Below are 81,097 nucleotides of genomic sequence, written 5' to 3'. Positions count from 1 at the left end.
CAGAAGTGAAACGTTGTAGCGCCGATGGTAGTGTGGGGTCTCCCCATGTGAGAGTAGGGAACTGCCAGGCATTAAATAAGACGAGAAAGCCAACCCAATGGGTTGGCTTTTTTGCGTTTGGGTGTTTATTTTCTGTGTGAATTTCCATTTTAAATGTGAATAAAACGCATTTTTATTCTACTTAATTTTTTTAATTATCCCCTTTTTTATATCCCATCATTTCGTTTATTAATTTTCTATTGTATTAAAAAGTTAATAACTCTCTAATTTTATTTGATGTTTTATTTCCAATGAAATTCCCCATAATAAAAGTTGAAGATAAAAAAGGTTAAATTACATGGTTTGTTAATCAAAAGTATATCTCTTTTATAAGAAGGATTAATTATGGCTGATGTATCAACAAGCGGCTGGGATGTAGTCAGTGTTACAGATATTGAAACACTGAATAAAGTTATTAATGAGGGTGATAACCATCCTAAATCATTTTCAGACTATATAACGGTGGTTGGTAATGATTTAAAAGTAGAAGGGGAATGGGGGGATTGGTCTATCGCGAATGAAGCCAGCGGTAAAAATATTTACATGCAGTGCAGCATTAAAAATGCCACTGTGACTTATATAGGAAAATCTTATCCTATAAATGATGATAAAAATGCCTCACAATCCACATTAAATATAGAAATTTCACTGGATGGTATTGAGACCGATCCTACTGAATGGATAGGTGATGATGAAACGTCTGAAATATCGAAAGATACAAAATGTTATAAGTTAATGGTGGATAGCAAAGCGGTGATTGTAGTTACGGGATCTAATTACACCAATAAAGAGCTTTATTCGCCCGAAAATGGTTTAGCATCACTTGTAGATATCGTTTTAAAAAATTGGTTTAATCGAAATGTAGGAACTTTCAAACAAGTATTTTCCGTCGTATTAATAGGATTAAAAGCAAATAAAGGTGATTTTCAATGGCTCAAACCATCGGCCTATAGTTATTCAGCAAATAGCTCTATAGATCAAAAATCTGCTGCTTTTGCTGCCTTAACATTAGTCGATGGAAAAACTGACATTGGTGATCTACAGCAAACAGTTGATATAGCAGCGTTGCAGGTTGTTAAGGAATATGGTGCTAATGCAGCGCTGATCATAAGTAAATCAATGTTTGTTAAGCATATTCTGTTAGAAGCGGCAGTTGCCCTTGTTAAGGGCTCTACAAAAGCTGATTTTGAAATAGACAAAAATGGATTATCACTTACCAATATTAAAGATACTGTTTGGCAGGATTTTGTCGGTCCTGACGATGAAATCATGTCTCCCACCATTCCCGCACAAAGTTTTATTTTGACTCTTCAATCTGATTTTATTCATATAAGTATTAGTGGCGCTCATTATCGTCCTCGATGGGGGGTAACTGTATATATGGGAATAGAACAGAACTTTCGATATAAAGTAGAAAAAAATAAAGATGGGGAACCTGTTTTTGTGCCAGATGAAAAAGGTTTAGGTGATGCGGTTGTTAGTTGTTCTGTTAAATTTGATGATTGGTTAGATTGGCTAAATATTGTGACTGGAATAGTGACATCAATTGCTTCAGTTATTGCATTGGGAACAAGTCTAGCTGGGGTTATTGCTGAGACTGGAATGGCGACATTAGTCCCTAATGCAGGTGCAAAAGTTGCCTCTTTCTCATTTAAATTATTTAATTTTACTATCAAATTGGAAAAGTTAGCGCCTATTGCTGCTGCAATTCAACGAGGTGTGGCTTCAAATCCTTCTGTATTTAATGTTGTAAAAATTGGTTCAGCAGTGACTGCAGCAACGACAGGTATTATATGGGGAGCAACGACACTATCAGAAGCGATATATCATCAGATCTTTGATAATGTACCTAGTTTTAAAATATTTGCACGTAATTTTACTGGCGCAGTGAAATGGCCTGGTATTGAAAATATGGAATTAAAATCGGCAACATTAGTCGATAGTTTTGTTATCGGATTAAAAATGAGTTAAAAGAAAAAGGATATTCATATGGATATGTATAATTGGGATATGGTTTGTGCTGCAAAGTGTTCATCAATTAATGATAAAATTGCAAATAACAGAGAATTATTTATTAAGGAATTTACTTTTAAAAGTGAAAATAATAGTTTAATTGAAGGAGAATTTGATAGTTGGCAAATTGTATCGGGAGGAAGCTCTCAAAGAATTCATTTTATAACACCAATTAAAAAAGGAAAATTAACAACAACAATTGTAGGTGAAAAACTAGATATTGTTGTTGATGGAATATGTCCTAAGATAGAAATTGAATTAGAGTTTGTGGGAAATGATGTTAATCATACTATATTAAAAATAAACTGTAAAAAGTTAGAGAAAAAACAAATAAATGTCCTTTCAGGTGATGGCAGTATTGTTATATTAGATGATGATATAAATAATATTTTTCCTAACGATGAAAAATTCGTATCAGAATTATTCTCTGATTTAATGGCTAAAATGATTATTGAAAATAAAGAAAAATTACAATTTATTTTTTCTGAGTTAATTAGTTTACCTGATGGTAATAATACATGGATGAAAAGTCATATAATTCAATATTCTTACAATGAGAGTATTAATGGTGAATTAGGTGTTCTTGGTGTATTAACTATTTTGGAGGCTAATCCAAATCCACCAAAATTAACAGATCTACAATTGCAATTTGATCATAACTTGGTTAGAAAAGAAGATAAATCAGGTTTTCTTATCGCTAAATGGGCGTTTATAAAATATGTCCTTCTTGAAGGATTACCCCATATTTTTCAAGGTTCTCATAAAGAACATTTTAAAATTGGGGAGAATAATATTATTCACAATAATGGACGGATCCCATTAAATAAAATGAATGGTTATACGCCTTATTTTGATAGTGCACTTATTGAAATAATTAGTGATAAAATTATTATAAATAATGCAACAGGAACTTGTGATGTTGTTTCGTATAGTAGTTATGTTTCTTTTAGCTTATCAAGTCAATACAAAATATCATTAGAATATAGTAATAATAGACCACGAGTGAAACTCATTTCCTCTTCTTCTCCATTATTTACTTCTCAAGCTCATGATGATGTTGCTTTAATCTTTTGGATCTTTGGAGGATGGGTTGTTGATGCCTTAATTCAAGGGATCCGTAGTCAAATGAGTTATCTTCTTTGGAGCTTTGGTAATTATGGTATGGAATTCGATGTTTTCCCTATTAGTATGAATATTGATGCTAAATATAAAGAATGTGGATTATCTGAAAACTTTTTCATGCGCAGTTAATTAAATGGAATTTAAATTATGAAAGAAATTGCAACTTATGGTTGGGATGTTGTTTATGCTACAAATTATAAAATAATTAATAAATATATCGATAAAAATAAACATTATCCTCAAAAATTCTCAGCTTCGAAAAAAATTATAACTTCATTATTTAAAATATCAGGTGAATGGACTAATTGGTCGTTAAAAAAGGGGGGAACCGGAAAAAATATTTTAATTGAGTGTATTGTTTCTTCTGGTGGGTTATATGATGAAAAAGATACGTTAATAGGATCATTAGAAGGGAGTTCAATAACGATTCAAATTACATTACAAAAAAAAATTGATACTTCAAAAACAATTGAAGATCCCTCTTCTTTAAATAATGGAGTACCGTGGATACTACAAGTTAATGATAAATCTATTGATATGTCAAATGCAGTTATTATAGTCGAAAGTCATTATACGAATATTGTAGAGGGAACGAAAGAGGTTTTAGATCTTTTATTTTTATCCTATTTTAATGAAAATATTAAAGAATTTGATTATATATTTTCAATTGTTATGTTAGACCTTGACTCTATAAATGAGGATCTTCAATGGATTAAACCGACGGCATTTAGCTATGCTGTTGCACATACAAAAAGCGACGAAAGTTCAGATATATTTTCATGCTTGAATCTTATTGATAGCAATAAAAATATTGGAGATAGACAACAATCTATTGATAATAGAATATCTCATTTTTTTACGAATAATGTTGATGCTTTAGTTATTTTTAGTAAAGAAATATACACTAAATATTTTTTACTTCCAGCTGCTGTTAACTTTATTAGTGGAAGTAAAGAGGATGATTTTGAAATAAGTGAATATGGTTTATCTGTTTATAATAAAAAAGAACTCATATGGGGGGAATTTGTTATTGGCTCAAAAACAGAAAATGAAGTTATAAAGCCTTTAATACCTGCGAATGGATTAAATATTAATCTTCAACAAGATCGTATTCATATTAATATTAATGGTGCAACGTTTAGACCTAAAAAAGGACATGTCACTTCAACAATTAATATCAATCAATCTTTAACATTTGAAATGGTGAGGAATGATAAAAATGAACTAATATTTATTCCTGATTTGAAAAATATCAATGATATAAATATTAATATCACTAATAAAGTCGATAAAGGTATTATTATTACTGACATTATTTTAGGTGTTATCACCATTATGGCATCACTCGTTTACGGTGTCGCTGCATGGAGAGATATTAGTTTAATTGCTAAGATTGGACAGGAAACAGAAACAGGCTATGAGTTGATTTCACTTTCTAGAACGTTTGCTGGAGTTGAAGAAGCTGAATTGGCTGAAATGATGTGGGATACCGTAGATATTGGTACTAATCCGGTTTATAGACCAACATCAATTCCGATTAAAAATAGCCTCTCTGTTGCTCAATCAATTTCTTCAACCTTTGTTGAAGGAGAGGTCAGTTCTGCTAATTTGGTTAGAGCTGCATTTAGTGAGCTTTATGACGATCTTGAGTCTTTAAATTCATTTGCATCGAATTATACAGGGACAAGCGCATTATCTGGTCTTAAAGCTTCAGAGGTTCAAACTGCACAATTTGCTGATAGTTTGGTTATTGGTATCAGCCTAGATGATACCTTAAAATAAATTGTATTATATTATAAGGATATATTATGGAACCATATTCATTGAATGAAATCGCTGAATTTGAAAGAATTGAATTACTAGAAGAGAATTTAAATGCATTTTCTTATCGTAATGATCCTGAACATATTGCAAAGTTTTATTTATTTTTTGTCGCGAGGAAATCTGACGATAGTTATTATTTACTTGATGAAAATAAATTAACATCTGCCATTCAAAATAAAGAAATAAAATTTGTAAATTTTTTTACAGGGGAAGAATATACGGTTAGTGCTTCATATCCTGATCCTGATAATAATTCTTTTTTTGTAAGCAAGTTTTTTATTAGAAATAATGTGAATATTATTGAGGTAACTGCTGGGGCATTTAAAGGTTATGCCCCGATTAGTGTTATTTTTAAAACGGATGCCACTAAAGCCATTTCAACAGAATTTATGGCCATGTCTGGATTTGAAAGTAGAGTATTAATTTATCAAGAAAAATAAAATAAAAAATTATTTTTACATAAAAAATTAAATTTATATAAGGTGAAAATATGGAACAATTTCATCAATCTCAAGCTTTTAATTTTACGAGTGCGCTAACAGGTCATGTTGATCCTCGTACAGGTGTTTTCTGTACTAATATTACTATTGCCCATTTGATTGGCAATCAACATATGGGACCGGAATTATCACTAACACTTTCTTATTCTCCATTAAATTTTTATAATCTTCTTTATGGTTTTGGTATTGTTGATAACTTAACTAGCTATAATAAGAATTCTAAAATATTAACTTTATCAACAGGGCAAGTCTATAAAGTTAAAGAAGAAAAACAAGAAAGCACATTTATCCATGCTAAACCAAAAAATTTTAAATTTTCTAAAAAAGGAAATGAACTTTGGGTTTTATATAAGTCAGGAGTCAGTGAAAAATTAACTTCTTATAATACTGCTGATGATGTAAAAGTTGTTCGTGAGATATACAGCCCTTCAGGCAATAAACTTACCTTAGAGTGGGAAGCATTTGGTGATAGTTTTCGTTTAAAATCGGTAAGAGATAACAGTAGCGAGTTATTCAAAGCGACTTATTCAGAAACACTGGGAAGAATACAATTTGATATTTGGCCAGAAACGAATGAAAGTTATTCAATCATCTTATATAAACAAGATATTTTTCTTTCAACAGTGACGATCCGCGCGCTAAATACCGATTTAGTTTGGCAATTATTTTATACTCGTTATGGTCGTAGTAATATTCATAAGTATTTAACTAAAATTATTACTCCAACAGGATTAGTTGAGCATGTTGAATATCAAACTAATGGACATCGATTACCAGAAGGCAATCAAAGTTATCAAGTTAATTCTCGAAGCCCAATTCGAGTTATAAATAAGATCCCTTATATCGCTTATGTGAAAAAACACTTTGTTTCACCTGGTTTAGGCACGAAAAAGCAAATAGTTGAATATGATTTTTCAGAGAAAAATTTTCTTGGTTACGGTGGTGCTAGCGCCAGAATAACGACCAATGGACAAGATTATTTATATAATGTCGAAAACAATTATCAATATGATTCAATAGAAAAAAGAAAAGATACTGATAAAAATATTACTTTTGCAACGAAGCGAATATATAATAGTTTTCATTTAGTTATCGAAGAAAGAGAACAAACAATTTCTCATACTAATGAGATATTATGTGAAAAAATCACTCAGATAACATATTACGCTGATATAAATAAAAGCTTTGAACAGCAGTTACCTCAATATCAAATGCCAAAAGAATACCTGATAATTTGGAAGCAAGGTGATAATTATCGCCGAGAAAAAAGTATAACTGAGTATGATAATGAATGTAATATTATTTCAATGGTTGCTTTTGATTCAACCAAATCTGAATTTACTTATTATGATCCCAGTGGTGAATCAGGAAAATGTCCAGCAGAACCAAATGGTTTTAAAAAATTTATAAAAGAAGAAACGATTACACCTGCTACAACTGAATTTGAAACACCGACGAGAAAAAAACAATATCTCTATGACAGTTTTTCCATAAAAAATAGCCAGTTATTACCTGTTAATAATATGGTATTACTTACATCAGAAATAATTTTATCTAATAATAACCAAATAAGAAAGCAAAGTATCTCTTATTATAATGATGTTTCATCTGATAATTTGGGACGAGTTTTAGAAAAAAAAGTAACAATAACAGAACAACAAATAGAGACGTTATCTCTTAAAGAAGAATATGAATGGAGTTATTCAAATAGTAATTATATTTCTTGTATTACGAAAATAACAGGAGTTAAAGATAATATCGTTGTTTCTACAGAAAAACGTTGGACACCTATTTCTTATCGTTTAATTATGGAAAAAGATATACAAGGAAATATTTCAGAGTACCAATATGATAAATTAGGGCAAGTGATATCAAATATCCTATCGCCTAAGACCCCATATGAAAATAAAATTGAATATGAATTAAATATTGCTTTATCTAATGTACCAATTGAATTTTCGGTTAAAGATGCGTTAGGGAATAAATATTTAAGTAAAATGGATGGAGAAGGTCGGATTGTTGAGAAATTTTATTTTACTGAAGAAATTCCTAATGGATTGAGAATAGAAAAATATGATTATAATTCATTAGGAAAAGTCATTAGTGTAACACATTACGATTTGCATAATATAGATAATCCTAATGAGCAGCCTAAGGAAAATTTAATATTATATAAATATAACGATTGGGGTGACTTGATTGGTGAAGATTATAGTAATGCTTTTTCAAATAGAAAAATATTTGATCCAATAAAAAATCAGTTCAGATCTCAATCGATATCACTTCGCGATGTGAATAAGAAATCAGGTATTATTCAAAAAGAGTTTAATCAATCAGGAAAAATTAACAAGATCGTTCAACTTAAATCAGATGGTGTGACTGAAGAGTATTACTGGCAATTTTTTACTGATGGTTTAGGGCGAATACGTAAAACTATCGATAAATCAAATAATGTGACTACATTTGAATATGATGACTTTGACCAACTGATAGAAAAAAAATTACCAGATGGATCTATTATTAAGAAAAAATATAAAGATAGCCTACCTATTCAAATTTCATTAAAACCAAATGATAGTAATGAAATGATACTCGGAACACAAGAATTTGACAGTTTTGGAAGGCTAACACGTTATCAATGTGGCGGGCGTAATTTAACAATGAGTTATCAAGGTGCTTCACCAGATCCTCATCAGGTTACAACAGCCGATAATAGCATTATTTCTTATGAATATATTTCAGAATTAGATAATGCGATATCTTCGATAAAATTTAATGGAGAAATACAACAATATGAATATGAGCCATTAACCGGAAGATTAATAAAATACTCTGAAAATAATGGTTTCAATCATCTCTTTTCATATACAAAATCAGGTCAGCTAAAAAATGAAAAAATAACTTTACAGGGGAAATCAGAGCGTAGAGTAAGTTATTCTTATTCGCTAAGAAATTTACTCGTTAGCTATACTGGCATTGATAATGAAACACAGATGTATGTTTATGATAAGAACAATCAAATAACACAAATTGTTGATAGAGCTGTTACTACTACTGTTAATTACAATGAGTTAGGAAATTATATTGGTCATAAGGCAATATATAACGTTAACAATAGCACGTTAGAAACTAAATTAACGTTAGATGATTTTGGAAGAGAAACTAAAAGAGAATTAATTGAAATAAAAGATAATAAAACAAAGAATATAGATATTGAACAAACATTTTTAATGACAAATAAATTATACAATAAGAAATTATTTTTAAATAAGAGAGAAATTAAAAATGAAACTTATGATTATGATAATATGGGGCGATTATTAAATTATTTATGTAAAGGTGAAATGTTTTCTAAAGATAGCGAGGGGCGAAATATTAAACAGCAAAGTTATCTATGGGATGCATTAGGTAATATTAAAAAATCCACAACTATCTTTGACAGTGGTAATGAAGTTGTTGACTACCATTACCAAAATACGAATGATCCTTGTCAATTAACCCGTCTTTCATATTCAAATAATAAACCTTCCATTACCTTAAACTATGATTTGAATGGGCGAATGATTGAGGATGTATTCGGCTATAAATTAACTTATGATAAATTAGGTCGATTAAAAACAGTTATTAATAATAAAGATACAATTAGTTATGGTTATGACGGTTTAAATCGCTTATTAACAAAAGAATATAAAGGTGGAGTAGGAGAGCTCTATTATCGCAATGATGCTATAGCAAATGAAATCTATCCTAATGTTAATGTGCGCTATAATTTGTTGGGTAAATATTGTGTTGGTTTTAAGTACGATATTAAATCCAATAATGATAATACTGAGCTTTATACTGAAGTTGCAACAGATATGATGGGATCTGCTTTTGCCTTTTTCAATACTCCAGATGATCCCGCTTCTTTTCTTTCTTATTCACCTTGGGGAGATGGTGCAGGAGCGTTCAGCGCTGGACCTCGTTTTACAGGTGAATTATGGGATAGTTTCAGTCAAAGTTATCTTTTAGGTAATGGCTATCGCGCTTATCAACCTCGCTTAATGCGCTTTACCTGCCCTGATAGTTTAAGTCCATTTGGAGCTGGCGGGTTAAATGCGTATGCTTATTGTGATGGTGATCCTGTTAATTTAAGTGATCCTAGTGGGCATATTAGTGGATGGGGATGGGCTAGTATTATATTAGGCGGTGTTGGGCTATTGCTTGCACCATTAACATTTGGCGCGTCTTTAGAATTTGGTTTAGGTGTTGCACTAGCATTAACGGCATTAGAAGTTGCTAGCGGTGCAACCGCAATTGCCGCTGGTGCGCTAGAAGAAAAGGATCCAAAATCCTCAGAAATTCTAGGATGGGTATCATTAGGTTTAGCCACCCCTTCTATTGGTTTGGGGATCTACTCGTTAGGAAAAGGGATCAGCAAAACAGCGACAATCTTTAAAAATAAACCCATAACGTTGGGTGGAACGATGAGGAAAATAGATTTGTTGGATCAGGGATTTTATACTTTTGAAGACACTTATAAAAATGCCAGCCGATTAAATATTGTTTCTCATGGTGAGCCGGTTGGTAAAGGCTCTTTACTGACCGTATTAACCGAAGGTGGATTGCGTAATATGGATGCTGATGAATTATATAGTATATTGAAAACACGTTACAATTTAGATGATTATGCTAGTTTGCGTACTCTTGCGTGTCATTCTGGTGTAGGAGGGATCCATTCTATAGGCTATAAATTAGGGCAATTAGCACAAAAAGATGTTAAGAGTTTTATTGGACCCATGACGGGTAACTTTGTTTTAGAAGACGTTTTTGACCTTTTTGCTGAAGCCGTAAAAATAGCCGGTCCAGCGGGTCATGCTAAAATGGCGAAAACATTTTCAGAACGATATGTTTTTAAAATTCATAAAACAAATCCATATTCAATATTTGATGTTTTAAATCATTACTCTTGGACTTATCAACCCACAATGTTTAGATATTAATATTATGTCACTGACTCATAATATCTTAAAGAAATACAGAATAGTTGTTCTATTATGAACACTATTTTGTGTTACTTTAATTGCTGATAAAGCAATGAACCTGCCGCCGCCCCTGCAACATCATAAGCGAAATCATGCCAGCTCCAGCCTGTACCATCTGGGCGACTATCATAAAGCTCCTTTGCTGCACCTAAACTAATAGAAACTGAGAGCCCAATTAATAATCCCTCTCTATAACCATAATTTTGATGGTCTGCATACGCATTTGCACCAGCAGATGCTGCCATTGAAAATAAAAAATGCTGAGCTTTATCTTTGCCTTTCCAATTATCATTGGCAAAATGAAATGACTGGCACCCATTTAAAATCATTATTGATAATAAAATAATTAGAGAGTGATACTTAAGCTTTAGTTTCATAAAAAATAAAAGTCTTTTCATTGATAAGCGTGTTTTTAATATAGAGGATTATTAAAGATAAGGGATGATTTAAGAAAAAATTTTATCAAACAAAAAAGCCTTGCTGTTATTTAGCAAGGCTTATCAAATGAAGCGTTGATTAAAGTATACGACTGATTAATCTATCAACACGAATACGTCGTAACCGTTTGATCAACTTTTTCACTTTTAGTGGGTAAAGCTTAATGCTTTCTAGATCTTGATAGTGTTTCACAACGATTGTGTGTTGACGAATACACGCTAACTCTTTATGTCGTTGTTCATGTAATTCATGTTTAGGATCATGAATCAATATCGCGTTTTCTAAATCTAATCCCCATGCACGAGGGTTTAGATTATTACCTGTAATTAACTGCCAATTATCATCGACCCACATACCTTTTAAGTGATAAGTGTTATCACTGTCTTTCCAGAGTCTTACTGTTAATTGGTCATTATCAATAAATCGTTGGAAACGCTGGGTAAATTTACGCAGATTGATCTCATAGAGATAAGGCAGGGCACCAATAATTTTAAATGGCTCTTCAGGTGGAATATAAAAGTCATTTGCCGTTTTATCACCAATAATAATTTCGACTTGTTTGCCATTTCTTAATAAATGGCTGATTTGACGAACAAGGATCGCAGGTAAATTAAAATAAGGTGTGCAAATAACCAATTTTTCTTCTGTAGAAGCCATTAGGTGAGAAATAGTCTTATTTAAGATATTTTTCTTACCTAAACCTACTAAAGGTGTTACTGCTAATTCATGATTAGAAGCATTGGATTTAATATCATAGCCATCACGCGTGCGTAAATTAAAACGAAATTGACGTATGCAATTTTTTATTTCGGCACAACGAACCCTATCTTTAATATCAAGACGTTGAATAGCTTCAGATTGTAGAAGATCACCCACAATAAACTGTTTCATTGTGGTCGCTAATTCACTATTTTGAATAATGTGATATCGGTCATAGCGATATTTATCTAGCTTATGCAAATACACATTATTAATGCTTGCACCACTATAAATAACCGTATCATCAAAGATAAAACCTTTTAGGTGTAATACACCTAGCGCTTCACGAGTATTAACAGGGAGCCCATAGATAGGGAGCTCTATACCAGGATGTTGCTGTGCAACATGGTAATACCAATCTGCATTTGTCGCATCAGCCGAGACACCAATACGCCCACGTTGAGCACGGTGCCAGTCAACAATAACGGTAATGGATAATTCAGGACGTTGTTGTTTTGCGGTGTAAAGCGCATCAAGGATCTCTTCACCAGCCTCATCGTGCTCTAAATAAAGAGCTGTAATAAAGATCTCTTTTTTTGCTTGAGCAATATATTTCAATAAGGTGCTGCGAAACGCGGACGTCTGATAAAGCGTTTCAACATCAGCAACTGACTGAGCTAATTTAGGCAGTTGTGCAAGGTGTTGTTGATGCTTAGCAAGTTTTAGTTTAGACAACATCACAGTGCTTAGTTCTCTTGTTTATGATGGCAGATGGAGCCATCGTCCATGTAGATTTTCTTTAACCGATCTTCTGATCATAACATTAGTTATATGGGATGTACGCATAAAATCATCATATATAGCTAATTTATCAAAGGTTGCGTGAATAATCACATAACAAAACTTTCTCTTATGATTATCGTACTTACACATCTTTTGAGGATCAAAGAAGCAAGTCAAGATTCACTATTCCTTCATCAAACTGAACTTCAACCGAAAAACCTAATTTTTTCGCTAAACTTATCATATTGCGATTTTCAGGCATGGTTATTGCGGTTAAACGTTTAATACCGTGTACTCTAGTATAGTTGATAAGTTTAGTCATAAGTTGATGACCTAGAGTATTTCCTTTTAAATCAGATCGCACAAGGATAGCAAATTCGGCATGTTGATTATCCGGATCTGCCATTGCGCGTGCGACACCAATGATTTCAGGTTGATCTTCTGGATTTCGAATTGCGACAAATGCCATTTCTCGATCGTAATCAATTTGAGTCATATTCGCGAGATCGTCATGAGTAAACTCACTTATCTCACTAAAATAACGATAGTAAAGATCTTCTTTTGTCACTTGGTTAATAAATGTTTTTAGTAGAGGTTCGTCCTCAGGTAAAATAGGGCGAATAAAACAAGGATTACTATCTCTTAGATAAAATGTTTCTTCTAATTCATTAGGATAAGGGCGAATAGAGAGTCTTTGGTGGGGATCACCTTGCAGTGGAGATAACTCCATTGCAACATCTAATAATGTAAAATCATTGCCAGAAGCCAGTAATGGGTGAATATCTAGCCTAACAATTTGCGGACAATCTAAAAGTAGATGAGAAACCTGTACCAAAAAATGACTTAAGCTTAAAATATTTAGAGGTTGTAAAGCACTTCTTGGCTGTATTTTTCCACTTTTAATTGCATTAATTACCAGATAACGAGCAAGTGCCATGTTCAGAGGCGGTAATGCAACGGCAGCCTTAGTTTCAATTTGCCACTCAACTCCCCCTTCACCCAATAGAATTAATGGGCCAAAAATAGGATCTTGCTCTATTGCCACTCGCAGTTCTTGAGAGCCTGCTCGATTTGCCATACTTTGCACTAACAAACCCTGAATTTTAGCCTGAGGATAGAGTTCTGTTACTCGTTCAATAATGGCATGGGCCGCTGATGAAACTTCAGTGCTGTCACGTAGGTAAAGCATGACACCTTGAACTTCAGATTTATGAGGAATATCAGGAGAACGCAATTTTAGTGCAACAGGATAGCCAATTTTTTCTGCTATATTGACGGCTTCTTGTGCATTATGAGCAATCCAGGTAGGCAGTGTATTGAAACCATAAGCTTCCATAATAGGCTGGACTTGGTGTGTATCTAATCGATACTGCTTATTCTGTAATGCTTCTTCAATACAATGATGCGCTTGTTGCGTATTCATTTTGATATCTAAAGGCAATGCGGGGGTTTCTTTTAATTGTTTTTGATTCCGACGATATTCCACCATATGCATAAATGCAGTAACAGCGCCTTCTGGGGTGCGATAAGTAGGAATACCGGCTTCACTAAATAATTTACGTGATTGCTGAGATGAATATTCTCCGCCCCAGTTAGTAAAAACGGTGAGCCATTTTCGTCTAGGATGCTGATTAATTGCTGCTATGACGCGTTGTGCTGTTTCAATACTGGGTGCTATAGCACTTGGGGTATGAATAAGTAATAAAGCATCATGATCATGACTATCTAATAAGCAATTAAGCGTCGCAATATAGCGTTCAACAGTTGTATCATCACCTAAGTTTAATGGATTGCGGATGGTGCTTTTTTCTTGAATAACACTTTGTAGTTTTTGCGTTGTTTCATCTGTCAGTTTTGCCAGCTTTCCTGAATGCAAAAATAGCTCATCTATCGCCATGGCAGCAGGTGCAGAGCCATTGCTCATAATCATCAATTTTTCGCCTTTTAGGGGCGTCATATAGCTAAGAGTTTCAACAGCAGAAAACATTTCATGAGTATCTTGTACGCGTAATAAACCTGCGCGTTGAAATGCAGCATCATAAGCGATGTCATAACTTGGTGTATCACCTAATAACAGCTGGGCTTTTTGGGTACGACCACTTTTTATGACCAAAATAGGTTTATTGCGTGAAGCACTTCGAGAGGCAGACATAAAACGGCGAGCATCTTTAATATGCTCTAAATGTAATAAAATAGCACTAGTTTTACTGTCTCTTGCTAGAAAATCCAGTAAGTCATCGACTTGTATGTCTTGGTTATCCCCTAAGGCAATAAAGTAAGAAAACCCAATATTACGATAATAAGCCCAATCTAAAATAGTATTGGCAACAGCCGCTGACTGTGAAATAAATGCGAGTTTTCCTTTTTTAACAGGGAGAGGTGAAAAACTGGCATTTAGCCCTTGCCACGGTGCTAAAAGACCCAGACTATTGGGGCCTAGTAAACGGACATGATATTGCTGGCAGAGTAACTTTATTGTCTGGAACTGTTCAGGCTGTGCTGAAAGGACAATAACAGCCTTACAGCCTGATTCACCTAATTGTTTTAGCAACTCAAGATTACGGTGATGATGGGTACAGATAATTGCTAGATCAGGAACTTGGGGTAATTTATCAATAGACGGATAAGTAAAAACACCAGAGACAGAGCCACGAGAGGGATTAATTGGGAATACAGGGCCGTTAAATCCACCACTGAGTAGATTTTTCATCATAGTGGTTCCTGCACGACCTAATTTTTCAGAGGCACCAATTACCGCAATAGATTTAGGACGCAATAGTGCTTCAAGACCTCGTTGGCTCATATCCACTCCAGAGTTTGATTATCAACTTTTATTCAATGTAGCTGATTTACTCTTCTTTTGCCTGACGGCGGTCTGGTTTTCCGATTAAATATTGTTGACGAAAGTAACTAAAATGAGAAAAGAGTTGTTGTGATGCACTTATATCACCCACATTTTCTAAAATAGACGCAGCTACTTCAGCAGTACAATGTTGATCTTCTCTTGTGGCTTGGCGAAGAACGTAATCACATTTACTGGCTTCATTAAGTGAAAAAATAGGCAATGAATCGAGGTAAGGGCTTTTACGAAACATTTTACGAGCTTCACTCCATGTTCCATCTAAAAGGATAAACAGAGGGGGTTTGCTATTAATAGGAAGCTGGTTGTATACAACACGTTCACTTGAAGCATAGCTTTCAGGGAAGACAACATAAGCTTGCTTATCCGGTGTATTGATGAGATCAAGCAAGGCCGGCTCAGGAGTAGTACGGGACCATAAAAAAGCCTGCGTGTCTGGTAATACATCGGCAATTAATTTCCCTGTATTACTTGGCTTCATCACTTCGGTATCATACATCAATAAACAAAATTGGCTTTTTGCTGGTTGGCTGACAATTGTACCACAAAGGCACTGCTTTTCAGGTAATAAGCAGAAGCCACAGCGTTTTATTCGAAATCCTCTGGCTTTAAAAGGACGGGTTGAAACTGAAAGTCGATATTGACGAAGTCGAGAGACTGCATTGTCATGCATAGCAAATAAACCAACACTAATAAAAAAGAAATGGATTTTATCATGTTAAAAACAAACAAACTATTCAGCACTTTTTTTTCATAAAAATCATATTGATATATTGGTTATATCTATGATGAATTTAATTATCAATTGATCCTGATTAGTTTATCGATTCCTATGCGTGATTCTCTCGGTGACAGTTGCTAAACTATCATGTAATCTGCGCCCCTATTGCAGTTGGAGAGACAAATGAACGATTCTTATGAAGGTAAAAACGGCAAAGTAAAAGTGATGTATGTCCGTAGTGAGGACAATGCCGATAATAAACCTAAAAAACCATCCCGTCGTCCTGAAAATGGTCGTGGTGACAGTCGTGACAACAGACGCGGTGATAACCGTGACGACAAAAATCGTGATAACAGACGCGGTGATAGCCGTGACGATAAAAATCGCGATAACAGACGTGGTGATAACAAATTTTCTCGTCGTGATGACCGCGGTGCAGGTAAGCCTTCAGGGCGTGGCGCATCACGTAATGAATCAAAGCCTTCTCGCGATAGCGAAGGCGGAGGTTTTTCTCCATGGAAAACCGTTTCTCGCCCTGCTGGTGAAGAGGCAATAAAAGAGCACGATGGCATTACTGGTAAGAGCCAAATCGATCCTGAACAACTTCGTCGTCAGCGCTTAGAAGAAACGCGTATTTATGGTGAAAATGCCTGTCAGGCAATGTTTAAAAACCGTCCTGATGCGATTGTTCGAGCTTGGTTTTTACAAGATGTTACGCCACGTTTTCGTGATGCATTAAAATGGATGGCTGCAAATCGCAAGGCCTATCACGTTGTTGAAGAAGAAGAGATGGTCAAAGCCGCCCGTACCGATCACCATGGTGGCGTATGCTTCTTAATTAAAAAGCGTGTTGGTCATGATGCAGAAACTTACCTGAAAGATGCGCCTGAGAGTGATTGTGTATTAGCACTGGAAGATGTAGGTAATCCACATAACGTAGGTGCAATTATGCGTAGTTGCGCGCACTTTGGCGTAAAAGGGGTTATCTCTCCTGATTCTGCTGTATTAGAATCTGGTGCGGCTGTTCGTACCGCAGAAGGTGGTGCTGAATATATCCAAGGTATTGATGCTGATAACTTTGCTCAAACTTTAGATAAATTTAAAAAAGCGGGTTATACGCTGGTGGCAACATCAAGTCATAAAGGCAGTGTGCCATTATCAAAAGCACAATTACCAGCAAAAATGGTGCTTATCCTAGGTCAAGAGAAAGATGGCTTAAGTGAAAGCACTTTAAATCAAGGTGATATGAGTATTTACATCGGCGGAACAGGACACGTAGAGAGCTTAAATGTTTCTGTAGCTTCAGGTGTATTATTAGCAGAATGGTGGCGTCAGCACCAAGGCTAATTGCTTTATGGTTTTAAATAAAGAATGATAAAAAACCGCTTAGTCATTGTGATTTAAGCGGTTTTTTTATATATAAGCTCTACATGAATCGCATTATTTTCCTGGAGAGAATGGTGGTTTAGCAAACCAAACCACAATCATCATGATAAGGAAAATGCCCGCTGCTAACCAGAAAATCTCATTGGCTGAAATAATTAATCCTTGTTCTGTAATGGTTTTCGCTAAATAGGCAGATGCTTGTTCATTTGAAAGACCAAGATCATTCATTTGCTGGAATGCCATTTGTGAATCAGGATCAAGTGGATTAATTTTTTCTACAAAGGTTTCATGGTGAAGTGATTCTCTTTGTGTCCAAATTGTAGTAGTTAACGATGCACCAATTGCCCCTGCTAATGTTCTTAAGAAATTCGAAAGACTTGATGCTGATGCCATTTTTTCTGGGGGTAACCCAGATAATGTCATTGTTGTTAATGGCATAAAGAAACACGCAACCGCTAAACCTTGCCAGAATTGAGGCCATGCCACAGTGGCAAAATCCATTCCTGGTTCGAAGGTATAAGCTCGCCAATAAAAACACACAGAAAACATAATAAAGCTAAAGCTGATGATATAGCGTAAATCCACTTTACCACCAAACTTACCTATAATCGGTGTGATAATTAAAGGCAATAAACCTACCGATGCTGATGCTAATCCCGCCCATGTTGCTGTATAGCCAAAGACTTCTTGTAAAAGCAGTGGCAGTAAAACGATGGTACCGAAATAGATCATATAAGCGAGGCTGAGTGTGACACACCCAATGGTAAAGTTTCGACTTTTAAAGAGTGAAAGATCTATTACTGGATGATCGTCTGTAAGCTCCCACACAATTAAAAAGCTAAGGGCAACAACCGCCACAATGGTGAGTACAATAATTTCTGTTGAGTTAAACCAATCAAGCTCTTTACCTTGATCGAGCATGATTTGTAAAGCACCTATACCAACAACAAGCAAAACAAGACCAATGGTATCAATTGGTTTAATTTCGGTTTTTGTTTCTCGCCCAGCTAAGGTGTTTGATATACACATAATAATCAACACACCAAATGGAACGTTAATAAAGAATATCCATCCCCAATGGTAGTTATCACTAATATAGCCACCTAAAATGGGGCCTAAAATTGGCGCTACAACAATGGTCACTGACCATAGCGCAAGTGCCATATTTCGCTTAGCTGGTGGATAGTTATTCAATAATAAACTTTGTGATAAAGGAATTAGTGGCCCAGCGACCAACCCTTGAAGCACACGAAAGAAAATCAGCATTTCAAGACTTTGTGAAATACCACAAAGCCAAGATGTTAATGCAAAAAGTGCCGTTGACCACATAAAGAGTCGAACTTCACCAATGCGTTTTGCTAACCAACCTGTAATTGGGATAGAAATAGCATTTGCTACACCAAAAGAGGTAATAACCCAAGTACCTTGTGAGTTAGAGGCACCTAAGTTTCCTGCAATTGTTGGAATAGCAACGTTAGCGATTGTAGAATCGAGAACTTGCATAAAGGTAGCCAACGCAAGGGCGATGGTCATTAAGGCAAGTTTTCCTCCTTGTAATGGCTCTTTAATCACCTTTACACCTCGCCTTTATTGTCCCGCATTCTGTTCAATAATTTCATTGATCAGTTCATTAATCGCTGACATATCAATAGTTAATGCATCAGTATGATACGCAGGTACTTGGCGTTCGCTGTGTGATAATACTTTTCCATCGAGGTTAATCGTATCAACGGTAACTTCAGAAGAAAGACCAATACGCAGTGGTTTTTCTGCTAATTCTTTTTCATCTAACGAAATACGAACAGGTAAGCGCTGAACAACTTTTATCCAGTTACCACTAGCATTTTGAGCTGGTAATAATGAAAAAGCACTTCCGGTTCCCATATCTAAACCTAATACAGTGCCATGATAAATCACTTTTTTACCATAAAAGTCAGTTGTGATTTTTGCTGGTTGGCCGATACGCATATTAGCGAGCTGGGTTTCTTTAAAATTGGCATCAATCCACATACCTGTTACGGGAACAATAGCCATTAAAGGTTTACCCGGTGCGACTTGTGCACCTACTTGAACGCTACGACGTGAAACATAACCATCTGTTGGACTTAAAATTTTAGTGCGTTCTAAAGCGAGCCATGCATTACGAACATCGGTTGATGCTTGTAAAACAGAAGGTTGCTGTGTAATTGGTGTATTTAAGATAATCGCTTGATTAGCATTGTATTGTTCTTTAGCAACTTCTAAAGCAGCCCTTGCAGTGGAAACAGCTTCTCTGGCGTGTTGAAGTTCTTCTTTACCAATCACATTGCGTTCGCCTAAAACTTCACGGCGGCGAAGGTCATTTTGTAATTTAGTCAGCTCGGTTTCGCGCAAAACGATGTTTGCTTTTAATTGGCGACCATTAATGATTTGTTGATGCATTTGACGAACACTATTCGCTAATGCGGTTTTTGCTTTTTCTAAAGCCAGTTTTTCATCACTTGAATCTAATAAAACTAAAGGGTCACCCGCTTTCACAAAATCGGTGTTATCAACATAAACGGTGGTAACAGAACCAGAAATTTGCGGCATAATCATGATTTGATTGCCTGTGACATAAGCATTATCAGTTGTTTCATGATGTCTTAACACAATAAACCAATAAGCGGCGTAAGCCACCCCAGCAAAAATAAATAGAATAGTTAGCAACAGTAGAACATTTCGGCGAGTTCGTTTTTTATTGCGAATGGGAGCCTGAGGGGGGGTATTTTCCTCATTAACACTCATTTAGAAGATCTCCATAAAACCAGAAAAACATCATTAGATATGTTTCCAGTATTGAAACTGGAAACATAATTATAAAGTCAATCTTAGAATAATTATTAGCGTGAAGGTAAATTATAAATGCTAATGGGTAAGTATGTTTGCCGATTTATGGCGTAAATAGGATTAGATCAATAAAACTATTTATTATATGGCTTATTCACACCCTTTTTCAGCCAAAGTATCCAGTTGTAATAACAACTTACGCATTAGCGTTTCAAGCTGTTTTTGTTCCTGTTGATCTAAAATAGACCAGATTTGTTTTAAACATTGATGCTGTGGAGGTAACAAGCTATTTAAAAATTCTTCACCAGCATCTGTTAAGTGAAGATGCAAACAACGACGGTCATTATGACTTTCACGGCGCTCAATCCAACCTTGTTTTTCAAGTTCATCAGCAATACGTGTTGCATTTGTTCTTGAAGAGCCCAGTGCAGCACTTAGCTCTGAAGGTTGAATACTTCGATTTTCTGTCGTATCTAAAATCATTAGTGCCATAAATAACGTCTCGTTAATACCCTGAGACTTCAACATATTATTACGACTTTCAAGAAGTTTGCTTTGAACATGCATAGAAAGGCGAGTTAACAAAATTTCTTGATAAGGGATATCTTTGTTAAGCGATTTCTGTTGTGTAGCGCGAGTGTTTAGTAATTCTTCTGTTGGCGTAAATGAGCTTTCCATTTTTAGACACCTTGTTAGTTTCGAAAATTAGGATAATGCTGTTATCAACATGTTAAATGGTATATTAAACACACAATTTAGCAATTTTTATTATTTATAGTCACTATGTTTTTTTGATTATGTTACCTGATTCATAAATTTTTTGAATGATAACACAAAAAAAAGGATAGGTACTTATCTCTTTGCAATAAGTTAATAAAATCAATTTATCACTTATCTGACAATGAATAGTAGTCTATTTGCGAAAAAACGGATCGTTTTTTACGATAAAACACGTAATAAATTTATTTTAATCACCAATGGTTACTATATAGATAATACCTAGTTGAAATTATTTATACAGTGCTTTATTGATAAGATTGATATAATTTTCTTAATAAAGAATGGGATGATGATATACATCAATAGTAATCACGCTGTTAAAACATTCACATTTTATTCTGATTAGAGTGGGATTGTAGGAATAATATAACCCATCCTTGGGTCTAAAAATTATTCAGCATGGATTATTGGATCATTTTTATAACCTAATAACCAAACAATAAGACCGATAATGCCAATGGCCAGTCCAGCAATAGAAACGCCCATCCACCCATATTGATGATAGGCATAACCTGATAATAAAGAGCCTAATGCCCCACCAATAAAATAGCTTGTCATATATGCTGCAGTTAGGCGGTTTCTAGCATCAGGTAAAATACGATAAATGGTGCTTTGATTCGTGACATGTACACCCTGAACAGCTAAGTCTAGCAGGACAACGCCAATAATAAAGCTGATGAGCCCAACCCAGTGATAATAAGGCGCGATAATAATAAAACCCCAAGACAGAAAGAGGATAATTAACCCTATTGTGGTGGTTTTCTTGCCTTTCCCTTTATCGACTAATACGCCTGCTTTTCCTGCCATTAATGCGCCCGCAGCACCTACAAGACCAAACAATCCAATAACTGCATCAGAGTAGTTAAACGGATCTGCTGCCAGCAAAAAGGCCATCGATGTCCACAATAAGCCAAAGTGGGCAAAAATCAGTGCTCCAATTAATGAACGAGTTCGAAGTACAGGGGTTGTAACAAATAATTTGAAGATAGAACCTAATAACTGAAAGTAATTTAAGTCTGTTTGACTTTTATACGTGGGTAAACAACGCCATAACGTAATAGCTAAGATTGTTAGAAAAACACTAGCGACCCAGAAAATACCTTGCCAATTTGTAAATGACGCCATCAGCCCAGACACTGTTCTAGCCAGTAAAATACCCAACAAAAGGCCACTCATAATCGTGCCAACGGCTTTTCCTCGTTGGTATGGTGCGGCTAGAGTGGCTGCAAAAGGAACCAGAATTTGAGCGACAACAGAGAACATACCAGAGAGTGCGGTACCTATTAACATCACCCAAATATTTGTTGCCATCGCCGTAATTAATAGCCCACTGGCAGAAATTAATGTCATGGTAATAATGAGTGAACGGCGTTCAAAAATATCGCCCAAAGGGACTAATAACATCAGTCCTACGGCATAACTGAGTTGCGCCGTGGTGACAATAAATCCGGCTAAAGTCGCTGATATATGAAAATAATTTGCGATAGAGTCAAGTAGAGGTTGTGCGTAGTAGTTACTGGCAACAACCATGCCTGTAGCAACGGCCATTAGCAAAATAAGGCCTTTACTAAGTGACGTTTGTGGTGCGGTGTTTTCCATAATACTCATAACAAATAATTTGTAAGGTAAATGATAGTAACATGAGTCATTTTTTTGAGAAAAGAATTACTGTGATAGAAATATTCAATTAATTTGATATAAATCCTTATGTTTAATTGTTATAACATATTGTTTTATATGCTAAATAAAGTTATCACTTAAGCATTTTAATTACTAAAAAGCGTAAAAAAGAGCATTGCCAAACACCATATCCATTGAATTGAAATTCCAATTATTGCAAAAGAGAATAGACGCTTAGTCCCTAACCAACGGGTTTCCATTGTCTGTTTTTGGGGGCGTTTAGGAAATAGTGTAGAAAGGCTTTTATCAAAGCTAACATCATCTTGATAGCGATACAGTGCTTGAAAAAAGTGACTATCAAGCCATAAACGAAAAAGAAAGTATTGGGTAAATAAAAATAAAAAAGAAGCAACAAAAAAAGTCAGTTGATGATGAAAGTGGAGGCTAAATATAGGCCATGTACTCAAATAAGGAAAAAGCGATAAAAACAGCAAATAACGCCAACTTTGTGTTAAAGAGATAATGACTTTACCGCTAGTTTTAGTTGTTAACATGGTTGTCTCGTTATTTAATGTGCTGAAAATGTGAATACCAAATTTGTAGTGCCTCTCGTGTTTCGGGATTTAAAATAACTTGAGGACGAGCTTGAGAGACTTTTTTTATCGCATCTTCTAACGTTGCTACTGTGCCATTATAAACCAACCAAGCAACAACAACGGTAGCACTACGCGAATAGCCTAGCTTGCAATGAATATAAACAGTACCCGCTTGATTTAGTTGCTCCATTGATAACATTGCTTTGTTAATATCATCTGGAGATAAAGGCAATAAATCGATTTGAGGCTGTGCTAAATAAAACTTATTTTGACTAAACTTATTTCTTGGCCATTCACAAGTTAAATCAAATACCGCATTAGCGTCGACTTCATAAAGAGGGCGCCCACCTAATAAAATGCCTTCAGTGACTAAACTCGGTATTTGGCACCGCTTTAAATAATAACGATAAGTACACCATGCAAAGAAGCGATAAGGTAATAGGATTATCTGTGCAGAAAGTGGAATTTTACCTTGTGTATTTTTTTGAAAAATAGAAGCACCAGCGCCTAAATAGCCCAAAGTCACAAAAGTTAATGTAATTGCTGGCCATAGAAAGATCCAAAAGAACCCTTGCAGACCAAAAGATAATAGATAAAACACCATTGCAGATAACGCATAGTTTTTACTAATACGTAAACTGCGTTTACTGCCAGTAAAATGCCATTTCCAACGCGAACTTATTGGTAATAAATAGCAAATAAATACGCCAACACCAAAGCCGGTAATAATATCAATAAAATGATGTTGCCATGTTGTGAGTACGGAAATAGCAATTAACAATGACCATAGATTTAAAAACCATTGCCACGATTTAGGCGTATGGGCACGGAAACGTAACCAAATAATCCACAATAAAATAATGTGTAAAGAAGGAGCTTGGTTATAAGGTAAATCGAAGCCTTCTAATTGAGTAAATAACCAACCAGAAAATCCCTCTGTTGTTGGGCGAATAAAGCTAAATTTTAAAGGGAATAATAAAAAACCTGAGCAGGCTATAAGAGAGGCAACAATTAAACGTAATCCATGTATAAATTGCTCTCTTAATGTTGTACATATAATTAGAGAAATACCATAGGCAATATTCACACTCCAATAAGGAATGATTGTCCACGGTAAAAAGGGAATAGCGTTTTCCCACGAATAAACAAAAGAAGGAACATCAGATAAAGTAGAAGTGTAAGTATTGACTTGCATATAAGTTAAATAGAAAAAAGGGGCTAGAAATAACAGCCATACAATTCCAGCAAGCCAGATACTTTTTCTTGATGATGTTATTTGAGAGCGTTGAGTTCCCTCCATACTAAATTCCTTTCTTTGTTTATTGTTTTTCTATTTTTGCAGTTTGCTTAAAATTATCGCTATATGTTGCCATATAGCGATAGTTCATTTGTCCATGGCGTACTTTATTAGCGACGTTTTGCTATCGATACACTAAAAATACCCCAGTGATCAATTTGTTGATCGAGCTTTTCAAAACCCGCTTCATCCACTAATGCATCCATTTCACCTTGACTGCGACAACGCATGATCCACGGTTGACCATCTTGGTGGCTAGGTAATACACGGGCAATCATTTCAAGTTGAGGGTGCCAAGGTTGGCAGGTGTAAATCAGTAACCCTCCACTTGGGATCGCTTGTGATAACCCTTTTAAAGATGCTTTTAGTAGATGATTTTCAGGAAATAATTCATAAAGTCCGCTTACTATCCCTAACGTTGGTGAAGGTGATATAGTACTCAAGCTTTCGGTATCAAAAGCGTTACCTTCTTCAAAACGCACTTTGTCTTCTAAATGGCGTTCTTTAATGGCAATTCGGCCTTGTTCAACGTTAATCGGGCTATAGTCACGCATTAAAATTGAATCAACTTTACCATAGTCATTAACCGCATCAAAAAGATAGCGACCTTGCCCCGCAGCAATATCCATAATATGTACTGGCATATTATTTTGTGTTAATTGGCGAATAGCGTATCGAATTGTATTTTCAATATTGATTTTACGTTGGCGAATACCTTGCCAACCAATACTATTCAAATACTGTTTATCAACGATACGACCAAATAAGCCTTTTCCTTGTGGTTGATTGCGATAGACATAATCAAGTGTCGATCCAGAATCAAAACCTTTATCGTAACCGAGTGCTACACCTTCAGATGCTTTACCTAACGTGCTCATCGAACGACTAAGTACTTTGTAATAGAGTCTTTTGGGGCAAAATTGAGGAAGTGGTGTTTGTAATGCACGATAAACATCAGCACTATGGCTCCATATATCTTCATTTTGATAATCATGTTGATAAAGTGGTTGTGCAAACAACGTTTCAATAAAGTGACGCATTTTATTGATGGGAATTGCTCTGTCTTTCTCGCCCAAGGTGTCGTGGTAAAAACCGGGTAAAACATGCTTTTCTTTTATAGAGGTATTTAAACGCTCATAGAAAAGATGCTGGGGTTTTGCGTGAACAACATGATCATTACCCGAAATAAATAATTGTGTTGGTAAGGTAATGGCATTTGCATCTTCAACTACACGATCGGCTGTTTTATAAAGTTCTAATAAAATATTAACGGCAATAGGACGAGTGATTAGCGAGTCTTGATTAAAAGAGTCGATACGGCTTTGATCATGAGTTAAATATTTAGCTTTTACATAGGAATTGACATAAAAAAGTCCGCAAATTTTTTGCATCAAGGCAAGGCCTGTACGTGCAAAAGGAACATATAATTTTACTTTAAATGCAGGGGAAGCTAATACCATACCGCGAATTTTTGGCGCGTAATCATGCACCCAACCTGAGACTAAAACAGCGCCTACACTTTGGCCAACAACAAGAATGTTCTCCATCGGAATATTATAGTTAGATGCAACATAGCGGACGAACTCATCGATATCTTTTATTGATGTTCCCATTGATGGGCTATAACCGCGAGCACCTTCATTCTTACCATGCCCACGAGCATCCCAAGCAAACATTGAGAAATCAGGAAGATCTAATTCATCAACTAGATGAGAAACTCGGCCTGAGTGTTCGTGACCCCGATGAAATAAAATAATTGCTTTGGGCTCAGTGGTAATTTGAGCTGGCCAATGGCGATAATACAACGGTGTTTTATCGCTGGTGGTAAATTCAGACTCAATCATACTCCTTTGAGTTTGATATTGCGGTTGTTGATTCATAACGATGTATCCTTATCTTTATCTGTCATCGTTGCTTCTTTTAGTGCGCGATGAATTCGGTGATAACAAGTCAACAATAGTAATAAATTAATAATAATAAAAAGATAATGCGTGTTTTCTGATGATGTCAGCGAGGGGAATAATCCGATAAAAAAGGCTATAGTACCGAAAATAAAGGCTCTATCACTTTTTCCCATTGGGCCATCATAACGACGAGTAGCATCAATTGTTTGGGCAAGAACCCCTAAGAACTCAGTCATTATCATTAAAAAAAGTGCCAGCATGATCCACCAGTAGGCTTGTGGAAAAATAAAGGCAAAAGGGAGATAAAGCGCAATATCTGAAATAACATCACTGGCTTCATTTAATATTGCACCAAGCGCACTTTTTTGATTATGTTCTCGTGCCAGCATGCCATCGATAGCATTAAGCGCCATACGAAAAAAGAGGACAATAGGGAGTAATAAAAATAAATGAGGATAAGGATAAAGCAAAAGTAATCCACCAACGACAATGGATAATAGTAGGGCAGAAAGCGTGACCTGATTTGCAGTGATCCCTTTTGTGAATAACCATTCTACATAAGGGCGCAATAGAGATTGAAATTTGGGTTTTAGGTCATAAATTGTCATGACGCATCCTTGTGTTCAAAAGTGCGTATATTACCTCATAATATAATTTTATTATTAGCTGATTTTTATCTCATTGAATATCTTTATTTCAATGGCTTAATTGATTTACGATTTAAATATAAAACAAATACCTAAAATTTACTTGAGTTAATAATTATTTAGCTTTCAAAATAAAGAGAAAGTTAGAGACGCAAAATTGTAATTATCAGACTGTTCCGTATCTGTTTTATTCTTTTTATTTCAAAAATGATTAAATTTTCTTTAGTGATATATACGTAGTTACAATTAGAGAATGATATAAGTGGAATGAAAATAAGGGATATTAAATACCTGATAATAACTAATGAAATTAGTTTAATTTATTGTAAATATTATTTTAGATAAGATTTAAATCCAACAAGAATGTATCAATAGTGTAGTTATCTGTATTGAGCGATAAGTGCAAAAAAACTAGATAATGATAATTATTATCATTATCATAATTGGCGCTGTTAACTACAGCTCTAATCATCTATCAAACTTATAACCATACAAAAGATACTACTATTATGATCCATTTCTTAGCAAAAAATGATGTTTATCGTCAGGGAATTGGGATATTTTCATTTTCATCATCAGCGATTGCATTATTATTGACTTCACTCACTTCGTTAAATAGCTATGCGGCTGAAAGTGTTAAACCAGAAATAACGGTATCCACAAAATCAGAGAGCCCAGCGCAACCTAAATTGCGTGAAAAAATTATTATTGAACCTATCTACGTATCAGGTGAACTCAATTCGAGTGTTGATGCAGGAAGTACGGTTCTGACATTAAAAGACATCGACCGAATTCAGCCTAATAATATTGCAGAGCTGGTGGATAAGTTACCGGGAATTTCATCATCTGGCTCACCAAGACCTGGTGGCCAAACATTAAATATCTGGGGGATGGGTAATCCTGAAGATATTAAAATCACACTTGATGGTACACCCAAAACTTTTGAAAAATATCGCCAAGGTTCAATTTTTATTGATCCCGAATTAATACGTCGTCTTGATGTTGATAAAGGCCCTCATAATATTACTCAAGGTAATGGTGGATTTGGTGGTTCGGTAAGAATTGAAACCAAAGATCCTGATGACTTATTATTACCCGATCAGAATATTGGGATGTTTTTAAAATATGGTCACCATACGAATGATAGACAAAATCGTTATAGTGGTGCGGTATACGGTAAATTACTTGATGGGCAAGCAGACGGGTTATTCTATTTTAACCGTCGTGAAAGTGATGATTTACGACGACCTGATGGAACTAAATTTGGCTATTCACAATCCGATCAAGATTCTTTTTTAATCAAAACCAATATCTATCTAACTGAAGCACAAACATTAACGTTATCAGCATCACGATCAGAAAGTGATGGCTGGACACCTTGGGCTGCTAAACGTGATGAATTAGCTAAACCTAGCCAAGCTGACGTAGATAAATATGGCTTTGATGCAGCGATGAAACGTAAATTAGTTTATCGTGACCAAAAAGATGACACCTTCAGTGTGAAATGGAATATTCAGCCAGTTGATTCTGATTTAATTAATTTAACACTGACTTACGGTTATTCAAAAACCAAACAAAACGATAGTCGTCCAGAGACAGCTAGCTCCTATTTTAGTAGCAGTATGGGAAATCAAAGTTGGGTAGATTATCGAAATCATCAAATTGAAATTAAAAATGAAAGCACTGTTATGCAAGGTGCTTTAGAGCATAAGGTATTAGTGGGAACACGTTGGCATCGTAATGATCGCGATGTCTTAATGTTTACACGCGATAAAGCTAAAAATCCAAATTATAACTATGGATATTATGCACCTCCTTATATGCCAGAAGGTACGCAAACGACAACCAGTTTCTATCTTCAAGACTCGATGAGTTATAGAAATCTGACGATAACACCGGGTGTTCGTTACGATATCGTTAAAAATCAAGGTAAGGGAAGCCGAGCTATTACCTATCAAGATCCTGATCCCTATTATGGTCATGATTACTCTGATGTAACTTATAGTGGGGCAACACCTCATTTAGGTTTATTATGGAAAATGAACAAGAATTTCAGATTCTTTGGTGATTTAACCTATACATGGCGAGCACCATTGATTGATGAGCAATATGAAGTACAGGGAAGTATTTCTAGCTTAACAGGCACGAGCCGCCATCTAGATAAAGAAACGGTAAGAGCGACACGAATTGGCGCAATTGCAGACTTTGAAAGTGTTATTCAACAAGAAGATCAACTACAGTTAAGAACAACACTGTTTGATACTCGTGGTAAAGACGAAATCTTCCGTCGTCGAGGTGTTTATTGTGAAAGCCAAAAGGTGGATGGACATAATGGAAATTGTCCACCATCAATCGGTAACTACCGTAATTTACCTGGCTATCATATACAAGGACTGGAAATTGAAGCCTTTTATGATAGCCCTAATGTATTCGGTCGTTTAGCGTATTCCACAATGAAAGGAAAACGTGACCAATCACCGCGTGATCCGTGGTTTGGTCAAAAAACATGGATTGCGGAGATCCAGCCTGATGCTTTACATGCCACCCTCGGTGTAAAAGTACCAAGTATTAATGTCAATATGGGATGGACGGGTGATTTTATTGGTGCTCAACGCCGTTCACCAATGGATGCCGATCCTGATGCTACCTATTGGTCATTACCAAAAAGTAAAGGCTATGCAATCCACGGTTTATTTGCGAATTGGGAACCTTCTTTTATAGATAATACTGAGGTTCGTTTTACTGTCGCAAATTTATTTAACCGTGATTACTACCCTTATTTAGGTGAATCAGTTTCAGGTGTAGGGCGTGATTATCGATTTACTGTGGTAAAACGTTTCTAATATTACTGAAAATAAAAAATGCGGTTTTTGGTCGCTTAAACAAATAAACCCCATAGATATTATGGGGTTTATTGTCATTAAGAGTTCAATACTCAATATATTGAATTAATAACCGTATGATGCAGAAGTTGCGATCATTGCCATCATGGTGGTGAAGAAGAAAATAAAGAAAAGAACTGCCATAATGATGCTAATAATAAAGTAAATAAATCCCGCTCTATTCCATGTTTCTTGCACTTTCATAAAGGTTTCAACAGAATCGTAATCACCATTTTTCCAAGCCCATTCATTTCCTTTAATACCACAGACAAAGAGCCAAACAAGATTAAGTAAAGGAACAAGTACTAATAATGGAAGATAGGATTTATTACCAAAACCCCAAATAATATTAAACATGAAAGCACCCCAGTTCCAACGTTTAATTTCTTCAGGTACTGGTTTGTTAGTGTAAGACACAGTTTATTCCTTATTTAAAAATAATAAATATCAAAATGAGAATGCCAAAATGGCAACTGGAGAAAGGAATAATCATAATTGAACAAATGAGAGAATGAAAGACAGGGATATCTCTACCATTAATAAAAAGAATAATCTTAATAATAAAGTTGTATTAGGATCTCTTAATTTTTATATAAACTTATTTTGCTTAATTACATATAAATTTAGTTTTTTATAAACAAAAACAGGCACACAAGAGTGTGACCTGTTTTGTGATAATCTTAAATTAAGATTATTTATTGATTATTTTGCAGCTGCTTGAGCTTGTTCAATCCAACCATCAAAAGTTTTTTGATGGGCTTTGATCCACGCATTTGCATGACGTTCAATATCTGCTTGTGATTTTTGGCCATTATGCATACGTAAGTTTTGCGCATTGATATCGGCAACAGATACTTTCATGACTTCAAAGAGTTTTGCAGCCGCAGGATTTTCTTCAGCCCACTTTTTATTTGCTGCAATATGCATGGTACTTGGTGGGAAACCATAGTTTTTACCATTTGCTAATGTGGTGTCTGTTTTATCATCACCAGGTAAAGATGAAAATGGCACTTGTAACCAAACAACATCTTTACCCGGTTTTAACACATCACTTATCCAATATGGTGTCCATGTGTAATAAAAAATAGGTTTACCTTCTTTGTAGCGAGTAATGGTATCTGCCATCATAGCCGCGTAGTTACCTTGGTTATGTGTAACCGATTTTTCTAAATCATAGGCTTTTAAGTGATTATTGATAGCTTCTTCACATCCCCAGCCAGGGTTACAACCTGTTAAATCGGCTTTACCATCACCATTGGCATCAAAGAGTTTGGCGATTTTAGGATCTTTAAATTGCTCAATATTGGTGATGTTATATTTTTCAGCGGTTTTCTTATCGATTAAATAACCTTGAGCAGCATTAACCACATAATCACCTTTGCGATAAAAGGTGTTGTCGCCGCCCGCAGCTTCATATTGTGAGTTATGAAGTGGAACCCAACTTACCGCCATAAAAGTGGCATCGCCATTGGCGATAGAAGAATAAGCAACGTTGTAATCGACTTCTTTGATCGGTTGAACTGTGTAGCCTAATTGTTCGAGTGCTTTGTTGACGATTAAGGTTTGAAATGTTTCTTCCGAAATCGTACTTTGCACAGGTTGAACCGAAATCCCTTTTCCGGGTAAATCAGCAGCGGATAACTGGGTGCTTATCAGTGTGGCGGACAATACGGTTGCCCAGATAACTGGATTACGCATAGTTTTTCCTTCTGTTGTGATGGTAAGAGATAAATAGCGACAGCGAACTGTCGCCTCTATTTCTTATATTGATTGAACGTGATGTTCTTTATAGATTTTTAATTAATGTTAAAAATAGTTATTACGATGCTTTTTTGCCAAATAGTCGGCAAATTAAGCCAATAGGGCCTGTCATATACCAGCATCGGTTGCCTTTATGGCGGCTATTCTGGCCTAATGATTGCGTTAATCGGTCAAGAATAATCGCGAGAATAACAATACCGGCACCCCCTACAGCAGCAAGTCCCATATCAAGGCGACCAATACCACGCAATACCATTTGACCTAACCCACCAACGGCTATCATTGACGCAATAACAACCATTGAAAGTGCTAACATCAAGGTTTGGTTTACACCAGCCATAATCGTTGGCATGGCGAGAGGTAATTGCACTTTAAATAACATTTGTCGTGGGTTTGCCCCAAACGATTGAGCTGCTTCAATTAAATCTTCAGGAACTTGTTTGATCCCTAAAATGGTTAGTCTCACAATAGGTGGCAAAGCAAAAATAATAGTGACTACAACACCTGGCACATTACCAATCCCAAATAGCATTACGATAGGCACTAAGTAAACAAATGCAGGGGTTGTCTGCATGGCATCTAGCAAAGGTCGTACAATTTTTGATGCTTTATCACTATTCGCAAGCCATATTCCTAAGGGAAGGCCGATAATCAAACAGAACAGTAAAGAGGTCAGCACTAACGCAAGCGTAACCATTGCTTCAGACCAAGCGCCAATCGCACCAATCAATATCAATGAAATAAACGAGGTGATGCCCATCACTTTGCCTGAAAGTTGCCATGCAATCAGTGAAAATAGAATAATGGCAACTGGTGCTGGCATTGAGGTTAAGAAGTTTTCAAAGCCACTTAACACAAAATCAACGGGGACACGAATACCTTGGAACACAGGACGAAAGTGCAACACTATCCAGTCAATTGCATCGGTAACCCACGAATCCAAAGGGATCAGTGTATTGTGAAAGGGATCCATAAGATTAAAAGTATCTGGCGTAACATCAGTAGGTGTTGCATCTAACCAATCACTTCCTGCGGATGATGTATCAATATTATCACTACCACTGCCAGCTCCCCATGGATCGGCATCTACCGATGAACTGTCAGCACTACTCCAAGGATCACTTTCTGTTGTACTGGTATCGGTTGTAGCCCAAGGATCATCATTTACGCTATGGGTTGTCTCTTGTGTAGTCTCGCTTGTTGCGGTTTCTTGGATCGTTGTATCCAAAACCGTATCTTGATTTTTTGTATTACTCATTTGGCGTCTCCTTATCCAGTGCTTGTAGTAACATTCCTTTAGAAATTAAACCTATATAACGGTTTTTTTCATCAATAACAGGAATAGCACAGGGAGATTGTGCAACAGTAGAAATCAGCTCATTTAATGGTGTATCACCATTAATAGCGCAAGGTTCGGATAAAATGGCTGATTCAATAGGTTGTTTATTTTTTAGAGCTTCTTCGAGAGAATTCACAGAAACAACACCGATAAACTTCCTACCACGTTCAATGAGATAACCAAAATTTCTATCTTCATCTTCAAGCACTTTTAATGCTGAGCGAGGACCGAAACCAGGAGCAACATGCAATAAGGTTTCAGGGCGACGTTTGGCTATATCTTTTGCACTAAATACATGACTAATATCAACTCCACGGAAGAATGTGCGTACATAATCATTAGCCGGATTATTTAGTATTTCATCAGGTGTGCCGATTTGAACGACAACCCCGCCTTGCATAATGGCAATGCGATCACCTATACGCATGGCTTCATCGAGGTCATGAGAAATAAACACAATAGTACGTTGTTTATCGCCTTGTAAGCTCAATAACTCATCTTGCATTTCAGTGCGAATTAATGGATCAAGTGCCGAAAAAGCCTCATCCATTAACAAGATATCGGGATCATTGGCAAGTGCGCGAGCAAGGCCAATACGTTGACGCATCCCACCAGAAAGCTCATCAGGCCATGATTTTGCATAACTACCAAGATTGACTTGCTCTAACGCATCCATCGCTTTTTTATAACGTTCGTCTTTGCTTAATCCCGCGAGATCCATTCCGAAAGCTGTGTTATCAAGCACATTCATATGTGGCATTAAGGCGAATGACTGAAACACCATACTGATTTTTTTACGTCGAACTTGCCGTAATTCTTTATCAGACATGGTGGCAATATTTTCACCATCAATAAGCACCTCTCCCTTTGTAGGAGAGATCAGACGATTGAGAAGGCGGACTAGGGTGGATTTACCTGAACCAGATAATCCCATGATGACAAATATTTCGCCTTCTTCAATTGCCAGATTTGCATTTTGAACACCTACGGTTAAACCTGTTTTATCAAAAATCTGATCTTTATTCATACCAGATTTTAATAATTCAAAGGCTCGTTTTGGGTGCTCGCCAAATACTTTATAGAGATTTTTTACTTCGAGTTTAATTGCCATGCAATATATTATTTCCTATTTAAATAATGAAAGGAATAAATTAAATTTAATTAAATCAGTATTGTTATTTTCCTAAATAAGATTTTTAGTAAGGGAATTACCCTACCACAATGATTGCATCTGACAACCCTATGTTAATTATAATTAACTAAAAAATAGGAGTGTTTTTCCTTTGTTTTTATAATGATTAATAATTAAATAAAGTGAAATAAATTTTTTTTATTAAAAGATAATGTTTCTTTTAACTTACTGAAATATAATTGTTTTTAAAGACATTGTTATTTTGATTAGGATATCAATAAAAAGGGGCATAAAATAACTGAATTGAGGAAAAAAGTAAGGAAAAAATAAATGAAAAAAAATCCCAATACATTAGTAAATGTAATGATTTTTGGCTTATTATCGGTTTGAATATTTTAAATAAGCTAAAACCATTCGTAAAAAATTGATTATTTGAATAAATCAAACGGTAAAAATCAACCAATTAGGTTGTTTGTTGAGCAAATAAAAGCACACTGAAAAATAATGGTTATTTTTCAGTGTGTTACGTTAAAATTAAAATATATAATTAAATTGAATGTATTTTGTTGCCTCTAATATATTTAATCGTGTTATTTTGTATTAAAAATCCCAATCATCATCTTCAGTATTAATGGTTTTTCCAATAACATAAGATGAACCAGAACCAGAAAAGAAATCGTGATTTTCATTAGCATCTGGTGATAATGATGAAAGGATTGCAGCACTAACATCTGTTATTTCATCAGGGAATAATGCTTCATAACCTAAATTCATTAATGCTTTATTTGCATTATAATGAAGGAATTTTTTTACATCCTCAGTCCAACCAACAGTATCATAAAGATCTTCAGTATATTTAACTTCATTGTCATATAAATCTAATAATAATGAGAATGCAAAATCTTTAATATCTTGCTTCTCTAATTCGGATTTATTTAATAACTGATTTTGAAATTTATAACCAATATAATAACCATGAACGGCTTCATCACGAATAATGAGCCTAATTAAATCGGCTGTATTGGTTAATTTTCCTCTGCTTGACCAATACATAGGTAAATAGAATCCAGAATAGAATAAAAAAGATTCTAAAAATACGCTGGCAATTTTTTTCTTTAAAGGATCACTGTCTTGATAATAGCGCAGGATAATATCTGCCTTTTTTTGCAGATAAGGGTTTTCCTCACTCCAACGATATGCCTCATCAACATCTGTTGTTAAGCAGAGTGTGGAAAATATTGAACTGTAAGAGCGAGCATGAACTGCTTCCATAAAACAGATATTGGATAATACAGCTTCTTCATGCGGTGTCAGTGCATCGGGCATCAATGTTGGCGCACCTACTGTATTTTGGATAGTGTCCAGTAACGTTAACCCAGTAAAAACACGAATAGTGAGCTGTTTTTCAGCTTGAGTTAATGTGTTCCATGAAGGAATGTCATTAGAGAGTGGAATTTTTTCAGGTAACCAAAAATTCATGGTTAAACGGTTCCAAACCTCTAAATCTTTTTCATCTTCAATACGATTCCAGTTAATCGCATTAACATGACTTAATAAAGGTGATGGCATGCTATGTTCTCCTTATTGTAATTATTAAAGTGCGCACGAAACACAGCCTTTTATTTCAGTGCCTGCTAATGCGGATTGTCGGATACGAATGTAATATAAGGTTTTAATTCCTTTACGCCAGGCATAGATTTGTGCTTTGTTAATATCTCTTGTTGTGGCTTCATCCGAAAAAAATAATGTCAGTGATAAGCCTTGATCGATATGTTGTGAAGCTTCTGCATAGGTATCGATAATTTTTTCTGCACCAATTTCATACGCATCTTGATAATATTGGCGATTTTCATTAGTCATAAATGGGGCTGGGTAATAAACTCGTCCAATCTTGCCTTCTTTCCTAATTTCTATTGGGGCTGCAATAGGATGGATGCTTGATGTGGAATGATTTATATAGGAAATGGATCCAGTAGGTGGTATCGCTTGTAAGTTTTGGTTGTAGATCCCATGTGTCATAATAGACTGCTTGAGTGTTTGCCAATCTTCTTGTGTAGGAATATGAATATTCGATTGACTAAACAACTGGTGGACTTTTTGTGTTTTTGGTAGCCATTGTTGTGATACATACTTATTAAAGTATTCACCTGTTGCGTATTTTGAGTTCTCAAAACCTTTAAAGTGTTGTTTCTTTTCAATGGCTAATTGGTTTGAAGCTAATAACGCATAATAAGTGACGGTATAAAAATAGATATTAGTGAAATCTAATGCTTCTTCGGAGCCGTAATAAATACCTTCACGCGCTAAATAGCCATGTAAATTCATTTGCCCTAAACCAATCGCATGAGAAGCGAGATTACCTTTTTCAATAGAAGGAACAGACTCAATTTTCGTCATTTCAGAGACATTGCTTAATGCCCTAATTGCAGTGCTAACGGTATGCGCAAAGTTAGGAGAGTCCATTGCCATAGCAATATTCATAGAGCCTAAGTTACAACTGATATCATGACCGATATGGCGATAGCTTAAGTCTGGGTGATATTCGCTCGCGCTGTTGACTTGTAAAATTTCAGAGCAGAGATTGCTCATATTAATTCTACCCGCGATAGGATTTGCACGGTTTACCGCATCTTCAAACATGATATAAGGATAGCCTGACTCGAATTGAATTTCGGCTAATGTTTGAAAGAACTCTCTCGCTTTTATTTTCTTTTTACGTATTTGTGCATTATTTACCATCTCACTGTATTTTTCGCTAACACTGATTTCTGACATAGGTACGCCATAAACACGTTCTACATCATAAGGTGAGAATAGATACATATCTTCATTGCGTTTCGCTAATTCAAATGTGATATCTGGGATCACTACACCTAAAGAGAGGGTTTTGATCCTAACTTTTTCGTCTGCATTTTCTCTTTTGGTGTCAAGAAAATGATAAATATCAGGATGGTGAGCATGAAGATAAACAGCACCGGCACCTTGTCTTGCTCCTAATTGGTTTGCATAGGAAAACGCATCTTCAAGCATCTTCATAACCGGAACGACGCCAGAGGATTGATTTTCTATACGTTTAATGGGTGCGCCTGCTTCACGTAAATTAGTGAGTAGAAATGCGACACCACCTCCACGTTTAGAGAGCTGTAATGCGGAATTGACCGATCGGCCGATAGATTCCATATTATCTTCTATACGCAATAGAAAGCAGGAAACCAATTCACCACGCTGCTGTTTTCCACAATTTAGGAAAGTTGGTGTTGCGGGTTGGAAACGACCACTAATAATTTCATCAACGAGATGAATGGCTAGGTCGGTATTACCCTGAGCAAGAGTAAGCGCTACCATACAGACGCGATCTTCATAGCGTTCAAGGTAACGCTCTCCATCAAAGGTTTTTAAGGTGTAACTGGTATAGTATTTAAAAGCGCCTAAAAAAGATTGAAAGCGAAATTTTTTGCTATAAGCATGTTTGAATAGCTGTTTGATAAAGGCAAATTCATATTGTTCTAATACTTGCGCTTCGTAATAGTGTTGTTGTACTAAAAACTCGAGTTTTTCTTTTAGATCATGAAAAAATACCGTGTTTTGATTTACATGTTGGCGAAAAAAATGATGTGTCGCTAATTTGTCTTTATCAAACTGAATATTACCTTGCTCATCATACAGATTTAGCATGGCGTTTAAGGCATGGTAATCAAGTTGTTCTATTGGTTGTGTCATGTTAATTATCTCGTAACGCAGTGGTCTGCTAGGTTTGACCAAAACGTACTTAAACCAGTTTTTACACGTTTTACATCTTCTGGTGTGCCTAATAGCTCAAATCGATATAAAAAAGGAATTTGGCATTTTTGTGCAATGATGTTGCCAGCCAATCCATAAGCTGCACCAAAATTTGTATTTCCAGAAGCAATAACACCGCGTATTAATTGACGATTTTCAGGAATATTTAAAAACTGAATAACCGCTTTAGGAACTGCACCTTTAGTACCGCCGCCACCATAAGTAGGGCAAAGCAACACGAATGGTTGTGTTGCAAGTAATATTTCATCCTCAATAATCCTAGTCGCTTGTAAATTAAGCTTTTGCACAAAGCGATGGCAGTTTTCCGAGCGACTTGAAAAATAGATTAACGGTGCAGTTTGCATGAAAAGCTCCTTTAGAGCGTAATCTGCCTTATTTTATCAGGGCAGAAACCTGACCAATGTTGGTCACCATGAACAACAACGGGAACTTGGCGATATCCCATAGAAACTATTTGAGCTAAGGCTTGTGTATCTTGGGTGAGATCAACAGCAACAAACGGAATATTTTTCTGTTTTAATGCGCGTTCTGTGGCACTACATTGAACGCAATTCGGTTTGGTATAGAGGATAACAGACATAAAAATAACCCTTATAAAAATATGGATGCGTCTGTTTTCACATCCATAATGAGAAGTATTTAAATACTATATATAGAGTTATTTATTTTCAACCACACAATATATGGTGTTTTTGTGTTTTGATAATGATTATCATTAAAATTAAACAGTTAGCGCACTAATTTTATTTTTTGACCGTGTTATTGATCTATTTTTATTAGATATACAAGTAATTAGATGATTGCTTTATCAATCAAGCATGATTTACTCTTAGTGTTACAGACAAATCAATAGAGAAAATATTATGTACCAAGACTATCTCGATACACCTGTTGGCTTCCCAAAACCTTATATCTCTATTACAGCCAATGAAAAAGGGATCACCAGCCTCTATTTTGTAAATGACAAAGATGTTGCTGTGAATTCAAGCCCCGTAATTAATCAATGCATAAAACAACTAAAAGAGTATTTTGCGGGTAAACGTACCACCTTTTCTGTGCCACTGGCGCCAAAAGGAACAGAATTTCAAAGTCGAGTTTGGACATCATTACAAACGATCCCTTATGGTGAAATTTGGAGTTATAAAAAATTGGCACTTACATTAGGTTCAGTCAATTATTGCAGGGCGGTCGGAATGGCAAATTCACGAAATCCGATTTCTTTAATTATTCCTTGTCATCGTGTTATTGGTCATAACGGTAAGTTAGTCGGTTACACTGGTGGATTAGATATTAAGCGTTGGTTACTTCGATATGAAAAAGTAGAGATTGATGAATAGTTCAGATTGTAAGTATTAAGTATTGTTTCTTAAGTGAACTATGCGTTAAGTCATGGGATTTGTCTGAATATTAATCATTTGGTAGAAAAAAAATGTGAGTTTCGTGATCTAGACTGTGGACAGGGAATCATCATTTTTGTTTTACTATAGCCAACGCAAAACGCTTGCGTTTATTTTCTATTTTAAAGGTAAACTTGATGTCTAAATTAAAAGGTAACGTTAAGTGGTTTAACGAAACTAAAGGTTTTGGTTTTATCACTCCAGAAGATGGCAGCAAAGATGTATTTGTACACTTTTCCGCTATTACATCAGAAGGCTTTAAAACCCTTGCTGAAGGTCAAAAAGTAGAGTTTGAAGTTACTGACGGCGCGAAAGGGCCATCTGCTGCAAACGTTGTCGCTATCTAATTAACGACTTCTTTGAGACAGTAAAAACCCGTTATTAACGGGTTTTTATATTTTATATAGCAAACTCGTTTTTAACGGGGTTTATATTTCTAGAACTAAACCTATTATTTAATAGGCTATTATGGCTCTAATATTACATTTCACGTAATAACCAAAATGCAAATGCTGTCATTAAAAATGAACCCGCTAAGTTAGCCCCCATAGTGCTTAATGCCCATCCAATTTTCCCTTCGGTTAAGAGAGCAACCACTTCAACTGAAAAGGTTGAAAAAGTTGTCAGACCGCCACAAAAGCCTGTTGTCAGCATAATTTTCCAAATAGGATCAATATGTGGTGCTTTGCTAAACCAAGCGATACCAAAGGCAATAATAAATGCACCAATGCCGTTAGCAACAAAGGTGCCTGTGGCAAAATGAGGAAAAATAGAATTTAGGCGGTAGCTAATTAGCCAGCGTAATACGCTACCTAAGCCACCACCTATAAATACAGCAATTGCAATGTTAAGCATAAGAGATTAATTGTTATTTAACCTCAATCCCCTGAGCTTGAAGGTCGGCATGATAAGATGAGCGAACAAAAGGCCCACAAGCAGCATGGGTAAAGCCCATTGCAAGTGCTTGTTCTTTCATATATTCAAACTCGTCAGGACTGACGTAGCGTTGAACAGGAAGATGGTGACGACTTGGTTGTAAATATTGCCCTAATGTCAGCATCGTTACCCCATGTTTGCGCAGATCACGCATAACGTCAATAATTTCTTCGTTGGTTTCCCCAAGGCCTACCATCAGGCCTGATTTTGTTGGAATATCAGGGTGTGCTTGTTTAAAGCGTTCTAATAGCGTTAATGACCATTGATAGTTAGCACCAGGGCGTACTTGACGATAAACGCGAGGTACATTCTCTAAGTTATGGTTAAAGACATCTGGTGGAGTGTCTGTAAGGATCTCAAGTGCTTTATCCATACGACCACGGAAATCAGGTACTAGTGTTTCAATACGAATAGTAGGATTCTTTGCACGAATAGCGGAGATACAATCTGCAAAATGCTGAGCACCGCCATCACGCAAGTCATCACGGTCTACTGAGGTGATAACGACATAGCGTAATCCCATATCTTTAATAGTTTGTGCGAGTTTCTCTGGCTCTTGTGGATCAGGAGCATTTGGTCGGCCATGTGCTACATCACAAAATGGGCAACGGCGTGTACAGATTGCGCCCAAGATCATAAAGGTTGCTGTTCCATGATTAAAACACTCTGCGAGGTTAGGACAAGATGCCTCTTCGCATACAGAATGAAGACCATTTTTACGCATTGCCGCTTTGATGCCCTGAATTTTACTTGAATCAGCGGGCAGCTTTATTTTCATCCAATCAGGTTTGCGTAGCAGTTGTTCACGTTCTGTAGCGACCGTTTTAACAGGAATAAGTGCCATTTTATCGGCGTCGCGATATTTAACTCCGCGTTCCATCTGAATAGGTTTACTCATAATTGTGCCAGTTCCAGTTATCTAGAGTGATTAACACGATGTGACTGAGGTAATCAGGGTTTTAAAAAAAAATGACAAATGTTAAAAAAATTATAGCATTTTTATTGCTGTGGTTGGAATCCTAGTTGTGTACAAAAATGCTTAACTAATAATGGTGCTACCTGTATCGTTGTCGTATTAGGAGCAAAATCAATTAACTGTGTCATTTTCAGATCAGAATAACCACAAGGATTTATTCGTGAAAAAGGTGATAAATCCATATCGATATTGAGGGCTAAACCATGAAAGGAGCAACCTTTACGAATACGTAGCCCTAATGAACAGATTTTATCGCCTTTCACATATACGCCCGGTGCATCAGCGCGAGCATAGGCCTCTACATTAAATTCCGCTAGCGTATCAATAACGGTATTTTCAAGTGCTGTGACTAGTTGTCGAACACCAATATGGTTACGTTTTAAGTCCACTAAAACATACATGACTTGTTGACCAGGGCCATGATAAGTCACCTGACCACCACGATCAGATTGAATAACAGGAATAGTTCCTGTGTTTAATAAGTGTTCAGCTTTACCTGCTTGGCCTTGAGTAAAAACTTGTTCATGCTGAACGAGCCATATTTCATCAGGCGTGTGACTTTCCCGTTTCTCCGTAAACTGATGCATAGAATCAGAAACCGGTAAGTAGGGTTTCACACCTAATTGGCGAATAATGATTGTTTTGTCTTGCACCGTGAAAATCTTCATTTGTAGCGTAATTGTGAAGAGCAGTATAACGCCCCAGTAAATGAACTACCAGATTGAGATGTTTTTTTTCCGAAGAGGAGAGGAAAAGGAACATAATTAAGATAAGAAAAAGCGCCTGAGTAAAAGGCGCTTTTGGAAAATTCATCATTTTTAAATTAAAGGGTTACAGAACCATACGAACGAGTTCAAGCTCGCCTAACTCTTTATACAGTGTTTCTACTTGATCGATATGGGTTGCATTGATCGTAATAGAAACTGAATGGTAATTGCCTTTACTGCTTGGTTTTACAGAAGGAGTATAATCACCGGGTGCGTGGCGTTGAATAACTTCAACGACTTGATCCACTAATTCTGGTTTTGCATGACCCATCACTTTATAAGTGAAAGAACATGGGAACTCTAACAGTTCATTTAATTTTGTTTTCATCATAATGTAATTCCTTAAGACAACAGACACTGTTGTTTTAATTATCTATATCTACACCTAATCTTGACAAATAAAAAGCGCATTCCTTAATAATTAAGGAATGCGATACTGGTAATTAGGGTAAATAGGGGAATGGTAAGTGTGTTTATGCCAATATTCATATGTAAGTTATATGTGGTCACATTTACCTTTTTCAAGTCTTAGCCAAACCAGTGTGAGAATAATAATTTGATGTAATCGATAATGCGGCTAAAGAAGCCACCTTCTTTTACTTCATTCATCACCACGAGTGGACGTTGCTCAATAATTTGCCCATCAAGTTGGAAATTAATAGTTCCAACAACTTGGTTTTTAGTGACTGGGGCATGTAATTCCACATTATCAAGGATATAGCTTGCTTTTAAATCTTTTAATCGACCACGAGGAATAGTTAAATAAACATCTTTATCTACGCCTAATTGTACTTTATCTGTTTCACCGTACCAAATTGGTTCAGCTGCAAACTCTTTACCTACTTGTAGTGGTTTTACTGTTTCAAAAAAGCGAAAACCCCAAGTTAGCAGTTTTTTACTTTCAGCATCACGACCTTTAGATGAATGACCACCCATTACAGCTGAAATTAAGCGCATATTACCTTCAGTTGCAGAGGCAACTAAGTTATAACCTGCTGAGGAAGTGTGGCCTGTTTTAATACCATCCACATTTAAACTGCTATCCCATAACAATCCATTTCGGTTTGTTTGGCGGATATTGTTATAGGTATACTCTTTCTCTTTGTAGATGGCATATTCGTCAGGTACATCACGAATTAATGCTGCACCAATTAACGCCATATCACGAGCAGAGCTATATTGCCCAGGAGCATCAAGTCCATGAACTGTTTGAAATTGGGTGTTTTTTAAACCAAGACGTTTAACGTAATCATTCATCATGGTGACAAATGTATCTTGGCTACCGGCGACATAAGAGGCCATTGCCACACAAGCATCATTACCTGATTGCAAATTAATGCCACGGGTTAATTGTGCGACAGTAACTTGGTCGCCAGGTTTTAAAAACATTAAAGAGGAGCCACGAAAAATAGGATTGCCCGTTGCCCATGCTTCTTCACCAATTGGCACGATATCGTTATTAGTAATTTTGCCTGCACGAATAGATTGCCCAATAACATAACTGGTCATCATTTTGGTTAAACTCGCAGGATCACGACGAACATCGGCATTCATTTCAGCCAGCACTTTCCCAGAATTATAATCAATAAGAATATAAGATTCGGCTTCGATATTAGGAACAGCGGGTATCATTGTTTTTAGTGAATCATCAGCCAAGCTTTGATGCGTTACTGTCAATAAAGCAAAAGTGGCACTTAATAGGCTCGTTCTTAGTAATTTAGCTGGGAGTGTCTGTTTCATTCTGTTGTTTAATCCGAAAATTCAGGGGAAAATAGGGGCTAATAAATAAAATATCAGCAAAACCAGGCGATTCTACGCTTGAATTTGCTGATATAAAAAGGATTTTACGTCATCTTACCTTTATTGGGTAATAATAAACCCAGAGATATCTTTAACTTGTTTCAGCTTATTTTTTATTGCTTCGGCTTGATCTTTTGAGGAATAAGGGCCGAGTTGTACCTTATATAGTCCATCTGTTTTATTAATCACGCCTTGAGTACCAAATGATGACAATAAATCATTGAGCCAAAACTGAGCATTATTTTCATTACTAAGTGCGCCAACTTGCACATAAAAGCCTTGCGCTATGGAGTTTGATAGTAATACTGGAGCTGGAGCTGGAGCTGGAGCTGGAGCTGGAGCTGGAGCTGGAGCTGGAGCTGTAATTTTTGCTTCCGGTTGTGCTGGTGGCTCAATAGGCATATTAGCAGGTGTTGATGTTGTTAATGGCGTAGATGTTGTTGATTGAGCATTAAAATTAGGGCGTTCGGGTAAAGCTGTTGTTTTCTTCTCAATTTGAGCCCCATGTGTACCAATACCACTCATATGGCCATTTTGATCGACAACAATTCCTTCAATTTGCAATGGTGTTGTTGGCATTAAACGCAAACTATCAGAAACAGCGGGAGTGACTTGGATTTGTTTACCGTTGACGTAGGGGCCACGGTCATTGATCCTGACAACCATTGTGCGCCCATTGAGTAAGTTTGTGATTTTTACATAACTTGGTATGGGTAATGTAGGATGTGCGGCTGCAAATTCATAAGGATTGACACGTTCACCAATAGTCGTTAAACGACTCATAGCTAAGCTATCATAAACAATAGCTTCTCCTCGCTCACTAAAGTTTGCGGGATCAGTCACAATACGATAGATCATACCATTTTTTCGGTAATCTTGATTTGCTGTTGGGTGATAAGGCTCGTAACGAGGTTCAGCACCAAGAACACGTTGAGCTGGCACATTGGGTAATGGTGCAGGCTGTTTATTTGTGTTCGGCTTATCAACAACACATCCTGAAAGTAGCAATGCACTGATACCTACCAAAACCCATTGCAGACGCATAGAAACCTCATTATAAACTTTTCGATAATAGTTTTCGGTGTGTATGAATAGACATAACAATGCCAAATCCTGCCATCAAGACAATTAGGGCAGAGCCTCCATAACTCATTAGCGGTAACGGAACACCGACAACAGGAAGAATACCACTCACCATTCCTATGTTGACAAAGACATAGACAAAGAAGATTAACATTAGTCCGCCAATCATTACTCTACCAAATGTATTTTGTGCTTTCGTTGCAAGGTAAAGGCCTCGCGCAATTAAGAGTATATAAAGAGCTAGCAGTATCAAAACACCAATTAATCCGAGTTCTTCAGCCAATACAGCAAAAATAAAGTCTGTATGGCGCTCTGGTAAGAATTCTAATTGAGATTGCGTGCCTTGTAACCATCCTTTTCCATGTAATCCGCCAGAACCAATGGCAATTTTAGATTGGATGATATGATATCCGGCGCCGAGTGGATCAGATTCAGGGTCAAGTAGCATCATTACCCTAGCTTGTTGGTAATCATGCATAAGGAAAAACCAGAGTATGGGGATAAAAGCAGCAACAAGAACTATGGCTACAGTGATAAGACGCCAACTCATTCCCGCGAGAAAAAGAACAAATAAACCCGATGCAGCGACAAGAATGGATGTTCCTAAATCTGGCTGTGCTGCGACTAATAACGTTGGTACAAAAATAAGTACCAAAGCAATAGCAGTATTACGCAACGTAGGCGGGCAGATATCTCGGTTCATAAATCGTGCTACCATTAATGGTACGGCAATTTTAGCAATTTCTGAAGGTTGGAAACGTACAATACCTAAATCTAGCCAACGTTGAGCACCTTTACTTATTTGACCAAAGACATCAACAAGAATAAGCAAAATAACGCAAAAGAAATAGAGATGTGGAGCCCAGCTTTCATAGACTCGTGGTGGAATTTGAGCCATGACTATCATGATCATAAAACCCATACCAATCTGACCTAATTTGCGCTGCATCATTTCTGGATCTTGGCCACTTGCACTCCACATAATAAATGCGCTGTATCCCAATAAAGCAATAATACAGAGCAAGAATAAAGGGTCGATATGGACTCGAGTCCAGAAGGATTTTTTCTTATTATTTTCAGTCATAATGATTATTCCTCTGAACCGCGTGGAGCAGGTGGCGAATCAGGTAACACTGTGTTGTTATCACCTAGGAGAATGTGGTCAAGAATTTGTCTTGTAATATCACCGACAGAAGGGCCAGCACCACCATTTTCTAAAATAATTGCTATAGCAACAGTCGGCTCATCATAAGGCGCAAAGGCAATCATCAGTTTGTGGTCACGAAGATGTTCAGCCAATTGGCTAGCATTGTATGTTTCATAACTAAACACCTGCGCAGTTCCTGATTTAGCTGCTACTTTATAAGGAGCATCAGCAAAACTTCGGCGACCTGTACCATTAGGGAAGTTAGCCACGCCATACATACCATGTTTTGCTAATTCCCAATAGCCAGAGTTAATATCACCAATTTGACGGGTTTCGGTATCAATATAAGGCAACATTTCATTACCAAGTTTCGTACCGTAAAGTAGGTGAGGAGTTTTAACTTGACCATCATTAATCAATGTCATTAAAGCTTTTGCCATTTGAATTGGCGTTGCGGTCCAATAACCTTGACCAATCCCTACAGGGATCGTGTCACCTTGATACCAAGGTTTTTTATAACGTTGCTGTTTCCACTCACGCGTTGGCATGATGCCATTACGCTCTTCGGATAGATCGATTCCGGTGTATTCGCCATAGCCAAATCGGCCCATCCAAGTTGATATACGATCGATTCCCATATCATAAGCAACTTGATAGAAAAATGTATCTGCAGACTCAACAATGGACTTGGTAACATTGAGTTTACCATGCCCCCAGCGTTTCCAGTCACGATAGCGTTTTTCAGAGCCAGGAAGTTGCCACCAGCCAGGATCGTGAATAGTCGTATTTGCGGTGATAACCCCTTCACTTAATGCAGCAACAGACATAAAGGGTTTAACCGTTGAAGCTGGAGGATAGAGGCCTTGTGTCGTTCGATTTATTAGTGGTCTATCAGGATTATTTAGTAATCCTTGATAATCAGTATTAGAAATACCGCCCACAAATAAGTTCGGATCATAACTTGGGTTTGATACAAGGGCTAAAATTTCACCATTGCGAGGATCAGTCACTACAACAGCAGCCCGGCTTGTGGTAAGTAATGTTTCAATATAGGTCTGTAATTCAAGATCAACGGTAAGGTAAATATCTTTACCTGCTTGTGGTGGTTGTTCATGTAATTGGCGAATAACGCGACCACGGCTATTGACTTCAACTTCTTCATAGCCCGTTGTTCCGTGTAATACAGACTCATAATAACGTTCAATACCTAATTTACCGATATCATGAGTAGCGGCGTAGTTAGGTGACAAACCTTCTTTATCAAGTCGTTCAACATCTTTATCGTTAATTTTTGCAACATAACCAATTACATGTGTTAATGCTGAACCATAAGGATAATAACGGCGTTGATAACCTTTGATTTCTAAGCCCGGATAACGATATTGATTGATAGCAAAACGCGCAACTTGCACTTGGCTAAGTGTGGTTTTTAAGGGAATAGAGCTAAATCGACGAGAGCGCTTACGTTCTTTTTCAAAAGCTGCGATATCTTCATCAGTTAAGTCAACAACCTCTCTCAAACTTTCAAGCGTTTCTTGTAAGTTTGTTACCTTTTCAGGTACGACTTCTAACTGGTAGATAGTCCGATTAAGCGCAAGAGGGATCCCTTTGCGATCATAAATAATGCCACGACTAGGTGCAATTGGGACGAGTTTAATTCGGTTATCATTTGAACGTGTTTGATAATCGTCATGGCGAGCGATTTGTAAGTGATTGAGGTTAAAAACCAAAATACCACTTAATATGATAATTACTGAAAATGCGACGATCACACGGCGGATAAATAATTTTGATTCCGCAGTATAATCTCGAAACGGGGTACGTTTTTTTCTCTTCATCCCATTTGACTTCACTTACTGACCCGCCAATTTATTGATTATTCACGATGATAAGGATGGTTTGTCGTAATACTCCATGCTCGATAAAGGCTTTCTGCAACCACGACACGAACAAGGGGGTGTGGCATTGTTAAAGGAGATAAAGACCAGCTTTGCTCAGCTGCAGCTTTACAAGCAGGTGCTAATCCTTCAGGGCCACCAATTAATAAGCTGACATTTCTACCATCAAGCTTCCATCGATCAAGTTGTTCTGCAAGTTTTGGCGTATCCCAGCGAGCGCCAGGAATATCAAGAGTGACAATACGATTCCCTTTACCCACAGTCGCTAACATTTGTTCGCCTTCTTTTTCGAGAATGCGTTTAATATCGGCATTCTTTCCGCGTTTACCTGCGGGTATCTCAATAAGTTCTAAAGGCATGTCTTTGGGAAATCGATTAAGATAATCCATAAAGCCGGTCTGTATCCAGTCCGGCATTTTTGTACCAACGGCAATGAGCTGTAATTTCAAACTCAGCTCCAGAGTTTTTCAAGTTCGTACATACGACGGCTATCTTCTTGCATTACGTGTACCATGGCTTCACCAAGATCGACGACAATCCAATCAGAAACACCTTGTCCTTCCACACCTAAAGGTTGTAATCCCGCTTCGCGACAATCATCAACGAGATTATCTGCAACAGACATAAGATGTCTGCTTGATGTACCTGTGCAAATAATCATGTAATCCGTTACACTTGATTTTCCACGGACATCTAATGCAATGATGTCTTGAGCTTTAGAATCTTCAAGTTTATCAATAATAAATTGTTGTAATTCAGAACCTTGCAAAAGGATCACCTTTAATCTAATGAGTTAATTCAATCGAAAAATACTATACTCGTTATACATCAGTTTGCAGTATTGTTGACTAGGTTTATTTTTACTAGTTGCAGATTTTTGTCTGCTTTTAGTGACCATTTACTTGTCGTTTTACTGTACTTCGAATTATTTAGAGTATGAACGCTATTTTAAAGGAATTTATACCAATAAATCTATTTTACTCGATGAGTAATTCCAGTTAGCGATAACAAGAACATAAACCTCATTCTTTTGTTTTTCGACGTTTGATTTAGAAAAATTCATGTATGCCCATTAACTGCGTCATAATCAATAATAAAAAGAAGGCATATAAGGACTTTTCAGTTAGACGACAGTTTTACCTTACAGTTCCCTTAAGGGAACAGAGGGTGAGAATAACAGCTAAACATCGTCTGTCAATGCTCATCAAGCACCTAATTAGATGTGTTTTTACTTTGTTAGCTTCAGATTATACCGTGTAATGCTCAGACTTTTTAATTGGAGAGAAAAAGAATGGAAAGAAAAGTGAATTATCTCGGGATATCTTCAGAAATTATGAGTAACACCAATCACCAATTGCAAGAAAAGTTAGCATTGCTTTGTGACACGGTTCAGGCGGAAAAGATAAGCATTATGCAGATAGATGCTCAAAATAGAGATAATCTGTTGCCACTTTATGGTTATGTTGGAAAAAAAGGAGACAGCCTTTCCTCACCCTCGAATTTTACTTTACCTCAATTAAATATTAATCAACTTTTACAGCCTATTGTTCTTGACCATTTTCTTACCCAATTTTTCACACTGTTTGATTACCAACAACAGGTTAATCAATCATTAACTAAAGGGGCTTTAGTTAAATTTCATAGTCGATATAAATATTTAATTATGGCTTATTCACTAGTGGCTTATCGAGAATTGGGACGTGACATTGCTAATTTTTCTGATGCTATTCCCCTTGAACAAGTTGCATCGAAATATCAGGAAAAGCTAATGAAGGCATTTAGTGTTGCTGCAAATAGAGAAGGGCAAACTAATGCGTTAATGCATATGGCAGGGTATTTTAAGCGAAATCTAAGCTCACAACAAAAACAAGAGATGGCGCAGACAATTTTACAATATCGTCAAGGTATTGTGCCTTTATCTAAACCTTATGATTTACTCAAATATTGGTTAGCCATTTATCCTAATGAGTATTTGAGCCATCAACGCTATTTTTCACCTTATCCGTTCGCTTTTAATTATTTAAGAGAGCAACTTTAGCCTTAATTATTTATAGAGTTGTTGCTGGCGAATATAGTCTTCGACAGAACTTGGTAGCAAATCGTGACAATCTAATCCTGCTTTATGGCGAGCACGAATATCTGTTGCTGAAATATTATAAAGAGGCGTATCAGCCAGAAAAATTTTGCCAGAAGGTAAGCAATGAATATCTTCTTGTTGATTGGTTTGATGTTTTTTTAGCCACTTCTGCATTTGGGCTGACTCAAAATGAGTTTGATAACCCGGGCGAGCGCAAACTAACAAATGGCATACATCTAATAGCTTTTCCCATTGATGCCACGTATTAATCGAAAGTAATGAATCCTGACCAATAATAAATGCTAAAGGTTGTTTATTACCAATTTCTTGTCTGAAATCTCTTAATGTCTCAATAGTATAAGAAGGTGTTGGCTTCTCAAGCTCACGAGTATCCACTTTAAATGAAGAATATGGCTCAAGAGCAAGACGTACCATATCAAGGCGTTGCTGAGAAGATGCTTCAGGCTGTGGGCGATGAGGAGGAATATTATTGGGTAGCCACACCACTTCTTTTAAACCAATTAATCCTGAAAGTGCTTCAACAGGACGTAAATGCCCATAATGAATTGGATCAAATGTGCCACCATATAAGGCGATAGCTTGATTAATTAAAGGTGTAGGATCATTATTTTTAGGCATAATTTACAAATCCTTCTGGTAATGCTTTCCCACAAAGCAATAAGCCTAATGCGCTAAGAGATGGCCAAACAGTTTGACCATAATCTTGTTTAATAGTCATTTCAATACTGGCTAATAACCGTATTGCAGTTAGCAGTTGATGCTCAGATAAACGTTGTAATGCTGCTGTAAAAATTGGACGTCGGTTTTGCCAAATTCGATGTTTATCAAAAATAGTTTTTAACGCGGCAGTTTTAGATTCTCGGTGCAGCGTAATTAATTGCATTAACTCACGTTGTAACGTTCTGAGTAAAATAACAGGTTCGCTATCTTCTCTTTTGAGTTGTTGTAAAATATGCCATGCGCGTTGTGTCTTACCTGCAAGCAATGCATCAACCCAGTGATAAGGGGTAAAATGTGAAGCGTCATTAACAGCTGCTTCTACTCTAGGTAATGTCAATTTACCATCAGGATAAAGTAGGGAAAGACGCTCTATCGCCTGTGCTAATGCGAGCAAATTACCTTCATAGCAGTAGCAAAGTAGTTGGTTACCTTGTTCATCCAGCACTAATCCTTTTTGTTTTGCTCGACGAGAAACCCAATTAGGCAATTTATCAAGTTCAGGTGTGAGACAAGAAACATATGTTCCATTCTGGCTTAATGTTTTAAACCATTCACTGTTTTCTTGAGCCTTGGTTAGTTTATTGCCACGTAAAATCAATAATAAATCTTGGTGTAACTCTTGAGATAACCTTGTGAGTTTCTCTGACATAGCTGCATTAGGACCACTATCAGGTAAATGAAGCAAAATAGATTGTCTTTGAGAAAAAAGGCTTAGTGATTGACAAAGGGAGTAAATTTCATTCCAGTCCGTATTATTATCAAGAGTAAATTGATAGTGTTCAATAAATCCTTGGGCTTTAGCAGCGGATTGGATGGTATCTTGAGACTCTTGGAGCAATAGAGGTTCATTGCCCCAGAGTAGATAACTTTGGCGCAGCCCCTCTTGGAGCTGCGCATTCAGTTGTTCTGGATATAAGCGGATCATTTGGCCGGAGAGATTATCTGTTTTGCTTGCTCAGCTTGTGCGGCTTTTTGGCGTTCAGCATTATGAACAACCAATAGTTTACGCACTAATATTGCTGTTGCTTGTTCACGCATTTCTTGCTTGATAATGTCATTCTCAGCATCTTTTGCTAATGCCTCTAATGGGTTATCGAAGAATGGGCGTGAAACCTGTGATGAAATAGGGTAAATCGTTCCATCTGGCATAATCACTTGCGCATCTAGCACAAATGTTAGCTGACGTTCTGCTGATTTACCGTCTTGATACACAGAAACGGTCTCTTTACTCTCTGACGAACCTACAATTTTGAGAATAGGAATATCGGCTGTTGGATTTTCAACAAGCTGAACATCACTAAGTCTGAGTTGTTGACGCATTACACGAGATAATGGGCCATAAGGGTCACCAGAGCTAAGATAAAGCGTTTTTAATTCTGCTGGAACCTGAGTTTTCCCTTGTAAATGAAAACCGCAGCCAGCGGTGATTAACACCGCTAAACCGAAAAATAGCGAAAGTAGATATCGCACTAGGCCTCCTTATCAGCCAACAACGATGTTCAGTAATTTTCCTGGAACGTAAATGACTTTACGAATAGTCACATCTTCCAAGTATTTAGCAACACTGTACTCTTTTGTCGCCATTTCCTGAACATATTCTTTTTCTGAATTAGCTGGAACAGTGACACGGCCACGAACTTTACCATTCACTTGAACAATAATCAGTTTAGTGTCATCAATCATGGCTTCTTCATCAGCAACAGGCCATGGCGCAACATCAACATCTTCTTTTCCACCTAATGCCTGCCACATCACAAAACAAGCGTGAGGAATGATTGGAGAAAGCATACGAACGATGGCTTCTAATGCTTCTTGCATTAATGCACGATCTTGCTCTGTTTCTTGACTTGCACGAGTTAATTTATTCATTAACTCCATGATGGCTGCAATTGCGGTATTGAAAGCTAAGCGGCGACCTATATCATCAGATACTTTTGCGATAGTTTTATGTAAGTCACGGCGTAAATCTTTTTGTTCTTCTGTTAGTGCAGACAGATCAAGTGATTGCGCTGTTCCTTTTTGAGTGTGTTCATGAACTAAACGCCACAAACGACGTAAGAAACGGTTAGCACCTTCAACACTAGACTCTTGCCATTCAAGTGTTAATTCTGGTGGAGCTGCAAACATCATAAATAAACGGACGGTGTCTGCACCATAACGTTCAACCATTGTTTGTGGGTCGATACCGTTATTTTTAGATTTAGACATTTTGCTCATGCCAGCATAAGTCAGTTCATGACCAGCACTGTCAGTCGCTTTTATGATGCGGTTTTTCTCATCACGTTCAACAATGGCTTCAGCAGGAGATACCCAATGACGAGCACCGTCTTCACCTGTGTGATAGAACGCATCAGCTAACACCATACCTTGACATAGTAAACGTTTTGCTGGTTCATCAGAGTTAACTAAACCTGCATCACGCATCAGTTTATGGAAGAAGCGGAAATACATTAAGTGCATGATGGCGTGTTCAATACCACCAATATACCAGTCAACAGGTAACCAATAGTTAGCTGCCTTTGGATCTAACATGCCTTTATCGTAATCAGGACAGGTATAACGAGCGTAATACCAAGATGATTCCATAAAGGTGTCAAACGTATCTGTTTCACGCAGTGCTGGCTGGCCATTAATGGTGGTTTTTGCCCACTCAGGATCGGCTTTAATTGGACTGGTGATCCCGTCCATTTTTACATCTTCTGGCAGGATAACGGGAAGTTGATCTTCAGGAACAGGAACAACAGTACCGTCTTCTAAGGTTGCCATTGGAATTGGTGCACCCCAGTAACGTTGGCGAGAAACACCCCAGTCACGTAAACGGTAGTTAACTTTGCGTTCACCAACACCCATTAGTGCAAGTTTGTCTGCAATAGCATTAAAGCCTGCTTGATTATCTAAACCAGAGAATTCACCAGAGTTGATCAGGCTATTTTTCTCGGTTAATGCACCTTCAGATAAGTCAGGTTGGTTACCTTCAGCATCAGCAATAACAGCTTTAATAGGTAAGTTATATTTGGTTGCAAATTCCCAGTCACGTTCATCATGACCTGGAACAGCCATCACGGCACCCGTGCCGTATTCCATTAAAACAAAGTTAGCGACCCAAATAGCCACTTTTTCTTTAGTTAATGGGTGAATGGCATAAAGACCAGTGGCAATCCCTTTTTTCTCCATCGTTGCCATATCGGCTTCTGCCATTTTCATGTTACGGCATTCATCAACGAAGTGTTGAACTTCAGGATTGCTTTGAGCTGCTTTTTGCGCTAATGGATGACCTGCTGCAACAGCGACATAAGTAACACCCATAAAGGTATCAGGACGTGTTGTATAAACTGTCATTTTGTCGTCGCTATCTGCAACATCAAATGTGATTTCGACGCCTTCTGAACGGCCAATCCAGTTACGTTGCATGGTTTTAACTTGTTCAGGCCATTCATCTAACGTATCTAAATCGTTTAACAGTTCTTCTGCGTAATCGGTAATTTTGATAAACCACTGTGGAATTTCTTTACGTTCTACAGGGGTATCACAACGCCAGCAACAGCCGTCAATAACTTGTTCGTTAGCTAATACGGTTAAATCATGTGGGCACCAGTTAACAGCAGAGGTTTTTTTATACACTAAGCCTTTCTCATATAGCTTAGTAAAGAACCACTGTTCCCAACGATAATATTCTGGTGTACACGTTGTGACTTCACGATCCCAATCGTAACCAAAACCCAGTTTCTTTAACTGGTTTTTCATGTAATCGATGTTTTCATAAGTCCACGGTGCAGGCGCGGTGTTATTTTTTACTGCGGCACCTTCAGCAGGTAGGCCAAACGCATCCCAACCGATAGGTTGTAAGACGTTTTTACCTTGCATACGTTGATAACGGGAAATCACGTCACCAATGGTGTAGTTGCGGACGTGTCCCATGTGTAGTCGGCCAGAAGGATAAGGTAGCATTGACAGGCAGTAATATTTTTCTTTGTTATTATCTTCTGTCACTTTAAATGTATTGTTCTTTTCCCAGTATTCCTGGATAGTTTGCTCTATATCTTCGGGACGATATTGTTCTTGCATGGCACCGATAATCCTATGGTGAATTAATGGCTACCGGAGGGTAACCGCTATTATGAAATTAAGACTTGCATAGCATAGCTGATTTTGTCTAATAGCCACAACTATTGATCTTAATGAAAGCCACTGTTTGCATAACTTTTTCAAGACAATTGCGAGATATCTTGGAAAGCGTTAAAACAAAAAGAGAATAAATGCGTATTTTCTAGAAAAATAATGGTGATATTGCGAGAAAATAAGATTACTTGGTATTTGGTTGCGAGGTTATTCAAAATTATTATTTGAGGCTGACGTGCTAAGAAAGCACGCCAGCAGAAGAGATATGAAGTATTAATGTAAGATTTTAGCTAAGAAATCTTTTGCGCGATCTGATTTTGGATTATCAAAAAAGTCATTTTTAGGTCTATCTTCTACAATACGACCTTCATCCATAAAGATAATACGGTCAGCTACTTTTTTGGCAAAACCCATTTCATGAGTTACTACCATCATTGTCATTCCTTCATTCGCTAGCTCAACCATAACATCTAGCACTTCATTAATCATTTCGGGATCAAGTGCAGATGTAGGTTCATCAAATAACATTGCGATAGGATCCATACATAAAGCACGGGCAATGGCGACACGCTGTTGTTGACCACCAGAAAGTTGGGCAGGGTATTTGTTCGCATGACTGGATAAACCAACGCGTTCTAATAATTTTAAGCCTTTTTCTTTTGCAGCGATTTTCTCTCTATTAAGCACTTTAACTTGTGCGAGTGTAAGATTTTCAATAATAGAAAGATGAGGGAAAAGTTCAAAATGTTGGAATACCATTCCTACTTTTGCTCGTAATTTAGCAAGATCGGTGCGTTTATCATTTACTTTGATTTCATTAACAAGGATCTCTCCTTGCTGTATAGGTTCTAGGCCATTCACTGTTTTAATCAGTGTCGATTTACCTGAACCAGAAGGCCCACAGACAACAACAACTTCCCCCTTTTTAACTTCAGTGGAACATTCAGTCAGTACTTGAAATTGACCATACCATTTGGATACGTCTTTTAGGGAAATCATCTAGGTAGTCCTTTTTTTAAGAAAGTTCACTAACATTGAAGCTGCGAAACTAATGACAAAATAAACAAAACCCGCAAAGAGGATCATCTCAACTTGTGTGCCATCGCGTTCACCAATATTTGCCGCCGTTCTGAAAAAGTCAGTAAGGCTTAATACATAAACTAAGGACGTATCTTGGAACAAGACAATTCCTTGAGTGAGTAAAAGTGGAACCATGGCTCTAAATGCTTGAGGTAAAATCACTAAGCGCATCGTTTGTGATTTGGTCATACCTAATGCAAGTGAGGCAGAAAATTGCCCTTTACTCACACTTTGAATACCTGCCCTTATAATTTCAGAGTAGTACGCCGCTTCAAATAATGAGAACGCTATCATTGCTGAAATTAAACGGATATCACTTTTCGGTGAAAGTCCTAGAACATTTTGTAATATGTTAGGCACAATTAAATAAAACCACAGTAATACCATGACTAATGGGATAGAACGAAAGGTATTAACGTAAGCGGCCGCAAACCAACTAATAGGTTTAAATGTAGACAGGCGCATAACAGCGAGCACCGTTCCCCATAAAATACCAACTACAATAGCGGTGATGGTGATTTTTAAAGTGATAGCCATACCATCGACTAAAAATGGTAGGCTTGGAACAACAGAACTCCAGTCAAATTCATACATTATTGACCTCCTGTTGTGCCAGGTAAACGCACACGTTTTTCAAGCCAACTCATGATTAACATAATAATGACGTTGATAAAAACATAGGCGAGAGTAATTGCAGTGAATGACTCATATGCTTTCGCTGAATAATCGAGTAGCTTGTTTGCTTGTGCAGCCATATCAATTAACCCGATAGTGGAGGCAATCGCTGAGTTTTTTACGAGATTAAGCATTTCGGAGGTCATTGGTGGAATAATGACACGATAAGCATTGGGTAATAAAACATAACGATAGGTTTGAGGTAAGGTTAAGCCCAAGGCAAGTCCAGCCGCTTTTTGCCCACGGGGTAATGAGTTAATTGCTGCTCTGACTTGTTCACACATACGAGCAGCGGTAAATAAACCTAAACAGAGAGCTGAAGAGACAAAAAATTGTACATTTGGCGCTAAGTCCATTTTAAACCAGTCGCCAATAGATTGAGGTAATAGTTCAGGAATAACTAAATACCACGTAAAGAATTGAACAATAAGTGGTACGTTACGGAATAACTCAACATAAACTGTACCTAAACTTGAAAGCCAACGATTAGGTACAGTACGCAAAATTCCGAATAAAGAACCAACAAGAAAGGCAATAACCCAAGCGCATAAAGATAAGGCAATGGTGACCTGGAAGCCTGAAATCAGCCATCCTAAGTATGTGGTGTTTCCGAAAGGGGCTTCTTGGAAGAATATCCCCCAATCCCAATCAATCGACATGATTTCACCTCCGGTGAAAAATAGGGGCAGGGAACGACTGCCCCAAACTTCACTGATCTGTCTGTCCAACAGATACTTTATAATTATTTGTTTGCATCAACGGCGTATGTATTTTTAATTCAATGCTTTATCATTTGGTGATGCAAATAAGGCTTTCATTTCATCAGAGATAGTGAATTCTAGGTTAAGGTTTTTAGGTGGAATCGGGGCATTAAACCAGCGATTGAAGGATTTTTCTGCTTCACCTGATTTTTGTGCGTTAGCGATAGTTTCATCTATTAATGCTTTGAATTGAGCATCGTCTTTACGCAACATACAGCCATAGGCTTCTTCAGATTGTGGTGTTCCTACAATTTCCCACAGACCTGGTTTTTTCGCTTTCGCGCGTTCACCAGCAAGTAATGCATCATCCATCATAAAGGCGACAGCACGACCTGATTCGAGTGTACGGAATGAGTCACCATGATCTTTTGCGCTGATAATGCGCATATTCATTTTTTTCTCATCGTTAAGTTTGTTAAGTAACATTTCAGATGTTGTTCCTGATGTTACAACTACGTTTTTACCGGACAGATCAGAGAAGTCTTTTATTCCACCGTCTTTTTTCGCCAGTAAACGTGTACCTACGATAAAAATAGTATTAGAGAAACTAGCTTGTTGCTGACGAGCTTCATTATTGGTTGTTGAGCCACATTCAAAATCAAATGTACCATTTTGTAATAATGGAATGCGATTCTGAGACGTAATAGGGATCAGGCGAACTTGCAGATTAGGTTTGCCTATTTTGTCTTTTACTGCTTGTACAATCAGATTGGAATAGTCTTGAGAATAGCCAACCACTTTTTGTTGATTATCATAGTAAGAGAAAGGAACGGAGGATTCCCGATGTCCAACAATAATAATATCGTTGTCGTTGATTTTTTTTAAGGTTCCAGTGAGTTCTTCTGCTTGCACAGCTCCTGCAGCCCCTAAAATCATTAATGATAATGCTAGTTTACGCATGCGCATAATAACTCCTGTCGTGGTGATAAGTGATATTTGTGATTTGCTTTGTGTTGCTTTTTTGTTTTAATTTGTTTTGATAATGTTAATAGATAGAACAAATAACATACTGTTGGGAAGTGTAATTTGTGAAATACGAGAGGTATCTCTCAATAAAAGAATGAAATCAAATATGGTTGATTATTTTTTTGGAAGTTGTTTTCAATATTTAAAATTATTGTAGTAGAAACCTTATGGAAATAAAGGTTAAAGATGAAAAATTGAGATAATAGGAAAAATAAAATAAGTAGGGATTTGTAAAGTTTGTCTTAAGGAGTTGTTTGTCTGTGGATTACCGTTAAGATAACGGGTCATATTGATGAGGAACATCTATGAGTAATTGGCGGTCAGGTCGCTGGCTAGTGGTAATAACAGTTTTGCTGATCTTGTGTTGCATTGTTCAGCGTTCATTAGGTGCCCACGTCATTAGTGAGCGCTTAGCGACGGCTGTTTCTCAAACTCAATACCCACTATCAACACCGATTGCTGATGAGAATAGCGCAACAGAACATACTTATTCACTCTCTACCTGTGAATTAAGCGCTAAATCATTATTATCTGTTCCTCCGCTAACAATAGAGCCTTTTTTCCATTCATGGGCTGTACTATTACTGTTAAGCATGGCCGCTATCTATGTTTCTCGCCAGCGTAGCCAAAAAAAACATCACCATCCACCCCCACCGATAAGACTTCACCTTCATTATTGCATTTTGAGGGATTAGAAATTTCCTTTTAGCTAAAAAATTGCACGTCTATCTTTGGGCGTAGCTTTGTGTGTAGCGTTGTAGGAATTTTTAGGGAGTTGTTATGTTTCGTTCTTTTGTTATGGCGTTGGTATTAACGCTATTTACGTTATCTACATCTCAAGCAGCAGATACAGGCTGGTTAACCATGCCGGATAATTCTCACGCACAAGTTAGGGCGACGGCACAAAAGTCACCAACGGGTGATGTGAAAATGTTACTTGAAGTGCAACTTGAGTCTGGGTGGAAAACTTATTGGCGCTCACCAGGGGAAGGTGGTGTTGCACCTGAAATTAATTGGCCACAAGATGTGAGTGCAATGATATGGCATTGGCCATCACCTTCTGCTTTTGATGTCGCAGGTATTCACACTCAAGGCTATGACAAACAAGTTGTTTTTCCGATTGAATTAACCTCTGCTCATGCTGATCGTTTAACTGGAGTTTTAACGTTATCAACATGCAGTAATGTCTGTATTTTAACGGACTACACTTTAGATTTAGATCTTACAGAGCCAGCACCTGCTGATTTTGAATGGCAATATAGTCAAGCGATGGCAAAAATTCCAGTTGGTACAGGACTCGTCTCCTCGGTTTCCTCTGATTATAACAATAGCCAGCTCACTATCTCTTTACAAAGAGAGCAAGGAGCGTGGGTTAAACCTAATATTTATCTCGATCCTCCCGAAGGTATGCTTTATGGAATTCCACATTTAAATCAAAAAGATAATAATTTATTTGTCACTGTTGATGTAACTGATGACTGGGGAGATGCTGCGGGTGATATTTCGGGTAAAGCACTCTCATTTGTTATTACTGACCAAGATTTTTCTCGCCAAGTTAATGACACAATAGGACAGGGGGAAACAGGTATTGCGCCTCCATCTAATTCAAGTGTTGGATTATGGGGCATTCTAGCTTTTGCGCTATTAGGTGGATTGATCTTAAATTTAATGCCTTGCGTATTGCCTGTACTCGCGATGAAATTGGGTTCGATTTTACATCTTGAGAATCGCGATAAAGGGGTTATTCGTAAGCAATTTTCGGTATCTGTTTTAGGTATTTTAGTTTCTTTTTGGGCATTAGCTCTATTTATGACGGGTTTACGTTATAGCCAAGAAGCCTTAGGTTGGGGAATACAGTTTCAAAGCCCTTGGTTTATTGGATTTATGGTGTTAGTGACGGCTATTTTTACTGCTAATTTATTTGGTCTATTTGAGTTACGTTTAAGTAGCAATATGAATACTAAAATGGCAACGGCAGGTGGACAGGGGTATGGCCGCCATTTTTGGGAAGGTGCTTTTGCTACTTTACTTGCCACTCCTTGTTCCGCACCATTTTTAGGTACTGCAGTCGCTTATGCTCTGATTGCTCCATTAAGTGAATTATGGCTTATTTTTACTGCATTAGGGATAGGAATGAGTTTGCCTTGGATCTTAGTGGCAATATTCCCATCTGTTGCAAAAGTGCTACCAAAACCCGGTAAATGGATGAATCGCCTAAGAGTTGTTTTAGGTTTTATGATGCTGTTGTCTAGCATTTGGCTTATTACACTTTTAATTCCTCATTTTGGCATGACAATTGTTGCCGGTATTTTTATTGTTATTGCTTTACTTTTATTGCTCGCAATTGTACGGCACTATGGCAAAAAAACGGCTCTTATTTCTACTGTGATAGCCCTATTTTTAGCGGGAAGTACTTATTTATTTGTTGCTCAACCAGAAAGCCATACACTTGTAGGCCAAGACACGGTAAATTGGCAACCTTTATCTGAAGAAGCAATACATCAAGCCTTGGCTGATAATAAACGCGTGTTTGTTGATGTCACGGCAGATTGGTGTGTGACCTGCAAAGCAAACAAATACAATGTATTATTGCGAGAAGATATTCAGGCTGCTCTGTCTGCCCCTGATGTCGTTGCATTAAGAGGGGATTGGACTAAACCCTCTGATAAGATCACCCAGTTTTTAAAACAACGAGGTCAAGTAGCTGTACCTTTTAACCAAGTTTATGGACCTTGCCATAAAGATGGCGTGGTTTTACCCCCTCTTTTAAATAAAGATTCAACATTGACTGTTCTTTCAGAGGCTAAAGGAGCCCAATAATGAAAAAAACACTTTCTGCACTGGTTATTTCGTCATTACTTTTTGGTGCAAATGTGCAAGCAGCGGCATTAAGTGCTGATCAGGAAAAAGAAGTTCGTGCACTGGTTCGTGATACATTAATCAAAAATCCAGAAATTTTGGAAGAAGCTATCACTGCATTACAAGCACAAAAAGCCGATGAGCAACAAGCACAATTTCGTACCGCATTAAAGGCAGAACATGATGCATTATATAACGATGCAGCAAGTCCTCGTATTGGTGCAAAAGACGCTAAATTAGTGTTAGTTTCTTTTACTGATTATAACTGCCCTTATTGCAAACGTTTTGATCCGTTATTAGAACAAATCACAAAAGATTATCCAGAAGTAGCTGTGATCATTAAACCATTACCATTTAAAGGCGAAAGTTCTGCTAAAGCATCTCAAGCTGTGCTTTCTGTATGGAAAGAAGATCCAAAAGCGTTCTTAGCGTTACACCAACGTTTAATGCAGAAGAAAACAATGCTAGATAATGCAAGTATTGATGATGCAATGAAAACAACCAATACAAGCAAAGTAAAATTAACGGATGACAGTTTAAAAGTGTTACAAAATAACCTAGATCTTTCTCGTAAATTAGGTATTCAAGGTACGCCTGCAACTGTTGTTGGTGAAATGGTTATCCCTGGTGCCGTTGATTATGCTCAGCTAGAAGTGATTGTGAAAGAGCAACTGGCTAAAGTGAAAAAATAATGCGTAGTCGCTTACGAAAGTGGAGTAAAGAACTTATTGTTCTGGTTGTCATTTTCGTTGTAGCCTCTTTCGCGATGGATTGGTGGCGACAACCTACGCCACCATCTTTAACGAATTTACCTGAGCTTTATACTGTTGATAATAAAGTTGTTTCATTAACAGAGTTGAGTGCTGAAAAGCCCTTATTAATCTATTTTTGGGCAACATGGTGTGGTGTTTGTAAACTAACAACACCTGCGGTGAATTCATTAGCGCAAGATGGGTATAATGTGACATCAGTTGCGATCCGTTCGGGTGATAACGCAAAGCTAGAGCGCGGGATCCAATCTAAAGGGCTGGTTTTTCCTGTAATAAATGATAGCCGAGGAGATATTTCTCAGCAGTGGGAAATTAGTGCAACACCTTCATTCGTTATTATTTATAAAGGGGAGATGGTGGGCTTTACGAGTGGTTGGTCATCTTCGTGGGGATTAAAACTACGTTTATGGTGGGCTTCTGTTTAAATCGGTTATCAGAATTTTAGTAAAGAAAAAAGGGTACCGGGTAAGCTGACAATAAAATAGATTATTTCATAAATAATATTTTTGCGTCTACGCTCAATTTTGGCTTCTTCGGTATTTTGGGCAATTAATGACTTTTCATCGGCAATGCGTTTTGCAGTATTAATATGTATTGGCACAATATTAATAGGAATAACGGTATGATTATTTTTATTCACAGGGGTTAATTGGGCTAATGTCCAACCATATTGATGCTGTTTATCTCCGAACGCATTTTGCTGAATAACATAACCATAATAATCTTTACGAAAACCTTTTTCTTCGTTATCGCTGGAAATCTTATGAGCATATTGCCAATAAGATTGAATATCTGCTGAATGAATTAATTGAGATAGTGCTGGTGGCTCAAGTAGGGTGACATTAACGCGTTTAGACTCAGCCTCTTGTTTTTGTTTAACTTTAATCACAGTTTTCCAATGTACAGGTACAATGGTTTTATCTTCAATAAGTTGATTAATTGACTCTGGCTGTTTTGATAAAACCCAGCCAAATTCATGTTGTTGCCGATTGAACATCTGGCGCTGGATCCATTTATTTTCTTTATCCGTACGGAAACCCTTTGTTTCATTATCTGTTGATATTTTTTTAGCTCGTTGCCAAATAATATCGAGAATATGTTCAGGGTAATGTTCCATAAAAAAGCCCTCTTATTAGAAAAAGCCCAACCTAATTAATAGTAACTTAATAGGGTTGGGCTTTATTCATTTTAATTACGGCGTTTAATAAAGGCGATAATAAAAAATAATCCAACCAGTATCCATAATGGTGTATTACCCCATTTGTAATAAGGAGTTAATCCTGTTGTTGGTGTGATTTTTTCTGCTAAAGCACCTTCTTCAAATTGAGGAAGCTGAGAAATAACATCACCGTTGGCTGCAATAAAGGCTGTAATACCGTTATTTGTCGAACGTAATAATGGTCTTCCTAACTCTAGAGAACGCATTCTCGCCATTTGGAAATGTTGCCAAGGGCCTATTGAATTACCAAACCACGCATCATTAGAAATCGTTAATAAGAATCGTGTATCAGGTTTGAAATTAGCACGAACTTGCTCACCTAAAATAATTTCATAGCAGATAGCTGCGGTAATTTTGGCATCATTGACAGTCAGCTGAGGCTGTACATATTCGCCTTGGCTTAATGATGACATTGGTAAATTAAAGAAAGGCGCCAGTGGGCGTAATAGCGATTCTAATGGCACATATTCACCAAAAGGAACAAGGTGATGTTTATTATAGCGATCTGTTGCTGGGTATTGATAAGCATAGTGTTCACCTAATGTGATGACACTATTGTAGAAACGGTAACCTTCTAATGTCGGCCTAGCATCAATAATTCCTGTCATTAAATGAGTATCTTGCTCTCTCAGTTGCTTATCAAGCTCAGCTAAAAAGCCTTGTTGTTGAATTTCAACATCAGGGATCGCCGATTCAGGCCAAATAATAAGATTTGCATTACCGATAAAAGGGCGACTTAAGGTGAGATAGGTTTTTAGCGTGCTTTCTAATGTACCCGGTTCCCATTTTAATGACTGCGCAATATTTCCTTGAACAAGTGCAATCTCTTGTGTTTCATCCGGTAATGGTTGATACCACTGATAAGATTTAAAGCTGATAGGCAGTACCAATAAAAGGAGTGCTGCAACAAGGCTATAAATTGATTTTCGAAAGAGAGCAAATGCGATAAGGCCACTGATAACTGTAAGTAGCAACGTTATCATTGTGACACCAAAAATAGGTGCAATTCCTTTTAATGGGCCATCAATTTGGCTATAACCAAATTGTAACCATGGGAAACCCGATAATACCCAACCTCTCAAGAATTCTGTAATTTGCCATAGTGCAGGTGCAGCAAAAACAAATCGCCATAGAGTCGGATTTGGGAAAAACTTATTTAATAAACCGGCAAAAAGTAGGGTATAGAGTGATAAATAAAGTGCCAATAAAATCACTAAAAATATATTTATCGCAAATGGCATACCGCCAAAATCAGCAATGCTGACATAAACCCAATTTACACCAGTACCAAATAATCCAAAGCCCCAGGCAAAGCCAAGAAATGCACCTTGTCGAGTTGTACGTTGCGTAATTATCAGTAATAGGCCCAGCAGTGAAACTAAGGCAGCAGGCCAAAAGTCAAAAGGCGAAAACGCGAAGGTGCCGATAGCACCTAAAAAAACCGCCAGGAGGGCACGGACCCACTGGCGGTTTAAGAAAGAGGTCTTATTCATTTAGATCCTATGCATCATTACCTAGTTCAGGAATGGGCGCATCATCTGGGATATGCACATAAACCTGAATGATCTTACGGCTATCTGCCATAACAACTTTAAATTGGTAATTATCAATGGTAATAGTTTCACCACGAGCAGGAAGGTGACCAAAGGCTTGCATAACTAAGCCACCAATAGTATCAACTTCTTCATCGCTGAAATGTGTACCGAACGCTTCATTGAAATCTTCTATCTGGGTTAAAGCTCGAACTGAGTAAGCGTGGCGACTCAGTGGACGAATATCAATATCATCCTCATCGTCATACTCATCTTCAATTTCGCCTACGATAAGTTCTAGAATATCTTCAATTGTGACAAGCCCTGATACACCTCCGAATTCATCAATCACAATTGCCATATGATAGCGTTGTGAGCGGAATTCTTTTAATAGGCGATCGACCCGTTTACTTTCAGGTACAACAACCGCTGAACGTAAGACTTTATCCATACTAAATGGCTCTGCGTCAGTACGCATAAATGGCAGTAAATCTTTTGCCATCAATAAGCCTTCAATATGATCTTTGTCTTCGCTTATGACTGGGAAACGGGAATGTGCTGAATCAATAATTACATCTAAACATTCATCAAGGGTTTGATTACGTTTTAGTGTAACGATTTGGGAGCGTGGGATCATAATATCTCGGACACGCTGTTCAGCAATATCCATTACCCCTTCAAGCATGTCGCGGGTATCAGGATCAATTAATTCTTTCTGTTCAGAATCGCGGATAAGCTCCATCAGATCATCACGGTTTTTAGGTTCACCGTGGAACCACTGATTAAGCAGTGTGAGAAACCCTTTCTTAGGACCTGGGTTATCGTTACTCGAAGATTGGTCGTCGCTCATGGCGTTTTAACTATTTTTCCTCATTGAATGGTTAATTAGATATAATATTTATCATAAAAATAAGAGAACTGTTACTCTTTTTCAATTAAATAGGGATCTGTATAACCTAAATTTTGTAAGATTTCTGTCTCTAAACCTTCCATTTCTTCGGCTTCATCATCTTCAATATGATCATAACCTAAAAGATGTAGACAACCATGAATAACCATGTGTGCCCAATGTTCTTCGACGGTCTTACTCTGTTCAACGGCTTCTTTTTCTACCACTTGTCGACAAATAATCAAATCACCTAATAAAGGCAGTTCAATTTCAGGTGGCGCCTCAAAAGGAAAAGAAAGCACGTTAGTGGGTTTATCTTTACCGCGATAAGTGAGATTAAGCTCGTGACTTTCTGCTTCATCAACAATGCGGATGGTGACTTCACTGACTGGTTGAAACTGTGGTAATACCGCTTCAAGCCATGCCATAAATTGGGCTTCACTCGGAAGCCCTTGCGTATTTTCACTTGCAACTTGTAAATCAAGGATAACTTCACTCATGATTTTCTCTCTGAAGCTTCTCTTTTTCTGCTTTGATAGCTTGGCGACGTTTTTGGTCTTCAGTTTCCCAAGCTTCATAGGCGATAACAATTTTAGCAACCACAGGGTGACGAACAACGTCTTCACTGTGGAAAAAGTTAAAACTTAAGTCATTCACATCGGACAAAACCTCAATAGCATGACGTAAGCCTGATTTATTGCCTCTTGGCAGGTCAATTTGAGTTATATCCCCAGTGACAACAGCTTTAGAGTTAAAGCCAATACGCGTTAAGAACATTTTCATTTGTTCAATGGTGGTGTTTTGGCTTTCATCAAGAATAATAAAGGCATCATTGAGTGTACGTCCACGCATATAAGCGAGGGGAGCGACTTCAATAACGTTACGCTCTATTAGTTTCTCAACTTTTTCAAAACCCAACATCTCAAATAACGCATCATAAAGCGGTCGTAAATAAGGATCGACTTTTTGACTAAGGTCGCCAGGTAAAAAGCCCAGTTTTTCACCCGCTTCAACCGCAGGGCGCGTTAACAAAATACGACGCACTTCTTGACGTTCAAGGGCATCAACAGCGGCAGCAACAGCCAGATATGTCTTCCCTGTACCTGCAGGCCCAATACCAAACGTAATATCATGGGTTTGAATATTGGCAATATATTGAGCCTGATTCGGTGTACGAGGTTTTATCACGCCTCGTTTAGTCCGAATATTGGTTGATTTCCCAAATTCAGGAACATGCTCATCACTTTGCTCAAGCACACGGCTTTCTTTGATAGCAAGATGAATTTGTTCTGGGTCGATATCGGGGATCACGCCTTTAATTGGCGAGGTTTCCACATACAAGCGACGTAAAATTCCTGCTGCTGCATTGACACATAATGATTTACCCGTGAGTTTAAAACGGTTATCACGATGATTAATCTCGATACCTAAACGGCGCTCAAGTTGCTTAATATTATCGTCAAATGGACCACATAGGCTCATTAAACGGGCATTGTCAGCTGGCTCTAAGAAAATTTCTTGGGTCGCTACTTGTGCATGTGCTATTACTGTCACTGATTATCCTTTTGTTAAATCTGATTAATTAAGGTTGGTAAACACCTACCCCTAATTCATCTTCTTTGCGAGTACGTGCAATGACGGATTCTGGTGATTCATGGATACGTAAATCCATTTGATCTTCCGTTCTAACCACTTTACCACGTAGGGAGTTGGCATAAACGTCCACAATCTCAACATCAACGAACTTACCAATCATATCGGGTGTACCTTCAAAGTTAACCACACGGTTAGTTTCAGTACGACCAGAAAGCTCCATCACATTTTTACGTGAAGGACCTTCAACAAGAATACGCTGTACACTGTTTAGCATGGCTCGGCTAAAGTTCATAGCTTGTTGATTGATACGTTGTTGTAGCAGATATAAACGCTGTTTCTTTTCATCTTCGCTAACGTCATCAGGTAAATCAGCGGCTGGAGTACCAGGACGTGCAGAATAGATAAAACTAAAGCTCATATCAAAATTTACATCTGCAATTAATTGCATCGTTTTTTCAAAGTCGTCTTGTGTTTCACCAGGGAAACCGATGATAAAATCTGAGCTGATCAGAATACCAGGACGCGCTTTGCGTAATTTGCGAATGATGCTTTTATATTCAAGTGCCGTATGGTTACGCTTCATTAATGTTAGAATGCGGTCAGAACCACTTTGTACTGGCAAATGCAAATAGCTGACTAACTCTGGTGTATCTTCATAAACGGCAACGATATCATCAGTAAATTCTATTGGATGACTAGTTGTAAAGCGAACGCGGTCAATACCATCAATCGCGGCAACTAAGCGGATTAACTCCGCAAAACTGCAAATTTGCCCATCAAAGGTTGCTCCACGATAGGCATTCACGTTTTGACCTAATAGGTTAACTTCGCGTACACCTTGAGCGGCTAATTGTGCGATTTCAAATAACACATCATCACAAGGGCGACTGACTTCTTCACCTCGAGTGTAGGGTACAACGCAGAAAGAGCAGTATTTATTACAGCCTTCCATGATGGAAACGAAAGCAGAAGGGCCTTCTGCACGAGGTTCTGGCAGACGGTCAAATTTTTCGATTTCAGGGAAACTGATATCAACAACTGGGCTTTTAGTGCCTTTAACCTGATTAATCATTTCAGGTAAGCGGTGTAAGGTTTGTGGTCCGAAGATAATATCGACACACTGCGCACGTTGACGAATGTATTCACCTTCTTGAGAGGCAACACAACCGCCGACGCCAATGATAATATCGGGTTTATTATCTTTAAAATATTTCCAACGTCCTAACTGATGAAAGACTTTTTCTTGTGCTTTCTCACGGATAGAACAGGTATTTAGCAGTAGAATGTCCGCATCTTCGGCGACATCGGTTAACTGATAACCGTGGGTGCTTTCGAGTAGGTCTGCCATTTTGGATGAATCGTACTCATTCATCTGACAGCCCCAAGTTTTAATGTACAGTTTTTTTATCGTCGACATTGTGTAAATCCGGTATTTTCAGTGAGACAATAGCTAATCACTGGAAAACGTTGCGTGTAATAAGCCAATAAGGCGGTTATTGTAGTCATTTGTGTGGTCAGTGACTAGAGTAAGTCGGCGCTAATTCTTTATGGCGTTTAGTTTAATCAAAATAAACTGAAACAGCGCTTACCTATTATTTAAAGTAATGAGTTATGGCATAACAATGATGAGTAATGTAAAAAACGATTTTGATGCAATCATCGCGGGTGGCGGGATGATTGGCGCTGCTGTTGCAATTGGACTGGCGCAAGAAGGATTGCGTGTCGCAATGATTGAACGACAGTCTCCAGCACCTTTTGATGCGTCATCTCATCCTGATATCCGTATTTCTGCGATTAGCTGTGCGTCCGTTAGTCTATTAAAACAACTAGGTGCATGGCAACATGTTTTGGCTATGCGTTCTGCGCCTTATCTTACTCTTGAAACATGGGAAGAAGAAAATGCTCATGTTATTTTTGATGCAAAAAGCTTAGGGTTGCCCGAATTGGGGTATATGGTTGAAAACCGTATTTTGCAATTAGCACTTTGGCAAGAAGCTGAACGTTATAGCAATATCACTTTATTATGCCCAAACAGTCTAAGTAAAATGACCTATTTAGATGATAAGTGGAAAGTAACACTTACTGATGGCAGTGAAGTGACCACAAATTTAGTGGTAGGTGCGGATGGTGCGAATTCTCAAGTACGCCAATTTGCTGGTATTGGTAGCAATGGCTGGCAATATCGCCAATCTTGTATGTTGATTACAGTAAAAACAGAATTACCACCAGAAAAGGGAACATGGCAACGGTTTTATCCTTCTGGGCCTCGGGCTTATTTACCACTTTTTGATAACTGGGCTTGTTTGGTTTGGTATGACTCGCCTGACAGAATTAGAAAACTGCAAAACATGTCGATGATGCAGTTAGAAAAAGAAATTCAACATGCTTTTCCTGAGCGATTAGGTAAAGCAACGCCTATTGCTGCGGGTTCATTTCCATTAACGCGTCAACATGCAAGCCGTTACGTTGATAAAGGGATTATTTTGTTGGGAGATGCGGCTCATACCATCAATCCTTTAGCGGGGCAGGGCGTCAATTTAGGTTATCGTGATGTAGATTGTTTCTTAGACTTAGTGGCTGAAGCTAAAAAGCATTATGAGCCTTGGGATTCAATGGTGTTATTGAAAAAATATCAGCGCCGACGTATGCCTGATAACTTAGTGATGCAAGCGGGAATGGATGTTTTTTATCATGCCTTTAGTCACCAATTACCGGGGTTAAAAGTCATTAGAAATATCGGTCTTTTAGCAGCTCAACATGCAGGTAAGGCTAAAGAAGCGGCGCTACGTTATGCTTTAGGCATTAAGTAATTTAAGTAATAAAGTAATGCGATGATCTCCCCAAAGAGATCATCGCATTATTGCTAAGTGTTTAAGTGCTTAGCATGAAAGGCAATATGTTCGCCAATAAAACTCGCCACAAAATAGTAACTGTGATCGTACCCTTGATGTAAATTCAATTGATAAGGGAAATGTTTTTTGTCACAAACTTGCGCAAATAATTCAGGCTTAAGTTGCTCTTGATAGAAGGGATCGCCCGATCCTACATCAACACGCATGGGTAAGGTATGTTCTGCGTTATTAAGTAAAGCAATCGCATCATACTGTTCCCATTGCTTAGTATCCTCTCCTAAGTACGCATTAAACGCCTTTTTACCCCAAGGAACTAAAGATGGTGCCACTATAGGAGAAAATGCCGATACGCTGCTATAGCGTGCCGAATTTCGCAATGCAATGGTTAATGCACCATGCCCTCCCATTGAATGCCCGCTAATTGCGCGCTTATCCGTGACAGGAAAGTGTGTTTCAATCAGTGTCGGCAGCTCATCAACAATATAGTCATACATGTGATAATGCGTATTCCATGGCGATTGTGTTGCGTTTAAATAGAATCCAGCACCTTGACCTAAATCATAAGCACTATCATCAGCGACATTTTCACCGCGGGGACTGGTATCTGGTACAACTAAAATAATGCTATGTTGTGCCGCAAATTGTTGAGCACCAGCTTTGGTAATAAAATTTTGTTCATTACAAGTTAAGCCTGATAACCAATATAAAACAGGGTATTTTTGCCCTTCTTCCATAGGAGGAAGATAGATGGCAAATTTCATCTCACAATTTAACACCTTTGATGTATGCTGATAAACTTCTTGCCAGCCACCAAAACAGGCATGATGTTCAATCCTTTCCATTTTGACTCCTTTAAAAACAAAGACAAACCTATGAGGCATAGGCTTGTGGATGATTAATCGAAATGAATAACAGTTCGGATTGATTTACCTTCGTGCATTAAATCAAAAGCTTCATTAATTTTTTCTAATGGAAGTTTATGGGTAACAAAAGGTTTAAGTTCGATATTACCTTTCATTGCATCTTCAACCATACCGGGTAATTGACTACGGCCTTTTACCCCCCCAAAAGCAGTACCTTTCCATGAACGACCCGTAACCAATTGGAAAGGACGTGTTGAGATCTCTTGCCCAGCGCCAGCCACACCAATGATGACTGATTGCCCCCAACCACGATGCGCACTTTCTAATGCGGCTCTCATCACATTGACGTTCCCAATACATTCAAAAGTATGATCAACACCCCATTGGGTCATTTCGACAAGAACTTGCTGGATAGGTTTATCGTAATCATTAGGATTTAGACAATCTGTCGCACCAAATTGACGTGCCAATTCAAATTTCTCAGGATTAGTATCAATGGCAAAAATACGGCCCGCTTTGGCTTGTCTTGCACCTTGCAGAACAGCAAGGCCAATACCACCCAAACCAAAGACAGCGACTGAATCACCTTCTTGTACTTTTGCCGTATTGTGAACAGCACCAATACCGGTTGTGACGCCACATCCTAATAAACAGACTTCTTCGTGATTAGCTTCAGGATTAATTTTTGCTAATGAAACTTCAGCAACAACGCTGTATTCGCTAAAGGTAGAACATCCCATGTAGTGATAAATAGGCTGTCCATTATAGGAAAAGCGTGTGGTGCCATCGGGCATTAAGCCTTTCCCTTGCGTTGCTCTGACTGCAACACATAAGTTTGTTTTACCTGATTTACAAAATAGACATTCACCGCATTCTGCTGTGTACAGTGGAATAACATGATCGCCAGGTTTTACGCTAGTGACGCCTTCACCTACTTCAACAACAACACCTGCGCCTTCATGGCCCAGAATAGCAGGGAAGACACCTTCAGGATCATCACCTGAGAGCGTAAAGGCATCTGTATGGCAAACGCCAGTGTGGCTAATTTTAATAAGCACTTCGCCGGCTTTTGGTGGCATAACATCAACTTCAACAATTTTTAAAGGCTCTCCAGGTCCAAATGCGACCGCAGCACGAGATTTCATGGTGTATCCTTTTTTTGTTATTAACGCAGGTAAGTGCGGATAAGTGAAATGGCATCATCAACGGAATTTTTTTGATCTTCAGGAGAAGCGACAGCATCCATAAGACCTTCACGTAAATGACTTTCGAGTACACCTGCCATTAGGCCATTGATAGCGCCTCGAATGGCAGCAATTTGTTGTAATACCTGACCGCATTCATTTTCATTTTCAAGGGCTGTTTCTAAAGCAAGAAGTTGCCCTTTTATTTTTCTTACGCGAGTTAACGCGGCTTTTTTTTCTGCTGGTGAGTGTGGCATACATAATCCTTAAATATACTATAGGGGAGTATAGTATTTGAGTGAATGTATGTACAGAGAGATCAAAAAAGCTTGGAAAAATAAAAATGGAATTAAAAAATCGTTTTGAATGCAAGAAAGTAAAAAGAAGTACAAAGGGTAGAAGTAGTGTTTGGGGGGAAATGGAAGCGCAGAAACAAAAAAGACTCGCTATTGCGAGTCTTAATCGTTGATTTCGTGATAAACACGTTAGTAATCAATGGTGCGGGAGGCGAGACTTGAACTCGCACACCTTGCGGCGCCAGAACCTAAATCTGGTGCGTCTACCAATTTCGCCACTCCCGCATACAACTTTTCAGAAAAAAAGACTCGCTCTGCGAGTCTCTCTTTCAAAATATGGCTGGGATACCAGGATTCGAACCTGGGAATGCCAGGATCAAAACCTGGTGCCTTACCGCTTGGCGATATCCCAAAAAATGGTGGCTATGACGGGATTCGAACCTGTGACCCCAACATTATGAGTGTTGTGCTCTAACCAGCTGAGCTACATAGCCTTATTGAATCTAGCTATCTTTCTTTTGAAAGATGGCTGGGGTACCAGGATTCGAACCTGGGAATGCCAGGATCAAAACCTGGTGCCTTACCGCTTGGCGATACCCCATCCGCTAATTCAATTGTCAACACACTTATTTATCAGAAATATGGCTGGGATACCAGGATTCGAACCTGGGAATGCCAGGATCAAAACCTGGTGCCTTACCGCTTGGCGATATCCCAACTGATAAATTCTTGACGAGGTTAAAATGGTGCGGGAGGCGAGACTTGAACTCGCACACCTTGCGGCGCCAGAACCTAAATCTGGTGCGTCTACCAATTTCGCCACTCCCGCAAAAAAGATGGTGGCTATGACGGGATTCGAACCTGTGACCCCAACATTATGAGTGTTGTGCTCTAACCAGCTGAGCTACATAGCCATCTTTTTTTGCATAACCTTCGTCGGCGTTGCGGGGCGCATTATGCGTATTACAGACAAATCCGTCAACTGCTTTTTGCATTAATTTTCGAGAAACGTGTCCGTTTGCTCGATGGTTAATCATTTTGTCGAAAAAAGATCCAAAAAACAACCTTATTGATAAAAAATATACTCAAAAAGAAGAGAGTGTAAAGTGTGAATAAAAAGAAAAAACAAAGCAGTAAGAAGAGAGAGGTGAATAAATATCATTAAAATGTAGGGACAAAAAGGCATAAAAAAAGAAATGTAGTGAAAAAATCAAGCAACATTTCTTTTTCTTAGTCTATTACTGTTTGAATTTTAGACCATTTTCCTATTTAACTAAGAAAAAGTATTTATTTAACTCAAAAAGTATAATTTATCAGCAATAACTTACTTTTCTAATAGCTGTTGAAGCAATTCTCCGTTAAGCATTGCTCGTTTAGTTAATGCAAAAGCCCCTATTGCAGAACGATGATCAAGCTCTGATGTGACCACAGGAAGTTCTTCTCTAAATTCTTTTAATACTTGCGTATTAATACAACTTTGAATGGACGGTAGCAAAATTTCAGCAGCTTCGGTTAATTCTCCCGCTAAGACAACTTTTTGTGGGTTAAATAAGTTAATTGCGATCGCAATGGCTTTACCCAAATGTAGGCCAACCTGTTTAATTGTTTCCACCGCTAATGGATCATTTTTAACCGCAGCATGACAGATATCTTGGATTTGACACTGTGTCGATGATAAATATTGGCTTGGGTAGCCTTGCTCTAGTTGATAGCGCACTTTGGCTTCAATTGCCGTATTTGATGCAATTGTTTCTAAACAGCCAAAATTACCACAATGACAACGCTCACCCAGAGGGTCTATTTGAATATGGCCAATTTCCCCAAGGTTACCGCGCTGATTGAGGAGAATTTTATTATTAATAATAACCCCTGCACCCGCACCGCGGTGAATTCGCACTAATAGCGAATCTTCACAATCTCTTGTGGCACCAAAATAGTTTTCAGCTAATGCGAGGCTTCGAATATCATGACCAGCATAACATGGAAGGCTAAAGCGTTTTTCAAGACTGTTTACTAAAGCCCAATTATCCACTTTCATATGAGGCATATAGCGAACAACGCCTTTATTGGGATCAACAAGGCCGGGTAAGATCACGGAAATTGAAATAAGCTCACGAATACGACGTTGATTTTGTTTAATAAAATCATCAATTGCGTTAATAAGCAGAGTCTCAACTTCATTTTGTGTGCTTTGTTCTATGGGATAGTGTTGCTCAATAATGACCTTACCACTCAGATCATAGAGTGCGACAGTCGCATCATTGCGCCCTAGCCGCACACTGACGGTATTAAAATTACGGTGTTCAACAATGATGGAAATAGCACGGCGTCCACCTGTTGATGCTTGTTGGTCAACTTCTTTAATCAGCCCACGTTCAAGCAACTGACGAGTAATTTTAGTCACACTGGCCGGTGCTAACTGGCTTTGTTCGGCTATTTGGATACGGGAAATGGGCCCGTGTTGATCAATCAGTCGATACACAATCGCACTGTTAAGTTGTTTAACAAGATCGATATTGCCAATTTGCGTTTCAGTGTTGTTATGACTCATCAGCATAGACATCCATTAGTTATCAGTTATTTCAATACCATTGACAAATGTTGTGCAAAGGTTGAAGTCCTTGTCAAAAGAAGCAAGATTAGCAATTTTTCCAGCTTCAATTGTACCGAGTTCTTTTTCTACCCCAATCGCACGAGCGGGATAAAGTGTAGCCATTCGTAATGTTTCATCTAATGGAATACCTACATGGATCACGCTATTTTTAATCGCGCTAATCATGGTAAGTGATGATCCACTTAATGTGCCATCAGCATCGACACACAATCCATTACGATAATATATGGTTTTTCCTGCAAAAACGAAGCTATCCATCTCATTTTTATTAGGATCAAGCCCCGCAGGCGCAGTTGCATCTGTGACTAAAAGTAATTTATCGCCTTTTAAACGCTTACTATTGCGAATATTAGCCCATGAAACATGCATACCATCAGCAATAATACCTGCATAAACCTCTGGTGTATCATAAATAGCGCCAACAAGGCCAGGGCCTCTGCCTGTAATATAAGGCATTGCATTATAAAGATGGGTCGATAATGAAATTCCATTACGGAACCCTTTACGTGCTTCTTCATAAGTCGAATTGGAATGGCCTGCCGAGACAATGATACCTGCTTTGATTAATTGACGAACATACTTTTCATCAACCATTTCTGGTGCAAGGGTGATTTTTGCGATGACATCAGCATTATCGCACAAATAGTCAATCATCTGAGCACTTGGTTGACGAATAAATTGCGGATCATGCGTCCCTTTTTTAATCACATTGATGTAAGGGCCTTCTAAATGTAATCCCAGTACTTTATTTTTATGTTTTTTCATATAGGCGCGAGTTGCTTCGATGCCTATTTTCATCAATTCATCAGAACAGGTAATTAGTGTTGGTAAATAACTGGTACAGCCTAAACGCTCATTTGCTTTTTGCATGATTTCTAGCGTTTCAATGGTGACATTTTCTGGTATGTCATTAAATTGCACGCCACCACAACCATTAACTTGTAAATCGATAAAACCAGGAGAAACAATTGCACCTTTCATATCACGAACAGAGATATCTTTTGGCAGTTGATCCTGTGGGCAAACCTGCTCAATACGGGAGCCGTTAATAATAATGGCGTGATTTTCTAAACGGTCGTAACCTGTATAAATAACAGCATTTGTTAAGGCAAACATACCTTTGTCTCCTGATAAGGGAAGTCAATCTAAAAAAGCCGATATCAGCCAGTAAATTCTGGCTGATAAGTAAGAGAGCTTAGCCTTTTCCACTACTTAATCAGTAGGTACTTATTTTACTAAACTTAGTCTTGGTATTTTTGACACTCTTGCGCTTCAATCTGTTGGAAATAACGCAATGTTTTAACGCGTAATTCCATTGTGGCAGGATCATCACACACTATAATTGCTTTTGGATGAAGCTGGACACAGGAAATTGTCCATAAATGGTTAACTGCACCTTCTGTGGCGGCATGTACAGCCTGTGCTTTATTAAAGCCTGTTGCCAAAATCATTAACTCTTCAGCATCTAATAAAGTACCCACACCAACTGTCAGTGCGTATTTAGGAACATGATTTACATTATTGTCGAAGAAACGTGAATTCGCTAAACGGGTGTCTTCGGTGAGTGTTTTCATGCGAGTGCGTGAAGAGAGTGATGACGCAGGTTCATTAAAAGCAATGTGACCGTCATTACCAACGCCCCCCATAAACAGATTGATTTTGCCATAAGACTTTATTTTAGCCTCATAACGTGCACATTCTGCTTGTGGATCTTCTGCATTGCCGTTTAATAAATTGATATTTTCATCTTTAATATCAATATGATTAAAGAAGTTTTCATACATAAATGTACGATAACTTTGTGAATGATCTGATGGAATACCAACATATTCATCCATATTGAATGTCACAACGTGTTGAAAGCTAATTTTTCCAGCTCGGTGTAATTCAATTAACTCTTTATATGTCGCCAATGGCGTGCCACCAGTTGGTAAACCAAGCACGAAAGGGCGATCTGCGGTTGGATTAAATTCGTTGATCTTTTCAACGATGTAATTTGCAGACCACTTACCAACTTGTTTTGCCGTGGATAGGGGGATTAACCTCATAGTAACCTCATAGAAAAAAGACAAATCTGATAATTCAGGAACATGTTATTTCATTGTGTGATTATCAGTGGCTCATCTATAACACGAATTTCTTTTCATTTTTAGTCGATGACCCAATTGTCCCGCCAAAAGATATTTTTAATCATAAAATAAGCTTTCTGACTTAGCCAGCATTTCAGCTAAAAAATATACGATATTGGTGACTTCAATCACAAATTATGACTAATTAATTTGCGATACGAAATAATTTTTTTAGACTGAAAATGGAATTAAATAATTAGCTCATCAATTTTTTTATAAAATATGAATGAGTATGAATAAGATCCCGTATAGGGGCTATCCAAGGGGGAGTTTGTGAATATTTTAAGTTATCTGCAGAAGATAGGACGGGCACTAATGGTGCCTGTTGCTACATTACCTGCAGCTGCAATTCTGATGGGGATTGGCTACTGGATTGATCCAGTAGGCTGGGGTAGCGATAACGCGCTTGCAGCCTTACTGATTAAATCCGGCTCCGCAATCATCGATAATATGTCAGTTTTGTTTGCTATAGGTGTTGCTTATGGTATGTCGAAAGACAAAGATGGTGCAGCGGCATTAACTGGATTTGTCGGGTTTTTAGTCGTAACCACACTTTGTTCGCCAGCGGCCGTTTCTATGATCAAAGGTATCCCATTAGAGGAAGTACCAGCTGCATTTGGTAAAATAGAGAACCAATTTGTGGGGATTTTAGTGGGTGTGCTTTCAGCGGAACTTTATAACCGTTTTAGCCAAGTTGAATTGCCTCTCGCACTCTCTTTCTTTAGTGGTCGACGTTTAGTTCCTATTTTAGCGTCATTCCTCATGATCATCGTTGCCTTTATTTTGATGTATATCTGGCCTGTTATTTATGGCGGATTAGTGAGCTTCGGTGAAAGTATTAAAGATATGGGGGCATTGGGTGCTGGTATTTACGCATTCTTTAACCGTCTATTAATTCCTGTTGGTCTACACCACGCATTGAACTCTGTATTCTGGTTTGACGTTGCCGGTATCAATGATATTCCTAATTTCCTTGCTGGTCAGAAATCTATTGATGCAGGCTTAGCGACAGTGGGTATAACGGGTCGTTACCAAGCTGGTTTCTTCCCTGTAATGATGTTTGGTTTGCCAGGTGCTGCACTGGCGATTTATCACTGTGCACGTAAAGAAAATAAAGCAAAAGTTGCTGGTATTATGATGGCGGGTGCATTTGCTGCATTCTTCACTGGTATCACAGAACCGCTTGAATTCTCATTTATGTTTGTTGCACCAGTGCTTTATGTTATTCACGCATTCTTAATGGCAATTTCTGTTTATATCGCTGCAAGTATGGAGTGGATTTCAGGATTTGGTTTTAGTGCAGGTTTAGTGGATATGTTCTTATCCTCACGTAACCCACTTGCTGTACACTGGTACATGCTTATTGTTCAAGGTATTGTGTTCTTCTTCATTTACTACGGTATTTTCCGTTTCACTATCACGAAATTCAACCTAAAAACACCAGGTCGTGAAGATGAAGTATCTGGTGATGAAACTGCCGATGGTTATGATGAAGATATCACAACAGCCCCTGCAAATAGCAAAGAAGGCATCCAGCAAGAAGCCCGTCAATATATCGCTGCAATTGGTGGTTCTGACAACTTAACGGGTATCGACGCTTGTATTACGCGTTTACGTTTAAATGTAAAAGATGCAACCATTGTTAATGATAGCTATGCAAAACGCTTAGGTGCATCAGGTGTTATTCGTTTAAACAAGCAAAGTGTTCAAGTGATTGTGGGTACACGTGCAGAGCTTGTGGCTAACGCAATGCGTGATGTATTAACACAAGGTCCAGTTGCTGCTTATGAAGGCTCATCAGCTTCAACCGTGTCTACTGAAAAAACACCTGTAAAACAAGCTAATGCTAATGCAAAAGTATTACTTGAAATGATTGCGCCTTTTGATGGTGAAGTTGTGGCATTAAAAGATGTGCCGGATGAAGCTTTCTCAAGTGGTGTTGTAGGAGATGGGCTTGCGATTAAACCAACCTCTAATATTGTATTGGCACCTGCAACAGGCTCGGTTGTTAAGATTTTTGATACTAACCACGCATTTTGTATTGAAACCGATAATGGCGTTGAAATCATCGTTCATATGGGGATTGATACGGTTGCATTAGGTGGTAAAGGCTTTAAGCGTTTAGTTGAAGAAGGAGCAGACGTTAAAGTCGGTCAACCTATCTTAGAATTAGATCTTGAATATCTAAACGCTAATGCTAAATCGATGATAAGTCCTGTGATTGTAAGCAATGTTGATGATTTTGATCAAATTGCTGAACAAGTTACAGGTGAAGTGGTTGGAAATAAAACCGTTATCTACAAAGTATTAAAATAAATTCTATACAGATATTTAATCCTCTATAAAGAGATGGTTAAATAAGACGATAAAACGGGGAGTCTTTCAAACTTCCCGTTTTTTTATCTCTATTTTGATAAATATCTCAGGGGTGTATTTAGCTAAGGTATTTATGAAACCTGCTTATTGGATTATAGTGTGATGTGTTTTTTTATATTAAATATCAATATGATAAATGACGACTCTCATTATCACTCACTATTAGCTCACAACTCAACATAACCATTCCCTCTATCATCAAGGTATTTATCTGTCATTCTCATAGATTTGTGTCCAAGTATTTTCTTTGCAAACTCAGCACTTTTTTCTTCTTCATATAATCTTGCAGATAAACTTCTAATTTCATGAAATGTTGGTTTATTTTCTATATGTTTAGGTAACGCTTCGATAAATTTACCTCTCAATGTTTTTGCGGTGGTGTTGCCACAGATTTTATCTGAGCTCCTATTCATGAGATTTAAAACATCTTTAATAGAATAACCAATAGACTCAAGTCTTAATGAGAGAGGTATTGCTACTTTAGAGCCTGTTTTTAATTGGGTGACATACAGCCTATCATTTTTTATATCATCCCATTTCATGTTGATAACATCGCTAATGCGTTGAGCTGTAAGTATCGCCAATAGGAACATATACCTATATTTGTCATTTGTGTGCTTTAAGGCGTATTTAAACTCTTCTAGTGATAACCTTGATCGCTGAACACTTGTTTTTGGCGGCTTTGTCACTGATACGGGATTTTCCTTTATCACACCATCAGCAATGGCTTCATTAAAGGCATCTAGCATGGTGGATCTTAGTAGTTTTGCCATTGCCTTTTTTGGGTACTCTGAAATAAATGTAGCTACATCTCTTGGCGTTACACTCTCAATTGGGCAGTCATTAAAGTGTAATTTGATTAACTTTATTCTTGATTCGTAATCGTAGAGCGTCTTCTCTTTTAACCCCCTGCTATTTACTTTCTCCCTGTAAGTATCAAGCCACTCATGCAATGTTACACAGTGAATATTATTAATTCTGTCAACTAATGACTCTTTAGGTTTGTAAATAGCTAAATTGGCTTGAATGGCTTCAGTTATTGCCAATGATTTGTTTGAGCCAACAGAAAATTCCTTTTTAGTTCTTACATCCCTGTAATAGTAAATCCCTTTACGCAAATACAAGTTAGGCGGTAGCCCCTTGTTCTTTGCACTTCTGTTTCTGCCCATTAATTTTCTCCATTAAATACTGAGGCTCTCTTACCATTTTATCATTCGTTAGAATTGTCCATGGTTCTAACTCATATTCCCTACCAATCTTTTCAGGAGCAGGGTACAGTTTGCCGTCTCTTATATATCTATAAAGAGTTCGTGGCGTTTTGGGTTTTGCAAAATACCTATTATTCCATTCTAATAATGTTATTCGTTTCATAATTCACCTATGCTATTTTCCATTCATTTAATATTTTATTGCCGACATTAATTAACTCATCTCTATCGACGGTATTAATTATCTTTCGTGGTTTGATATAGGGTCGCCATATTAAAAGCATTGATCCTTTATTATTGCCGTTAACTGG

General features: G+C 37.6%; 69 protein-coding genes and 7 tRNA genes. 16 read left to right on the top strand and 60 right to left on the bottom strand.

Translation table 11 applies throughout. The annotated features are described in order from the left end of the window. Positions 1–384: 384 nt before the first annotated feature. The 5 genes from ABN217_RS16850 to ABN217_RS16830 are packed head-to-tail and all read left to right on the top strand — an operon-like array spanning position 385 to position 10,480. Complete coding sequence (locus tag ABN217_RS16850; RefSeq protein WP_349459650.1) at positions 385–2,010, top strand: TULIP family P47-like protein; 1,626 nt, start codon at positions 385–387, stop codon at positions 2,008–2,010. An 18-nt stretch (positions 2,011–2,028) separates the two neighbouring features. Continuing rightward, the gene (locus ABN217_RS16845; RefSeq protein WP_196553471.1) at positions 2,029–3,303 is read left to right on the top strand and encodes a TULIP family P47-like protein; all 1,275 of its coding nucleotides are present in this window, start codon (positions 2,029–2,031) and stop codon (positions 3,301–3,303) included. 18 nt (positions 3,304–3,321) lie between these two features. Beyond that, positions 3,322–4,956, top strand: coding sequence for a TULIP family P47-like protein (locus tag ABN217_RS16840; protein ID WP_197269453.1), 1,635 nt, complete (start codon positions 3,322–3,324; stop codon positions 4,954–4,956). A gap of 26 nt (positions 4,957–4,982) precedes the next feature. After that, the gene (locus ABN217_RS16835) at positions 4,983–5,438 is read left to right on the top strand and encodes a hypothetical protein (protein ID WP_072070277.1); all 456 of its coding nucleotides are present in this window, start codon (positions 4,983–4,985) and stop codon (positions 5,436–5,438) included. 50 nt (positions 5,439–5,488) lie between these two features. Further along, positions 5,489–10,480: an RHS repeat-associated core domain-containing protein gene (locus ABN217_RS16830; protein WP_349459649.1), complete on the top strand. Its 4,992-nt coding sequence runs from the start codon at positions 5,489–5,491 to the stop codon at positions 10,478–10,480. A gap of 71 nt (positions 10,481–10,551) precedes the next feature. On the opposite strand, the gene ABN217_RS16825 is transcribed toward ABN217_RS16830, so the two are convergent. From ABN217_RS16825 to ABN217_RS16810, 4 genes are all read right to left on the bottom strand, one after another. Next, a complete protein-coding gene (locus ABN217_RS16825; protein WP_196553468.1) occupies positions 10,552–10,899 on the bottom strand; it encodes a YfiM family lipoprotein in 348 nt (115 codons plus the stop codon). A gap of 139 nt (positions 10,900–11,038) precedes the next feature. Next, complete coding sequence (gene pssA / locus ABN217_RS16820) at positions 11,039–12,397, bottom strand: CDP-diacylglycerol--serine O-phosphatidyltransferase (protein ID WP_196553496.1); 1,359 nt, start codon at positions 12,395–12,397, stop codon at positions 11,039–11,041. Positions 12,398–12,602: 205 nt separating this feature from the next. Further along, positions 12,603–15,245, bottom strand: coding sequence for a bifunctional acetate--CoA ligase family protein/GNAT family N-acetyltransferase (locus ABN217_RS16815; protein WP_349439790.1), 2,643 nt, complete (start codon positions 15,243–15,245; stop codon positions 12,603–12,605). 46 nt (positions 15,246–15,291) lie between these two features. Beyond that, positions 15,292–15,975: a tRNA-uridine aminocarboxypropyltransferase gene (locus ABN217_RS16810; RefSeq protein WP_349459648.1), complete on the bottom strand. Its 684-nt coding sequence runs from the start codon at positions 15,973–15,975 to the stop codon at positions 15,292–15,294. 231 nt (positions 15,976–16,206) lie between these two features. Here ABN217_RS16810 and ABN217_RS16805 point away from each other — a divergent pair, with 231 nt between their 5' ends. Next, positions 16,207–17,370, top strand: a complete 1,164-nt coding sequence (locus ABN217_RS16805) for a tRNA/rRNA methyltransferase (RefSeq protein ID WP_340895512.1) — start codon at positions 16,207–16,209, stop codon at positions 17,368–17,370. Between the two features lie 93 nt (positions 17,371–17,463). Here the strand turns inward: ABN217_RS16805 and emrB are convergent, their stop codons facing one another. The 8 genes from emrB to ABN217_RS16765 all read right to left on the bottom strand — a co-directional run bounded on the left by emrB (position 17,464) and on the right by ABN217_RS16765 (position 27,022). Next, on the bottom strand, positions 17,464–18,981 hold the full coding sequence (gene emrB, locus ABN217_RS16800) for a multidrug efflux MFS transporter permease subunit EmrB (RefSeq protein WP_072070269.1): 1,518 nt from the start codon (positions 18,979–18,981) through the stop codon (positions 17,464–17,466). A 15-nt stretch (positions 18,982–18,996) separates the two neighbouring features. After that, the gene (emrA, locus tag ABN217_RS16795; RefSeq protein WP_349441604.1) at positions 18,997–20,175 is read right to left on the bottom strand and encodes a multidrug efflux MFS transporter periplasmic adaptor subunit EmrA; all 1,179 of its coding nucleotides are present in this window, start codon (positions 20,173–20,175) and stop codon (positions 18,997–18,999) included. Between the two features lie 192 nt (positions 20,176–20,367). Beyond that, positions 20,368–20,895 (bottom strand): transcriptional repressor MprA, encoded by a 528-nt coding sequence (mprA, locus tag ABN217_RS16790; RefSeq protein ID WP_072070267.1) that lies wholly within the window; start codon positions 20,893–20,895, stop codon positions 20,368–20,370. 492 nt (positions 20,896–21,387) lie between these two features. Then, positions 21,388–22,596, bottom strand: a complete 1,209-nt coding sequence (locus ABN217_RS16785; RefSeq protein ID WP_349459647.1) for an MFS transporter — start codon at positions 22,594–22,596, stop codon at positions 21,388–21,390. Positions 22,597–22,763: 167 nt separating this feature from the next. Next, positions 22,764–23,171, bottom strand: coding sequence for a hypothetical protein (locus ABN217_RS16780; RefSeq protein ID WP_196553463.1), 408 nt, complete (start codon positions 23,169–23,171; stop codon positions 22,764–22,766). Positions 23,172–23,181: 10 nt separating this feature from the next. Continuing rightward, entirely contained in the window at positions 23,182–24,513 is a 1,332-nt protein-coding gene (locus tag ABN217_RS16775) for a phosphatase PAP2/dual specificity phosphatase family protein (protein WP_349459646.1), read from the bottom strand. Between the two features lie 107 nt (positions 24,514–24,620). Beyond that, the gene (locus ABN217_RS16770; RefSeq protein WP_340895522.1) at positions 24,621–26,390 is read right to left on the bottom strand and encodes a bifunctional alpha/beta hydrolase/class I SAM-dependent methyltransferase; all 1,770 of its coding nucleotides are present in this window, start codon (positions 26,388–26,390) and stop codon (positions 24,621–24,623) included. Further along, positions 26,387–27,022, bottom strand: coding sequence for a CDP-alcohol phosphatidyltransferase family protein (locus ABN217_RS16765; RefSeq protein WP_197269446.1), 636 nt, complete (start codon positions 27,020–27,022; stop codon positions 26,387–26,389). The genes ABN217_RS16770 and ABN217_RS16765 overlap by 4 nt, the downstream gene beginning before the upstream one ends. A gap of 548 nt (positions 27,023–27,570) precedes the next feature. Between ABN217_RS16765 and ABN217_RS16760 the strand changes: the two genes are divergently transcribed. Beyond that, the gene (locus ABN217_RS16760) at positions 27,571–29,904 is read left to right on the top strand and encodes a TonB-dependent hemoglobin/transferrin/lactoferrin family receptor (protein ID WP_349459645.1); all 2,334 of its coding nucleotides are present in this window, start codon (positions 27,571–27,573) and stop codon (positions 29,902–29,904) included. Positions 29,905–30,009: 105 nt separating this feature from the next. Here ABN217_RS16760 and ABN217_RS16755 read toward each other — a convergent pair whose 3' ends face one another. The 8 genes from ABN217_RS16755 to ABN217_RS16720 all read right to left on the bottom strand — a co-directional run bounded on the left by ABN217_RS16755 (position 30,010) and on the right by ABN217_RS16720 (position 38,556). Then, positions 30,010–30,360 (bottom strand): ribonuclease G, encoded by a 351-nt coding sequence (locus tag ABN217_RS16755; RefSeq protein WP_196553458.1) that lies wholly within the window; start codon positions 30,358–30,360, stop codon positions 30,010–30,012. A gap of 285 nt (positions 30,361–30,645) precedes the next feature. Beyond that, positions 30,646–31,641: a glycine betaine/L-proline ABC transporter substrate-binding protein ProX gene (proX, locus tag ABN217_RS16750; protein WP_197269444.1), complete on the bottom strand. Its 996-nt coding sequence runs from the start codon at positions 31,639–31,641 to the stop codon at positions 30,646–30,648. 121 nt (positions 31,642–31,762) lie between these two features. Continuing rightward, positions 31,763–32,962 (bottom strand): glycine betaine/L-proline ABC transporter permease ProW, encoded by a 1,200-nt coding sequence (gene proW / locus ABN217_RS16745; protein ID WP_115351359.1) that lies wholly within the window; start codon positions 32,960–32,962, stop codon positions 31,763–31,765. Beyond that, positions 32,955–34,154 (bottom strand): glycine betaine/L-proline ABC transporter ATP-binding protein ProV, encoded by a 1,200-nt coding sequence (proV, locus tag ABN217_RS16740; protein ID WP_196553456.1) that lies wholly within the window; start codon positions 34,152–34,154, stop codon positions 32,955–32,957. Before proV ends, proW begins: the two co-directional genes overlap by 8 nt. Positions 34,155–34,775: 621 nt before the next feature. Next, entirely contained in the window at positions 34,776–35,744 is a 969-nt protein-coding gene (nrdF, locus tag ABN217_RS16735) for a class 1b ribonucleoside-diphosphate reductase subunit beta (RefSeq protein ID WP_072070258.1), read from the bottom strand. A gap of 24 nt (positions 35,745–35,768) precedes the next feature. Then, a complete protein-coding gene (gene nrdE / locus ABN217_RS16730; RefSeq protein ID WP_197269443.1) occupies positions 35,769–37,895 on the bottom strand; it encodes a class 1b ribonucleoside-diphosphate reductase subunit alpha in 2,127 nt (708 codons plus the stop codon). A 5-nt stretch (positions 37,896–37,900) separates the two neighbouring features. Continuing rightward, positions 37,901–38,320 (bottom strand): class Ib ribonucleoside-diphosphate reductase assembly flavoprotein NrdI, encoded by a 420-nt coding sequence (nrdI, locus tag ABN217_RS16725; RefSeq protein WP_072070256.1) that lies wholly within the window; start codon positions 38,318–38,320, stop codon positions 37,901–37,903. A gap of 11 nt (positions 38,321–38,331) precedes the next feature. Next, on the bottom strand, positions 38,332–38,556 hold the full coding sequence (locus ABN217_RS16720) for a glutaredoxin family protein (RefSeq protein WP_072070255.1): 225 nt from the start codon (positions 38,554–38,556) through the stop codon (positions 38,332–38,334). Positions 38,557–38,839: 283 nt separating this feature from the next. Here ABN217_RS16720 and ABN217_RS16715 point away from each other — a divergent pair, with 283 nt between their 5' ends. Next, on the top strand, positions 38,840–39,313 hold the full coding sequence (locus ABN217_RS16715; RefSeq protein WP_196553453.1) for a methylated-DNA--[protein]-cysteine S-methyltransferase: 474 nt from the start codon (positions 38,840–38,842) through the stop codon (positions 39,311–39,313). Positions 39,314–39,510: 197 nt separating this feature from the next. After that, a complete protein-coding gene (gene cspE, locus ABN217_RS16710) occupies positions 39,511–39,720 on the top strand; it encodes a transcription antiterminator/RNA stability regulator CspE (protein ID WP_023581133.1) in 210 nt (69 codons plus the stop codon). A 133-nt stretch (positions 39,721–39,853) separates the two neighbouring features. Here cspE and crcB read toward each other — a convergent pair whose 3' ends face one another. The 10 genes from crcB to rsfS form a co-directional block, all read right to left on the bottom strand. After that, positions 39,854–40,228 (bottom strand): fluoride efflux transporter CrcB, encoded by a 375-nt coding sequence (crcB, locus tag ABN217_RS16705; protein WP_349459644.1) that lies wholly within the window; start codon positions 40,226–40,228, stop codon positions 39,854–39,856. 13 nt (positions 40,229–40,241) lie between these two features. Beyond that, on the bottom strand, positions 40,242–41,207 hold the full coding sequence (gene lipA / locus ABN217_RS16700) for a lipoyl synthase (RefSeq protein ID WP_036938585.1): 966 nt from the start codon (positions 41,205–41,207) through the stop codon (positions 40,242–40,244). 101 nt (positions 41,208–41,308) lie between these two features. Next, positions 41,309–41,953, bottom strand: coding sequence for a lipoyl(octanoyl) transferase LipB (gene lipB / locus ABN217_RS16695; protein WP_072070252.1), 645 nt, complete (start codon positions 41,951–41,953; stop codon positions 41,309–41,311). A 163-nt stretch (positions 41,954–42,116) separates the two neighbouring features. Next, positions 42,117–42,380 (bottom strand): DUF493 family protein YbeD, encoded by a 264-nt coding sequence (gene ybeD, locus ABN217_RS16690; protein ID WP_036912266.1) that lies wholly within the window; start codon positions 42,378–42,380, stop codon positions 42,117–42,119. Positions 42,381–42,580: 200 nt separating this feature from the next. After that, the gene (dacA, locus tag ABN217_RS16685) at positions 42,581–43,792 is read right to left on the bottom strand and encodes a D-alanyl-D-alanine carboxypeptidase DacA (RefSeq protein ID WP_197269442.1); all 1,212 of its coding nucleotides are present in this window, start codon (positions 43,790–43,792) and stop codon (positions 42,581–42,583) included. A gap of 120 nt (positions 43,793–43,912) precedes the next feature. After that, positions 43,913–44,896, bottom strand: a complete 984-nt coding sequence (gene rlpA, locus ABN217_RS16680) for an endolytic peptidoglycan transglycosylase RlpA (RefSeq protein WP_349459643.1) — start codon at positions 44,894–44,896, stop codon at positions 43,913–43,915. 10 nt (positions 44,897–44,906) lie between these two features. Continuing rightward, positions 44,907–46,019: a peptidoglycan glycosyltransferase MrdB gene (gene mrdB / locus ABN217_RS16675; RefSeq protein ID WP_072070249.1), complete on the bottom strand. Its 1,113-nt coding sequence runs from the start codon at positions 46,017–46,019 to the stop codon at positions 44,907–44,909. 5 nt (positions 46,020–46,024) lie between these two features. Continuing rightward, a complete protein-coding gene (gene mrdA / locus ABN217_RS16670) occupies positions 46,025–47,920 on the bottom strand; it encodes a peptidoglycan DD-transpeptidase MrdA (protein WP_197269440.1) in 1,896 nt (631 codons plus the stop codon). 38 nt (positions 47,921–47,958) lie between these two features. Further along, complete coding sequence (gene rlmH, locus ABN217_RS16665) at positions 47,959–48,429, bottom strand: 23S rRNA (pseudouridine(1915)-N(3))-methyltransferase RlmH (protein ID WP_072070247.1); 471 nt, start codon at positions 48,427–48,429, stop codon at positions 47,959–47,961. Positions 48,430–48,431: 2 nt separating this feature from the next. Then, a complete protein-coding gene (rsfS, locus tag ABN217_RS16660) occupies positions 48,432–48,758 on the bottom strand; it encodes a ribosome silencing factor (RefSeq protein WP_006537732.1) in 327 nt (108 codons plus the stop codon). A 555-nt stretch (positions 48,759–49,313) separates the two neighbouring features. On the opposite strand from rsfS, the gene ABN217_RS16655 reads away from it, so the two are divergent. Beyond that, a complete protein-coding gene (locus ABN217_RS16655; protein ID WP_231619322.1) occupies positions 49,314–50,018 on the top strand; it encodes a YbgA family protein in 705 nt (234 codons plus the stop codon). A 6-nt stretch (positions 50,019–50,024) separates the two neighbouring features. Here the strand turns inward: ABN217_RS16655 and nadD are convergent, their stop codons facing one another. The 8 genes from nadD to ABN217_RS16615 form a co-directional block, all read right to left on the bottom strand. Continuing rightward, positions 50,025–50,696: a nicotinate-nucleotide adenylyltransferase gene (gene nadD / locus ABN217_RS16650; RefSeq protein WP_196553448.1), complete on the bottom strand. Its 672-nt coding sequence runs from the start codon at positions 50,694–50,696 to the stop codon at positions 50,025–50,027. Beyond that, the gene (gene holA / locus ABN217_RS16645) at positions 50,689–51,723 is read right to left on the bottom strand and encodes a DNA polymerase III subunit delta (protein WP_340895557.1); all 1,035 of its coding nucleotides are present in this window, start codon (positions 51,721–51,723) and stop codon (positions 50,689–50,691) included. The genes nadD and holA overlap by 8 nt, the downstream gene beginning before the upstream one ends. Next, positions 51,720–52,268, bottom strand: a complete 549-nt coding sequence (gene lptE / locus ABN217_RS16640; RefSeq protein ID WP_115351368.1) for an LPS assembly lipoprotein LptE — start codon at positions 52,266–52,268, stop codon at positions 51,720–51,722. The genes holA and lptE overlap by 4 nt, the downstream gene beginning before the upstream one ends. 12 nt (positions 52,269–52,280) lie before the next feature. Next, a complete protein-coding gene (leuS, locus tag ABN217_RS16635; RefSeq protein ID WP_349459642.1) occupies positions 52,281–54,863 on the bottom strand; it encodes a leucine--tRNA ligase in 2,583 nt (860 codons plus the stop codon). A 327-nt stretch (positions 54,864–55,190) separates the two neighbouring features. After that, complete coding sequence (locus ABN217_RS16630) at positions 55,191–55,916, bottom strand: amino acid ABC transporter ATP-binding protein (RefSeq protein ID WP_115351370.1); 726 nt, start codon at positions 55,914–55,916, stop codon at positions 55,191–55,193. Continuing rightward, positions 55,917–56,591 carry a glutamate/aspartate ABC transporter permease GltK gene (gltK, locus tag ABN217_RS16625; RefSeq protein ID WP_072070241.1) on the bottom strand — a complete coding sequence of 225 codons (675 nt, stop codon included), beginning with the start codon at positions 56,589–56,591 and terminating at the stop codon, positions 55,917–55,919. Continuing rightward, complete coding sequence (locus tag ABN217_RS16620) at positions 56,591–57,331, bottom strand: amino acid ABC transporter permease (protein ID WP_072070240.1); 741 nt, start codon at positions 57,329–57,331, stop codon at positions 56,591–56,593. The genes gltK and ABN217_RS16620 overlap by 1 nt, the downstream gene beginning before the upstream one ends. 114 nt (positions 57,332–57,445) lie before the next feature. Next, a complete protein-coding gene (locus ABN217_RS16615; protein WP_072070239.1) occupies positions 57,446–58,339 on the bottom strand; it encodes an amino acid ABC transporter substrate-binding protein in 894 nt (297 codons plus the stop codon). Positions 58,340–58,704: 365 nt separating this feature from the next. Here ABN217_RS16615 and ABN217_RS16610 point away from each other — a divergent pair, with 365 nt between their 5' ends. The 4 genes from ABN217_RS16610 to ABN217_RS16595 all read left to right on the top strand — a co-directional run bounded on the left by ABN217_RS16610 (position 58,705) and on the right by ABN217_RS16595 (position 62,453). Continuing rightward, the gene (locus ABN217_RS16610; RefSeq protein WP_115351371.1) at positions 58,705–59,094 is read left to right on the top strand and encodes a metal resistance protein; all 390 of its coding nucleotides are present in this window, start codon (positions 58,705–58,707) and stop codon (positions 59,092–59,094) included. An 85-nt stretch (positions 59,095–59,179) separates the two neighbouring features. Continuing rightward, positions 59,180–61,219: a protein-disulfide reductase DsbD family protein gene (locus ABN217_RS16605; RefSeq protein ID WP_340895570.1), complete on the top strand. Its 2,040-nt coding sequence runs from the start codon at positions 59,180–59,182 to the stop codon at positions 61,217–61,219. Then, positions 61,219–61,950, top strand: coding sequence for a DsbA family protein (locus tag ABN217_RS16600; protein ID WP_196553443.1), 732 nt, complete (start codon positions 61,219–61,221; stop codon positions 61,948–61,950). The genes ABN217_RS16605 and ABN217_RS16600 overlap by 1 nt, the downstream gene beginning before the upstream one ends. Beyond that, positions 61,950–62,453 carry a protein disulfide oxidoreductase gene (locus ABN217_RS16595; RefSeq protein ID WP_196553442.1) on the top strand — a complete coding sequence of 168 codons (504 nt, stop codon included), beginning with the start codon at positions 61,950–61,952 and terminating at the stop codon, positions 62,451–62,453. Before ABN217_RS16600 ends, ABN217_RS16595 begins: the two co-directional genes overlap by 1 nt. 8 nt (positions 62,454–62,461) lie before the next feature. Here ABN217_RS16595 and ABN217_RS16590 read toward each other — a convergent pair whose 3' ends face one another. The 6 genes from ABN217_RS16590 to miaB all read right to left on the bottom strand — a co-directional run bounded on the left by ABN217_RS16590 (position 62,462) and on the right by miaB (position 68,681). Continuing rightward, positions 62,462–63,145: a hypothetical protein gene (locus ABN217_RS16590; protein ID WP_197269435.1), complete on the bottom strand. Its 684-nt coding sequence runs from the start codon at positions 63,143–63,145 to the stop codon at positions 62,462–62,464. A 71-nt stretch (positions 63,146–63,216) separates the two neighbouring features. Beyond that, positions 63,217–64,740 carry an apolipoprotein N-acyltransferase gene (lnt, locus tag ABN217_RS16585; protein ID WP_197269434.1) on the bottom strand — a complete coding sequence of 508 codons (1,524 nt, stop codon included), beginning with the start codon at positions 64,738–64,740 and terminating at the stop codon, positions 63,217–63,219. 7 nt (positions 64,741–64,747) lie between these two features. Continuing rightward, a complete protein-coding gene (gene corC, locus ABN217_RS16580; RefSeq protein ID WP_023581153.1) occupies positions 64,748–65,629 on the bottom strand; it encodes a CNNM family magnesium/cobalt transport protein CorC in 882 nt (293 codons plus the stop codon). Positions 65,630–65,700: 71 nt separating this feature from the next. Next, complete coding sequence (ybeY, locus tag ABN217_RS16575; protein ID WP_196553439.1) at positions 65,701–66,168, bottom strand: rRNA maturation RNase YbeY; 468 nt, start codon at positions 66,166–66,168, stop codon at positions 65,701–65,703. Next, positions 66,161–67,222 carry a PhoH family protein gene (locus ABN217_RS16570; RefSeq protein ID WP_036912056.1) on the bottom strand — a complete coding sequence of 354 codons (1,062 nt, stop codon included), beginning with the start codon at positions 67,220–67,222 and terminating at the stop codon, positions 66,161–66,163. The genes ybeY and ABN217_RS16570 overlap by 8 nt, the downstream gene beginning before the upstream one ends. 28 nt (positions 67,223–67,250) lie before the next feature. Further along, positions 67,251–68,681 (bottom strand): tRNA (N6-isopentenyl adenosine(37)-C2)-methylthiotransferase MiaB, encoded by a 1,431-nt coding sequence (miaB, locus tag ABN217_RS16565; RefSeq protein ID WP_072070231.1) that lies wholly within the window; start codon positions 68,679–68,681, stop codon positions 67,251–67,253. 205 nt (positions 68,682–68,886) lie between these two features. On the opposite strand from miaB, the gene ubiF reads away from it, so the two are divergent. Continuing rightward, positions 68,887–70,074, top strand: coding sequence for a 3-demethoxyubiquinol 3-hydroxylase (ubiF, locus tag ABN217_RS16560; protein WP_196553438.1), 1,188 nt, complete (start codon positions 68,887–68,889; stop codon positions 70,072–70,074). 53 nt (positions 70,075–70,127) lie between these two features. Here the strand turns inward: ubiF and fghA are convergent, their stop codons facing one another. The 13 genes from fghA to nagB form a co-directional block, all read right to left on the bottom strand. Further along, on the bottom strand, positions 70,128–70,958 hold the full coding sequence (gene fghA, locus ABN217_RS16555) for an S-formylglutathione hydrolase (protein WP_349459640.1): 831 nt from the start codon (positions 70,956–70,958) through the stop codon (positions 70,128–70,130). 53 nt (positions 70,959–71,011) lie between these two features. Beyond that, positions 71,012–72,124, bottom strand: coding sequence for an S-(hydroxymethyl)glutathione dehydrogenase/class III alcohol dehydrogenase (locus ABN217_RS16550; RefSeq protein ID WP_196553436.1), 1,113 nt, complete (start codon positions 72,122–72,124; stop codon positions 71,012–71,014). A 20-nt stretch (positions 72,125–72,144) separates the two neighbouring features. Further along, positions 72,145–72,420, bottom strand: coding sequence for a metal-sensing transcriptional repressor (locus ABN217_RS16545; RefSeq protein WP_036938507.1), 276 nt, complete (start codon positions 72,418–72,420; stop codon positions 72,145–72,147). Between the two features lie 239 nt (positions 72,421–72,659). Continuing rightward, positions 72,660–72,744, bottom strand: a tRNA-Leu gene (locus ABN217_RS16540). 52 nt (positions 72,745–72,796) lie between these two features. Beyond that, positions 72,797–72,871, bottom strand: a tRNA-Gln gene (locus ABN217_RS16535). Positions 72,872–72,876: 5 nt separating this feature from the next. Next, a tRNA-Met gene (locus tag ABN217_RS16530) sits at positions 72,877–72,953 on the bottom strand. A 32-nt stretch (positions 72,954–72,985) separates the two neighbouring features. Next, positions 72,986–73,060: transfer RNA gene (locus ABN217_RS16525), tRNA-Gln, on the bottom strand. 41 nt (positions 73,061–73,101) lie between these two features. Beyond that, positions 73,102–73,176 (bottom strand) — tRNA-Gln (locus ABN217_RS16520). A gap of 27 nt (positions 73,177–73,203) precedes the next feature. Then, positions 73,204–73,288: transfer RNA gene (locus tag ABN217_RS16515), tRNA-Leu, on the bottom strand. Between the two features lie 8 nt (positions 73,289–73,296). Then, positions 73,297–73,373, bottom strand: a tRNA-Met gene (locus ABN217_RS16510). Positions 73,374–73,783: 410 nt separating this feature from the next. Next, a complete protein-coding gene (nagC, locus tag ABN217_RS16505; RefSeq protein ID WP_082151829.1) occupies positions 73,784–75,016 on the bottom strand; it encodes a DNA-binding transcriptional regulator NagC in 1,233 nt (410 codons plus the stop codon). A gap of 9 nt (positions 75,017–75,025) precedes the next feature. Then, positions 75,026–76,189: an N-acetylglucosamine-6-phosphate deacetylase gene (gene nagA / locus ABN217_RS16500; protein ID WP_197269431.1), complete on the bottom strand. Its 1,164-nt coding sequence runs from the start codon at positions 76,187–76,189 to the stop codon at positions 75,026–75,028. A gap of 125 nt (positions 76,190–76,314) precedes the next feature. Continuing rightward, complete coding sequence (gene nagB, locus ABN217_RS16495; protein WP_196553434.1) at positions 76,315–77,121, bottom strand: glucosamine-6-phosphate deaminase; 807 nt, start codon at positions 77,119–77,121, stop codon at positions 76,315–76,317. A 354-nt stretch (positions 77,122–77,475) separates the two neighbouring features. Here nagB and nagE point away from each other — a divergent pair, with 354 nt between their 5' ends. Continuing rightward, positions 77,476–79,518, top strand: a complete 2,043-nt coding sequence (nagE, locus tag ABN217_RS16490; protein ID WP_196553433.1) for an N-acetylglucosamine-specific PTS transporter subunit IIBC — start codon at positions 77,476–77,478, stop codon at positions 79,516–79,518. A gap of 227 nt (positions 79,519–79,745) precedes the next feature. Here nagE and ABN217_RS16485 read toward each other — a convergent pair whose 3' ends face one another. The 3 genes from ABN217_RS16485 to ABN217_RS16475 all read right to left on the bottom strand — a co-directional run. After that, positions 79,746–80,747: a tyrosine-type recombinase/integrase gene (locus ABN217_RS16485; protein ID WP_349459638.1), complete on the bottom strand. Its 1,002-nt coding sequence runs from the start codon at positions 80,745–80,747 to the stop codon at positions 79,746–79,748. Next, positions 80,704–80,949 carry an excisionase gene (locus ABN217_RS16480; protein ID WP_349459636.1) on the bottom strand — a complete coding sequence of 82 codons (246 nt, stop codon included), beginning with the start codon at positions 80,947–80,949 and terminating at the stop codon, positions 80,704–80,706. Before ABN217_RS16480 ends, ABN217_RS16485 begins: the two co-directional genes overlap by 44 nt. Before the next feature lie 7 nt (positions 80,950–80,956). After that, a partial coding sequence (locus ABN217_RS16475) for a DNA N-6-adenine-methyltransferase (RefSeq protein ID WP_349459651.1) occupies positions 80,957–81,097 on the bottom strand: 141 nt, incomplete at its 5' end.

This window comes from Proteus sp. fly-1067, from assembly GCF_040139345.1.
Lineage (GTDB): Bacteria > Pseudomonadota > Gammaproteobacteria > Enterobacterales > Enterobacteriaceae > Proteus > Proteus vulgaris_B.
This window is presented reverse-complemented; position numbering and strand designations above follow the sequence as displayed.

Bases quoted from the DNA above. Each gene is read 5' to 3' on its own strand.
- ABN217_RS16590 (WP_197269435.1), bottom strand. From the start codon at position 63,145: ATGGAACATTACCCTGAACATATTCTCGATATTATTTGGCAACGAGCT.
- ABN217_RS16760 (WP_349459645.1), top strand. From the start codon at position 27,571: ATGATCCATTTCTTAGCAAAAAATGATGTTTATCGTCAGGGAATTGGG.
- ABN217_RS16630 (WP_115351370.1), bottom strand. From the start codon at position 55,916: ATGATTTCCCTAAAAGACGTATCCAAATGGTATGGTCAATTTCAAGTA.
- ABN217_RS16610 (WP_115351371.1), top strand. From the start codon at position 58,705: ATGAGTAATTGGCGGTCAGGTCGCTGGCTAGTGGTAATAACAGTTTTG.
- ABN217_RS16840 (WP_197269453.1), top strand. From the start codon at position 3,322: ATGAAAGAAATTGCAACTTATGGTTGGGATGTTGTTTATGCTACAAAT.
- ybeD (WP_036912266.1), bottom strand. From the start codon at position 42,380: ATGAAAACAAAATTAAATGAACTGTTAGAGTTCCCATGTTCTTTCACT.
- emrA (WP_349441604.1), bottom strand. From the start codon at position 20,175: ATGAGTGTTAATGAGGAAAATACCCCCCCTCAGGCTCCCATTCGCAAT.
- dacA (WP_197269442.1), bottom strand. From the start codon at position 43,792: ATGAAACAGACACTCCCAGCTAAATTACTAAGAACGAGCCTATTAAGT.
- ABN217_RS16825 (WP_196553468.1), bottom strand. From the start codon at position 10,899: ATGAAACTAAAGCTTAAGTATCACTCTCTAATTATTTTATTATCAATA.
- ABN217_RS16480 (WP_349459636.1), bottom strand. From the start codon at position 80,949: ATGAAACGAATAACATTATTAGAATGGAATAATAGGTATTTTGCAAAA.
- ABN217_RS16770 (WP_340895522.1), bottom strand. From the start codon at position 26,390: ATGAATCAACAACCGCAATATCAAACTCAAAGGAGTATGATTGAGTCT.
- mrdB (WP_072070249.1), bottom strand. From the start codon at position 46,019: ATGACTGAAAATAATAAGAAAAAATCCTTCTGGACTCGAGTCCATATC.
- leuS (WP_349459642.1), bottom strand. From the start codon at position 54,863: ATGCAAGAACAATATCGTCCCGAAGATATAGAGCAAACTATCCAGGAA.
- ABN217_RS16655 (WP_231619322.1), top strand. From the start codon at position 49,314: ATGAGTAACACCAATCACCAATTGCAAGAAAAGTTAGCATTGCTTTGT.
- mrdA (WP_197269440.1), bottom strand. From the start codon at position 47,920: ATGAAGAGAAAAAAACGTACCCCGTTTCGAGATTATACTGCGGAATCA.
- ABN217_RS16545 (WP_036938507.1), bottom strand. From the start codon at position 72,420: ATGCCACACTCACCAGCAGAAAAAAAAGCCGCGTTAACTCGCGTAAGA.
- ABN217_RS16550 (WP_196553436.1), bottom strand. From the start codon at position 72,124: ATGAAATCTCGTGCTGCGGTCGCATTTGGACCTGGAGAGCCTTTAAAA.
- mprA (WP_072070267.1), bottom strand. From the start codon at position 20,895: ATGGAAAGCTCATTTACGCCAACAGAAGAATTACTAAACACTCGCGCT.
- miaB (WP_072070231.1), bottom strand. From the start codon at position 68,681: ATGTCGACGATAAAAAAACTGTACATTAAAACTTGGGGCTGTCAGATG.
- ABN217_RS16595 (WP_196553442.1), top strand. From the start codon at position 61,950: ATGCGTAGTCGCTTACGAAAGTGGAGTAAAGAACTTATTGTTCTGGTT.
- crcB (WP_349459644.1), bottom strand. From the start codon at position 40,228: ATGCTTAACATTGCAATTGCTGTATTTATAGGTGGTGGCTTAGGTAGC.
- cspE (WP_023581133.1), top strand. From the start codon at position 39,511: ATGTCTAAATTAAAAGGTAACGTTAAGTGGTTTAACGAAACTAAAGGT.
- nrdI (WP_072070256.1), bottom strand. From the start codon at position 38,320: ATGCAAACTGCACCGTTAATCTATTTTTCAAGTCGCTCGGAAAACTGC.
- ybeY (WP_196553439.1), bottom strand. From the start codon at position 66,168: ATGAGTGAAGTTATCCTTGATTTACAAGTTGCAAGTGAAAATACGCAA.
- ABN217_RS16605 (WP_340895570.1), top strand. From the start codon at position 59,180: ATGTTTCGTTCTTTTGTTATGGCGTTGGTATTAACGCTATTTACGTTA.
- holA (WP_340895557.1), bottom strand. From the start codon at position 51,723: ATGATCCGCTTATATCCAGAACAACTGAATGCGCAGCTCCAAGAGGGG.
- proX (WP_197269444.1), bottom strand. From the start codon at position 31,641: ATGCGTAATCCAGTTATCTGGGCAACCGTATTGTCCGCCACACTGATA.
- gltK (WP_072070241.1), bottom strand. From the start codon at position 56,591: ATGTATGAATTTGACTGGAGTTCTGTTGTTCCAAGCCTACCATTTTTA.
- ABN217_RS16485 (WP_349459638.1), bottom strand. From the start codon at position 80,747: ATGGGCAGAAACAGAAGTGCAAAGAACAAGGGGCTACCGCCTAACTTG.
- proW (WP_115351359.1), bottom strand. From the start codon at position 32,962: ATGAGTAATACAAAAAATCAAGATACGGTTTTGGATACAACGATCCAA.
- ABN217_RS16600 (WP_196553443.1), top strand. From the start codon at position 61,219: ATGAAAAAAACACTTTCTGCACTGGTTATTTCGTCATTACTTTTTGGT.
- ubiF (WP_196553438.1), top strand. From the start codon at position 68,887: ATGATGAGTAATGTAAAAAACGATTTTGATGCAATCATCGCGGGTGGC.
- nagC (WP_082151829.1), bottom strand. From the start codon at position 75,016: ATGCTGATGAGTCATAACAACACTGAAACGCAAATTGGCAATATCGAT.
- rlpA (WP_349459643.1), bottom strand. From the start codon at position 44,896: ATGCGTCTGCAATGGGTTTTGGTAGGTATCAGTGCATTGCTACTTTCA.
- lipB (WP_072070252.1), bottom strand. From the start codon at position 41,953: ATGAAGATTTTCACGGTGCAAGACAAAACAATCATTATTCGCCAATTA.
- ABN217_RS16720 (WP_072070255.1), bottom strand. From the start codon at position 38,556: ATGTCTGTTATCCTCTATACCAAACCGAATTGCGTTCAATGTAGTGCC.
- ABN217_RS16830 (WP_349459649.1), top strand. From the start codon at position 5,489: ATGGAACAATTTCATCAATCTCAAGCTTTTAATTTTACGAGTGCGCTA.
- ABN217_RS16815 (WP_349439790.1), bottom strand. From the start codon at position 15,245: ATGAGCCAACGAGGTCTTGAAGCACTATTGCGTCCTAAATCTATTGCG.
- nagA (WP_197269431.1), bottom strand. From the start codon at position 76,189: ATGTTTGCCTTAACAAATGCTGTTATTTATACAGGTTACGACCGTTTA.
- ABN217_RS16845 (WP_196553471.1), top strand. From the start codon at position 2,029: ATGGATATGTATAATTGGGATATGGTTTGTGCTGCAAAGTGTTCATCA.
- fghA (WP_349459640.1), bottom strand. From the start codon at position 70,958: ATGGAAAGGATTGAACATCATGCCTGTTTTGGTGGCTGGCAAGAAGTT.
- corC (WP_023581153.1), bottom strand. From the start codon at position 65,629: ATGAGCGACGACCAATCTTCGAGTAACGATAACCCAGGTCCTAAGAAA.
- ABN217_RS16835 (WP_072070277.1), top strand. From the start codon at position 4,983: ATGGAACCATATTCATTGAATGAAATCGCTGAATTTGAAAGAATTGAA.
- ABN217_RS16850 (WP_349459650.1), top strand. From the start codon at position 385: ATGGCTGATGTATCAACAAGCGGCTGGGATGTAGTCAGTGTTACAGAT.
- ABN217_RS16775 (WP_349459646.1), bottom strand. From the start codon at position 24,513: ATGGAGGGAACTCAACGCTCTCAAATAACATCATCAAGAAAAAGTATC.
- ABN217_RS16785 (WP_349459647.1), bottom strand. From the start codon at position 22,596: ATGGAAAACACCGCACCACAAACGTCACTTAGTAAAGGCCTTATTTTG.
- ABN217_RS16765 (WP_197269446.1), bottom strand. From the start codon at position 27,022: ATGACAATTTATGACCTAAAACCCAAATTTCAATCTCTATTGCGCCCT.
- ABN217_RS16805 (WP_340895512.1), top strand. From the start codon at position 16,207: ATGAACGATTCTTATGAAGGTAAAAACGGCAAAGTAAAAGTGATGTAT.
- ABN217_RS16620 (WP_072070240.1), bottom strand. From the start codon at position 57,331: ATGTCGATTGATTGGGATTGGGGGATATTCTTCCAAGAAGCCCCTTTC.
- nadD (WP_196553448.1), bottom strand. From the start codon at position 50,696: ATGCCTAAAAATAATGATCCTACACCTTTAATTAATCAAGCTATCGCC.
- ABN217_RS16780 (WP_196553463.1), bottom strand. From the start codon at position 23,171: ATGTTAACAACTAAAACTAGCGGTAAAGTCATTATCTCTTTAACACAA.
- nrdF (WP_072070258.1), bottom strand. From the start codon at position 35,744: ATGCCATCACCTTTATTAAGTCATGTTAATGCGATTAACTGGAATCGT.
- nrdE (WP_197269443.1), bottom strand. From the start codon at position 37,895: ATGACACAACCAATAGAACAACTTGATTACCATGCCTTAAACGCCATG.
- ABN217_RS16715 (WP_196553453.1), top strand. From the start codon at position 38,840: ATGTACCAAGACTATCTCGATACACCTGTTGGCTTCCCAAAACCTTAT.
- nagB (WP_196553434.1), bottom strand. From the start codon at position 77,121: ATGAGGTTAATCCCCCTATCCACGGCAAAACAAGTTGGTAAGTGGTCT.
- lipA (WP_036938585.1), bottom strand. From the start codon at position 41,207: ATGAGTAAACCTATTCAGATGGAACGCGGAGTTAAATATCGCGACGCC.
- ABN217_RS16810 (WP_349459648.1), bottom strand. From the start codon at position 15,975: ATGCATGACAATGCAGTCTCTCGACTTCGTCAATATCGACTTTCAGTT.
- lnt (WP_197269434.1), bottom strand. From the start codon at position 64,740: ATGAATAAGACCTCTTTCTTAAACCGCCAGTGGGTCCGTGCCCTCCTG.
- ABN217_RS16615 (WP_072070239.1), bottom strand. From the start codon at position 58,339: ATGCGCATGCGTAAACTAGCATTATCATTAATGATTTTAGGGGCTGCA.
- pssA (WP_196553496.1), bottom strand. From the start codon at position 12,397: ATGTTGTCTAAACTAAAACTTGCTAAGCATCAACAACACCTTGCACAA.
- proV (WP_196553456.1), bottom strand. From the start codon at position 34,154: ATGGCAATTAAACTCGAAGTAAAAAATCTCTATAAAGTATTTGGCGAG.